The sequence below is a fragment of the Facklamia sp. P13064 genome, assembly GCF_050409425.1.
Classification (GTDB): domain Bacteria; phylum Bacillota; class Bacilli; order Lactobacillales; family Aerococcaceae; genus Facklamia.
In genome coordinates, this window is sequence record NZ_JBNUPM010000003.1 from 1 (window position 1) to 115,343 (window position 115,343).

At 37.4% G+C, this 115,343-nt stretch carries 124 protein-coding genes and 1 riboswitch (1 of these 125 running past the window's edge); of the genes, 99 read left to right on the top strand and 25 right to left on the bottom strand.

Going from position 1 to position 115,343, the window contains the following annotated elements; all coding sequences use genetic code 11:
- Window positions 1-141: 141 nt before the first annotated feature.
- Window positions 142-540, bottom strand: coding sequence for a hypothetical protein (locus ACQV2S_RS02060; RefSeq protein WP_428884934.1), 399 nt, complete (start codon window positions 538-540; stop codon window positions 142-144).
- 334 nt (window positions 541-874) lie between these two features.
- Between ACQV2S_RS02060 and ACQV2S_RS02065 the strand changes: the two genes are divergently transcribed.
- From ACQV2S_RS02065 to ACQV2S_RS02090, 6 genes are all read left to right on the top strand, one after another.
- A complete protein-coding gene (locus tag ACQV2S_RS02065; protein ID WP_428884935.1) occupies window positions 875-2,041 on the top strand; it encodes a polysaccharide deacetylase family protein in 1,167 nt (388 codons plus the stop codon).
- A 221-nt stretch (window positions 2,042-2,262) separates the two neighbouring features.
- Window positions 2,263-3,990, top strand: coding sequence for a C69 family dipeptidase (locus ACQV2S_RS02070; RefSeq protein ID WP_428884936.1), 1,728 nt, complete (start codon window positions 2,263-2,265; stop codon window positions 3,988-3,990).
- 1,165 nt (window positions 3,991-5,155) lie between these two features.
- Window positions 5,156-5,290 (top strand): hypothetical protein, encoded by a 135-nt coding sequence (locus ACQV2S_RS02075; protein WP_428875185.1) that lies wholly within the window; start codon window positions 5,156-5,158, stop codon window positions 5,288-5,290.
- 132 nt (window positions 5,291-5,422) lie between these two features.
- A complete protein-coding gene (locus tag ACQV2S_RS02080; protein WP_428876269.1) occupies window positions 5,423-5,566 on the top strand; it encodes a hypothetical protein in 144 nt (47 codons plus the stop codon).
- Between the two features lie 39 nt (window positions 5,567-5,605).
- Window positions 5,606-5,749 (top strand): MgtC/SapB family protein, encoded by a 144-nt coding sequence (locus ACQV2S_RS02085; RefSeq protein WP_428876270.1) that lies wholly within the window; start codon window positions 5,606-5,608, stop codon window positions 5,747-5,749.
- A 144-nt stretch (window positions 5,750-5,893) separates the two neighbouring features.
- Window positions 5,894-6,118 carry a hypothetical protein gene (locus ACQV2S_RS02090; protein ID WP_428874362.1) on the top strand — a complete coding sequence of 75 codons (225 nt, stop codon included), beginning with the start codon at window positions 5,894-5,896 and terminating at the stop codon, window positions 6,116-6,118.
- A gap of 19 nt (window positions 6,119-6,137) precedes the next feature.
- On the opposite strand, the gene ACQV2S_RS02095 is transcribed toward ACQV2S_RS02090, so the two are convergent.
- The 7 genes from ACQV2S_RS02095 to aroB are packed head-to-tail and all read right to left on the bottom strand — an operon-like array spanning window position 6,138 to window position 12,800.
- Window positions 6,138-6,881: an aminotransferase class IV gene (locus ACQV2S_RS02095; RefSeq protein WP_428884937.1), complete on the bottom strand. Its 744-nt coding sequence runs from the start codon at window positions 6,879-6,881 to the stop codon at window positions 6,138-6,140.
- A complete protein-coding gene (gene aroF / locus ACQV2S_RS02100; protein ID WP_428884938.1) occupies window positions 6,863-7,633 on the bottom strand; it encodes a 3-deoxy-7-phosphoheptulonate synthase in 771 nt (256 codons plus the stop codon). The genes ACQV2S_RS02095 and aroF overlap by 19 nt, the downstream gene beginning before the upstream one ends.
- Before the next feature lie 15 nt (window positions 7,634-7,648).
- The gene (gene aroQ, locus ACQV2S_RS02105) at window positions 7,649-8,107 is read right to left on the bottom strand and encodes a type II 3-dehydroquinate dehydratase (RefSeq protein ID WP_428882207.1); all 459 of its coding nucleotides are present in this window, start codon (window positions 8,105-8,107) and stop codon (window positions 7,649-7,651) included.
- Window positions 8,073-9,359 carry a shikimate kinase gene (locus ACQV2S_RS02110; protein WP_428882206.1) on the bottom strand — a complete coding sequence of 429 codons (1,287 nt, stop codon included), beginning with the start codon at window positions 9,357-9,359 and terminating at the stop codon, window positions 8,073-8,075. Before ACQV2S_RS02110 ends, aroQ begins: the two co-directional genes overlap by 35 nt.
- A gap of 26 nt (window positions 9,360-9,385) precedes the next feature.
- On the bottom strand, window positions 9,386-10,498 hold the full coding sequence (aroC, locus tag ACQV2S_RS02115) for a chorismate synthase (RefSeq protein WP_428884939.1): 1,113 nt from the start codon (window positions 10,496-10,498) through the stop codon (window positions 9,386-9,388).
- Entirely contained in the window at window positions 10,488-11,759 is a 1,272-nt protein-coding gene (locus ACQV2S_RS02120) for a 3-phosphoshikimate 1-carboxyvinyltransferase (RefSeq protein WP_428884940.1), read from the bottom strand. The genes aroC and ACQV2S_RS02120 overlap by 11 nt, the downstream gene beginning before the upstream one ends.
- Window positions 11,760-12,800, bottom strand: a complete 1,041-nt coding sequence (gene aroB, locus ACQV2S_RS02125) for a 3-dehydroquinate synthase (protein WP_428884941.1) — start codon at window positions 12,798-12,800, stop codon at window positions 11,760-11,762.
- A 67-nt stretch (window positions 12,801-12,867) separates the two neighbouring features.
- Window positions 12,868-12,961: riboswitch (THF riboswitch) on the bottom strand.
- Window positions 12,962-13,135: 174 nt separating this feature from the next.
- On the opposite strand from aroB, the gene pabB reads away from it, so the two are divergent.
- Window positions 13,136-15,154 (top strand): aminodeoxychorismate synthase component I, encoded by a 2,019-nt coding sequence (pabB, locus tag ACQV2S_RS02130; protein WP_428884942.1) that lies wholly within the window; start codon window positions 13,136-13,138, stop codon window positions 15,152-15,154.
- Between the two features lie 81 nt (window positions 15,155-15,235).
- On the opposite strand, the gene ACQV2S_RS02135 is transcribed toward pabB, so the two are convergent.
- From ACQV2S_RS02135 to ACQV2S_RS02155, 5 genes are all read right to left on the bottom strand, one after another.
- Window positions 15,236-17,380 carry a heavy metal translocating P-type ATPase gene (locus ACQV2S_RS02135; protein ID WP_428884943.1) on the bottom strand — a complete coding sequence of 715 codons (2,145 nt, stop codon included), beginning with the start codon at window positions 17,378-17,380 and terminating at the stop codon, window positions 15,236-15,238.
- Window positions 17,370-17,738 carry an ArsR/SmtB family transcription factor gene (locus tag ACQV2S_RS02140; protein WP_428884944.1) on the bottom strand — a complete coding sequence of 123 codons (369 nt, stop codon included), beginning with the start codon at window positions 17,736-17,738 and terminating at the stop codon, window positions 17,370-17,372. The genes ACQV2S_RS02135 and ACQV2S_RS02140 overlap by 11 nt, the downstream gene beginning before the upstream one ends.
- Before the next feature lie 334 nt (window positions 17,739-18,072).
- A complete protein-coding gene (locus tag ACQV2S_RS02145; RefSeq protein ID WP_428874351.1) occupies window positions 18,073-18,852 on the bottom strand; it encodes an ABC transporter permease in 780 nt (259 codons plus the stop codon).
- Window positions 18,853-18,857: 5 nt separating this feature from the next.
- Complete coding sequence (locus tag ACQV2S_RS02150; protein ID WP_428876276.1) at window positions 18,858-19,643, bottom strand: ABC transporter permease; 786 nt, start codon at window positions 19,641-19,643, stop codon at window positions 18,858-18,860.
- Window positions 19,640-20,614, bottom strand: a complete 975-nt coding sequence (locus ACQV2S_RS02155) for an ABC transporter ATP-binding protein (RefSeq protein WP_428884945.1) — start codon at window positions 20,612-20,614, stop codon at window positions 19,640-19,642. Before ACQV2S_RS02155 ends, ACQV2S_RS02150 begins: the two co-directional genes overlap by 4 nt.
- 176 nt (window positions 20,615-20,790) lie before the next feature.
- On the opposite strand from ACQV2S_RS02155, the gene ACQV2S_RS02160 reads away from it, so the two are divergent.
- From ACQV2S_RS02160 to ACQV2S_RS02180, 5 genes are all read left to right on the top strand, one after another.
- Window positions 20,791-21,426, top strand: coding sequence for an endonuclease III domain-containing protein (locus ACQV2S_RS02160; protein ID WP_428875161.1), 636 nt, complete (start codon window positions 20,791-20,793; stop codon window positions 21,424-21,426).
- 85 nt (window positions 21,427-21,511) lie between these two features.
- A complete protein-coding gene (locus ACQV2S_RS02165; protein WP_428884946.1) occupies window positions 21,512-21,793 on the top strand; it encodes a TspO/MBR family protein in 282 nt (93 codons plus the stop codon).
- A 209-nt stretch (window positions 21,794-22,002) separates the two neighbouring features.
- Window positions 22,003-22,377, top strand: coding sequence for a TIGR02328 family protein (locus tag ACQV2S_RS02170; RefSeq protein WP_428884947.1), 375 nt, complete (start codon window positions 22,003-22,005; stop codon window positions 22,375-22,377).
- Window positions 22,378-22,499: 122 nt separating this feature from the next.
- Window positions 22,500-23,018 carry a TIGR00730 family Rossman fold protein gene (locus tag ACQV2S_RS02175; RefSeq protein WP_428876279.1) on the top strand — a complete coding sequence of 173 codons (519 nt, stop codon included), beginning with the start codon at window positions 22,500-22,502 and terminating at the stop codon, window positions 23,016-23,018.
- Window positions 23,019-23,102: 84 nt separating this feature from the next.
- Window positions 23,103-23,720 (top strand): DUF5052 family protein, encoded by a 618-nt coding sequence (locus ACQV2S_RS02180; RefSeq protein ID WP_428884948.1) that lies wholly within the window; start codon window positions 23,103-23,105, stop codon window positions 23,718-23,720.
- A gap of 57 nt (window positions 23,721-23,777) precedes the next feature.
- Here ACQV2S_RS02180 and ACQV2S_RS02185 read toward each other — a convergent pair whose 3' ends face one another.
- From ACQV2S_RS02185 to ACQV2S_RS02200, 4 genes are all read right to left on the bottom strand, one after another.
- On the bottom strand, window positions 23,778-24,365 hold the full coding sequence (locus tag ACQV2S_RS02185; RefSeq protein ID WP_428884949.1) for a pyridoxamine 5'-phosphate oxidase family protein: 588 nt from the start codon (window positions 24,363-24,365) through the stop codon (window positions 23,778-23,780).
- Window positions 24,366-24,452: 87 nt separating this feature from the next.
- A complete protein-coding gene (locus ACQV2S_RS02190) occupies window positions 24,453-25,454 on the bottom strand; it encodes a lipoate--protein ligase (RefSeq protein WP_428884950.1) in 1,002 nt (333 codons plus the stop codon).
- A 6-nt stretch (window positions 25,455-25,460) separates the two neighbouring features.
- Window positions 25,461-26,387 carry a lipoyl synthase gene (lipA, locus tag ACQV2S_RS02195; RefSeq protein WP_428884951.1) on the bottom strand — a complete coding sequence of 309 codons (927 nt, stop codon included), beginning with the start codon at window positions 26,385-26,387 and terminating at the stop codon, window positions 25,461-25,463.
- Window positions 26,388-26,636 (bottom strand): biotin/lipoyl-containing protein, encoded by a 249-nt coding sequence (locus tag ACQV2S_RS02200; RefSeq protein ID WP_428873171.1) that lies wholly within the window; start codon window positions 26,634-26,636, stop codon window positions 26,388-26,390. It lies immediately after the preceding gene.
- A 352-nt stretch (window positions 26,637-26,988) separates the two neighbouring features.
- Between ACQV2S_RS02200 and ACQV2S_RS02205 the strand changes: the two genes are divergently transcribed.
- From ACQV2S_RS02205 to ACQV2S_RS02225, 5 genes are all read left to right on the top strand, one after another.
- On the top strand, window positions 26,989-28,314 hold the full coding sequence (locus ACQV2S_RS02205; protein WP_428873172.1) for a DUF2254 domain-containing protein: 1,326 nt from the start codon (window positions 26,989-26,991) through the stop codon (window positions 28,312-28,314).
- A gap of 243 nt (window positions 28,315-28,557) precedes the next feature.
- A complete protein-coding gene (locus tag ACQV2S_RS02210; protein WP_428873173.1) occupies window positions 28,558-28,875 on the top strand; it encodes a PTS sugar transporter subunit IIB in 318 nt (105 codons plus the stop codon).
- A 1-nt stretch (window position 28,876) separates the two neighbouring features.
- On the top strand, window positions 28,877-29,212 hold the full coding sequence (locus ACQV2S_RS02215; RefSeq protein WP_428875170.1) for a PTS lactose/cellobiose transporter subunit IIA: 336 nt from the start codon (window positions 28,877-28,879) through the stop codon (window positions 29,210-29,212).
- 131 nt (window positions 29,213-29,343) lie between these two features.
- On the top strand, window positions 29,344-30,201 hold the full coding sequence (locus ACQV2S_RS02220; protein WP_428884952.1) for a hypothetical protein: 858 nt from the start codon (window positions 29,344-29,346) through the stop codon (window positions 30,199-30,201).
- A 28-nt stretch (window positions 30,202-30,229) separates the two neighbouring features.
- A complete protein-coding gene (locus ACQV2S_RS02225) occupies window positions 30,230-30,673 on the top strand; it encodes a pyridoxamine 5'-phosphate oxidase family protein (protein ID WP_428873176.1) in 444 nt (147 codons plus the stop codon).
- Window positions 30,674-30,860: 187 nt separating this feature from the next.
- Here the strand turns inward: ACQV2S_RS02225 and ACQV2S_RS02230 are convergent, their stop codons facing one another.
- The 3 genes from ACQV2S_RS02230 to ACQV2S_RS02240 form a co-directional block, all read right to left on the bottom strand.
- On the bottom strand, window positions 30,861-31,838 hold the full coding sequence (locus tag ACQV2S_RS02230; protein ID WP_428884953.1) for a permease prefix domain 1-containing protein: 978 nt from the start codon (window positions 31,836-31,838) through the stop codon (window positions 30,861-30,863).
- Window positions 31,839-31,840: 2 nt separating this feature from the next.
- On the bottom strand, window positions 31,841-32,167 hold the full coding sequence (locus tag ACQV2S_RS02235; protein WP_428873178.1) for a PadR family transcriptional regulator: 327 nt from the start codon (window positions 32,165-32,167) through the stop codon (window positions 31,841-31,843).
- Between the two features lie 191 nt (window positions 32,168-32,358).
- Window positions 32,359-33,045 carry a phosphoribosylaminoimidazolesuccinocarboxamide synthase gene (locus ACQV2S_RS02240; protein WP_428884954.1) on the bottom strand — a complete coding sequence of 229 codons (687 nt, stop codon included), beginning with the start codon at window positions 33,043-33,045 and terminating at the stop codon, window positions 32,359-32,361.
- A gap of 196 nt (window positions 33,046-33,241) precedes the next feature.
- Here ACQV2S_RS02240 and uvrA point away from each other — a divergent pair, with 196 nt between their 5' ends.
- The 43 genes from uvrA (at window position 33,242) to ACQV2S_RS02455 (ending at window position 81,533) form a co-directional block, all read left to right on the top strand.
- The gene (gene uvrA / locus ACQV2S_RS02245; protein ID WP_428875175.1) at window positions 33,242-36,088 is read left to right on the top strand and encodes an excinuclease ABC subunit UvrA; all 2,847 of its coding nucleotides are present in this window, start codon (window positions 33,242-33,244) and stop codon (window positions 36,086-36,088) included.
- Window positions 36,089-36,276: 188 nt separating this feature from the next.
- Entirely contained in the window at window positions 36,277-38,022 is a 1,746-nt protein-coding gene (locus tag ACQV2S_RS02250; RefSeq protein ID WP_428884955.1) for a DUF4097 family beta strand repeat-containing protein, read from the top strand.
- The gene (locus ACQV2S_RS02255) at window positions 38,022-38,315 is read left to right on the top strand and encodes a PspC domain-containing protein (RefSeq protein WP_428873182.1); all 294 of its coding nucleotides are present in this window, start codon (window positions 38,022-38,024) and stop codon (window positions 38,313-38,315) included. Before ACQV2S_RS02250 ends, ACQV2S_RS02255 begins: the two co-directional genes overlap by 1 nt.
- Window positions 38,316-38,437: 122 nt before the next feature.
- Window positions 38,438-39,379: an HPr(Ser) kinase/phosphatase gene (gene hprK / locus ACQV2S_RS02260; RefSeq protein WP_428873183.1), complete on the top strand. Its 942-nt coding sequence runs from the start codon at window positions 38,438-38,440 to the stop codon at window positions 39,377-39,379.
- Window positions 39,372-40,205 (top strand): prolipoprotein diacylglyceryl transferase, encoded by an 834-nt coding sequence (gene lgt, locus ACQV2S_RS02265; RefSeq protein ID WP_428875177.1) that lies wholly within the window; start codon window positions 39,372-39,374, stop codon window positions 40,203-40,205. The genes hprK and lgt overlap by 8 nt, the downstream gene beginning before the upstream one ends.
- Window positions 40,206-40,215: 10 nt before the next feature.
- Window positions 40,216-41,268: an NAD(P)H-dependent glycerol-3-phosphate dehydrogenase gene (locus tag ACQV2S_RS02270; protein WP_428884956.1), complete on the top strand. Its 1,053-nt coding sequence runs from the start codon at window positions 40,216-40,218 to the stop codon at window positions 41,266-41,268.
- A gap of 1 nt (window position 41,269) precedes the next feature.
- Window positions 41,270-42,214, top strand: a complete 945-nt coding sequence (gene trxB, locus ACQV2S_RS02275; RefSeq protein WP_428875179.1) for a thioredoxin-disulfide reductase — start codon at window positions 41,270-41,272, stop codon at window positions 42,212-42,214.
- A 141-nt stretch (window positions 42,215-42,355) separates the two neighbouring features.
- Window positions 42,356-44,074 carry a phospho-sugar mutase gene (locus tag ACQV2S_RS02280; RefSeq protein ID WP_428875180.1) on the top strand — a complete coding sequence of 573 codons (1,719 nt, stop codon included), beginning with the start codon at window positions 42,356-42,358 and terminating at the stop codon, window positions 44,072-44,074.
- 142 nt (window positions 44,075-44,216) lie between these two features.
- Window positions 44,217-45,143 (top strand): RNase adapter RapZ, encoded by a 927-nt coding sequence (gene rapZ, locus ACQV2S_RS02285; protein ID WP_428873188.1) that lies wholly within the window; start codon window positions 44,217-44,219, stop codon window positions 45,141-45,143.
- On the top strand, window positions 45,115-46,149 hold the full coding sequence (locus tag ACQV2S_RS02290; RefSeq protein ID WP_428884957.1) for a gluconeogenesis factor YvcK family protein: 1,035 nt from the start codon (window positions 45,115-45,117) through the stop codon (window positions 46,147-46,149). Before rapZ ends, ACQV2S_RS02290 begins: the two co-directional genes overlap by 29 nt.
- Window positions 46,150-46,181: 32 nt before the next feature.
- The gene (gene whiA / locus ACQV2S_RS02295; protein WP_428884958.1) at window positions 46,182-47,102 is read left to right on the top strand and encodes a DNA-binding protein WhiA; all 921 of its coding nucleotides are present in this window, start codon (window positions 46,182-46,184) and stop codon (window positions 47,100-47,102) included.
- A 72-nt stretch (window positions 47,103-47,174) separates the two neighbouring features.
- Window positions 47,175-47,591, top strand: a complete 417-nt coding sequence (locus ACQV2S_RS02300; protein ID WP_428873191.1) for a single-stranded DNA-binding protein — start codon at window positions 47,175-47,177, stop codon at window positions 47,589-47,591.
- A 185-nt stretch (window positions 47,592-47,776) separates the two neighbouring features.
- On the top strand, window positions 47,777-48,487 hold the full coding sequence (locus ACQV2S_RS02305) for a response regulator transcription factor (RefSeq protein ID WP_428873193.1): 711 nt from the start codon (window positions 47,777-47,779) through the stop codon (window positions 48,485-48,487).
- Between the two features lie 2 nt (window positions 48,488-48,489).
- Window positions 48,490-49,902, top strand: a complete 1,413-nt coding sequence (locus ACQV2S_RS02310) for an ATP-binding protein (protein WP_428873194.1) — start codon at window positions 48,490-48,492, stop codon at window positions 49,900-49,902.
- Window positions 49,903-49,963: 61 nt separating this feature from the next.
- The gene (locus ACQV2S_RS02315; RefSeq protein WP_428884959.1) at window positions 49,964-51,052 is read left to right on the top strand and encodes a hypothetical protein; all 1,089 of its coding nucleotides are present in this window, start codon (window positions 49,964-49,966) and stop codon (window positions 51,050-51,052) included.
- Window positions 51,053-51,180: 128 nt separating this feature from the next.
- Window positions 51,181-51,867 (top strand): NAD(P)H-dependent oxidoreductase, encoded by a 687-nt coding sequence (locus tag ACQV2S_RS02320; protein ID WP_428884960.1) that lies wholly within the window; start codon window positions 51,181-51,183, stop codon window positions 51,865-51,867.
- A 10-nt stretch (window positions 51,868-51,877) separates the two neighbouring features.
- Window positions 51,878-52,057, top strand: a complete 180-nt coding sequence (locus tag ACQV2S_RS02325) for a hypothetical protein (protein ID WP_428875182.1) — start codon at window positions 51,878-51,880, stop codon at window positions 52,055-52,057.
- Between the two features lie 65 nt (window positions 52,058-52,122).
- A complete protein-coding gene (tyrS, locus tag ACQV2S_RS02330; RefSeq protein WP_428884961.1) occupies window positions 52,123-53,391 on the top strand; it encodes a tyrosine--tRNA ligase in 1,269 nt (422 codons plus the stop codon).
- Window positions 53,392-53,585: 194 nt separating this feature from the next.
- The gene (locus tag ACQV2S_RS02335) at window positions 53,586-55,010 is read left to right on the top strand and encodes an NlpC/P60 family protein (RefSeq protein ID WP_428873201.1); all 1,425 of its coding nucleotides are present in this window, start codon (window positions 53,586-53,588) and stop codon (window positions 55,008-55,010) included.
- Window positions 55,011-55,129: 119 nt separating this feature from the next.
- A complete protein-coding gene (metG, locus tag ACQV2S_RS02340) occupies window positions 55,130-57,166 on the top strand; it encodes a methionine--tRNA ligase (protein ID WP_428875184.1) in 2,037 nt (678 codons plus the stop codon).
- Window positions 57,167-57,275: 109 nt separating this feature from the next.
- A complete protein-coding gene (locus tag ACQV2S_RS02345) occupies window positions 57,276-58,061 on the top strand; it encodes a TatD family hydrolase (RefSeq protein WP_428884962.1) in 786 nt (261 codons plus the stop codon).
- Window positions 58,061-58,636, top strand: coding sequence for a ribonuclease M5 (gene rnmV, locus ACQV2S_RS02350; protein WP_428873205.1), 576 nt, complete (start codon window positions 58,061-58,063; stop codon window positions 58,634-58,636). Before ACQV2S_RS02345 ends, rnmV begins: the two co-directional genes overlap by 1 nt.
- A 49-nt stretch (window positions 58,637-58,685) precedes the next feature.
- Window positions 58,686-59,513, top strand: a complete 828-nt coding sequence (rsmA, locus tag ACQV2S_RS02355) for a 16S rRNA (adenine(1518)-N(6)/adenine(1519)-N(6))-dimethyltransferase RsmA (RefSeq protein ID WP_428884973.1) — start codon at window positions 58,686-58,688, stop codon at window positions 59,511-59,513.
- 100 nt (window positions 59,514-59,613) lie between these two features.
- On the top strand, window positions 59,614-59,841 hold the full coding sequence (locus ACQV2S_RS02360; protein ID WP_428873206.1) for a Veg family protein: 228 nt from the start codon (window positions 59,614-59,616) through the stop codon (window positions 59,839-59,841).
- 106 nt (window positions 59,842-59,947) lie between these two features.
- Entirely contained in the window at window positions 59,948-60,514 is a 567-nt protein-coding gene (pth, locus tag ACQV2S_RS02365) for an aminoacyl-tRNA hydrolase (protein ID WP_428873208.1), read from the top strand.
- Window positions 60,515-60,574: 60 nt separating this feature from the next.
- Window positions 60,575-64,150: a transcription-repair coupling factor gene (gene mfd / locus ACQV2S_RS02370; RefSeq protein ID WP_428884963.1), complete on the top strand. Its 3,576-nt coding sequence runs from the start codon at window positions 60,575-60,577 to the stop codon at window positions 64,148-64,150.
- A 16-nt stretch (window positions 64,151-64,166) separates the two neighbouring features.
- Window positions 64,167-64,430, top strand: a complete 264-nt coding sequence (locus ACQV2S_RS02375; RefSeq protein WP_428873211.1) for an RNA-binding S4 domain-containing protein — start codon at window positions 64,167-64,169, stop codon at window positions 64,428-64,430.
- Window positions 64,431-64,492: 62 nt separating this feature from the next.
- The gene (locus tag ACQV2S_RS02380) at window positions 64,493-64,876 is read left to right on the top strand and encodes an FtsB family cell division protein (RefSeq protein WP_428873212.1); all 384 of its coding nucleotides are present in this window, start codon (window positions 64,493-64,495) and stop codon (window positions 64,874-64,876) included.
- Between the two features lie 36 nt (window positions 64,877-64,912).
- On the top strand, window positions 64,913-65,437 hold the full coding sequence (locus ACQV2S_RS02385; protein WP_428873213.1) for a S1 domain-containing RNA-binding protein: 525 nt from the start codon (window positions 64,913-64,915) through the stop codon (window positions 65,435-65,437).
- An 82-nt stretch (window positions 65,438-65,519) separates the two neighbouring features.
- Complete coding sequence (tilS, locus tag ACQV2S_RS02390) at window positions 65,520-66,977, top strand: tRNA lysidine(34) synthetase TilS (protein ID WP_428873214.1); 1,458 nt, start codon at window positions 65,520-65,522, stop codon at window positions 66,975-66,977.
- Window positions 66,978-67,046: 69 nt separating this feature from the next.
- Window positions 67,047-67,589 (top strand): hypoxanthine phosphoribosyltransferase, encoded by a 543-nt coding sequence (gene hpt / locus ACQV2S_RS02395; RefSeq protein ID WP_428873216.1) that lies wholly within the window; start codon window positions 67,047-67,049, stop codon window positions 67,587-67,589.
- Between the two features lie 82 nt (window positions 67,590-67,671).
- Complete coding sequence (ftsH, locus tag ACQV2S_RS02400) at window positions 67,672-69,726, top strand: ATP-dependent zinc metalloprotease FtsH (RefSeq protein WP_428884964.1); 2,055 nt, start codon at window positions 67,672-67,674, stop codon at window positions 69,724-69,726.
- A gap of 64 nt (window positions 69,727-69,790) precedes the next feature.
- A complete protein-coding gene (hslO, locus tag ACQV2S_RS02405; protein ID WP_428873219.1) occupies window positions 69,791-70,666 on the top strand; it encodes an Hsp33 family molecular chaperone HslO in 876 nt (291 codons plus the stop codon).
- Between the two features lie 85 nt (window positions 70,667-70,751).
- Entirely contained in the window at window positions 70,752-72,263 is a 1,512-nt protein-coding gene (gene lysS / locus ACQV2S_RS02410) for a lysine--tRNA ligase (RefSeq protein ID WP_428884965.1), read from the top strand.
- A gap of 111 nt (window positions 72,264-72,374) precedes the next feature.
- Window positions 72,375-72,950: a TMEM175 family protein gene (locus ACQV2S_RS02415; protein ID WP_428873222.1), complete on the top strand. Its 576-nt coding sequence runs from the start codon at window positions 72,375-72,377 to the stop codon at window positions 72,948-72,950.
- 111 nt (window positions 72,951-73,061) lie between these two features.
- The gene (locus ACQV2S_RS02420) at window positions 73,062-73,355 is read left to right on the top strand and encodes a GNAT family N-acetyltransferase (protein WP_428873224.1); all 294 of its coding nucleotides are present in this window, start codon (window positions 73,062-73,064) and stop codon (window positions 73,353-73,355) included.
- Between the two features lie 199 nt (window positions 73,356-73,554).
- Entirely contained in the window at window positions 73,555-74,646 is a 1,092-nt protein-coding gene (locus ACQV2S_RS02425; protein ID WP_428884966.1) for a hypothetical protein, read from the top strand.
- A 314-nt stretch (window positions 74,647-74,960) separates the two neighbouring features.
- The gene (locus ACQV2S_RS02430) at window positions 74,961-75,383 is read left to right on the top strand and encodes a hypothetical protein (protein ID WP_428884967.1); all 423 of its coding nucleotides are present in this window, start codon (window positions 74,961-74,963) and stop codon (window positions 75,381-75,383) included.
- Between the two features lie 391 nt (window positions 75,384-75,774).
- Window positions 75,775-76,188, top strand: coding sequence for a 30S ribosomal protein S12 (gene rpsL, locus ACQV2S_RS02435; protein WP_258436774.1), 414 nt, complete (start codon window positions 75,775-75,777; stop codon window positions 76,186-76,188).
- Window positions 76,189-76,226: 38 nt separating this feature from the next.
- Window positions 76,227-76,697 carry a 30S ribosomal protein S7 gene (gene rpsG / locus ACQV2S_RS02440; RefSeq protein WP_090289529.1) on the top strand — a complete coding sequence of 157 codons (471 nt, stop codon included), beginning with the start codon at window positions 76,227-76,229 and terminating at the stop codon, window positions 76,695-76,697.
- Between the two features lie 79 nt (window positions 76,698-76,776).
- Window positions 76,777-78,867: an elongation factor G gene (gene fusA, locus ACQV2S_RS02445; protein ID WP_428873229.1), complete on the top strand. Its 2,091-nt coding sequence runs from the start codon at window positions 76,777-76,779 to the stop codon at window positions 78,865-78,867.
- Between the two features lie 141 nt (window positions 78,868-79,008).
- Window positions 79,009-80,196, top strand: coding sequence for an elongation factor Tu (gene tuf / locus ACQV2S_RS02450; protein ID WP_428873231.1), 1,188 nt, complete (start codon window positions 79,009-79,011; stop codon window positions 80,194-80,196).
- 122 nt (window positions 80,197-80,318) lie between these two features.
- Window positions 80,319-81,533, top strand: a complete 1,215-nt coding sequence (locus ACQV2S_RS02455) for a mechanosensitive ion channel (RefSeq protein WP_428875349.1) — start codon at window positions 80,319-80,321, stop codon at window positions 81,531-81,533.
- Window positions 81,534-81,603: 70 nt separating this feature from the next.
- On the opposite strand, the gene ACQV2S_RS02460 is transcribed toward ACQV2S_RS02455, so the two are convergent.
- The 3 genes from ACQV2S_RS02460 to ppdK are packed head-to-tail and all read right to left on the bottom strand — an operon-like array spanning window position 81,604 to window position 85,682.
- A complete protein-coding gene (locus ACQV2S_RS02460) occupies window positions 81,604-82,425 on the bottom strand; it encodes a pyruvate, water dikinase regulatory protein (protein WP_428875347.1) in 822 nt (273 codons plus the stop codon).
- 1 nt (window position 82,426) lies between these two features.
- Window positions 82,427-83,041: a helix-turn-helix transcriptional regulator gene (locus tag ACQV2S_RS02465; protein ID WP_258436781.1), complete on the bottom strand. Its 615-nt coding sequence runs from the start codon at window positions 83,039-83,041 to the stop codon at window positions 82,427-82,429.
- A gap of 22 nt (window positions 83,042-83,063) precedes the next feature.
- Window positions 83,064-85,682, bottom strand: a complete 2,619-nt coding sequence (gene ppdK / locus ACQV2S_RS02470; RefSeq protein ID WP_428873235.1) for a pyruvate, phosphate dikinase — start codon at window positions 85,680-85,682, stop codon at window positions 83,064-83,066.
- A gap of 261 nt (window positions 85,683-85,943) precedes the next feature.
- On the opposite strand from ppdK, the gene nox reads away from it, so the two are divergent.
- The 37 genes from nox to ACQV2S_RS02655 all read left to right on the top strand — a co-directional run bounded on the left by nox (window position 85,944) and on the right by ACQV2S_RS02655 (window position 112,125).
- Window positions 85,944-87,287, top strand: coding sequence for a H2O-forming NADH oxidase (gene nox, locus ACQV2S_RS02475; protein WP_428882165.1), 1,344 nt, complete (start codon window positions 85,944-85,946; stop codon window positions 87,285-87,287).
- Window positions 87,288-87,628: 341 nt separating this feature from the next.
- Entirely contained in the window at window positions 87,629-87,937 is a 309-nt protein-coding gene (rpsJ, locus tag ACQV2S_RS02480) for a 30S ribosomal protein S10 (RefSeq protein WP_428873238.1), read from the top strand.
- 25 nt (window positions 87,938-87,962) lie between these two features.
- Complete coding sequence (rplC, locus tag ACQV2S_RS02485; protein WP_428873239.1) at window positions 87,963-88,598, top strand: 50S ribosomal protein L3; 636 nt, start codon at window positions 87,963-87,965, stop codon at window positions 88,596-88,598.
- Window positions 88,599-88,623: 25 nt separating this feature from the next.
- Window positions 88,624-89,247, top strand: a complete 624-nt coding sequence (rplD, locus tag ACQV2S_RS02490; protein ID WP_428875087.1) for a 50S ribosomal protein L4 — start codon at window positions 88,624-88,626, stop codon at window positions 89,245-89,247.
- On the top strand, window positions 89,247-89,543 hold the full coding sequence (locus ACQV2S_RS02495) for a 50S ribosomal protein L23 (protein ID WP_090289517.1): 297 nt from the start codon (window positions 89,247-89,249) through the stop codon (window positions 89,541-89,543). The genes rplD and ACQV2S_RS02495 overlap by 1 nt, the downstream gene beginning before the upstream one ends.
- Before the next feature lie 33 nt (window positions 89,544-89,576).
- The gene (rplB, locus tag ACQV2S_RS02500) at window positions 89,577-90,407 is read left to right on the top strand and encodes a 50S ribosomal protein L2 (protein ID WP_428873242.1); all 831 of its coding nucleotides are present in this window, start codon (window positions 89,577-89,579) and stop codon (window positions 90,405-90,407) included.
- 31 nt (window positions 90,408-90,438) lie between these two features.
- Window positions 90,439-90,720 carry a 30S ribosomal protein S19 gene (gene rpsS / locus ACQV2S_RS02505; protein WP_090289515.1) on the top strand — a complete coding sequence of 94 codons (282 nt, stop codon included), beginning with the start codon at window positions 90,439-90,441 and terminating at the stop codon, window positions 90,718-90,720.
- Between the two features lie 18 nt (window positions 90,721-90,738).
- Window positions 90,739-91,095, top strand: coding sequence for a 50S ribosomal protein L22 (rplV, locus tag ACQV2S_RS02510; protein ID WP_428873243.1), 357 nt, complete (start codon window positions 90,739-90,741; stop codon window positions 91,093-91,095).
- A gap of 3 nt (window positions 91,096-91,098) precedes the next feature.
- Window positions 91,099-91,755, top strand: coding sequence for a 30S ribosomal protein S3 (gene rpsC, locus ACQV2S_RS02515; RefSeq protein ID WP_428875089.1), 657 nt, complete (start codon window positions 91,099-91,101; stop codon window positions 91,753-91,755).
- Between the two features lie 2 nt (window positions 91,756-91,757).
- A complete protein-coding gene (gene rplP / locus ACQV2S_RS02520) occupies window positions 91,758-92,192 on the top strand; it encodes a 50S ribosomal protein L16 (protein WP_258436790.1) in 435 nt (144 codons plus the stop codon).
- Window positions 92,182-92,376 carry a 50S ribosomal protein L29 gene (rpmC, locus tag ACQV2S_RS02525; protein WP_090289511.1) on the top strand — a complete coding sequence of 65 codons (195 nt, stop codon included), beginning with the start codon at window positions 92,182-92,184 and terminating at the stop codon, window positions 92,374-92,376. Before rplP ends, rpmC begins: the two co-directional genes overlap by 11 nt.
- A gap of 25 nt (window positions 92,377-92,401) precedes the next feature.
- A complete protein-coding gene (rpsQ, locus tag ACQV2S_RS02530) occupies window positions 92,402-92,665 on the top strand; it encodes a 30S ribosomal protein S17 (protein ID WP_428873246.1) in 264 nt (87 codons plus the stop codon).
- 31 nt (window positions 92,666-92,696) lie between these two features.
- Window positions 92,697-93,065, top strand: coding sequence for a 50S ribosomal protein L14 (rplN, locus tag ACQV2S_RS02535; RefSeq protein ID WP_090289509.1), 369 nt, complete (start codon window positions 92,697-92,699; stop codon window positions 93,063-93,065).
- A gap of 26 nt (window positions 93,066-93,091) precedes the next feature.
- On the top strand, window positions 93,092-93,397 hold the full coding sequence (gene rplX, locus ACQV2S_RS02540) for a 50S ribosomal protein L24 (protein WP_428873248.1): 306 nt from the start codon (window positions 93,092-93,094) through the stop codon (window positions 93,395-93,397).
- Between the two features lie 20 nt (window positions 93,398-93,417).
- A complete protein-coding gene (rplE, locus tag ACQV2S_RS02545) occupies window positions 93,418-93,960 on the top strand; it encodes a 50S ribosomal protein L5 (RefSeq protein ID WP_428873250.1) in 543 nt (180 codons plus the stop codon).
- A gap of 14 nt (window positions 93,961-93,974) precedes the next feature.
- Complete coding sequence (locus ACQV2S_RS02550) at window positions 93,975-94,160, top strand: type Z 30S ribosomal protein S14 (RefSeq protein WP_428873252.1); 186 nt, start codon at window positions 93,975-93,977, stop codon at window positions 94,158-94,160.
- Between the two features lie 34 nt (window positions 94,161-94,194).
- Window positions 94,195-94,593, top strand: a complete 399-nt coding sequence (rpsH, locus tag ACQV2S_RS02555) for a 30S ribosomal protein S8 (RefSeq protein WP_428873254.1) — start codon at window positions 94,195-94,197, stop codon at window positions 94,591-94,593.
- 31 nt (window positions 94,594-94,624) lie between these two features.
- On the top strand, window positions 94,625-95,161 hold the full coding sequence (gene rplF / locus ACQV2S_RS02560; RefSeq protein ID WP_428875090.1) for a 50S ribosomal protein L6: 537 nt from the start codon (window positions 94,625-94,627) through the stop codon (window positions 95,159-95,161).
- A gap of 51 nt (window positions 95,162-95,212) precedes the next feature.
- Window positions 95,213-95,569, top strand: a complete 357-nt coding sequence (gene rplR, locus ACQV2S_RS02565; RefSeq protein ID WP_428873258.1) for a 50S ribosomal protein L18 — start codon at window positions 95,213-95,215, stop codon at window positions 95,567-95,569.
- Between the two features lie 20 nt (window positions 95,570-95,589).
- A complete protein-coding gene (rpsE, locus tag ACQV2S_RS02570) occupies window positions 95,590-96,093 on the top strand; it encodes a 30S ribosomal protein S5 (RefSeq protein WP_428873259.1) in 504 nt (167 codons plus the stop codon).
- 11 nt (window positions 96,094-96,104) lie between these two features.
- The gene (rpmD, locus tag ACQV2S_RS02575) at window positions 96,105-96,284 is read left to right on the top strand and encodes a 50S ribosomal protein L30 (RefSeq protein ID WP_428873260.1); all 180 of its coding nucleotides are present in this window, start codon (window positions 96,105-96,107) and stop codon (window positions 96,282-96,284) included.
- 31 nt (window positions 96,285-96,315) lie between these two features.
- Window positions 96,316-96,756, top strand: coding sequence for a 50S ribosomal protein L15 (rplO, locus tag ACQV2S_RS02580; RefSeq protein ID WP_428873262.1), 441 nt, complete (start codon window positions 96,316-96,318; stop codon window positions 96,754-96,756).
- Window positions 96,756-98,048, top strand: coding sequence for a preprotein translocase subunit SecY (gene secY / locus ACQV2S_RS02585; RefSeq protein ID WP_428873264.1), 1,293 nt, complete (start codon window positions 96,756-96,758; stop codon window positions 98,046-98,048). Before rplO ends, secY begins: the two co-directional genes overlap by 1 nt.
- A 35-nt stretch (window positions 98,049-98,083) precedes the next feature.
- Complete coding sequence (locus ACQV2S_RS02590; RefSeq protein ID WP_428884968.1) at window positions 98,084-98,758, top strand: adenylate kinase; 675 nt, start codon at window positions 98,084-98,086, stop codon at window positions 98,756-98,758.
- A 4-nt stretch (window positions 98,759-98,762) separates the two neighbouring features.
- Entirely contained in the window at window positions 98,763-98,981 is a 219-nt protein-coding gene (gene infA, locus ACQV2S_RS02595) for a translation initiation factor IF-1 (RefSeq protein WP_090289497.1), read from the top strand.
- Window positions 98,982-99,004: 23 nt separating this feature from the next.
- Window positions 99,005-99,118 carry a 50S ribosomal protein L36 gene (rpmJ, locus tag ACQV2S_RS02600; protein WP_006908512.1) on the top strand — a complete coding sequence of 38 codons (114 nt, stop codon included), beginning with the start codon at window positions 99,005-99,007 and terminating at the stop codon, window positions 99,116-99,118.
- A 22-nt stretch (window positions 99,119-99,140) separates the two neighbouring features.
- Entirely contained in the window at window positions 99,141-99,494 is a 354-nt protein-coding gene (rpsM, locus tag ACQV2S_RS02605) for a 30S ribosomal protein S13 (RefSeq protein ID WP_428873267.1), read from the top strand.
- Between the two features lie 25 nt (window positions 99,495-99,519).
- Window positions 99,520-99,912 (top strand): 30S ribosomal protein S11, encoded by a 393-nt coding sequence (gene rpsK / locus ACQV2S_RS02610; protein WP_090289495.1) that lies wholly within the window; start codon window positions 99,520-99,522, stop codon window positions 99,910-99,912.
- Between the two features lie 73 nt (window positions 99,913-99,985).
- Window positions 99,986-100,930 carry a DNA-directed RNA polymerase subunit alpha gene (locus ACQV2S_RS02615; RefSeq protein WP_428873268.1) on the top strand — a complete coding sequence of 315 codons (945 nt, stop codon included), beginning with the start codon at window positions 99,986-99,988 and terminating at the stop codon, window positions 100,928-100,930.
- Window positions 100,931-100,953: 23 nt separating this feature from the next.
- On the top strand, window positions 100,954-101,334 hold the full coding sequence (gene rplQ, locus ACQV2S_RS02620; RefSeq protein ID WP_258436808.1) for a 50S ribosomal protein L17: 381 nt from the start codon (window positions 100,954-100,956) through the stop codon (window positions 101,332-101,334).
- Window positions 101,335-101,581: 247 nt separating this feature from the next.
- Window positions 101,582-102,421, top strand: a complete 840-nt coding sequence (locus tag ACQV2S_RS02625) for an energy-coupling factor ABC transporter ATP-binding protein (RefSeq protein ID WP_428873269.1) — start codon at window positions 101,582-101,584, stop codon at window positions 102,419-102,421.
- Window positions 102,391-103,296 (top strand): energy-coupling factor ABC transporter ATP-binding protein, encoded by a 906-nt coding sequence (locus ACQV2S_RS02630; RefSeq protein WP_428884969.1) that lies wholly within the window; start codon window positions 102,391-102,393, stop codon window positions 103,294-103,296. Before ACQV2S_RS02625 ends, ACQV2S_RS02630 begins: the two co-directional genes overlap by 31 nt.
- On the top strand, window positions 103,289-104,092 hold the full coding sequence (locus ACQV2S_RS02635; protein WP_428873272.1) for an energy-coupling factor transporter transmembrane component T family protein: 804 nt from the start codon (window positions 103,289-103,291) through the stop codon (window positions 104,090-104,092). The genes ACQV2S_RS02630 and ACQV2S_RS02635 overlap by 8 nt, the downstream gene beginning before the upstream one ends.
- A 181-nt stretch (window positions 104,093-104,273) precedes the next feature.
- A complete protein-coding gene (locus ACQV2S_RS02640) occupies window positions 104,274-109,244 on the top strand; it encodes a S8 family serine peptidase (RefSeq protein WP_428884970.1) in 4,971 nt (1,656 codons plus the stop codon).
- Window positions 109,245-109,368: 124 nt separating this feature from the next.
- Window positions 109,369-110,139 carry a tRNA pseudouridine(38-40) synthase TruA gene (gene truA / locus ACQV2S_RS02645; protein ID WP_428875093.1) on the top strand — a complete coding sequence of 257 codons (771 nt, stop codon included), beginning with the start codon at window positions 109,369-109,371 and terminating at the stop codon, window positions 110,137-110,139.
- Window positions 110,132-110,665 carry a GNAT family N-acetyltransferase gene (locus ACQV2S_RS02650; protein ID WP_428875094.1) on the top strand — a complete coding sequence of 178 codons (534 nt, stop codon included), beginning with the start codon at window positions 110,132-110,134 and terminating at the stop codon, window positions 110,663-110,665. The genes truA and ACQV2S_RS02650 overlap by 8 nt, the downstream gene beginning before the upstream one ends.
- Window positions 110,659-112,125: a phosphate:AMP phosphotransferase gene (locus tag ACQV2S_RS02655; RefSeq protein WP_428884971.1), complete on the top strand. Its 1,467-nt coding sequence runs from the start codon at window positions 110,659-110,661 to the stop codon at window positions 112,123-112,125. Before ACQV2S_RS02650 ends, ACQV2S_RS02655 begins: the two co-directional genes overlap by 7 nt.
- Before the next feature lie 79 nt (window positions 112,126-112,204).
- Here the strand turns inward: ACQV2S_RS02655 and ACQV2S_RS02660 are convergent, their stop codons facing one another.
- Window positions 112,205-113,449 carry a peptidase U32 family protein gene (locus ACQV2S_RS02660; protein WP_428873280.1) on the bottom strand — a complete coding sequence of 415 codons (1,245 nt, stop codon included), beginning with the start codon at window positions 113,447-113,449 and terminating at the stop codon, window positions 112,205-112,207.
- A gap of 9 nt (window positions 113,450-113,458) precedes the next feature.
- On the bottom strand, window positions 113,459-114,379 hold the full coding sequence (locus ACQV2S_RS02665) for a peptidase U32 family protein (RefSeq protein WP_428884972.1): 921 nt from the start codon (window positions 114,377-114,379) through the stop codon (window positions 113,459-113,461).
- A 202-nt stretch (window positions 114,380-114,581) separates the two neighbouring features.
- Here ACQV2S_RS02665 and ACQV2S_RS02670 point away from each other — a divergent pair, with 202 nt between their 5' ends.
- The gene (locus ACQV2S_RS02670) at window positions 114,582-114,902 is read left to right on the top strand and encodes a hypothetical protein (protein WP_428873282.1); all 321 of its coding nucleotides are present in this window, start codon (window positions 114,582-114,584) and stop codon (window positions 114,900-114,902) included.
- Window positions 114,893-115,343 carry the beginning of a V-type ATP synthase subunit I gene (locus tag ACQV2S_RS02675; RefSeq protein WP_428873283.1) on the top strand. It continues 1,475 nt past the right edge of the window, so the window shows 451 of its 1,926 coding nt (coding positions 1-451); the start codon lies at window positions 114,893-114,895; the stop codon falls past the right edge of the window. Before ACQV2S_RS02670 ends, ACQV2S_RS02675 begins: the two co-directional genes overlap by 10 nt.

Below are 115,343 nucleotides of genomic sequence, written 5' to 3' on the forward strand. Positions count from 1 at the left end.
GAAAAATAGACCAAGGAAAGGTATAAAATATAAACCACCTAAAGAAGAACTTTTTGGATTCTTACTATCAGTGTTGCATTTGATTGGACAATTCGTCAAAAGAAAAAACGCCTAGTTTATAAACTGGGTGTTTTAATCATTTTAAACTATATCAATCGAAACAGGGTAATCAATATTTAAGTCAGGATCTTCTTCGTTCACTAATTTTAGCGTCATTTCTAAATCATCATCGATAGTAACATCTTCTGCCATGATATTCATGGTTCTATCTGTCTTATTTTCTACTTCAAAGACGAACTCATAATAATACCCTAATTCTTCATCATCTTTTTCATTTACTTCGACATATTTAATGAAGAAGTCTTTGTCATCCGTAATAATATATTCTTCATCTCCACCTGTTAATTCTTTTAACTTGGCTTTCTTGTCTTTCAGCTCCTCTTTGAGAGCTTTAATTTCGATTTTCAATTCTTCAATCTTTTCTTCATCTTGAGCGGAGACAGTCACTCCCCCCAACATCATCATACTTGCCAATAGCACTATATTTTTTTCATCAATGACTCCTCCTTTTGATTTTAATAGTTTTATTTCTTGTCTATATTAACCATAACATTGAAGGAGAAGACATTCAATTAGATAGCTTATTGCCTTAGAGAATAATAAATAGAAAACCAAAAGGACTTAAAAACTTTTTGAATTTTTATAACAATATAGTTTTAGAATAATTAAAGATAATTAAAATTTCTAATTGGAACAATTGTAAATAAAGTTAATTTCTTTATCTTTTTCCCTAGAATTTATCTATTAGATGGAGTATGCTTAAAAAGATGTAAAAAAAGCTGGAAAAAAATTGTGAATAAAATAAGGTGATCAAATGTATAAGAAAATAGCAGCCAGCCTAGTAGTGTGTTCAATTTTACTGTTAATCATTTATATGACATTTAATGCTAACAATCAGAATGAATCGACCTTTTCAAAAATCGAATTGAGTGCTCGAAAGAACAAATCGCCTGAAGCTTATCGCAAAGAACTATTGGAATTATATGAAACGCAACCCTTAACCGGAGAGGGTGTGGTTGAAGAAAGAGAATTAAGAGATATTAGTCTTAATGAGTATAATACAAAAATAGAGACCATTTTAGCTGAAATAACTGATCAACCACTCAAAGAATCCATCCATTCTTTAGCCGAGAGAGATCGGCCGCTAGTCGAATTAAATCAAGAGGTTCGTAATTTTAAAAAGAATATGGAAAATCCTAACAAATATTCTCCAGGTTTTTTAATTAAAGTGAAAGAAATTGATCGTAAATTAGAAGCAAACAACTTAACAAGAACATACAAAGACTTGAGTCACTGTTATCAAAGTTGGGGAAAGGCAATTTATGAACATTCTATTCCAGTCCCTCGTAAAGTCTATGCTGACCCAGACCTAGGGAAGTTTATAAACATATCAGCCCAGCCAGATGAAAATACTAATACTCAAATGCACTCTGCTAAATTTGCAGTCTTAACGTTTGATGACGGGCCCAACCCAGTCACTACGCCACAAATCCTAGATATTCTTAAAGCACATGATGTGAAAGCAACCTTTTTTGTATTGGGTCAAAATGCAGAAAAGTATCCCGAAATCATTCAACGCATGCATGATGAAGGGCACTTGGTGGGCAACCATTCCTACAGTCATCGAAATTATACAATAATTAGTGATACTGATGTTCTATATGAACTGAATCACACTAACGAAATTATTGAAAGGGTGACTAATGCCCCTGTCAACTACTATCGAATGCCATATGGAGCAGGTGGCAAACGTGAAATGAATTTAACGGAAATGACTCCTGTTCTATGGAACGTTGATTCGGAAGATTGGAAGAGTCGAAATGAACAAGCCATTATCAACCGTGTAGTAGCAACCCTATTACCTAGTCCAGTAATTTTAATGCACGACATCTATCAAGAATCGGCTAACTCATTAGGAGCAGTCATTGAAAGCGTCCAAGCCAATGGGTATCAGTTTGTGCGACTGGATGAAATGATGTAATTATTCAAACCTCATTATCATAAGTATAAATGCCTAGCTAGAATTCAAGTCTAGTTGGGCATTATTTTTTCTTTTGTTTAATAGTTTTTTACAATTTTAGATTATAACTAATGAGCCATAATCTATTTATAAAAATAATATGCTATATAAACTGATTAAGTAATAACCAAGTGTTATAATTAAATTATGAAGCGTTTACACAAAAATTTAGGAGGTATTTTATGAAGAAGTTTTTCGCAAGCATTGTTGCCATGTTATCGGCAGGAATGTTACTGGCTCAACCAGTAGCTGCCTGTACAGGCGTATATGTTGGTAAGGGCCTTACAGAAGATGGGTCAGTTATTTTTGGCCGAACAGAAGACTTAGAACAAAGCCATAATAAGACTTTTGTAGTAATTGAAGCGACGGAAAATGAAGAAGGCGCAAAGTTAGTGGATGAATATACTAAGTTCGAATTTGAACTACCAGCTCAATCTTATAAGTATTTTGCTGTGCCAGATACCACCCCTGAGTGGGGCTTGTATTATGAAGCAGGTTATAATGAGTATGGTGTAGCGATGGATGCGACCACTACTACTTATACTAATGATGAAGTTTTAGCGGTTGACCCTTTAGTTGAAAATGGTCTTTCAGAAGGAATCATGACGACCGTCGTTTTAGGTCACGTTAAAACAGCGCGTGAGGGCGTGGAGTTGTTAGCATCGATTATCGATGAGAAAGGCTCTTCCGAAGGCAACGGATTGATTATTGCTGATAAAAATGAAACTTGGTATATGGAAATTTTATCCGGTCATCAATATGCTGCGATGAAGTTGCCAGATGATATGTTTGCCGTATTCCCCAACTCGTTCTTCTTAGAAACAATCGATGTGAACGATACTGAAAATGTGATTGCCTCTGCCGATTTAATTAACATTGCAGAAGAAGCGGGTACTTATGTCGAGGAAGAGGGGATGATTCGGGTTGCTGATTCTTATGCAGCTGAAATAGATCCCGGGTCTGTGTCTAGGTATTGGTCTGGAGTAAAAACCTTAGATCCAGATGCAGAAGTTTCTTTAGATGACACAGAGTTTCCATTCTTACATTCTACGGATAAAACAATCACATTAGATCAAGTCATGAGCTTACAACGAAATCGTTTAGAAGATACAGATTATATTCCAGCGGATAACATCGCATCTGCTACCGGTGGACAAGTTGTTAAAGAAACTGAAACAACAGAAGGTGAAGAAACCAAAGCAACAGAAAGCGAAGAGGCTGAGGCAACAGAAGGTGAAGAAACCAAAGCAACAGAAACCGAAGAAACCGAAGTAGAAGAAAGCGAAGAAACTGAAGCAACAGAAACCGAAGAAACCGAAGTAGAAGAAAGCGAAGAGGCTGAAGCAACAGAGGGCGAAGAAGCTGAAGCAACAGAAGGCGAAGAAGCTGAAACAACAGAGGACGAAGAAACTGAAACGACTGAAAAGCAAGAACCAGAAAAGCCTGAGAATGCTTTATATCCCATTGGTAACAAAAATACAATGGAAGCTCATATCTTCCAAATTTATGAAGATATGCCTGAAAAAGTACCAGGTGTGATGTGGTTAGCGATGGGATCACCTACCGTTTCACCTTACTTACCATACTTTGGAAATATCAATGACACACTATCTGCTTACCAAGTGGAAGCCAATGAATATGATCCAGAATCATTCTATTGGGCAGTAGATAATCTACTAACCATTATGTTAGAAGATGAAGAGAACTTAAAACCAGAAATGAGAGAAAAGATCTTAGCCATTGAAAAAGCTGGTAAAGATAAATACGAAGAATTACGTCAAGAACTTATCACGATGTATGCGGAAGATCCCCAAGCAGCTGCAGAATGGATTACTGAACAAACCATGCAATTAGCTCAAGATGCCTTTGACCAAATTAAAGATTTAGAAGCAGAGTATGTAGAGAAATAAGGCTCATTGTTCAATCGGATTGATAATATTTTTCAAGAGATCAAGCAGCATGTTTTTGTTGCTTGATCTTTTTTTCCTGACGTAAAGCGTTATGAAATGACTAAACCACTTGCTCGGAAGTGTGTGTAGTATTGATAGCCATCAGCATATCTGTTGAGAAGTTTAATCTTATGGTTAATTCCTTCAATTGGTTCATTGATTTGAGGAGGGAGGAATAAGTTCTATTTTTAATAATGGTTTGATGCCCATTATATATCGAACAAATAAGGATAGAATAGGTTAGTATTGTTTGATATAGATATTGTTTCAATAATTAACAGCAAAACATTTCACTATGTTGATGTAATAATTTATGATATCAAAACTATTAATAAATAGGCTCAAGAAGCTAAGAATTATTGCTTAATCTAAGGCTTCTCTTTTGTTACTCTTAATAAGAGGATAAAACTTGATAAAGTTAAAGAGAGTGTTTCCGTGGAAATAAGAGTGTTGAATGAAGCAGATATAAAGGAAGTTATGACCATGAAAGAACTATTCAAGCGGTAAAAAAGCTTTAAAATTATATTCTGAAGATAAAACAGATAATCCCTTAAGAACAAACATTGATTTAGAAGAATTCGGAGGTCAAAATTTATCCATGCCAAGTTTAGCTGGCTCGGCGACAGGGTTTAAAATAGTTTCTGTCTATCCGAATAATATCCATGTTTAAAACAGGGGGACACGCTCAACATCAATTAGAAGCGATGTTATCAGCGCAACCAATTAAAGAAGAGTGTGCCTTTGATAGTGACCAAGAGCGTGCTAGCGCATTCGCTTAAAAAAATGATGGATTTATTCGCTAAAAAGTTTGACGTTGAAATTAAAGCTGTTGCTTCTCCAAAAGAAACAATCGGTGGGGACGACGTTATCACAATTGTTACCACATTACAAAAGCTGTTTTTGATAGTGAAAATCTTAAACCAGGAGCCCATATTAATGGCGTAGGCTCATACACGCCAGACATGCAAGAACTTCCTGAAGCAATTTTTGCTCAAGCAGGTAAGATCTATTTAGATACCAAAGATGGAGTCTTAAATGAATCAGGCGATTTAATCAATCCGCTCAAAAAAGGTATTATACAAAAAAGTCCATCACAGGTGAATTAGGTCAATTAGATTCAGGTAAAATAGCCGGGCGTCAATCAGAAGACGAACTCACTGTCTTTAAGACGATAGGCTCTGCTGTTTTAGATATTATAGTTGGAAAAGCGATTTATGAAAAAGCTATGGAATTAAACAAGAGCCAAGTGATTGAATTATAAATCTAAGTCACTTCTATGCGAAGTGCTTTTATATAAATAAAGTTAAAATTTAAAGAGAATAAGTAGGGAAAAATGATGAGCTGTTATACTTATTAAACAAAGAAAAAGAAATTAACTTTAGGGAGGTCATCAATGAAGTTACCAACGATTAATTTTGAAGAAGTAAATTTCTTTACCATACTCTTAAGGCCCCTTTTAGCTATGTTGATTAATGGTATGATTGGTTTTGGACGTGGATTGAAAATCATCCAGCCGGTATGCGTACTTATATTTTAGTCTGTGTAACTTCAGCCATGGTAATGATGACCAATCAGTTTGCAGCCGAATTTTTTTGAAGGAGTTGATGCTACACGGATGGGGTCGCAAGTTGTGAGTGGGATTGGCTTTTTAGGTGCCGGTATGATTTTAGTTACTAATCGTGACAAAATTAAAGGGTTAACCACGGCTGCGGGCTTGTAGTCTTCGGCTTGTATTGGCTTAGCAATTGGGATCGGCTTCTACGAAGCAGCAATTGTTGTAGGCTTTATACTCCTAATCACTTTGACCTTCTTACAAAGACTTGAAAGCTCATTAAGGAAGAAAACACCTTGGGTAACGGTTTTTGTGCAAGCAAATGATGTTCAATCTTTTAATGAGGTCCTTCATTTTATTGAAGTGTCATTAGTTACCGTCACTTTTATCAAACCCTTAGTGAATAATAGTGACCAACTTGATTATTTAGTCCGTCTAGTAATTCCTAAAGAAGTTCATGCTGAAAAGTTCTTTCAAGATATCAATCAGCTTGCAGGCGTGAGTATTTATGAATCGGAAGATGAATATAATGAATAAAAAAGCTAGTCAAATGTTATCACCATTGGCTAGCTTTTTGCTTATATATTTTTATAGAATATTCCTCTTGGATGTAATCAATTAGAGGATGATGATCTTGGTAATGGGTTGATTCAAGTGTTTTAATTGGAGTAATCCCCATCAAACAGTTGGTCATAAAACCAGCTTGGAAAGTTTGTCTTTCTTGCCAGTCTATGGGGCGAATAGTCACAGGGAAATGGTCAAGCACCCATTGACGCATAATACCTGGAAGAAGACCTGCGCTTGTTGGAGCAGTGATAAGCTCTTGGTCTTTAACAAAAAAGAGATTCGTAAAGCTTCCCTCAGTGATCTGGTCTTTTTCATTTAAAAAGATGCATTCAAAAGCCCTTTTTTCTCTTATCTGCTTTAAATTAATTTTGTTCGCTAAGTACATAGTGGACTTATGTTGCAAGAGTGTGTTAGAGGAATGGCGCTGCCACTTGGCTAATTTTAATGGCTTTGCAGGCAAGAATCTCTTACCATAGGGATCCGATCGTTCTTGTAGAACAAGATTACCTGGTGAGAGGATGATTTTTAAAGCCCCATCCACCATTTCTTTCTCGTTAATAGAGTTGACAATAACGTTTTTGGTTATAGAACTTTTGAAACCTAAAGCTTTGGCTGATTGACACAAACGGCTAAGATGTTGGTCTAAGAAGAGCGCTTGTCCATTGATAACTTTAAGGGTGGTAAAAACACCTTGTCCAAAAAGAAAGCCTTCATCTAATTTGATGTAAGCCATGGTTGGCACTCCTTCATTAGTTGATCCAACATAGAATAATCAATAGTCTGAGCGACATCGGTCCAGGCCTGGTCGGGATTGTGATGGACTTCGACCATAATCCCCGAAATATCAGCGGCTAAAGCGGCTTTACTTAAAGGGAGGATGAGGTCGCGTCTACCACTGGCATGGCTAGGATCAATAACGACAGGTTGTTTCGTTTTGGCTTGGAGGAGAATAGCACCTGCTAAATCAAGGGTGTTGCGTGTTTCATCTTGAAAGCTACGTATGCCGCGTTCGCAGTATACAACCGAAGCTTTTCCTTCGCTCATTAAATACTGACCGGCCATTTCCCATTCTTTAAGAGTTGCTGAAAACCCTCTTTTTAATAGGACAGGTTTACCGGCTTGACCTAACAACTTCAGCAGTTGGTAATTATACATATTTCGAGAACCTACTTGAAACATGTCCACAAGATCGATCAGCTTTTCGACATCATATTCACTTAAAACTTCTGTGACCATCGGGAGGTGAACTGAATCAGCGGCGGCTCTTAAGTACTTTACACCTTCAAAGCCTAAACCTTGAAAAGCATGAGGGCTAGTTCTTGGTTTATAAGCACCCGCTCGAATCATGTCGACTCCCGCCGCCTTCAAGGCTTGAGCTTCTTTAAAAATATGTTCTTCAGATTCAATAGAGCAGGGTCCAGCGATAACAATAGCTGGTTGTTTGCCAAAAGTGACTTGCTTTACAGATACAGAATTCATTGTCATTTATATCTTCTCTTTCTATGTGATAGGTGATGGATTATTAGGATTAAAGAGGTAATTTTTGATAAAATCCAGAGCTTGAAGGTAGCCTGCAGGGCCTTGTCCTTCAATTGTTATTAAGGCTAAATCTTTGATATATGAGACTTGTCGGTAACTTTCTCTTTGACTAATAGGACTTAGATGGACTTCTACAAAAGGAATGGCAACGGCTGCTAAAGCATCGCGAATAGCGATGGATGTATGGGTGTAGGCAGCGGGGTTTATTACTATGCCATCCACCTTTTGATAAGCATTTTGAATTTTATCGACTAAGGCTCCTTCGTGGTTGGATTGAAAGATATCAAGGTCTACAGCATATTCATTTGCCCATTTTTTTAAAGAGTTTGTTAAGTCAGAGTATGAGGTTTGACCGTATATTTCTGGTTGACGGATGCCTAATAAGTTAAGGTTGGGTCCGTTGAGGACTAATAATCGCATGTTTGATCAGCCTTTCTTGCATTTCTTGATAGCTAGTTGGGATAGAAGACTTGACGGGAATAATGAGGTCTGCACTCTCTTGGTAGAGTGTTTTTCGTTCATTCCATAAACGCTTAACTTGGTCTAGCGAAGCTGAAAGTGGTCGGCCCTTTCGAGACAGTTCTTCTAAGGGGCGCTCCAATAGAATCAATCGACCATTCTGAGTTAGAGCTTGTCGGTTCCTTGCCCTTAAAATGGCACCTCCGCCCGTGGCAATTACTTGCCCATTTTCCTTAGCCACTTGATGAATGATTTTTTCTTCTAGGTCGCGAAAAGGTTTTTCGCCCACCTTGGAAATATATTCAGAGATCGGTTGATGGATGACAGCTTCGATCAATTGATCGGTGTCTAAAAAGGGGCGGCCTAGCTGATCAGCCAGTTTTTTTCCGAGAGTGGTCTTGCCAACACCTGGCATTCCGATAAAAACTAAGTTTTCGATTCCCTGCCAATAGGATTGGCAAATTTGATGGATGAAGTCTGTCGGATAAGACTTACCGGTAAAAAGTTGACTGGCAAAAAAAGCTTGAGCAATTAACATGTCGAGTCCACCTATAGCTTGAATGCCTTGGCTTTTGGCTTGGAGGACTAAAGAAGAGCGTAAGGGATTATAGATGAGATCAACGACCGCTTCTAGTTGAGGGAATGCGGTCAAGTTTAATCTTAAATCCTGGTTATTAGGGTACATACCAACCGGTGTCGCATTGAAAATAACTTGAGCCGCCTGATTGTTAGCCTTTAATGGTGGGAAAGCTTGGCGAATGCTTAAATGGCTAACTCGGTGACAGTTATGGTTTTTAGCATAAACAGCAATCATTTTGGCAGAGCCACCGGATCCAAGAATAAGCACATTTTTGCCTGTTAAGGTCAGATGATTATTTTTTAATAAAAAGTCTAAGCCAGCGTAGTCAGTATTATAGCCTTTGAGTTTTCCCTCTTCATTCACAATTGTATTGACCGATCCGATGGCTTTAGCCAAGGGGTCTAGGTTGTCTAAATAAGGTAAGGCCGCTTCTTTATAAGGAATAGTCACATTGAGTCCGAGGTAGTTTTTCTCTAAAAGAAAGTCTTTCAACTGATTGGGTTCTAATTCAATTAAGTGATAGGGATAGTTCCCAATTCGTTGGTGAATAGATTGGGAATAACTATGACCTAATTTACGTCCGATTAAGCCACAAAGAGTGGGTTTTTTATTTTTTTGAGATGTCTGTAACATAAGAACCTACTTTCTAAAGGCGGCAATTAATTTTTTGTTGAAATAGTTGGCCATTGACCGTCCATCATCATTAGGTCTAAAAGGCAAATAGCGGTCATTGCTTCAATAACGGGAACAACCCGAGGGACGATACAAGGATCATGCCGGCCCTCAATCGTCAATTCTTGATTAACTTGTTTATCAAGGTTGACACTTGCTTGGGGTTGACCGATAGAAGAAGTAGGCTTAATTGCTACTCGCATAATCAAGGGCATGCCAGTGGTCAAACCACCGATAATACCGCCGTGATGGTTGGTCAGCGTTTTAACCATCAGGTTATTATCCAAATAATAAGGATCGTTGTGCTGGCTGCCGCGTAAGTTTGCTCCAGCAAAGCCCGTTCCGAATTCTACGCCGCGAGTGGCGGGAATGCCAAACATGGCATGGGCTAATTTAGCTTCACACGAATCATAGAGGGGTTGACCGATACCAACTGGTAAGCCGTCAACGATTACTTCGATTTGCCCTCCTACAGAGTCTTTATCTTCTTTAGCGGCTAGGATAGCTTCCTTCATGGCTTGGCCTTGCAGGTCATCAATTACGGCAAATTCTTTATTAACTAATTCACTTAAGGCTTTAAAATCAGGTTGCGCAAAATCAACTAACCGGTCTTTTATACCAGCGATTGAATGAATGTGGCTATAAATTTGGATGTCGCTTGTTTCTAATAAATAGCGGGCAATACTACCAGCCATTACAATTGGAGCAGTCATGCGCCCTGAAAAGTGTCCGCCCCCACGAATGTCATGGTGTCCCTCATATTTAATGAAAGCAGGATAATCAGCATGTGAGGGGCGCGGGAGATAGTGATGTTGGGCATAATCCTTGGACTGCATGTCTTGATTCCTAATTTCTAAGCAAAGGGGCGCCCCACAGGTTTTACCGGCTACAATACCTGCTTTGACTTCAAATAAATCAGTCTCGTTACGGCTAGTTGACCAAACCTTTTTACCAGGACGACGACGTTCGAGAGCTGTTTGAATGGCTGCATAAGGGAAATCTAAACCGGCAGGAAGGCCATCAATGACTACCCCTATCGCTTTAGCATGGGATTGTCCGTAAACAGTGAGACGAAAATTTTGACCGAGACTAAAGGACATGATAGATACCTCCTAATTTTTGAAAATCATCGAAGAAGTGGGGATAAGATTTAGAAACACAGTCCGCCCCTTTAATAATCACAGGTTCTTGGGCAAAACTACCGGCAATGGCAGCTGTCATTGCAATACGGTGGTCTTGAAAAGTATCCACAATTCCGCCATGAAAGCCTTGCCCTCCTTGCAAGATGAACCCATCTGCTTCAGCTTGTATGTAGACACCTAAAGCTTGCATAAGAGCTACGGTAGATTCTATTCGGTCACTTTCTTTTAAGCGGAGGCGTTGGCCGTTAACGATGCGAGTAATCCCAGCTTTTCTAGCGGCTGCTAGGGTAAGGATAGGAATGGCATCGGGCAATTGACGGGCATCGATTTCCACTATTTGATTACTTGCAGTTGAAGTCTTACTGGGATGATAGTCAGTGGATTGTTTTGCCGGCTCGGGGATGGGATAGCCCAATTTATCCAAATAGGACAAAGCCTGACGGTCTGCTTGGAGACTGTCAAAAGTAAGATTTAAGACCTGGACGCCTGCTACTAAGAAGAAAAGGGCGTTGGACCAATCGCCTTCTACTTGGTAGGGCGCTGCTTGTATAGGTCCAGCGAGTAAGTGATAGGCTTGAGTTTGATGAGAAAAATCAATCCTTTTACTAAATTCTTTTAAGCTAGCTAAGGTCATGTCGACATAGGCAGCGGATTCCAAAGGCGAAGTTAATTTTATCTGACTTGCTTTATTTAAATGAGCGAGAGCCAAAGCTAATCCTGAAATAAATTGAGAAGAAACATTACCTGGAAGTTGGTAATTTCCTGCTTCTAACTTGCCTGAAAGCCAGATACTAGGGCCTTCTTCTTGCCAATAAATACCTAATTGGTCAAACAAGTCCCAATAAGGTTGGTTGGTTCGATTGATCAAACTCCCTTGGCGAAGGATTTCGACCTGTTGGTTCTTTTCTAACCGACTAGCTAAGATAGGAATTAGAAAGCGTAAGCTTGTTCCCGACTCGCCCACATTGAAGTGGCGCTTCATAGAATGAGCATCTGGCAGGATATGGTATGCTTTTTGATCTGAATCATGGTGAACCAGGCAACCTAGTCCTTCAATACAAGTCAATGTTGCTTCTAAATCTTTTGAAAGACGGTCTAAATAGATGGTAGAGGGACCATTGGCTAAGCTGGCTGCAAAGAGTGCTCGATGAGCGTCTGATTTAGAAGGAATTGCAGAAATACTGCCTTTTAAAGAGTGAGGCATAATTTGAATATCCATCTACAATCGACTCCCTGCTTCAATCCATTGGCCTAATTCATGAATAGGAATGGCTTGTCGGACACAATTTCCTATTTCAACAGGAATAATTAAGTGAATCGTTTGGTCTTGTTTTTTCTTGTCGTGATTAATGGCGTTCAGTAAATCATGGTTATCACAGTAATAAGTCTGGAATAGTCCTTGTTTTTGGTATAAATCTTCAAGAAGAGGAACAAATGATTGGCGGGCCCAACCCAATTTAAAACTAGCACGAGCCATCCATAATAGGCCGATTGCGACTGCTTCACCATGGTTCACTTGGTGGTTGCTAATACTTTCAATGGCATGGGCGAAAGTATGACCTAAATTAAGGAATTGTCTTTTACCTTGATCGTGAAAATCATTAGCAACATAGGCGTGTTTTATTTCTAAAGACCGTTTAATTAGATTCAAGTAGTTGAGTTGACTTTTATCTCGCCTGATGTCCTCCAATAAAGCGGGGTCAGTAAGGATCGCATATTTTATAATTTCTGCTAACCCATTGTTAATTTGTCTGATATCTAAGGTGTCTAAATAGGTAATATCGATATGAACCCAAGCGGGATGATAGAAAGTACCCACTTGATTTTTATAGGCACCAAAATTAATGCCATTTTTACCCCCAATGGCAGAGTCAACCATAGCTAAAAGAGTCGTCGGAACTTGTATAAAGTTGATTCCTCTTAAATATGTGGCGGCTAAAAAGCCCCCTAAGTCACCAATGACGCCACCACCAAAGGCGATTAGGCAATCAGACCGAGTAAGTTTTTCTTCTACCATGCGATTCATCACTTCTTGATAACAAGCTAATGACTTTGACGCTTCACCGGCAGGAACAATATGGTAAGAAAAGGATGCTAACTGCCCAAGTTGATCAATTTGGTCTTGGTAAAGGGTCGCCACATTTTGATCCGTTAGTAGAAACTTTTTTCCGCTCATTTGGCTTAAGCGTTTTTTTAATTGACTAAAATGATGGTGTTCTAGATAGATTGGATAAGGAAAAACATTCAATTGGATGTCCAAAATGTACCCTCCTAAACAAAAATAGGAGCTCTGAGAAATTCAGAGCTCCGCTAAAGATGGATAATAAAACAGCGGAAGATAAAAGGCATCGCATGATTGTTCATTTCGTTTTACAGCAACTTCCCATCTGTAAATACTTTACGCACCTTTTATACTCTGTTCAAAGTTCTCCTTCATTATAGGTGAATGATAGCACTTGTCAATCATTGACAAGGATTAAATGCTATTCTTTTTAAATTACTTTTCAGGTATTTTTACTAACTACAAATTGTGATAAAATAGGACAATAACCAGTTGCATAGATATCGTTGAAAAAAATGTTAGGAGAAACCATTATGAAGTTTGTTATCATTGATAATTATGATTCCTATACTTATAATCTGTTTCAATTAATAGCCAAAGTGACGCAAGAAGTTCCGTTGGTTATTAAGAATGATCAAATGTCATATGAAGAATTTAAATTGTTAGATTTTGATGCGGTGGTTATTTCACCAGGTCCTGGAAGTCCTGAAAATCCTGAAGATTTTGGTCTTTGCCGTGAAGTAATCGAAAAAGAAGAACGTCCCATATTGGGCATCTGTTTGGGTCAGCAAGGAATTTACTATCTGAATGGAGGAGAAATTATATTGGCTCCTCAGCCTGTTCATGGGCGGCTGAGTGAAATCAGACATAATAATCAAGGGCTTTTTAAAGGACTACCGCAAGATTTTAAAGTGACCCGTTACCATTCTTTAGTCTGTAAAGAAGAGAAATTGGAGAACATTCAAGTGGATGCGAGAACGCACGATGGCTTAATTATGGGGATTTCTCATCGTAGCAAACCTCAATACGCCGTTCAGTTTCATCCAGAGTCAATTGCTTCACAAGAAGGTGAGCGTCTAATTGAGAATTTTGTAGACTTGATCCACACCTTCCAAATACAGACAAATCCTTTGCATGTTACAAAAGTTCCTTATCAAGGCAATGCACAAGCGTTGTTTAATCAGCTTTATCAAATTAATAAACAAACGCAATGGTTAGACTCTAGTCAAGTGACAAAAGCTTTGTCTCGTTTTTCTATAATTGGACAAGCGGGTCCTCGCCATGGCCATCGTCTGACCTATGATATTACGGATAATTTGGTTATCAAGACAGATATAAAGGGAAGAGAAGAAAGAATTCATCAAGATATATTCACTTATTTAGAAAAACATCAACCTCAATGGCCAATCCATCAAGATTTACCATGTGATTTCCAATTAGGTTATATTGGTTATTTTGGTTATGAGCTCAAAAGTTTAATGGAAGGGCCTAATCAGCATCAGTCATCGTATCCTGATGTCATATTAGATTATATTGATCGAGCGGCTGTTATCGATCATCACGAAAACCAACTTTATTTACTATCCTATAAAGATGACAAAGACTGGATCAAAGATTTAGATTTTTCACAGGCTTATATTTCAGTAGGTGAAAAAGAAGAGCTTATCATGGAGGCCTTCGATCAACCAACTATTGCTTGGGCTATGGCTCGCAGTGACTATTTGAAAGCTATCCACCAATGTCAAGACTACATTCGAAAAGGAGAGTCCTATGAAATATGTTTGACCAACCGCTTGGATATCAAAGACCAGCTAGATGCCTATATATATTACCAAACCTTACGCCAAGCCAGTCCAGCCCCTTACGCAGCCTTTTTAACTTTTGATCATTTTGCTGTTGCGTGTTCTTCTATGGAAAAATTCTTAACCTTGAATCGTGATGGTAGAGTTCAAACCAAGCCCATCAAAGGAACGGCTAAAAGGGGTCAAAACCCAGCAGAAGATCAAGCGATTATTCATGCTTTAGCAACCGAGGAAAAGACCATGGCTGAAAACTTGATGATCGTAGACCTATTGCGAAATGATTTAGGTAAGGTCTGTCAGATTGGAACAGTAACGGTTCCCAAGTTGATGGCTGTTGAGAGTTATTCAACCCTTCATCAATTAGTGACTACCGTTCAAGGCTTTCTTGCAAAAAATGTTTCAGCTATTGATCTGTTTAAAGCTTGCTTCCCTGGTGGTTCAATGACTGGAGCGCCGAAGTATCGTACCCTCGAATTAATTGATCAATTAGAAGGACGTCCACGAGGTATCTACTCAGGGGCTATTGGCTATATTGCTAATAATGGTTGTATGGATTTAAATATTGTTATACGCACGGCGGTTATTGAAGAAGAAAAGACTAGTCTCGGTCTAGGGGGAGCAATTATTGCCCTTTCAGATCCAGAAGAAGAGTACCAAGAAACTTTAGTCAAAGCCCAAGGAGCTCTTAATGCCTTAAAAGCCTATTACCATCTACCTTCAACTTACGAATTTAAAATTGAAGGGGCCTAAAAGGATTCATTAAAGATAAATGAGTTTGTTAAACGAAGAAAACCAGCAAGCATACCATTATTATGCTTGCTGGTTTTTTTATTATTTAACTTTCCCAAGTGTTCGCAAACTATTAAGAACTGCAAGGATGGTCACACCAACATCGGCGACAATAGCCATCCACATGGATGAGAAGCCTAAAGCGGCGAGGCTTAGGAAGAGTACCTTAATTCCAAGTGCAAAGGCTATATTTTCTTGAGCAATGCGTAAAGTTTTTTGAGCAATTTTAATAGCTTGAGGGAGTTTAGCTAAAGAATCATTCATAATGACAATGTCTGCTGATTCAATAGCTGCGTCAGATCCCATTCCTCCCATGGCAATTCCAATATCTGCACGGGCAAGAGCCGGGGCATCATTGATGCCATCACCGATAAAGGCTACATTAGAGGATTTTTTATTAGACGTTGATTGCTTAACGTTAGCTAAAATATTCTCCAGTTCGATCATCTTTTCTTGTGGAAGCAAGTCACCTTTTGCTTGATCAATCCCAACAAGTTGAGCGATTTCGTCGACGGTTGCTTGATTGTCACCAGAAAGTAAGATGGCAGAGGAAATACCCAATTGATGTAATTCTGTCAGCGCGGACTGAGAATCTGGTTTGATCTGGTCTTTAATGAGGACATAGCCTTGATATGCTTGATTAATACTGAGATAAACGACAGTGGCAGCAGTCTTTAATTCTGGCACTTCGATCTTGAATTGATCCATCAAGTCCTTGTTTCCAGCAAGTAAACTTTTACCGTCCACAATTCCTTTAAGACCTTTACCGGTGATTGTTTCTACTTCTTGCACACGATGAGGATCTAAGGGCTGATTATAGGCTTCTTGAATGGAGAGTGCAATAGGATGGTGGGATTGGCTTTCCAAGTGAGCCAGTGCTTCTAAAAACTCATTTTTGCTTAAATATAAGGCCTCTACTTTGTCAATCGCAAAGTTACCTTGAGTGATTGTTCCGGTTTTATCTAAAACTAAGGTCTTAATCTTTGTTAGGGTTTCGAGGAAATTTCCGCCTTTAACCATGATACCTTCACGTGCTGCTGCACCAATTCCACCATAAAAACTCATAGGAACAGAGACAACTAAGGCACAAGGACAAGAGATAACTAAAAATTGTAACGCACGGTAAAAGCTTGTTGACCAAGAAATGTCACTAAAAAAGATAGGAGGCAAAGTAGCCAAAAGAACTGCTAAGGCAACTACAACCGGTGTATAAACGTGTGCGAACCGAGTAATAAATTTCTCAGTAGCTGCCTTTTTGGAAGAAGCATTTTCAACTAAGTCGATAATTTGGCTGACCGTTGAATTTTGGAAGGTCTTAGTGACTTTAACTTTCAGCTGAGAACTTAAGTTGATCGAACCTGAGTAGAGGGTGTCGCCTTCTTTTAAACTCTGAGGAAGAGATTCTCCAGTAATAGCTGAGTGGTCTACTTGAGATTGACCTTGGATAATTTGTCCATCCAGAGGGACCTTGTCTCCGACAGCTACGATAAACTCTTGACCTTCAACTAACTCGCGGGGGTCAATTTTGGTTAATGTACCATCAGTTTGTTGAATACGGGCAAAGTCAGGACGAATTGCCATCAAGGATTGAATTGATTGGCGAGATTGGTTAACGGCACGGTCTTGAAACCATTCTCCGATAGAATAGAACAGCATAACGGCAACTGCTTCAGGGTACTCACCAATCACAAAGGCACCTAAGGTAGCAATCGTCATTAAGAAATTTTCTTCTAACCAGTCCTTATTTTTAATTTTATTCCAAGTAGTTTTAAGTACATTCTGACCTATGAACAGATAGGTCAGACCAAAATAGCCCACTAGAAGCCATTCAGAAGAAATATAATTTGTTAAAAAGAATCCTAAGATAAATAAAGGAATGGTAATTAAAATACGCCAGCCTTCGCTATCAAGTAAGCCTTGACTGTCCTTATTTTTATCAAGGTTTAGATTTGATTTTTCTTCTAGCTCAAAGAGCGGAACCAATTTTATCCCTTGTTCGACTTCTTGTACATTTTGTTCCAAGCTTTGAATGAGATTAGACTCCATCACTTGGTCCGTGTCGATTGTTAATTGTCCTTGTGCGAAATTAACGGTCGCTTCAACTTGATCCGAATTGTTTAAGCGAGTTTCAATTTTTTGAGCACAGTTAGCACAAGACAAACCCTGCATTTTAAATTTATAAGTCATTATTATCATTTCCTCCTTCTGCTGCATGTTCCAATGCATTGTGATATAAAATACGCACATGGTCATCAGCAATTGAATAATAAACAATACGTCCTTCTTTGCGCTTTTTAACTAAATTTAATTTAAATAGATAAGCGAGTTGATGAGAAGTGGCAGATTTGGACATGCCTATTAGATGGCCTAAATCGCAAACACACAATTCTGTCTTAAGCAAATACCATAAAATTTTTGCTCGAGAGGGTTCTGCTAATGCTTTAAAGAGTTTGATTAGAATTTTAAAATGTTTTGGATTGAGAGGCACTTCTTGAGCTTTCTTAATCGCTTCAGGATGAATTGCATTCTCTTGACAGCTATCCATGGCATGACCTACTTTCTGTTTATAAATAGTAAAAATTATCATTTATAGTTGAACAGCCGTTCAACCTTTACAACTTAAATATACCACGCACTATTATTTTTGTCAAATGAATACTAATGGTTGATAAACGGCTTGCTAAACTATAATAAACTGACCTCTAAATGAATAGAAATCAGTTAAAAAAAGGAGAATATAAAATAAGTAAAATTGAAGGCGAATTGAAAGTCCCAAAGAGGACATCAGTACGTCAGATTGACTGATATAAAGGAAGCTGAAAAGAGAGGAATTATCTCATTGACCCCTTCTATCCATTTTTGTGAATGAGATCATTTGATTAAGAGCCGGTTGACTGATAATGATACAAGCCAAATCGCCAAACACCATAAACAGGTATAGCAAAAACTAGACTCAAAAAAGGAAATAGAGCTAATCGCCAATCATTACTCTTACCTACTAAATATAAAAAGGGATAATACTGGACCAAAGCCAGAGGGAGAATAAAGGTTAGAAACTTTAATATCTTCTTTCCATAAATAGAGAAGGGATATTGACCAAATTCACGTCCGCCATCTGTAAAAATATTCATAATCTCTAATCCTTGAATGGTAAAAAAAGAAAGGCTTGCTGAAAGAAAATATAATAAGGAAAATAACAAGCTGGCTGTTAAGATCATTATGAATAAAGTAGCAATCTTATTCCACGACCATACCATCTTGCCTCTTTCAATGACGAAAACTAGTAGTAAGGCTGCTTGGATTAAGCGTCCTATACGTGAAAACTCAAATTTTGATCCAATAACTTGGAGTAAGGGGCTTTGGGGGCGAGTGAGGACACGATCAAATTCACCATTAGCAATCATCTGAGGAAAAGAATCGAATCCCCTGGCTAGCATTTCAGCTAAGGCGGCCGCAAAAGTGAAAATTCCAGCACATAAAAGCACTTCATCTTTTGAAAACCCTTGTACGCTGTGAAATCTTTCTAACATAAAATAAATGCCTAGTACAGAGACAAAGGTTGCTAAGAATTGCCCCATAATTAATAACAACATAGAAACAGGGTATTGCCATTGAGCCTGCCAATTGAGTTTAAAATAAAGACCTAAAATTTTAAACACTGCATTTAACCTCCTTGAATAACGAATTTAGACAGAGCATGTTGCATCAGCCACCAACCGGCCACCAACAGAAGAATCAGCCAAAAAGCTTGAGGAATGATAATATTCCAAGAGCTAATGTCTAGAGAATAGACTCTAAGAGGAATGTTTTGCATATAGGCGAAGGGTGTCCAATGGATAAAGGTTTGTAAAGGCTGGGGTAAAAAGGGTAATGGAATGATTGCTCCGGTTAGAAATTCCCCGATCGTAGCAACAATCACTCGAATTCCCACGTCCGTTAAGAAATAAAAGACACTAATATAGACTAACATTAAGAAGGCAATGATTAATAAAGTAGACAGAATCATCGTCACTATAAAAAGTAGGAGGTGGTTTGGCGGCAAAAGCTTATAAGGTTCTGGCAGAAAGCTTGCTACAATTATCATTGGCAAACATCGTAATAAAGTGCGAGCAATTCGCATGGCAAGGTTAGATATAAACCAATGGGGATAGAGACCGAGAGGACGCGTCAATTGATAGGCAACATTGCCTGAAATGATTTCTTCGAAGATAGTACGGTCATAAATCCATAAAGCAAACAAATTAAGACCGGCTTGTTGGATCCATATATAAGCGCAGACTTGTTCAAAAGTCATAGGTTGACTTTGTGCGTTGGTTTGATAAAAAGATTCGAACATTTTGATGAGAAGTAGGCCCCAAGCAAATTGGGTAAGAATACCTGCTAAAGCAGCCGTTCGATATTGAATGGCTGATTGAAATTGAATGCGAAATATTGCGCTATAAGTTTTCATAATTGATACTCCCGATAAAGCTGGATTACTAGGTGATCAAGGTTAGTAGCATGAGGGCTTATAGATTGTAAATCAAGATTTTGATTTAATAAAGCAATAAATTCATTTTTGGATAGAAGATCCGAATCAAAAGATAATAAAGCTTCTGATTCAGTCGCTTGATAAATTTGAATACCCGGGTGATGAGGTAGTCTTCCTTTATTAAATTCAATGTTCCAAATCTGTTTTTGTTGATTTTTGTTCTTTAATTCCTCCAGGGAACCGTCGAGCAGTATTTTTCCTTGACCAATCAATATAATCCGTGAAGAGAGTGCTTCAATATCTTGCATGTCATGCGTGGTTAAAATAACTGTTGTCTGTTCTTCTTGATTAAGATCGATAATGAATTTTCGAACAGCTAATTTAGAAACTGCATCTAAACCAATAGTAGGTTCATCTAGAAATAGAATGGCTGGCTGATGAATTAAAGCAGCGGCAATTTCACACCGCATTCTTTGGCCTAAACTGAGTTGTCTAACGGGAGTATCCAGTAAGTTTTCGATAGCTAAAGCATATGCTAACTTATCAATTTGTTGATGATAACGCCGTGGATCCACACGGTAAAGGTCACGGATCAGGTCAAAAGAATCCTTAACTGGTAAATCCCACCATAGTTGAGAACGTTGTCCAAAAACGACACCGATATTTCTAACATGGTCGATCCTGTTTTTCCAAGGCGTTAGGCCCATTATTTGGCACTCACCAGTATCTGGATGGAGGATACCTGATAGGATTTTAAGTGTGGTACTTTTACCAGCTCCGTTTGGGCCAATATAGCCTATCATTTCGCCTTTTTTAACATTAAAAGATACTTGGTCTAATGCCTGATAGTATTCAGTCTCTCTCTTTAAATAAGATAAACCAGGCATTGAGGAGTGTTTTTTTCGTTTGGCTATTTTAAATTGTTTTGAAATGTTTTCAACCTGAATCATCTAATCTCTCCTAAGTTTTTTGATTATTTGAATTATATAGCTAGCGAACTAAAGAAGTAAAATTGAGCCTTTGAATTGTATAACAAGAAGCCTTTCAAGTCAACGAAGAGAAGGTTTTCAATCATAATCTGTTAATAAAGATGATATAATAGGTAAAAGTGGAAAGGGGTGGATCAATGACTTCTGTTTCCATCGAAAAATTGTATACTTATCTTCTGCAAGAAATGGGTCCCAGTGGTTGGTGGCCGGGGGATTCTAAATTAGAAATCATTTTAGGTGCTATTCTGGTTCAAAATACCAACTGGTCGAATGTTGATAAAGCCTTAACTCAATTAAAGCTGGCGACTGGGTTTGATCCGCAAAGGATTCTAAGGTTGGAAAGTAGTCAGTTAGAACAGCTGATTTATTCAGCTGGTTTTTATAAAAATAAAGCCCTAGCTATCCAAGCCGTTTTGAATTGGTTCCAAGAACACCAGTGGAATTATAGCCATATAGTAGAAAAATACGGATCTGATTTAAGAATAGAATTACTTAAGCTTCGAGGTATCGGCCAAGAAACGGCTGATGTCTTCTTAGTCTATATTTTTGACCAAGTCGCCTTTATTTCAGATGCATACGCTCGCAAGTTGTTTTCTTATATCGATCAAAAAGACTATAAAAGCTATCAGCAATTACATGCAGTCGTGCAAATGCCTGAATCATTCACTTATCTTCAAGCTCAAGACCTGCATGGACTGATTGATGAATTTGGTAAAAATTATTTAAAGGATCCTGTTAGGATGGAACGGATAGCTGGAGAGGTGAAGAAATAGTTACTGTATTTTTATGATCGATGCTAAAGCATTTTAGTCGGAGATGAAGGGCTGTTAACTTATAATTTGAAAAAGGAGTGGTTTGATGAAAATTAAAAATTGGTTACTTGTAGGAGCTCCATTGGTCGGTGGAACAATTATTGGTCGTTTAACGGCCGATAATGCCAAAGCAGACTATGAAAAGTACAAACAACCCCCATTTGCACCTCCCAAAGAGACTTTTGGCATTGTTTGGCCATTATTATATACCATGATGGGGATTGCCCGAATAATCATTGATGAAAGTAAAGAGAAAGACGAAGCCGTTATAAGCTATCGAACCCAATTAGGTCTTAATGGTCTTGGGTCACTGCTATATTTTAAGTAAAAATACCACGGCATTACTTTAAATGAAAGTTTTGTTTTTCATAGCTGTTCGAGTCACAGCTTGGAAACTTTATCAAAAGGACACTTGGAGGATTACTTTTATTGCTCTATGTAATTTGGTTGGCCTTTGTTTTTTATCTTAATGGAGCTACTTGGTTCTTAAATCGAGATTAAGTGTCTTATTGCAATGAATAAATTAGGAGGGAAATAATGCGATTATGGCATGAAGATTTGATTCCCTTATTACCTCGACAGCAACTCTTAGGACAACATCGAGAATGTTGTGCTCTAAGAGGAAAGGGATGGGGCAAGCCGCATTCTACTGTAAACTATATTTTTAATTATCATCCCTATAAACTTTACCAATACCATGTTTTAGTAATGGAAGAAATGATAGCCAGAGGCTATCAGCCGGATAGCCTCTGGCTAGATCCCAAATACCGTGGCAAATCAGCTCCGTCTTATAAGGATTTAGAAGAACGCTCATTAGATTATCCCATTTATCCAGAACATGATGAAGCATATCTTCAAGCATGTTTACTTAATTTAAAGAATAAGGGGATTGCTATTCAAATAAATAATTAATAGGCCCTTCCTCAAAAGAAATTAATTATCTTTTGAGGATTATTCTATTTAAAGGGTTAAGACCAACTACCCATTAGCAGAAAAATAATCTACAATAATAAAGTGAAAAAAGGAGGTTGGATATGAAAATAGCAGTTTATTGCGGTGCTTCACATGGTAATCGCACAGTTTACACACAAGCGGCAATCGCTTTTGGAGAGTGGATAGCAACAAATAACTACGAATTGATATACGGTGGAGGAAAAGTTGGATTGATGGGAGATATCGCCAATTCAGTCCTTAGTCATGGTGGCAAAGTGACAGGTGTTATGCCTCAATTTTTATTGGATCGTGAGATAGCTCATCAGGGTTTGAGTGATTTAGTTGTTGTGGAAAGCATGGCTCAACGCAAGCAAAAAATGTTGGACTTATCAGATGTTTGTGTGGCGCTTCCAGGTGGACCCGGGACATTGGAGGAAATTGTGGAAGCCATCTCTTGGAGTCGGGTGGGTCAAAACACGAATCCCTGTATATTCATGAATGTTAATGGTTATTACAATGGACTACAAAAAGTTTACCAACAAATGGTTGAAGAAGGATTTCTCTTAACGGAAGATTATAAGCAAATTGAAGGATTCATTAAAAACGAATCACGATTGTAAATAAGTGAAAATCAGCCTCTAGTACAAGTCGCTTAGTAATTGATTCTGGTAGAATAGATATACTATTAAGAAAAGGAGACTAAAATGAAAAACAAACACACTTTTAAATTATCTATCCTATTAATAATGGTTTTAGCTTTGACTGGCTGTCAGGCTATAAGTGAATTTGTTTCTGGCTTTAAACAAGATTTTATTGGTTTGACTATGACCGTCCAAACTTATGATGAGCAAGCCCAGATCATTGATTCTATGACGGGAAAATCAGTTTCAATTGAACGAGATGAAGAGTTCGATTCACAAACAGCTGAAGGCTCAACCAAAGCTGACTCACAGGTTTTAGATATTCAAATTGGTGGGCACACGATGACTCATGTAGGATCATCTTTGATTGCTGCTGAGAAGGGGTTAAATGACTTGACGATGGAGGTAGATAATCGCATTGAACTTTATGATACGAGATCGAACCTTCCATTCATTTCGCGCTTACAGGACAATTTAGGCCAAACCTTTTTTGGTAAAAAGAAGACGATTATGGTGCGAAGCCAAAACGGAACACCTTTAGCCGTTTATTCAGGGAATAAGGTCTCCTATTTTAAAACGGATGTACCTAAGTCGACAGGACTCATAATAGATGGCAAGTATCTCTTTATTTACCGTTGTGATTACACGATCTATGACAATGAGTTACTCGAAAATAGTTAGTTATTTAAAGCGATTTTTGAAAATAAAAAAGAGGCGGACGTCAGTCACAGCCTCTTTTTAAACTTTCCATCCTCGGGCATGTTTCATTTCTTGCCCTTGATCATCGTATTTCTTTCTTTTGCTCGAAAGGTGCTCTATTTCGATAGCATAGACTTGAACATAATCGAAAGCTGTGTCAATGGCTTTATCAACTAGTGAATAATGTTTAGGGACATATTTTTTGGCGATCAGACGTAAGGCCTTGCGCAATTCTTTTTCGTTAGTAACTTTGCGAATTTTACCATAGATAATGGCCGACTCAAATTCAGTAGTAAAAACAGTACGGGCTAAAGTGCCCCAAGCAGTGGGATCAGCAGCAATCGTTTCGACTTCGCTTTCGCTATATAGATTTGGAACCTGAACCTGTCCAACAAAAGTGACACAGACAGCCATACCGTCTTCAAGTAAATCAACCTTTTTACCGGCTCTTGCACTATGAAAATAGAGGGTTTGATTGTGACGTATCATTGACAAAGGAATTGCATAAGGATAGGGTTGATCGGGCATATTTAGTACACCGTATTGAGCTTGATCGATAACTTTTTCAGCAAAATCATTGGGCATGGAACGATCGTGGCGACGCATAGCTTGATAAATTTCTGACATCATAAACCTTCTTTCTATAAGTGCCAACAGCTAAAAAATATAAACATCAGGTTCAAGGATCAGATGTTTATATTTTGTATAGCTAGTTTATAAATTTTTGAAAAGGGTGTCAATAATTTTTGGGTTGCTTATATTGTGAATGAGATCTTGCGGATAGTATTTTTCAAAATGATTTTGTACGGCTTCTTTATTGAAGCTAATGCCTTTTAGCGACTCTTCCACTTCACTCAAATCATGAGCACTAAAGAAGTCGCCTTCAAAAACTAAAGATTGAATCACACCTTTTTCAACTTGGCAGTGCATTTTGAGCAAACCGCCAGCTAATACGGCTTCATTGACTAAGGAAAATTGGGGGTTGCGACCGAAGACCCAGTCCCAAGATTCAAACTTTTCTTGTTTGATTTTTTGGACGGCTTTTTCATCTTCTTCACTTAGGTGGAAGTAGCTTGGCTGCTCGCCTATAATTTCTTTGACTAAAGCGTCTTTAAAGGTCTTAGCATCCCAATCGTCTGGGCAGTAATTCTTAATATTAGTTGTCCGATCTTTAACAGACTTGATTCCTTTGGAGATAATCTTGTGTTTAGCGGGGTTTAAATAACAGGCCATAGCAGACAAGTCGCTATCAAATAACAAGGAACCATGATGCAGGGTGTAGTCTCCTTTAAAACATTGAGCATTGCCGGAAATTTTTTTACCGTGTATGGCTAAGTCATTGCGGCTATTCATTTCAGCAGGGATTCCTAAACTTTGCAATGCCTGAATGATGGATTGCATGAAGCGTTCAAAATTAATTGCTTCATGCCGCTTGTCGCCTTGAGGACGAGGTGTGATAAAACTAAATTGCCAGCCACCTCGGTCGGTGAAGATAGTACCGCCCCCTGTATTACGTCGTGTAATAGCGACTTGATCTTTTTCTAGTTCTGGTAAGTTCAGTTCAACATATGCATTCTGGTAATTACCCAGCATGACTGTAAAATCGGTTTGCCAGATCATGAAAAGGTCTTCTTTTAAAGCTTTTAGGGTCATTAAGTATTCTTCTAAGGCAAAGTAATAGTTAGGATCAAGTGAATCAGTCGGTAAATATAACATGGGTCTTTATGCTTCTTCTTTGGCTAATTGAGCCACTAAGCCATTTTCAGCATCAAAGTTATGGTCAACACCGACGGCATCCAAGGATTCATGAGCCTTGTAGGAGCTTCTTACTTGAGGTCCAGAGGCTACGAACTTGAAGCCCTTTTTCATCCCCATTTTATTGTATCTACCAAATTGTTCAAGCGAAATATATTCTTCTAGTTTGTAATGCTTAGGGGAAGGCTGAAGGTATTGTCCAATTGTAAAGAAATCTACGCCTACCGCTAAACTATCATCCATAGCTTGAGCAACCTCTTCTTCAGTTTCACCTAAGCCTAGCATTATCCCTGTCTTTGTATAGATATGGGGTGCTTGTTTTTTAATATATTTTAAAACGTCAAGAGAACGTTCATAGGTAGCGCGGTGACGAATTCTTGGAGATAAACGCTCTACCGTTTCGATATTATGATTAATAATTTCAGGATTTGCTTCAATAACAAGGTCAAGACTTTCTTTGTTACCTAGGAAATCTGGTATAAGCACCTCGATCGTTGTGTCTGGGCATTTTTCTTTAACAGCACGAATTGTGCGAGCAAATTGTTCAGCTCCACCATCTTCTAAATCATCACGTGCCACACTGGTCACTACCACATGGCGAAGCCCCAGTGTTTTACAAGCATCGGCTAAGTTTTCAGGCTCCTTGTCATTCACTTCTTCCATATTTCCAGTTAAAATATCGCAAAAACGACAAGCTCTAGAGCAGCGGCTCCCTAAAATCATGAAGGTGGCTGTACCATTTTTGTAGCACTCACCTAGGTTAGGACAGGTAGCTTCGGCACAAACGGTATTAAGTTGTAGGCTAGAAAGTAAGTTATTAACTTGATCGACGGATTCATTGTCAAAACGGATACGTGGTTTTACTTGGGTTGATGAAGAGGCAGTGATTTTCATTTAAGCTTCCTCACTTTCTTCAATGGTCGCAATTAAATCACCAGCAGTCACTTTGTCACCTAGCTCTTGATGGATAGCTATTAGCTTTCCAGAAAAAGGCGACTCAATCTCATGAACAGCTTTATCGGTTTCGACTGAATATAATACTTCACCTTTTTGAATGCTTTGGCCAACCTCTGTGGTCCATTCAATAATGACCCCTGACAATACTTTTGAACTTAATTTTGGAAATACAATTTCTTTTTTCAAAATGACTCCTCCAATCAATTAATTTAAAGTTATTTCCTAGGAAATCTCTACGCTCCATTGTAGACATTCCGCTATAAATGTTCAATACTTTTCACAAAAATTTAATCCAGTTCTTGCCTTCCCACCCAAGTTCATAAAACCTAGCGTACAGGCATTTTTATACCAAATACACTTAAGTTCGTGAAAAAAATAATAAGAAAAGTCCGAAAGATTGTGATAAAAATCCAAGAACTAGGTCTTGATTAATCATCATAAAGAGAGGTAAGAATTTATTTTGTGAATGTCTACTTGTGGAATGGTTAAGAATGTTCTATTCTTAATGGAAGATAGAGTGAAATGAGGAAAGGTGCATATGATAGAAAGCTTAAAACTATATTTTGAAGATCAAAAATCTTGGTGGGTATTTGTTTATAATGTTATACTTGCTTTCTTTTTAGCGGTACTTGTTATGTTAATGGATGTGCGCTATTGGGGAGACCTAGATGCGCTACCGAGTGTGTTACTAACCAGTCAAAACTTTGCGCAAATGATATTAAGTTCTTTAGCAGGCTCCCTTTTTGCTGTGGCAACTTTTACTTTTGCTACCATGCTGAGTGTGATGTCCTATTATGCTTCTAGTTTTGGGCCGCGAACAATTGAAAATTTTCTTTTTCGTAAATCGTCTACTCAAACTTTGGGTATTTATTTAGGTGGTTTTGTTTATTGCCTGGTTTCCTTATTTTTCATGCGCGAATCTCAAGGCGAATATTTAGTGATGTCGGGGACAGTGGCTTTAATGTATGGGATTACAAGTGTTTTATACTTTATTCGTTTTGTTTTTGATATCTCACAATCTGTTCAACACAATCAGGTCATTAAAGGACTATTTGAAAGAGCTTCAAAAATTATCTCGGAAAATAAAGCCTTTTTTGAAGCAGCAACATTTGTGGACCAATTGCCTTCTATTAAAGGGGCAGCCAGTCAAAGTGTGCAGTCTTTGAAACAAGGTTATCTAGATTTTGTCGATATTGATCGTTTATTTGATTTAGCAAAAGAATGTAAATGTGTGATTGTTTTGAAGGTTAGAAATGGCGATTTTGTAGGTAAAGGAGCTGTTTTAGCTGAGGCTTATTCTTTGAAGAAACAAAAAGATTGGGAAAAGTTTGAAGAGAAATTGAATCGGTCTTTTATTTTTCAACACGAACCTTCTTCTATGTACAATCCTGATTTTGCTCTTTCGAAGTTAACAGATATCGCTTTGCGGAGTGCCTCACCTTCTATAAATGACCCCAACACCATTAGTCATGTTTTTCGTTACCAGTCCATTTTATTAGGTGAATTAGGGCAAGCTCCGGCCAGGTATGCAGTCTATTTAGAAGAAATAGAATTACCTTCGTCACAAACACTAGAAGTAGGCGTTTGTTATGACTACTGCCCTTTTCAGAAGATTCTATTCCAAAATTTTGGTCAATTGGTTCAGTATATTAATCAAGACGCCTATTTAATTCGTGATCTTTATGAAGCCTTATATTTCATTGGCCTTAATTCTTCTCATAAGCATCAAGAGGTTATTAAAGGGTTTATATCTTACTTATCAAATAAAATAACCGACCATTTTGAGTCTGAATATGACCAAAGAATGTTTAACGAAGTGATGGAACCTATTGCTAGGTTAAGGCCTAAAGAAACTGAGAAATAAAGGTGTAAAAAATTGCTGTAATTTGTTAGACTATTGGTGTGAGCAAAGATTTTAGTTTTTTAATGAGGCCGATCACAACGAATCAGCTTTATCAGTTTTAATGTGCGATTAAAAGACACCGTTAGTAAATAATGGCACTGTTTATCAAAAAAAAGCATAAAGCCGTTGAAAACGCTTAAATAATCAGCTAATATAGATTCTATAAGAGTAATTATTTGTGATTTATTATATGGAGGGTGACTAATGAGTAAAAAAACAATTATGTTGGTGTGTGGTACTGGAATGTCTACAACCATGTTGGTTAATAAGATGAATAATATTGTAAAGACTGAAGAACTAGATTATGAGATTATTTCATCTTCGATCCATGAAATGGAAGATTATGTAAACAATGAAAATATCGATGTCTTATTATTAGGACCACAAGTTTCTTATTTATCAGAAGGTTTGTCTAAACGCTATGCTCCAAAGCAAATCATTGTTGAAAGCATTGATAAAAATGATTACGGCTTAGCAAACGGTAGAAAAGTCTTGTTGCAAGCCGAATCGCTTTTAGACTAAAATGAAAGTAGAAGAAGTACAAGAAATTGCCATGCTAATGATTGCCAATGGTGGCGATGCGCGCAGTCAATCAATGGAGGCTATCCGCTTTGCTAAAGAAGGCAATTTTGATTTGGCTCAGCAGAAGTTCGCATTAGCCCAGGAGTCAATCTTAACTGCTCATCAATTGCAGACAAAGTTATTGGTAGGCGAAGCTCAAGGGAATAGCTCGGAATTATCTTTATTAATGATTCATGCCCAAGACCACCTGATGAACGCAATGACTGTTAACGATATGGCAAAAGAAATCGTCGATTTATATCAATTAATCCTACCGAATCATAAAAAATTTAAATAAATAATTATTTAAACCTTCTTTTTCTTTAAGAAGGTTTTTCCTTTCCATGGGAGAAGTTCACCAGCCCTATGTTGAAGCTAGCAGCGATAATTGATAAAATAAAGAATATCAAAAATGATAGGAGTGGTTAGATGTTATCTGATTCGATTCAAAGATTAAAAAGACATTATGGTTATTTTATGGGGACTATTCTTATTGCAACTGTAGGATCCTCCGTAATCAATAGAATTCTCAATATGTTCTCTCCGGCTAATGATCAATTGAATACATTTATTACCAGTGTTAATGAAACGATGACACCCGATCAATTAGTTCAATTTAGTCAAGATTTTTTTAAAGCACAATATACAGGTGTAGGAGGCTTAATAGCCTTAATCACTATGATATTATCGGTGTTCCTACGCATTATGCAAAGAAGATCCTATTTTCAAAAGCTAAATTTTCCTGAAATGCGAATAGCAGATTCAGCTTTCTTTCATACCTCTCCTGTAAAAATCATTACACTTCCGATCAAGTCATTTTTTGCCAATGTCTTGGGTTGGATCGCCGGGTTCTTACTATTATTTGTTTCTGGCTTGATATTTTTTCAACTAAGCCAATATGGCAATACGGCTAGCTTAGTTTTTGTTTTGATATTTATGCTGTTGGCATTGGCCTTAAGCGTGTTTTTAGTACCTATTTCATATCTAATAGCATATGATGTGGAAGGCAAGTATAATTTCTGGGCAACCTTTACTAAAAGTTTAACGGTAGCTAAAAATAATTTTGGCCGAATCGCAAAAAGCCTAATAGTTATTCTTTTAATCTTTATTGTCTTTTTTATTTTGATAGGTCTTCTAGGCTTCGTTATGATGGATGGAGTTGGAGCGATTGTTACTGTAGGGTTGTTAGGGCTTCTAACAATAATTGGGTTAATTTTTTGGGTAGGTCCTTTAGTTGAAGTGTATATGGCTCAAACTCTAAATCATATTTTTAACAGAGAATATTAATTTCAATTGTTTTTTAAGGAGAAAAAAGATGAACATCGAAAAAATTATGGATATATTTCAAAATGATATGAAAGTCGCTGTGCTAGCAACGGTTGACAATGAAAATAAACCGCATGCTCGATATGTTCATGTTGGTCTAGCAAACGATAAAGGAATCTTTTTCATGACCAATCCTAAAACAAATCTTTATCAACAACTCCAAGACAATAAAGCTGTTGCAATGACAGCTATGAAGGAAGAAGATTATTTGATTCAGGTGATTCGGATTGAAGGGAAAGTACGAGAGTTAGGTAAAGAAAAATTAACAGAAATTTTAGGTAACAATCCTTATGTCGAAATAGTTTACCCTGATCAAGCAGATCAAGTGGGTGCCCAAGTGTTTCAAATATATGAAGGTAAAGGCTTCTACCACTCAATGACTCAAGGTCATAAGTATGAGTTTGAAATTGGTGGAAAATTATCTAAGATGTAATGATAAAGCCCTTTGAAAATGTAGAAGTTACATTTTCAAAGGGCTTCACTAATTGTTCAATTAGAAAGAATGCTGGAGGGATCTTGCTCTCAGTCAAAGATAGGTGGAGCTATACTTTATTAAAGCCAAAATCTCTCAAAGGTAAAGATTTTTTCATATAGCTATTTAGTAATCGAAGTGATTTTATTTAATCGGTTTTTAATCCTAACAAATGTTTTAAAAGGTCCTCTATTACGCTAGCAATTATAAAGGTCACCCAAGAAATTGCCCAAGCGCTACTGATAAACGACCAGAGAAAATAAATAACAGTGACCAATGGCCAGTATATATCATCAAATATTTTATCTGTTTTTTTAAGACGCTCTCGACTGTTGATTTCTTGAGGGCTAACCTGTGATGAAAGGCCAGATTCCAATAACTTTTTATAAGTTGATTGATTTCCTCCTAAATAGATGAAAAGGAAGACTGCGCTAGCAACACAGATCAAGAGTCCGGAAATAGTCAAATCTGCTAGACCAGTTGCTACATTTAGACTGTCAACTATAACGATAGGTATAATGGGTAGAAGAATTAAGGCGATACCAGCAATGAATCCATAAGAGCTAACTTTCTCTTGTTGTTTCAAGTCGTTTTTTAGTTGCCTTTCTAAGTTCTTAGATAAACGATATTCTCCTTTAGCTACTTTTTTTGGTTTGCCATTAAATTGGCTAGCTGTTACATAGAAACCAACAGCAATTACAATTGACACTATGATGATACTAATTCCGAAGCTATCGGCTAAGGTGCTGTTTTCACCTAAGACACTTTCTAAAGTCATGAAGACTGATGAAGAGGCAATCATCAAAAAGGTACCGAGGGCTGTTAATAAATTTGACTTGGTGCTATTGGTAATAAAAGCATTGATTTCTTCTTCTGTGAGTAAGGGATAGTGTGGCAGTTTGTTTTTATCTTGTGTTTTGAATTGATAAGCATCAATCAGTTCCTCAATACTGCCAAATTCAGTAATCACTTTACCAACGGCTTCATGCTCACTCAGACCTGAATCAATTAAGTCTTGGTATTTGTCTTCCATATTTGCCAAGATTTCTGCCTTCAGTTGAAGCATTTCATCATTGACTTCAATCTTGTTAAACATAGAATCAAGATAGGTTTTTATTACGTCCATAATTAAGCTCCTTTAATAATATTTTCCACGATTGCTTTAACGATTGTCCATTCTTTGACTTTATCTTGTAAGACTTCTTTCCCTTTTTGCGTTAATCGATAGTAGGTTCTTGGACGACCATTTGTTTTCTGGCCGGGATAGTCTTCGATTAAACCATCTTTTTTTAAGCGGTTAAAAATGGAGTAAAGAGTTGTTTCTTTCATGATGTATTTTTCATTGGATAAATGAGAAATTGTTTTGCCAATTTCATAACCATAGGAATCACTCTTATCTAAAATAGCTAGGATGAAAAGGTCGTTATACCCTCTAAAAATATCACTATTTATCAATGAATCACCTCACTCTTTTTACTGTATCTGATGGAGTATTTAAATTATAAAACAATTACTACGGCAGATAAAGTAGTTTTTTAAAAAATCAGACCATAGTCCTAGGAAAATAGGAATAAAACAAGCGCCTCTCGATTGTTTAATCGAGAGACGCTTTGATTTTATTATTTGGCTTAGATTTAAAATAGGAATTAAGCTTTAAATAGTAATTGGTGTAATTTCAATGGTTCAATATATTGGCCGTCATTATAGACACGCATATTACCACCAGAGATTTCATCAATTAGGACAACTTCATCGTTGTTTTGTAAAGTACCAAATTCAAACTTAATATCATAAAGATCAAGACCATGAGCTTTTAATTCATCAGATACAATGGTTGTAATTTGACGAGTGAGCTCAACGGTGCGGTCTACTTGTTCAGCGGATAAAATATCAAGAACAACTAATCCGTCTTTAGTGATTGGTGGATCTTGACGATCATCATCTTTAATTGTGAACTCCACGTATTGAGGAAGATCACTGCCTTCTTCAATATAATCACCGTAGCGACGGAAGAAAGAACCCACTGCTTTTTGGCGGCAAATCACTTCTAAACCTTTACCAAACACTTTAGCAGGCTTAACCTCCATTGTTTGTTCATCCATGTTTGCATTAACAAAGTGTGTTGAGATTCCAGCTTGATGGATTTTATCAAAGAAAAATTGAGACATTTCTAAACCAGCACGACCAACGCCTTCGATAGATAGACCAACAGAGTTCGCCCCAGGGTCAAAGACACCGTTTTCTCCAGTGACATCGTCTTTAAATTTTAAGAGGTAGTTTCCATTTTCCAAGGAGTAGACGTCTTTTGTTTTGCCTTTATAAACTAATTGCAATTTCAACACCCTTTCTTATTAACATAAGTTAATTTTAGCACACCCCTATCTTAAGGAGTATAAAAAGTTAGATGAATAAACGAAATTCCAGTTAAACGTTCGGGAAAACATACGAACAAATTTTCTGGTTTAGAAAGTGACCTGTGTTATAATGAGGTGAAGAGTTTTTTTACGGACAGAGAAGAGAGGGATTATTTTGACTAAAGATAAAATTACCATCAAGGGTGCAAGAACCCACAATTTAAAAAATATAGACATAGAAATACCTCGTGATCAATTAGTTGTAGTGACTGGATTATCGGGGTCTGGCAAGTCATCACTTGCCTTTGATACCCTATATGCAGAAGGCCAAAGAAGGTATGTAGAAAGTTTGTCAGCCTATGCACGTCAATTTTTAGGGCAAATGGATAAACCGGAAGTCGATTCGATTGAGGGTCTGAGTCCCGCCATTTCAATTGATCAAAAGACAACCAGTAAGAACCCGCGCTCAACCGTAGGAACAGCTACTGAAATTAATGATTTTTTACGTTTGCTTTATGCCAGAGTAGGGACTCCCTACTGTCCTCGTCACAACTTACCCATTGTTAGACAATCTGTTGAACAGATGGTGGATCGCTTATTGGAATTACCAGATCGCAGTAAAATTCAAATTCTTTCACCACTTGTAAGGAATCAAAAAGGGCAGCATAAAAGAGTGTTGGAGCAAGTAGCTAAAGAAGGTTATGTTCGTGTAAGAGTAGATGGAGAAATATTTGATTTAACCGAAGTTCCCGAACTTTCAAAAAAAGTCAGTCATACTATTGAAATTGTGGTCGATCGAATTGTGATTAAAGAAGGGATTCGATCTCGACTTTATGACTCCGTTGAAACAGCAGTGAATGCTTCTAAAGGTTATTTAGTTGTAGATGTAATTGATGGAGAGGAACTTTATTTTAATGAGCATTATACTTGTCCATACTGTGATTTTTCTATTGAAGAGTTAGAACCAAGACTTTTTTCTTTTAATGCACCCTTCGGTTCTTGTCCGGCTTGTGATGGTTTGGGCGCTCGTTTAACTCCTGATGAAGATTTAATTATTCCTGATCCAACCTTAACTTTGCGTGAGGGAGCCTTTTTACCTTGGGGCAAAGAAGGTTCGGGCTACTATGCTTCTATGCTAGAACAATTTGCTAAAGCTTACGGTATCCCAATGGACCTTCCTTATGAAGAATTAACCAAGGACCAACAAGAAGCGCTCAAATATGGCCAACCTAACTTTCACTTTAAATTTACCTTTGAACCCATGCACGGCGGTAAGAAGCGAACGGTTGATCAGACATTTGAAGGGATCTTTAATAATGTTGAAAGACGCTATAATCAAACAAGTTCAGATTATATGCGAGATGTTTTGCGTAATTATATGCAAGAGTTAGAGTGTCCAACTTGTAGAGGTCAACGCTTGAACGAAAAAGCTTTAAGTGTAAGAGTGGCTGATAAAAATATTGCTCAAGTGACAGCATTGTCTATTGATATGGCAAAAATACATTTTGAAAATATACAATTTGATGAGCATGACTTGATGATTGCTCAACCGATTATGAAAGAAATCAATGATCGTTTGACTTTTCTAGATAATGTGGGATTGGAGTATTTGACACTCGATCGAATTGCAGGCTCGTTGTCAGGAGGAGAAGCTCAAAGGATTCGTTTAGCTACCCAAATTGGCTCGCGACTAAGCGGCGTGCTTTATATACTGGATGAACCTTCAATTGGCTTACATCAACGAGACAATGATCGCTTAATTCATTCATTAATGGAGATGCGTGATTTAGGGAACACTCTAATTGTTGTTGAGCACGATGAAGAGACCATGTTAGCAGCTGACTACCTAATCGATATTGGGCCTGGTGCGGGCGATCAAGGAGGAAAAATTGTAGCTGCTGGAACCCCTCAAGAGGTAATGGGGAACCCTGACTCTCTTACTGGTAAATACCTAAGGGGCGAAAAAGGGATTGTTGTGCCTAAAAAACGTAGACAGGAAGACTTAGGTTGGATTGAGGTCAAGGGTGCTCGTGAAAACAATTTAAAAAATATCGATGTTTCTTTTCCAATTGGTCGCTTAACTTGTGTGACTGGCGTTTCCGGTTCTGGCAAATCGTCCTTAGTGAATCGCATCTTAAAAGTTGCCTTAGCTAAGCGGTTAACCTCTACTCAGGAAAGACCGGGTAAATTCAAAGATATCAGTGGATTTGAAGAGCTAGAAAAAGTGATTGAAATTGATCAAAGTCCAATTGGTCGAACTCCAAGGTCTAACCCGGCAACCTATACTTCTGTTTTTGATGACATTCGTGCATTATTTGCGAATACTAATGATGCTAAAATTCGCGGTTACAATAAAGGAAGATTTTCATTTAATGTCAAGGGAGGACGTTGTGAATCTTGTGGTGGAGCAGGTATTAAGAAAATTGAAATGCATTTTCTCCCAGATGTTTATGTTCCGTGCGATGTCTGTCATGGCGCCCGTTACAATTCAGAGACACTCGAAATTAAATTCAAAGGACAATCGATAAGTGATGTCTTAAATATGACAGTCGATGAAGCAGTGGAATTTTTTGATGCGCATCCAAAGATAGCGCGCAAAATGAAAACGCTGCAAGACGTAGGTTTAGGCTATATCCAGTTAGGACAATCGGCAACCACTTTATCGGGTGGCGAAGCACAGCGAATGAAATTAGCCGCTGAACTTCATCGTGTTTCCAATGGCAAAACGCTTTATATTTTGGATGAACCGACTACTGGATTACATGTTCATGATATTGTTAAATTAATGAATGTTATTAATCGATTAGTAGAGGCTGGCAACACGGTAGTTATTATTGAACACAATCTTGATGTAATTAAAACGGCAGACTATATTATTGATATGGGGCCCGAAGGTGGTAGTCACGGAGGTCAAGTAGTGGCTGTTGGTACTCCAGAAGAAATCGCTAGAAAACGAAAGAGTCATACTGGCAAATTTTTAAAAGATATTTTGAAGCGCGATAAAGATAAGGGTTTTCGATAATAGAGAGCATAGGCTGGGAAATTAAGACGTCCGGCCTATGCTTTTTTAATAATAACCGCTATCCTAATAACAGGAATCAGATAACGATTTCTTTAAAAACAAATATCAGCCTAGGGACCTATGATTAAAGAGTAATTAACTAGCATAATAGAAGATGAAGAGGGTCAGTATAAATTAGGAGGATTATTATGAACGAGAAAGAAAGAATTATCGAATTAGTTAGACAAAAAATTATATCTATGGATGAAGCCTTAAGATTACTTGAAGCAGGTGGTATGGCAAACGATTCATCAGAACCTACTGAGGATAGCGCTAAGACAAAAGACACTAAAATTGAGAGCAAGACATTGGTAAAAGATGACCTCAACCGCCTGGTTCGTTCAATGGTAGATCAAGCAGTGAATGCAGGGACAAGTGTAGTGAAAGAAGTAGCTCAAGCAAGCAATCAAGTCGTTAAAGAGGTCAATGATTCACTGGAAAACCGTAAAGAAACAAAAGACAGACCTTCTTTTAAAGAACAGACCAGTGATCAAGAAGAACATGCTTCTTATCAAGCAAAGGCTGAAGCTTTTGAAACAAAAGGGCAGGCCATTCAGCAAGAAATTGAAGAGGTTAATGAGCGACTTCATCAATTTAATGAAGAAAAGATTATTATCCAACAGCGGTTAAGAGAACTAGAAATTCTGGCTGAAATTGAAGAACTGACCACTGAGATGAAAGATCAGGTCAAAGATTTTACCTTACAAGAAAGAGCGATTGACAGTGAAATTAAGCATTTAGAACAGCAAGTCGAAGGACTTTATGATCAGCAAGAGGATCTATATGAAGAATGTAAAGAAAATCAACAAGCTGACCCTGAATTTAAACGGTTTATTTCTAATTCCACCCAAGTTCTTACTGAGCAAGCGCACCAATTTAAAGAAGAAGCAAGCAGAGAAGGTAAACGCCTTGGCAAGCAAGTGAAGGATCTGATAAAATCCTCACTCAATAATTTCACCACTAAGGATGTTAATGTATCTTTCAATGTGCCTTGGATTAAGAGTCAAGTATTAGACCATACTTTTTCCTTTGATGGAGCAACTTTAACAGCGATGGATTTTAATGTATTAAATGGTGATTTACAAGTAGAATTCCATGAAGGCGACGACATTTTAGTAGAGGCTGTTATTAAGCTGATGGGTGGACAAGATAAGCTAACGGTTGACTTGTTCAAAGAAAAAGTAACTATAACCACCATTGAAAATAAATTGGTTTTTCATGTGGATGCTATGAATTTAGCTATGGATGCCAAGATCAGCTTGCCTCATAAGCTATATCATTCAGTTGTTTTAAATACCCTTAATGGAGATATAAGAGTCAAACAAATGGAAGTAAATAATCTAATCATTTCTAGTAAGCGAGGAGACATCCGTCTTGCTGATACCAAGGCAGATGAAGTGAATATTGACACAAAATTAGGAGATGTTAAACTTAAAAACATCTCAACTGATATATTAGGTTTGAATCTAGTCAATGGTGATGTAAAAATTAAAAACTCAACCATCCAAACAACTAGTCTTAAAAATATTAATGGAGACTTCCGAATTGTTGGACCAGTTGGTAATATTAAGGCCAGTACAGTTAATGGAGATTGTTACATTACTAAAAAAGATATCGAACCAGCTAACATCTCACTTTCAGCTGTTCATGGCGACCTTAAAGTCAGCTTACTAAAAGAACAGGCTTTCACCGCAAGAGGTAATCTCTCTGAAGGACAAATTAAGCATCGAATGTCTGGCTTAGACCGACAAGAAATTTTTGATGGTGGTAAATCATTTATATACAATCGTCCCGGTCATCTGGATCAGAAAGAAGTTCAGATTGATGCAAGTATTACCTTTGGAGATTTGTACCTAAAAGATGGAGATTCTGAGACAGGAAAGGAAGGTAAATAATGCAACGATTAACACGCTCATCATCCGATCGCCGCATTTTTGGTGTTTGTGGTGGTATAGCAGAATACTTTAATATTGATTCGACTTTAGTCCGTTTAATTTTTCTGATTGCTATGTTTTCAGCAGGAGTGGGTTTTTTCCCATACATTTTAATGGCGGTTATTATACCCTATGATTATCAAGTTGGCAAACCCTCTTTACGTCGTAAAGGAAAGAAATATTCAGAAACTAATTCTCATCAGGTGATTAAAGATATTACTCCTCAAGATGACGATAACTGGAGTGACTTTTAGAAAAATAAAACGAGCCCTCATCTTATTAGGTGAGGGCTCATTTTTAATGATAGCGCCATTTGCTAGTCAGAAGGCTCTTTCTATGATACCATTTTAGAGAAAAATGAATGGAGGATCGGACCGTGGGAAAATATGTGACAGTCCAAAAATTAACTGAAACTTTAGATGTGGAGATTGTCTATGGTCATGAACATGTCGATAAGAAAATTGTTTCCAGTGAAGTTTCAAGACCAGGACTTATTCTGGCAGACTTCAAAGAATTCTATCCGAGTGATCGGATTCAATTAATCGGTCGAACAGAAACAGCTTATTTAGATACCTTGACTAGCCAAGAACGTATTGAGAAATTCCGCTCTATCTGTCGTGAAGATACGCCTGCTATTGTAGTCGCTCGAAAAATATCTATACCTTCAGAACTTATTTTAATAGCTAAAGAACGTCAGGTGCCACTACTTTCAGCTCGTTCTCGTACTAGCCGGGTCTTGGCAAATCTAACCAATTATTTAGAAGGACAATTAGCAGAGCGTTTTTCAAAGCATGGAGTCTTTCTTGAAGTATTTGGGATGGGAGTCTTGTTAACAGGCACCTCTGGAGTCGGCAAATCAGAAACCGCTTTAGAGTTGATTCAAAGGGGTCACCGTCTAGTAGCCGATGACCGAGTAGAATTTTTTATGGTGGATGAGCTAACCCTAATTGGTGAAGCGCCGGAAATTCTACAAAACTTATTAGAAATTCGTGGCTTGGGAATTGTTGATGTAATGAGTCTTTATGGAGTCTCGGCCATTGTACGTTCTAAAAAGTTAGAATTAATTATCGAGATGGTATTAGATGATGGACAAATTGAATATGATCGTTTAGGGTCTGGTCAACAATACGACCGGATTTTTGATGTTCAAATCCCAAGAACGAGAATACCGGTAAAAACAGGACGGAACTTAGCAGCTATTATTGAAGCAGCCGCTATGAATTTCAGAGCCAACAGTATGGGCTTTGATGCTACAGATGCCTTTAATGCTAAATTAGATGCTTTGATCATGTCTAATCGTGAGGTGACTAATGATTAATTCTTTCGGCTCAATTTTTATGAAGATAGATCGCATCGCCTTTCATATTGGAAGTTGGCCTGTCTATTGGTATGGGCTAATCATTGGTTTCGGAATGTTATTGGCCTATTTCTTATATATAAGGGAAGTTAAACGTAAAGGGGCCGATCCAGATAAGGCCTTTGATCGCCTTTTTTGGGCAATTATCATCGGTTTTATAGGGGCTAGAATTTATTATGTAGCCTTTTCTTGGCAGTCCTATCAAGATAATTTGTTGAGTGTTTTTGCTATTTGGAACGGTGGTATTGCAATCTATGGCGGAATTATTGCGGGCTTTCTAACCTTAATATATTTTATTCGTAAAGATAATTTAAATGCAGCATTAGAAATGGACATGGCAGCACCTGCCTTGATGTTGGCACAAATTGTTGGGCGGTGGGGTAATTTTATTAACCAGGAGGCTTACGGAGGGATTGTGAGTCGCTCCTATTTAGAAAATTTAAGATTACCTACTTTTATCATTGATCAAATGGAAGTCCAAGGGCAATATCGTCAACCCACCTTCTTATTTGAGTCTTTATGGAACTTTATCGGTCTTGTTTTAATTATGACGATAAGAAGGAAGCGTTTCTTAAAAGAAGGAGAAGTCGCAAGCTTTTATGCAGTTTGGTACGGTATAGGTAGAGCTTGGATTGAAGGTTTACGAACAGATAGTCTTTATTGGGGACCTTTTAGAGTCTCACAAGTTTTTTCGTTAATTATCGTTGTAAGTGCTATTTCAATTATGATTTATCGAAGAGTCCACTTGACACTTCCCTTCTATAAGGAATCAGATATTGCAAGATAAGGAGAAAAAAATGAACATTACAATTCTAGGATCAGGTTCGTGGGGGTCTGCTCTAGCAAAAGTCTTATCAGACAATCAACATAGTGTTACTATTTGGAGCATTGATCCTCAGGTGGTTGATGAGATTAATCAACAACATACCAACTCGCATTTTCTTAAAGAATTTGAGCTGAATGAGACTGTTAAATCAACGCTTGATTTAGTACAAGCCTTAAAGAAAGCAGAAGTCTTGCTTTTTGCAGTACCCACCCAAGCAATTCGTAAGGTTTCTAAAGAAGTAAATAAACTTTTAGTCAAAATGGAGCGACCTCCTTTAATTATTCATGTGTCTAAAGGACTTGAACAAAAAAGTCACTTGCGTATTTCTCAAGTGCTTCAAGAAGAGCTGACCACAGATCTTTACAGAGCTTTAGTCGTCTTATCCGGTCCTAGCCATGCGGAAGAGGTCGCACGCGAAGATCTTACATCCGTTACCGCGGCCAGTGAATCGCTAGAAGCTGCTGAAACTGTTCAAGAGCTCTTTATGAATAATTATTTCCGTGTATACACTAACACGGATGTGATAGGGGTTGAATTAGGCGCTGCCTTGAAAAACATTATTGCTTTAGGCGCAGGAATTCTTAATGGTTTAAACTACGGGGACAATGCTAAGGCCGGTTTAATTACACGGGGCTTGGCTGAAATATCGCGTTTGGGTATACGCTTAGGGGCAGACCCGCTAACTTTTCTTGGTTTAAGTGGAGTTGGAGACCTCATTGTAACTTGTACCAGCATTCATTCACGTAATTGGCAAGCTGGTAATTTTTTGGCTAAAGGCTTAACCGTTGAAGAAGTGACAGAAGAAGTCCAGATGGTGGTTGAGGGTATTTTTACTTGCCTGGCAGCTTATGAGTTGGCACAAGAATATCAAGTCGATATGCCAATTACTAATGGCCTCTATCAAGTTCTTTATCAAGGAGCGGATGTTAAAGAAGTGGTTAGTCAATTAATGAATCGCTCTGGCAAACAAGAAGCCTCTTTAGCCCAACACAATGAAGTGATCACCTCAGAGAAAGGAAGATAAGATGGAAGATACGATTGAAAAGACAATGATTAATGTCGATGTTGTGATAGTAGGCGCTGGCCCTGGAGGAATGACGGCAGCCCTATACGCTTCACGTGCCAATTTAAAAACAATTATTCTTGAGAAGGGTCTACCAGGAGGAGAAGTTAATAATACGGCTGATGTAGAGAACTATCCAGGTTTTTCTAAAATAGCCGGTCCAGAATTAGCTCATAAATTTTTTGAATCTGCTATGGAGTTTGGCGCGCAGCATTCAATGGAAACGGTGGTTGGAATTGAGTTACATGACCAAGTAAAACATGTCATTACCAGCAAGAACATCTATGTAGCACCTGTTGTCATTATTGCTACTGGATCTCAGCATAGAAAGTTAGATATTCCAGGGGAAAATCTTTTAAGTGGTAAAGGAGTTTCTTATTGTGCTGTTTGTGATGGCTTCTTTTTCCGTAACCGCCACTTAGTGGTTGTAGGAGGGGGAGATTCGGCTGTCGAAGAAGGAATTTACCTCACTCAGTTTGCTGATAAAGTAACCATTGTTCACCGTCGAGACAGTCTTAGAGCTCAACAGATATTACAAGAGCGTGCTTTCAAAAATGATAAAATTGACTTCATTTGGGATACGACTGTTGAAGAAGTTATAGGTGATCAATCCGTAGAAGGCGTGTTCTTACGAAATAGAAAAACCGGCGAACGCTACACATATCCTTGTGAGGGAGTCTTTATCTACATTGGCTTAGTGCCGAACTCTTCGTTGGTTAGCCATCTAGATATTACGGATGAAGAAGGATGGATTATCACCAACGAAAAAATGGAAACGCGGATTCCGGGCATTTTTGCTGTAGGAGATGTTCGCCAAACACATTTACGTCAAATTGCCACGTCTGTTGGCGACGGGAGTCATGCAGGCCATATGGCTTACCAATATATTCAAACCTTAGCAGACTAATTTTTATAATTAATCAGACTTAGCTATTTTTAAAGGTAAGTCTTTTTAAGAAATAACTAAAAACGTGGGAGATTAGTCAAATTTCTACTATTTTATCCCAATCATGATATAATAAATAACAATGAGAAAGGTGGCGAGAATATGCCTTGGCGTGAATTATATAAAAAATGGAAAAACAAAGAAAATCTTGACCAAGCGGTCAAGAAATCTCTAGAAGAACAAGCTGGCGATGAAACAAAAGATGCTTTTAATAATGTTTTAAGCTTTGGTACGGCAGGGATGCGCGGTATTATAGGAGCGGGCCCGAACCGAATGAATATTTATACAGTTAGACAAGCAACAGAAGGTTTAGCCATGTTAATCAATGAAGCAGGTCAAGAAGCAAAAGAGCGTGGTGTTGTTATTGCCTATGATTCGAGACACTATTCCCCCGAGTTTTCAATGGAAGCCGCTTTAGTCTTAGGTAAGCACGGAATTAAGGTTTATTTATATGAAAGCCTACGTCCAACACCTACCTTGTCCTTCGCTGTGCGTTATTTACATGCTTATGCGGGTATCATGGTAACGGCTAGTCACAATCCGGCAGAATATAATGGTTATAAGGTCTATGGTGAAGATGGCGGTCAAATGCCACCAGAAGATGCGGATAAGTTAACTCGGTTTGTACGGTCCATTGAAGATCCACTAGTCATTGAAGTAGGAAATAAGACGGAATTGTTAGGGTCAGGTAAAGTTGAAATTATTGGTGATCGTGTGGATCAAGCTTATCTAGCTGAGATTGCTAAAGTAACGATTGATTCTAATCTAATTGCTGAGATGGCAGAAGAAGTAAAAATTGTTTTTACTCCACTACACGGTACGGGAATGTATCTAGGGATGCAGGCTTTAGAACAAGCAGGGTTTTCTAACATCCATGTTGTTGAAGAGCAAGCAGAACCAGATGGAGGTTTTCCAACTCTTAAATCCCCTAATCCTGAATCGCCTGAATCATTTGACTTGGCTGAACAAATTGGGCGAAATATTGAAGCTGATATTCTTTTAGCAACAGATCCGGATGCTGATCGTTTAGGTGCGATGATTCGTACTCAAGAAGGAAATTATCAATTGCTATCAGGAAACCAAATCGCCTGCTTAATGTTGAATTATATGTTAAAAGCATACCAAGCCAAAGATCAATTACCTGAAAATGGTGTAATCATAAAATCGATTGTTTCAACAGATCTAGCAGAAGAAATTGCTAAAGCCTATAAGGTTGAGACGGTAGATGTTTTAACAGGTTTTAAATTTATTGCAGAAAAAATTAAACAGTACGAAGAATCAAAAGCGCACACCTTCATTATGGGCTTTGAGGAAAGTTTTGGCTATTTATTGAAGAGCTTTACACGTGATAAAGATGCTATTCAAGCCTTAGTAATGTTGGCTGAAATTACAGCCTTTTATAAAAAACAAAACAAAACCCTCGCACAAGCGCTAATGTCAATTTATGAAGAATATGGTTATTATAAAGAAAAAACTTTATCCATCTCTTTTACATCACTTGATGGAAAGCAAGAAATGGAAGCGTTAATGAATGAAACGCGGGCTAATCGCTTGACGGAGGTAGCTGGTATTCCTGTTGCCGAAGCCTACGATTATTTAAATAGTAATTTGATTTATGCAGATGGTAAACAATCCAGTCTTTCATATCCTAAATCCAATGTTTTAAAATATAAATTGAAAGACGGATCATGGATTGCCTTAAGACCAAGTGGCACAGAGCCAAAAATAAAATTATATATGGGCGCTAAAGCTGAAAGTGAACAGGCTGCAAATGACAAAATAGTGAGTTTAGAGGCCTTTTTGAATCAATTGATTAAGTAAGTTAAATCTCTGCTGAAATCTTTTTCTTTTTAAGAAAGTGGATTTCAGCAGCTTTTTTAGCTAAAAGATTCATAGATAGAGTAGAAATTAATTTGTGATATAATAGAGAGTAATAAATATTCACCAAGAAAAGAGGGAGACCATGTCAAATTTGGAATTAGTCATTATCACTGGGATGAGTGGTGCAGGCAAAACCGTTGCTGTTCAAAGTTTTGAAGACCTTGGATATTACTGCATCGATAATATGCCGCCAAGTCTTTTGCCAACCTTTTGGCAATTGATGCGAGAATCAGGTAAAATCACTAAAATCGCTATGGTAATTGATTTAAGAACACGGGAGTTTTTTGATGAGTTATCGGATATAATCGGTACGATGGATAATAATCAAGATGTTACTTCAAGAATTCTCTTTTTAGAAGCCAATGACCAAGAATTGGTTTCTCGTTATAAGGAGTCACGTAGACATCATCCATTATCACAAGCAAATGAAGTCTCAACATTGAGTGCGATTGCTAAAGAAAAAGAGTTATTACGCGATTTAAGAACGCGTGCTCAAATGATTGTAGACACTTCTGAAATGAAACCCAGACAACTAAGAGCTTATATTATGGAACATTTTGCTGAAAAGGAGCAAGTTACCTTTAGAATAGATGTAGTCTCTTTTGGTTTTAAGTATGGTCTTCCAATAGATGCAGATGTTGTCATGGATGTGCGTTTTTTACCTAACCCTTATTATATTCAAGATTTAAGAGGATTAACTGGAGTGGATAATGCGGTTTATGATTATGTTATGAGTCAACCGGAAAGTCAAATTTTTTATAATAAGCTAATCGACTTATTAAATTATTGTGTTCCTGGCTATAAACGCGAAGGCAAAAGTAGGGCTGTGATAGCGATTGGTTGTACAGGGGGGCAACACCGTTCAGTGGCCCTAGCTGAAAGAATTGGCGAACATTTTACTCGCATGAATTATTGTACAAATGTTAATCACCGTGATATGGCAAAAAACCAAAACCAAGTATTAAAGAAGGTTGCTAGAAATGAATCAGATGCATCAAGCTCGTTATAAAGTTGCGGTAATCGGTGGGGGAACCGGCTTGCCTGTAATTTTAAGAGGGCTAAAGAAATTAGATGCCAACATTACAGCAATCGTTACTGTTGCCGACGACGGAGGGTCATCTGGCGTTATTCGTGATTATATTAACGTTGTTCCACCGGGAGATATCCGTAACTGTATGTCAGCTCTTTCCGAAGCAGACCCAGTCTTACTTGAACTCTTTCAATATCGCTTTAACACGGATGATGATTTTTTAGCAGGCCATGCCATTGGAAATCTTTTGATTGCCGCTTTAAAGGAAATGAAAGGCTCACTGTCGGAAGCCATTGATATCTTATCGCAATTTATGAATATTAATGGTCAAATCCTACCAGCAGCTCCTGAACCATTAATTTTGCAAGCTTTATTTGAAGACGGAACGATTGCTGTTGGCGAGTCGAAAATAGCCCACCATCGTAAACGCATTCAAGAAGTTAATGTAATGACTATTGAAGGAAAACCTGCCGTTAAGGCTTCTTCAAGGGTTGTGGAAGCAATCATGGAAGCAGACTTAATTGTATTAGGTCCAGGCAGTTTGTATACTTCTATTTTGCCCAATTTAATGATTGATGAGATTGGACAAGCGATATCAAAAACCAATGCTCAGGTAGTTTATATTTGTAATATTATGACTCAATTAGGAGAAACAGAAAACTTTACGGATGCAGATCATATTGAAGTATTACATAATCATTTGGGAGTTCGATTTGTCGATACCGTTTTGGTTAATACTACAGAAGTTCCCAAAGAATATATTATCAATCAACCAAACAAAGAGTATCTGCTTCAAGTAAAACACGATTTCAATGGTTTGCGTCGTTTAGGATGTCGGGTTATATCTAGTGAGTTTTTAAGTATGAAAGAAGGCGGCGCTTATCATGATACGGATAAGGTTGTTGAAGAATTAGGGCACTTATTGAATAGTGTGCGTTTGCTTGATAAAAATAGTTCTGATTCAAATAAGCACTCAGTTTTATAAATGGACTAAATGTTGGTTAAGGAGAGAGTAGGATGACATTTGCAGCAGAAGTAAAAAAAGAATGTACATTATTAGAAGTTCACAAAGAGCATGCCAAAGCAGAATTAGCGGCATTGATCCGCATGAATGGTGCGGTTTCTATTTATCAACAAAAGCTAATTTTAAATGTACAAAGTGAAAATGCTGCAATCGCAAGAAGGTTATATACCTTACTCAAGGACTACTTTGATGCTGAAAGCGAACTGATTGTTCGGCGCAAAATGAAATTAAAAAAGAACAATGTCTATATTGTGCGCTGTCTTTATCATGTACAAGAAATTTTAGAAGATTTAGAAATTTTTGATCAATTAAGCCTCATCTCAAGAGTGGCTCCCGAAATAATGCAAAACGACCCAAAGAAGCGCTCTTATTTGCGAGGAGCCTTTTTAGCGGGAGGCTCGGTGAATAATCCGGAGTCAAACTCTTATCATTTAGAAATATACTCGAGTTATGAGGATCATAATGAAGATCTTTGTAAAATGATGAATGATTTTCATTTAAATGCAAAAACAATTGCTCGTAGAAACGGATATATCACCTACTTAAAAGAGGCAGAGAAAATCGCTGACTTTTTAGTAATTATTGGAGCCAATCGAGCAGTCTTAAAATTTGAAGATGTGCGGATTGTTAGGGATATGAGGAATTCAGTTAATCGCTTAGTTAATTGTGAAAACGCTAATCTTAATAAAGTAATTGATGCTTCGCAAAAACAAATTGCAGCTATTAAACGAATTGAAGCCAAAAAAGGATTGTCCTCTTTACCGGAAAAATTAGAAGAAATGGCACGTTTTCGTATTGAAAATCCAGATATGAGCTTAAGAGAGTTGGGAGAGCAAATTCCTAACGGACCTATTTCGAAATCGGGAGTTAATCATCGGTTGAGAAAAATTGTTGAATTGGCCGAAAAAATCTAAATAATATATTTGCTTAGCACTTTTAAACTTCTTTTTTGGTATTTAATATTAACACCATTAAGGAGGAATTATATGAATCAAGTAACTTTTGTTGGTAGATTATGTCGAGACATACAGTTAAAAGAGGTTGGCGATTCAGCGGCTGTTACTAATAATGTCATTGCAATCAAACGTCCTTTTCGCGATCGTAATGGTGAATCAGTGACTGACTTTATTCCTTTCGTCGCTTGGAACGGTTTGGCAAAATTGATTCACAAGTATGCATGCAAGGGGCAACGCATTGCTTTATCAGGAATGATGCAAAGTCGCAGCTATCTCAACGCTGAAAAAGAAGAAATTTATGTTATTGAATGTAATGCCAGCGAAATTACTCTCTTGGACAAGCCGAAATCTAAGGCGGTTTCTAATCAAGAGATGGAGATGAAGGCGGAAGATATGCAGGTGTCCCAAGAAACGATTCAGCAAGTGTTAAATGATATTTCAAATTGATTAGCTGTTTTAAAAAAGTTGCCGAGCAAATACTTGCTCGGTTTTTTGTTTTTATAAAATAATAAGCCGAAAAACTATAATTGTTATATACTACCTTGGACTGAGTGGAGAAGACCTAGTGTCTCTTATAATAAGATTTGTGTATAATAGAAAAAACAGTAGGTTCTTAAAAAGGGGGAAGCTAAATGAAAATATTAATGATTGAGGATAATGAATCCGTTTGTGAAATGATGGGGATGTTCTTTGAAAAAGAAAATTTTGAAGCAAGCTTTCATGGTGATGGAAAAGAAGGATTTGAAGCCTATCGGACGCAACCTAACATTTGGGACATTGTTATTCTGGATTTAAATCTACCTTCTATGGATGGAATGACCATTTGTCGCAAAATTAGACAGATTTCTAAAGAGACGCCTATTATTATGCTAACTGCTCAAGATTCTGAAAGCGACCAAGTGATTGGTTTAGAAATGGGCGCGGATGATTATGTAACCAAACCCTTCAGTCCCTTGACGTTATTAGCGAGGATGAAAGCTCTGCATCGAAGAGCTCAAGTAGTTTCAGCTGATGCAGCTGTTAAAGAAGAAAATGAGTTTGATATTGAAACAAAAACTGTCAAAATCAATACTTCTACACGTGAAGCTTACTATCACGATAAAAAAATAGAGAGTTTAACACCTAAGGAATTTGATTTATTTGTAATGTTTGCTCAGCATCCTAAGCGAGTGTTTACCAGAGAGCAATTACTCAAGAGTATTTGGGAAGATCCCTTTTTTGGTGATGAAAGAACAGTAGATGCACACATAAAAAAATTAAGACAAAAAATAGAGCGTTATGGTTCCCAGTTGATTCAAACAGTTTGGGGAGTTGGTTATAAATTTGAAGAACTAGGTGATTAATTATGAAGTTCTTATGGCAGCAAATAATTGTTTTCTTAATAGTATTATTGACTGCCCTAACGGTTTCTGCATACCGTATTTCCGATTATATGGAAAAGAAGATCTATGAGGATCGTGAATTGCAGCTCTTGCGTTATGGTGAAAATATAGTTGATAATTATTTTTCGAGAGAAGATTTGGTTCGTGCATCCCAGTTACTGTCAAGTGAAAAAATAATTATCCAAGTGAATTTGTCCGATGGACGAATAATTTATCCTACTTATGATCAGCGCTTTGGTTCGAAGTTGAGTAAAGAAGATCTGGAACAGATTGCTAAGGGTGGAAATGTTGGTTTACGCTACTCACAAAGATACGTAGACCCAGACACGCAGTTACAAATGGCAACGGTCTACATTCCTTTGAAAGAAAATCAAGTAGCAGGTTTTCCTCCAGGTTTTATTAGTTTAGGGGCACCACTAGAAGATTTAGAAGAAAAAGTGACGGCCATGCAAGAAAAAGTATTATTTGCTTATTTATTAGCAGGTATTGCAGGCTTAGGGATGAGTGTTCTCTTTTCAATCTATCAGACTAATAAGTTAAAACAGCTGCGAAAAGCCAGTCAAGAAATTGCCTCTGGAAATTATGAAATTAAGGTGAATACCAAAGGTCAGGATGAATTTGCTGATTTATCTAAAGATTTTCAAAAGATGGCAGATTCTCTTGTTCAATATGAGTCGGAAGTTGAAAGACAAGAGACATTAAGGAAACAATTCATGATGGATGTGGCTCACGAAATGCGAACCCCTCTAACAACCATGAGTGGATTATTAGAAGGTTTACGTTACGATATGATTCCTGAAAATCAAGTGGATCGCAGTTTGGAACTCATCCACTCTGAAACGCAGCGCTTGACACGTTTAGTTAATGAAAATTTAGATTATGAACGAATACGTAACAAACAAATCAGCCTAAATAAAGTTTCTATCAATACCGAAGTTTTATTTGAAAATATAAAAACCCAATTACAAGTAAAAGCTAAAGAAAAGAATGATCAATTAGTTAGTCAAATTGCACCAGATTTCACTTTATGGGCAGACTATGATCGTATTACTCAAGTTTTGATTAATTTAGTAACCAATGCCATTCAATTTTCGCAAGATAGTGAGATTGTTTTAGAAGCTAAAATGGTAGACGCAGGTTCTCAAATAAAAGTGATCGATCATGGTATTGGGATTGACACCGATCAGATTCGTTCCATATGGGAAAGGTTTTATAAAGTTGATGTTTCAAGAAAAAACACAAAGTTTGGGGAATCTGGCATCGGTTTGGCTGTTGTCAAATCCTTGGTTGAAGCTCATAATGGGAAAATAGAAGTTGAGAGCGAACTCAATAAAGGGTCAGTTTTTATAATAACGTTGCCACGTCAAAACAAATAAGCTATAATGTACCCTTGTTAATGATAACTAACAAAACTGACATGATAAGGAGGACTATCGAGTGGGGAAAACTTTAAAAGGCATAATATCTATTGCTCTTATTTTAGGTTTAGTAGGAGTCATTACTTTGAACGCTTACGTAAATTCAAATTCAAAAGCTAATCTTGTTCAAAAGCCTAACCAAGAATTCACCAACATTTTGGACGATATTCAATCTCAAATTGATGAGCTATATTATGATGAAAACCAAGATTTCTTAAAAGAATCATTCCAAGTGGAAATGATAGACCCAATTAAAAAGAATATTAATAAGTTGAATGAATCAACGACTGTTAAGAATCAATATCTTGATCAGTTGAAAGAAATTGAAAAACGTTTCCAAGCACAAAATGAGGTCAATGACTTCTTTGCAGGAACCAAAGATGCTATCCGTGGAAATGAAGTGAATGAAGATTTAATGATCCGCGAAGGGCTCACTAAAGAAAAAGTGCTCAAGGTAAAAGAAGAATATTACTATGAAGAAATTGGAATTGATGAGCAGACTTCGGATTCAAATCAAGAAGTAGAATTAGATGCTTTTCAAAAGGCGATTAATCTTCTGATTGATCAAGTGGAAGAAAGTGTTGTTGAAGGTGATGAACTTTTAGAACTTTTCAAAGATGTAGAAAAAATTGATATCGTTGATGGTAATATTGGTAAAATAGCACAAGCTATGCGCAAATTCGATCAGCGATTATTAGAAGTCAAAGATTCACTTCCTTCTCTGTATAAAACAATGAATAAAAAAGCGGATACTTATACCCATAAAGTGATTAAAGAAGTGGCAAAAATAGCTAAAGATGTGCCACAATACTATCAACTCTTAGTTAGCTCTTTGGAACCATCTGAGCGTTTAAGTCAAGCTCTTGAAGATAATAAGGAACTTTTCGAAGGATCAGAGAAAACAACGGTTGAAGTAGTTGAAACAACTCAAAAGATAGCTGAAACTGTTGAGACTTCTAACGATTATTATTACGAGGAACCAGAAAACTCATGGACTAATCCAGAGCCAACACCTCCAAGTACAACTGTTCGACCAGGAACATCTGAACCAGTTGAATCGACACAAGTAATCGAGACATCTGAAGTTAATGACGATAATTATTACTAATATGCCTTTGATTTTTAATTAAGAAAAGCACTTCACCTTCAATTCATGCCTTTTATTAAAAGGTTATTTATTGGAAGTTGGAGTGCTTTTATTAAAATAATTGGATATAAGAAATAAGGAGGAAAGATATGGATGTTTTATGCTTTATCGCCCATGATCAGCTAGCAAATTCTTCTAGCCAGCAATTTTTATTAGCTAGTGGCCAAGCGCTCACCCAAACAGACTACGTTGATTTAACGGCTGAGTGGCAAGACAAAGTTTTTTTTGATTCCAAACAAGAGCTTTTAAGAATGGCTGATTATGAGCGTATTTTATTTCAATTTCCTCTGTATTGGTATCAAGCACCGGCTATCTTAAAGGTTTGGATGGACCAAGTGTTTAATGATCAATTAAACTTTAAACAGACAGTGAAAATTTTACAAGATAAAGAATTTGGAATTGTATTAACGGTAGGTTCTAGACTCGAAAGTTTTCAACCAGGTGAACGAGCGGGAGTTAGTTTAGTGGACTTAATGTCACCTTATTATGCTTGGGCAAACGATTTTGCTATGAAGTATCGTCCACCTTTTATTATTTCACAATTTCATTATTTAACAGAAGAAGAAAAATATCATTTAATGATTGATTACGTGACTTATTTAAAAACAGGTCGACTTTATTTACTAGAAGATAAGGTGAATGTTTTGTTAGAAGAACTTGATCGACTAAAATTAAATTTAGACCCGCTTGATCAGCATATATATGACCAATTTATTCAGAAATTAATTGACCAAGCAGACGAGCTAAAAGAATTAGAACTTTTTGATGAGGAGTAGTAAAGATAATATGCAAAAAGCAAAGATGTTCCAAGTTCCTATTGAAAAATGGGTAGAAAGTTGCAAAGATTATCCAAGTCGTGCTGTTTTAAAGGTAGCTTTAGCTGTTTTGAAAGAGCAAGAGAAGAGGATTGAACAAAATAGAGACCAATTAGATGCTAATGCATGGAGTCCCAAAGCTTGGTCTTAGATAGGCTTGCAAGATAGTAGAATAGACTTTATACTAAAACGAAAGAACGAGTGGGAGTGAATGTGATGTCAATAATTGAAGATTTAAAGTGGCGAGGCGCTATCAATCAACAAACAGATGCAGAGGGTTTAGAGAAGCTATTATCTAAAAAAACGATTGCCTTATACTGCGGAGTAGATCCAACGGGGGATTCTATGCATATTGGGCATTTAATTCCTTTTATGGTTTTAAAGCGGTTTCAATTAGCCGGTCACCAACCGATTGTCTTGATTGGAGGGGCAACAGGATCGATTGGCGATCCTTCAGGTCGAACCAGTGAAAGAAGCTTACAAACAATGGAAGTAGTCCAAAAAAATGCTCAGAAGCTGACACAACAAATGGAAAAACTGTTCTTAAAAGGGGATTCGGCTGATAATACTTTCAAAATAATGAATAATTATGATTGGTTAAGTAAACTCTCTTTATTAGAATTTCTGAGAGATTATGGTAAACACTTTAATGTTAATACGATGTTGGCTAAGGATGTTGTAGCCAGTCGACTTGAGAATGGAATTTCATTTACTGAATTTTCCTACCAAATTCTTCAATCCGTTGATTTTCATTACCTCTTCCAAACACAAAATGTTCAATTACAAGTCGGTGGTGGTGACCAGTGGGGAAATATTACAGCAGGTTTAGACTTTATCCGTCGTATGGAAGGAACAGAAGCAGAGGCCTATGGTTTAACTATTCCTTTAATGCTTAAGTCAGACGGTACTAAATTTGGCAAATCAGCAGGAGGAGAAACTGTTTGGTTAGATCCAGAAAAGACGACTCCTTATGAATTTTATCAATTCTGGCTTAATCAAGCAGATGATGATGTTGTTAAATATTTAAAATATTTCACTTTCCTCGAGCAATCAGAAATTGAAGCTTTAGAAAAAGAAGTGGCTGAACAACCGCATTTAAGAAAGGGACAACGTCGTTTAGCTGAGGAAATCACACGGTTTGTGCATGGTCAAGAAGCTTTAGAAGAAGCCGAAAAAATTACTCACGCTCTGTTTACCGGTAATGTGGGTAATCTAACTACTCAACAAATTGAAGCAGGATTTAAAAATATGCCGCATGCACTAGCGAATAAAGAAGCAATGAATATTGTAATCTGGCTAGTGGAGACAGGGATCGTTCAGTCCAGAAGACAAGCCAGAGAATTTGTTAGCAACGGTGCTATATTAATTAATGGCACAAAAGTAACTGATTTGGATTATGAAATCAGTCAAAAAGATGCCATTGGAGACCGTTATATTATTGTCAGACGCGGGAAAAAACACTATACACTGGTCACTTTAAAATAGCGGTTGGTTCAAAACATCCTTAGAAAATTTCTAAGGATGTTTTTATCTGTTCAAATGTTTCAATAAGGTTACAAGTCTTATACGATTCAACGAAAACGCCCTTTTTTGATGTTTAATGTGTTAATATCATTCTTGTTAAGAGAAAAGTATCAATAGATATATTTAAATAAAAGTTCAAAGAGGAGCTAATAAGAATGAAAATCAAATTTTCTAAGAAGCTATTAACGACATTATTAACTTCATCAATTATACTTTCATCAGTTAGTAGTTTACCAATCTATGCTCAAGATATTGAGGGTATTAATGCAAACATTGATTATCAAGTAAATAATTTAAATGCTGAACAAACTCAGCTATATGCTCAGTTAGTAAATTCATACAATCAAATTGAAACAATTAAAGAAGAGGCTGAGCAACTTCAAAATTCGATTTCAGACGATAACCAAACAATTGAATTATTAAACCAAGAAATTGAAGAACTACAAGAAATGATTGACAAGCGTCAAGAGTTAATTGCTGAACAAGCGGTTGCTATTCAAGAAAAAGGTGGAACTACCAACTACCTAAATATTTTAGCATCTTCAGAATCACTTTCTGATTTCGTTGGACGAATGGATGTAATTATCAAGCTGGTTTCTTCTAATAAGGATTTATTAAATAGTCAAAAAGAAGACATGGCAAGTGTTGAAGCTAAAAAAGTAGCGACTGAAAAAGCTAAAGCAACAAAAGTTGATAAAATGATCAGCTTAGAAGCATTAAAAGGTGATTTAGAAGTTGAAACAGCTTCAGCAGAATTAGCTTACGCAGAATTAACTAGACAAGCAGAATTAGCTGAAGAAAACCGTCTAGCTCTAGAAGCAGAAGCAGCGGCCTTTGAAGCGGCAACTCAAGTAGCAATTATTGAGAACACACAAGCAGTTGAAGAAGCAGTTGTTGAATCTAGTGAAGATGTTGTAACTTCAGAAGTAGCACCATTAGAAACAATTGAAACATCTCAAGAGACTACACAAACAGCAGAAGTTTCATATGAAGTAGTTGCTTCACTAGAGACAATTGAAAGTGAAGAAGCAGTTGTTACAACTCAAGCAGTAGAAACAAGTTTAGAGCCTATTGAGACAACACAAGCTATCGAAACCACTGTTGCGCCAGTTGAAACAACACAAGTTGTTGAAACGAGTCTTGAGCCATTAGAAACAACAGCGGTTGAAGTGATTGCAACCACTGCAGAAGTAATCGAAGAAGTCCAAGCGCCAGACTTGTCTTATAATACTGGATCATTAATCGGAAATGCTGAAAAATATATTGGTATCCCTTATGTATGGGGAGGTAAATCTCCAGCAGGATTTGACTGTTCAGGGTTTGTTCAATATGTTTTCAAAGAGACCTATGGTATGGAAATTGGTGGATGGACTGGTGCTCAAGAAAATGCGGGCACTAGAATTTCAATAGACCAAGCACAAGCAGGTGACTTATACTTCTGGGGTAGTCCTGGAGGAACTTACCACGTTGCTTTAGCAACTGGTGGAGGAAATTATATTCATGCTTCTCAACCAGGCACACCTTTAGGTTACTCAAACATTTCAACATTTACCCCATCGTTTGCGGTAAGAGTCTTATAAAAATTAATGAGAGTCAGGAAACTGACTCTTTTTTTATACAATCATTTAATTAAGCAAAAGACTGCTTCTAATCTATGATATAATATGAGAGATAATTTATTTGAAAGGGGCACTCATCCGTGACCGAACAAAAAACTTTTTATATTTCAACACCGATTTATTATCCCAGTGGTAAATTGCATATAGGAAATGCTTATTCCACTCTAGCTGCTGATACCATGTCACGCTATAAGCGTTTAATGGGTTACGATGTTTTCTTTGTAACTGGAACTGATGAACATGGTCAAAAGATTGAACAAAAAGCTGAGGAATTAAATTTAGAGCCCAAAGCATATGTTGATGAAATGGCTGAAGAAATTCAAAAGCTTTGGCAAAAACTAGAAATAACCAATGATCATTTTATTCGTACTACTGACGACTATCATGTTCAAGCGGTTCAAAAGATTTTTGACCAATTATTAGAACAAGGCGATATTTATTTGGGTGAATATTCAGGTTGGTATTCAGTCAGTGATGAGGAGTATTTTACCGAAACGCAGCTAGCGGAAGTCTTTAAAGATGAAAAGGGTAATGTCGTGGGAGGAATTGCTCCTTCCGGCCATGAAGTAGAGCTAGTAAAAGAAGAATCTTATTTCTTTAAATTAGCCAAATATACGGATCGGTTAATTGAATATTACGAATCCGATGATCAAGTGATTTTACCTGAATTTCGAAAAAATGAAATGATTAATAACTTTATCAAACCTGGTTTAGAAGACTTAGCAGTATCAAGGACCTCCTTCAGTTGGGGAATCCCAGTGAAGACAAATCCTAAACATGTTGTTTATGTATGGATTGATGCACTATCTAATTATATCACCTCTTTAGGTTATGGTAGCGATAATGATGAAGCTTTTAAAAAGTTTTGGCCTGCAGATATTCACGTCTTAGGCAAAGATATTTCGCGCTTCCATATGATTTATTGGCCCGCCTTATTAATGGCTTTAGATCTTCCTTTACCGAAACGTATTTATGCCCATGGTTGGATTGTTATGAAAGATGGCAAGATGTCTAAATCCAAAGGGAATGTGATTTACCCAGAGATTTTGATTGAACGATATGGTCTTGATGCGACTCGTTACTATCTTTTAAGAGGGATGAGTTTGGGGAGTGATTCTGTATTTACACCAGAAGACTTCGTTAAAAGCATCAATACTGAATTAGCCAATGACTTAGGAAACTTGCTCAACCGTACTGTTGCGATGATTAATAAATACTTCCAAGGTGCAGTACCTAACAAGCAAGTTTTGCAGTCACAAAATGATTTGGATAAAGAGTTCACTAATTATTTAACAGATCATTTAGAAGCATACCATGAAAAAATGGAATTAATGGCTTTTGATAAAGCGATTGACGCCTTAATGGCGATTGTTTCTAGATCTAACAAGTATATTGATCAAACTGAACCTTGGAATTTAGCAAAAGACTCACAATTAACAGATCGTTTAGCCATTGTAATGTTCCATTTGGCAGAAAGCTTACGCATCATCGGTCATTTATTAAGACCTTTTATGACACAGGCTCCATTGGAAATCTTCAAACAATTGGGTGTTGAGGAAGAAATAAACGCTAATTTAAGCGATCTAGTTTTTGGTCAATTTGCAGAAAATGCGCAGGTAATTAAAAAAGGTGTTCCTATCTTTCCTCGTTTGGAAGTGGAAGAAGAGATTACTTATTTACAAGAAGCCATGTCTCTTGAAAGTCAAAAGGATATTTCTTCAGCTAATTTAACAGTATCTGATCCTGACTGGGACCCGGAAGCAATTCAGTTAAGCTATGCTGAAACGGCAGAAGTAGCATTTGATGATTTTATTCAAACTGAAATTAAAGTAGCAGAAGTTATTGATGTCGACGAAGTAGAAGGCTCCAATAAGTTGTTACGCTTTAGACTGGATGCAGGTGACCAAGGTCATCGTCAAATCTTATCGGGTATTAAAAAATACTATCCGGATTTCAAAGAGTTAATTGGCAGAAAAGTCTTGGTTGTGGCAAATCTTAAACCGAGAAAGATGATGGGTCATATTAGTCAAGGTATGATTTTATCTGCTGAAAGTGGCAAAGATTTACATTTAGTTTTTGCCCCAGATCAAGCCAAAAATGGTTCACTGATTGGGTAAAAAGAATAAAAAGGACAAGTATTCGCACTTGTCCTTTTTATGTTTAATGAGCCTATCTGTTTGAAAAGAACGAGTTATGTTAAAATAACAAAAGATTGGAGAGGAAAAAATGAAATTATTTGATACACACACTCATCTAAATGTCTCCCAATTTCATGGGAAAGAAGAAGAATATTTACAAAGAGCTAAAGAAGCAGGCGTCGGTTTTTTAGCAGTTGTTGGTTTTGATCGTCCTACCATCGAGCGCAGTCTAACGCTTAGCCAAGAGCATAAGCATTTGATTAGTGTGGTAGGTTGTCATCCCACCGAAACCATTTATTATGATCAAGCTTTTGAAGACGATTTACATAAGTGGTTAGAATTAGATCGTGTCAAAATGTTAGGTGAAATAGGTTTGGATTATCATTGGGATACCTCTCCCAAAGATATTCAAACTAAAGTCTTTAGAAGGCAAATAGCCATTGCCAAGGAACATAATCTACCAATTACTATTCATAATCGCGAAGCAACCAAAGATTGTTACCGAATTCTTAAGGAAGAAGGGCTTCCAGCAGCTGGGGGAATTATGCACTCTTTTGGAGAAGGACCTGAGGAGGCGAAGCGCTTTTTAGATTTAGGTATGCACTTATCTTTTAGTGGGGTGGTCACTTTTAAAAAGACGGAAGATGTCCGTCAAGCTGCGGCCGTTACACCACTAGATAAACTATTGATCGAAACAGATGCTCCTTACTTAGCCCCTGTTCCAATGAGAGGAAAGCAAAACGAACCAGCTTTCGTTAAGTATGTAGCGGAAAAGTTGGCTGAAGTTAGAAACCTTTCCGTCGAAGAAGTTGCCCGGATAACAAGTGAAAACGCCTTTAAGCTATTTAATTGGCAACCAGAAGAGGAAGCTTAATGAAAGAAATAGAAGTGCCCACCGAAGTGGTGGTAGTAGAAGGTCGATCTGATACCCAACGTCTTAATCAGATTTTTGGCCCAAGTATTAAAGTGATTGAAACCAATGGGTCGGCCATTGATCAAGAAATCCTCAGCCGAATTGAAGAAGCTAATAAGCAATTTGGCGTAATAGTCTTTACTGATCCTGATTATCCTGGCGAGCGCATTCGCAGAATTATTCGTACTCAAATTCCAAGCGTTAAAGAAGCTTTTTTAAGTCAAGAAGCTGCAAATTCACACCGTAAAAAAGATTCTTTGGGAATTGAACATGCCAGTGCAGCCGATATTCAAGCAGCCTTAAGTAAAGTAACAAAGATGTCGCCTCAAAAAGAATTAAAACCGATACCCATGGCAGAACTGGTGGCTATGGGTCTAGCTGGAACAGAGCAAGCCAATGTTTTAAGGCAGACAGTAGCTAATCATTTTAATTTAGGACACGTTAACGCTAAGCAGTTACAAAAGCAATTGGCTAAGTACCAAGTAAGTCGTCAAGAGATACTAGCTTATTTAAAAAGGAGGGAAGAAAGTGAATAAAGATATTGATCATAAACTAATAGCAACACCCAGTCGTACAAGTTCGATTATGAAGCAGTATGATATAAAAATGAAGAAAAGTTTAGGGCAAAACTTTTTAGTAGAGCCTCAAATTCTACAAAGGTTAGTAGAAGTAGCAGAGATTGATTCAGAAACAACCGTTATCGAAATAGGTCCAGGAATAGGTGCTCTGACAGAGTTTTTGGCCTTATCTGCTAAGAAAGTGTTGGCATTTGAAATAGATCAACGTTTTGTAAATATTCTTCAAGATACCCTATCTCCCTATGAAAACGTTGAAGTTATTCATCGAGACATTTTAAAAGTTGATTTTAGTCAATCAGATTATGCTTACTTACACCAAAGTAAACGCTTAGTGGTGGTCGCTAATTTACCTTATTATATTACGACGCCTATCATTATGCATTTACTAGCTAGCCAGTTGTCCTTTGATTCTTTAGTCATGATGATGCAAAAGGAAGTAGCTGAGCGCATGACTGCGCAAGTAGGAACCAAAGCTTATAATTCACTAACAGTGGCTATTCAGCTTCAAATGAAAGCGGAATTAGCATTTATTGTCCCTCCCACTGTTTTTATGCCCAGACCCAATGTCGATTCTGCTGTGTTAAAATTAACGAGCTTAGAAAATCCATCTCACAACTTTAAAAACAGTAGGTCATTTCAACAGTTTGTTCAAGCTTGCTTTAAACAACGTAGAAAAACCCTGTGGAATAATTTAAAAGTTTATTATCCCAATCAAGAAGCAACTTACTTAGAAAGTTGCTTTGCTAAGGCGGATATTTCACCTAGCCGTCGCGCTGAAACATTAAATTTGGATGAGTTTATCAAGCTTTTTAACATTTTAAGTGAAAGAAATTGATAGAATAATTGTTAGACGATAATACATTGCAAGTTATTCTTACTTATGTTATATTGTAAAATTTAAGAATTTGTGATATAATATGGTATGAGGTGATAAGATGCCAAAAGACCTGATTGAAATCAAGTCAATGCTTGATGGAAGAGTTGGAGAAGAGATTGTTGTAACTGTTCAAATGGGGCGTAAGAAGAAACGAGAGCGTCGTGGAACACTTGCTGAAACTTATCGGTCAATTTTTATTGTTGACTTAGATGAGGAAGACAATGTGGATCGTGTATCATTTTCTTATCGAGACATATTAACTAATGCGGTTGAAATCGAATTTTAAACTTTCAAGTTTTAAAGAGGCTTACTTGTTATTGAGTAAGGCTCTTTCTTATTTTGTGATGCAAGCTATGGTATAATTAATTGTATATCTTATGGAGGTGTCGCTCTTGAAAATGATTGTTGGTCTCGGTAACCCAGGTGAACGTTATGCCAATACGCGACATAACGCTGGCTTTGAAGCAATCGATCGTTTAGTAGATAAAGAAGGCTTAAACTTTACTGATCAAAAATTTGATGCAGATTTTACCATTTGGCGGAATCAATCAGATAAGATTTTATTAGTTAAACCCTTTACCTATATGAATAATTCGGGACAAGCTGTTTTACCCTTAATGTCTTATTATGGTATTGCGGTAGAGGATTTAATAGTAGTCTATGACGATTTAGATCTCGAACCAGGTCGTATTCGCCTTCGTGAAAAAGGTTCTGCCGGTGGGCATAATGGCATGAAATCGATTATTCATATGCTTGGAACGAATGACTTTAAGCGTATAAGAGTTGGGATTGGCCGTCCACAAGCAGGTTGGAAGGTCATTGATCATGTTTTAGCTCCTTTTGATAAGGACAGCTTACCACTTGTTACTCAAGCAATTGATCATGCAGCGAATGCTTTAACAGACTGGGTTGGTGGAAAACCTTACAGTGAAGTAATGAATTTTTATAATAGAAAATAATCATGGAGTAAGGATATCCCTGCTTCATGTTTTTGTGTTGGATGTATAAGGAGAGATTTGATGTTAGATAAGTTGCAAACGGCAGTCTTTGATCAAAGTATAAATACTATAAATACTATAAATAAAGCAAATAATTCTAATCTTCCTCATTTAGTGACGGGTCTAGATGGTAGTGGGAAAGCAATATATATCGCTAAACTATATCAAGAGGCTCCGAGTCAAATGATTATACTGGAAAGCAATCCGAATCACTTAATCCAAATGTTTGAAGATCTTTCCAGCTTGCTACCTAATGTCGCTATATATTCTTTTCCTGCGGAAGAGAGTTTGGCGCTAGAATATTCTACAGCTTCTCTAGAAGGTCGGGCGCAAAGAGTAGAATGTTTACAAGCCTTATTGAGTAAAGAGCCTGTTATTGCTTTAACCAATGTGTCTGGTATTCGTAAGCGACTTTCGCCAGTTGAAGATTGGTTAGCCAACCAATTGGAATTGACGATTGGTTATGAGATTGAAAGAGAAGACTTAGAAAATATTTTATTTGAACTAGGTTATCAAAAAGTAGCAATGGTTATGACCCCCGGGGAGTTCTCTGTAAGGGGGAGTATCATTGACTTTTATCCTCTAACCGCTCCCTCTCCTATTCGCTTAGATTTCTTTGATGTGGAACTCGATTCTATCCGTTACTTTGATGCAGAAAGCCAAGTTTCAAAGAAAAACCTTCAAACGATAAAGATTGAACCTGCTACTGATGTGCTATTTACTAAAAAACAACAAGAAAGTATTAAAGAGCAATTGGATGAAGCAATTAAGAAGGCGAGTAAAAAAATCAAAGATGAAGAGATGAAACAAAAGCTAAAGCAATTTATGGGTGAGCAGCTTGAAGGTTTAAACCATAATCAAACACTTGATAAGAGCCAAGCTTTTTTATCTTTTTACGATCCTAAAGGGCATTCCCTTTTGGATTATATGCATGTTTCAGGGCGTTTAGTAGTCAATGAGTTCTCAAAAATTCATCAAGAAGAAATCCAATTAATTGAGCATGATCAATTTTGGTTGGAACAGGAGACCTTAAAGGGTCATCTATTTCCCAATCAACCATTAAAGTTATCAGCATTCGATCAAATTAATCAAAGTAAGCATGCAGTCATCTTCTTTGATTTGATTCAAAAGAGTATGGGCAAGCAGGCATTAGCTAGTATTCATCATTTTTCTTACCGGACAATGAATGCCTTTTATCATCAGATGCCATTAATAAAAGCAGAGATAGATCATTGGTTGAATCAAAATCAAAATATTCAAATTATTGTTGAATCAAAAAAGCGGGCCGAAAAGGTGCGGCAACTATTTGCTGAATATCAAATTGATCCGATACATATCCAAGAACAAGATGATTTTCTGCCAGGCCAGGTAAACCTGCTCATTGGAAACCTAAGCCATGGCTTCGAGTTACCAAATGATAAATGGGTTTTACTGACTGAAAAAGAATTGTTTAATCGTATGAAGAAGAAAGTGATTAAACAACAAAAACTTTCTAATGCTGAGCGAATAAAATCTTATAATGAACTGGAAACTGGCGATTACGTGGTCCATATTAATCATGGGATTGGCCGCTATACTGGAATGGAAACCATGGAAATTGCTGGTTCCCATCGTGATTTACTAGTTATTGAATACCAAAATAACGCCAAAGTGATGGTGCCCATTGACCAATTGCATCTTATTCAAAAATATGTTGCCTCTGGTGAAGCTAAAACACCTAAAATTCATCGTTTAGGTGGTACAGAATGGACGAAAACTAAGCAAAAAGTTTCAAGTAAAATTGAAGATATTGCGGATGAGTTGATTGAACTCTATGCTAAACGTGAAAAAGACAAGGGCTTTGCCTTTAGTGAAGATAGTCCTGAACAGCAAGAGTTCGAAAATGCTTTTCCTTATGTAGAAACGCCTGACCAGCTACAATCAGCTTCAGAAATAAAGAAAGATATGGAAAAAGAAAGACCGATGGATCGCTTATTAATTGGGGATGTTGGTTATGGAAAAACTGAGGTAGCCATGCGAGCCATTTTTAAGGCGGTGATGGATGGTAAGCAAGTAGCCTTCTTGGTGCCAACAACTATATTGGCTCAACAACATTACAATTCATTGATTGAACGATTCGCTGATTATCCATTCAATATCAGGATGCTTAGTCGTTTTGTGACCAAGACTAATCAAAAAGAGACAATCAAAGACTTAAAGGTAGGCGCTTGTCAAATTGTAGTGGGAACTCACCGGATTTTATCGAAAGATATTGAATTTTTAGATTTAGGCTTATTAGTCGTCGATGAGGAACAGCGTTTTGGTGTGAAACATAAAGAGCGATTGAAGCAATTAAGATCGCAAGTGGATGTTTTAACATTAACAGCTACTCCAATACCTCGAACTCTTCATATGTCGATGATTGGAGTGAGAGATTTATCTGTGATTGAAACACCGCCGAGTAATCGTTATCCTGTCCAGACCTATGTAATGGAACGGAATGAAGGGGCCATTAAATCTGCCTTGGAACGTGAGATTGCTCGCGGAGGACAGGCCTTTTATCTTTATAATCGTGTAGCTACTATCTATCATCGTGCAGAAGAACTCGCTCAATTAGTTCCTGAGGCACGTGTTGCGGTTGCTCACGGTCAAATGAGTGAAATTGAATTAGAAAATGTTCTATATGACTTTGTTCAAGGAGACTATGACTTATTAGTGACGACTACTATTATTGAAACGGGAGTCGATATTCCTAATGCCAACACTTTATTTATTGACCATGCAGATAAAATGGGCTTATCCACTCTTTACCAATTAAGAGGAAGAGTGGGGCGAACCAATCGACTCGCTTATGCTTATTTAATGTATGATCCTATGAAGCAATTAAGTGAAGTCAGTGAAAAACGACTGAATGCCATTCGTGAATTCACCGAATTGGGATCTGGTTTTAAAATTGCTATGCGCGACCTTTCAATTCGTGGAGCAGGCAATCTTTTAGGGGCACAACAATCTGGCTTTATCGATTCCATCGGGTTTGATTTATATTCTCAATTATTGAAAGAAGCGGTCGACAAAAAGCAAGGTAAAGAAAACCAACAGGCAGTATTCAATCAAAGTGATACTGAAATTGACTTAGCCATTGATGCCTATCTACCTGCTAGTTATATTGAAGATGACCGCCAAAAAATTGCAGCTTATAAAGCTATCCAACGAATTGATTCCTTTGATTCTTATCGCGAGGTTCAAGATCAATTAATTGATCGCTACGGTGAATACCCTGACCAAGTAGCTGACTTATTAGATATCGCTTTACTCCGGTATTTAGCTAGTCAAACGGGCATGCTTACTATTAAAAGGCAGCACCAATATGTCGTTTTGACTTTCAGCGAAGAAGCCACACAATTTTTCTATGGCCCTAATATTTATCAAGCCCTGCAGGATGTTCAAGCAAGAGAAACAGTCACTAAACCTAAAGATCGAATGCTGGTTAAATTGACCATTCAAGGAAAAGAGAGTTATGAAATTTTAAGTCTCTTAAAGAAATTATTAGAGCAAGCCTATCAAATTAAGCAAAATTATCAACAGCGTCAAAAAGATTTAAATCATGCACTAAAGTAAAAAGGAGTATTAAAGTATGCGTTTAGATAAATTTTTAAAAATATCGCGAATTATTAAGAGAAGAACCGTAGCTAAAGAAGTAGCAGACCAAGGAAGAGTTCAGATTAATAGTCAAGTTGCTAAATCAAGTTCGACTGTCAAAGTAGATGATGAAATAACCATTACTTTTGGTAACCGTGTAATGACAATAAAGGTAAAAGAATTACAAGAGTCAACTAAAAAAGAAGACGCAGCGAAGATGTATGAATTAATTAGTGAAGAATTCACTAAAATTAATTAAAAACCAAATATTATAGGGTGCATTCTTATTAAATTACTGCTATACTCAAAAATGAGAGAGTGGTGAAAAAATTGAATGAAAAAAATAATCAGTCAGCCAATCGTAAAATCATCCCCTTTGATCAAAGCGCAGGTCATATAAGCCCTTCAAAAAGCAAACAGGAGTCTTTATTAAAGTATATAGCGTTTTCAGTAGGGGTCTTTTTGACTTGTTTATCGCTTTTCTCTCTTCTTCAAGCGCTTCATAAGCAAAGTGAAGTCAACAGTCAATTGGTTCAAGCGGAAGAGAGATTGAATAAGGTTAAAGCGGAAAACAAGCAGGCAGAAAAAGAGTATATTTTATCAAAAGACAAAGATTATATTGCCAAATTGGCCCGCAAAGATTACTTTTTTTCAAAAGATAACGAAATAATCTTCGATCTAAACGAAGAGTCAAGTGAACAGTAAAAAAATTAAAGTATTAATAGGAGGAAAAAGAATTATATGGCGGTAGAAGTAGGACAAAAAGTTACAGGTAAGGTTACAGGAATCAAAAATTTTGGAGCCTTTGTTGCCTTAGATAATAATCAATCAGGATTAGTCCATATAAGTGAAATCTCAGATGGGTTTGTTAATGACATCAACGAAGTATTATCATTGGGAGATGAAGTCACCGTGAAGGTGGTTTCGGTAGCTGATGATGGAAAGATCGGCTTATCAATACGCCAAGCAGTTGATAAACCAGCCAACTCTTATCAAGATAAAAAGAATAATGATGGGTCTACTGCCAAGTATCGTAAACCAAAAGAAGCTGCTCGTCGCAATTTCCATCAAGAATATCCAAAAGTTCCGCAAGGCAAGGGTAACTCTTATCCTAACCAAAATGTTTCTGGTAAATATGCTCAAAAAAACAATGATGATTTCGATCAATTAATGAGTAATTTCTTGAAAGATAGTGAAGATCGTTTAATTTCACTGAAACGTAATACTGAAGGAAAACGAGGCGGACGTGGTGGACGCCGTAGTTAATTGATAAAATATTGCCGACTGCAATAGACTTTAGCCAGTCTATTTGCAGTCTTTATTTTGAACGAGGCAGAGGTGGTAAGCTATGGAAGCAACCTTTCGACAATTTAAGAATAAAGTAGAATCTTGGCCCGGTTGGGAAGAATGCAAAACGATTGTTTTAGCTATTTCTGGAGGCGTTGATTCGATGGTTCTCCTCCATTTAATGATAGAGTTGGTTCAATTAAATGAATATAGGGATCGGCAATTAGTAGTGGCTCATTTTAACCATCGACTAAGATCCCCCGAAACTCATGATAAAGAACAGACCCTAGTTGTAAACACGGCTAAGAGTCATCAATTGGTTTACTTTGTATCTAAGTGGGAGAGTCCAAGCAAGTCAAATATTGAAGCAAATGCTAGACAAGCACGTTATCAATTTCTAGCTGATGTTTTAGATGCTAGTAAAGGGGACTGTTTAATGACCGCCCATCATCTAGACGATGCTGTTGAAACTATGTTTATGCGAATGATTCGAGGGACTTCGTTAAAAGGATTGACGGGAATACGTGATAATTATCAAAGAGTCATGAAAGCTAGTAATAATGAAATTACTGTGACAGCCTTGATGCGTCCTTTAATTAATTTTAGAAAAGCAGAGCTCTATCAATACGCTGAGAACCACCAGATTGTTTACTATGAAGATGAAAGCAATCATGAAACAGAATATTTAAGAAATCGTATTCGCAAGCAGTACTTACCTAAAATTGAACTTGAAAATCCGCAATTTTATCATAATTTATTTGCGATGCAACAACAGCTGACCTCTTCCTACCAAGCACATTATGAGACTTATATGTGTCAAGAACCATTATTATTAGCTAAACTTGAAGACAAGCGTTGGGCCTTTGATGTTAAAAAATGGCGTGAATTGTCTGATGATTTTAGAGAAGTCTTTTTGACCATTTTTTTCGAAGAGCGCTTTATAGAAGTGGCTGGTCAATATGATAAAGAGGCTATCAGTCACTTGCTGGATCAAATTTTAAATACTGAAACACCAAATTACCGCTTTAATTTAGCTCCAGGATGGGTGTCGCGTCGAGAATATGATTACATCTTTATCGAGCCGGAAGAAAGAAAAGCACCAGCTCTTTCTGATTATCGAGTGGACTTATCTACCAATAATAAGTGGTTTAGCCTAGGGAATGGGCTATGGATTGGTCTTTTCAACCGCTCTTTTGTTAATAATCAAATGCGTAAGGCAGTAGATGATTTCTTGGCACTTGACCTATCAGAAGAAGAGAATCCCCCCGCCTTTCATATTCGTCATCGTCAAGACGGGGATTTGATTGAGTTGAAGTCAAGCAAAGGAGCTTATCACAAGAAAATTTCTAGAATCTTAATTGATGAAAAAATCCCTTCATCCGTAAGAGATAAAATTTGGTTAATTGTTAATGACACTAACGAAGTGATTTGGATGATTGGTCATCAGAGTTCCTCTAAGTACCAACCACAAAAACCAGAAAATATTACACATTACCTTTTGATTCAAAAGATGTACTAAAAAGGTGCAAGAAAATAAAGAGTTATGTTAAAATACATTAATACACTTTGAGAAAGAAAAGGAGTCAATATGTTAGAACAAGATGTTTTAAAAGTACTTGTAACAGAAGAAGAATTACGAGCTACTGTCCAACGACTAGGTAAAGAAATTACAGCGAATTACCAAGGGAAAGAAGTGCTGGTAGTAGGTATCTTACGTGGAGCCGCTCTTTTTATGGCAGATTTAATCCGTCAGATGGATTGCTATGTAGAAATTGACTTTATGGATGTTTCAAGTTATGGATCAGCTACAGAGTCTTCTGGTGAAGTCAAAATAATAAAAGACTTGAATAGCAGTGTAGAAGGCAAGGACATCTTAATAGTCGAAGATATTATTGATACTGGAAGAACTTTAAAGTATATCATGGATCTACTAAACTTTCGTAAAGCCAATTCTATCAAAATATGCAGTCTACTAGATAAGGCAGAGCGTCGTATAGAAGCAGATGTCAAAGTAGACTATGTCGGAGTTGAAGTTCCTAATGAGTTTGTAGTAGGATATGGACTAGATTATGATCAAAAATATCGTAATCTACCTTATATTGGGGTCTTAAAAGCTGAAATCTATTCTTAAAATAGTCAGTGAGACTAATTATTTTTATCAAAAGATTAAGTATATTTTTAATCAATAATCGAAGTTAAGGAGAAAGAAACGAATGCAAAAACCTAATCCAAATCGAAATCCCTTTCGAAATCCCTTTCGAAACACCCTCGTTTATATTTTAATCGGTTTGGCTATTTTAGGCGGCTTTAGTTTAATGACAGATGGTGGATCGTTTTTAAATTCTACTAAAAAGATCACGATATCTGAATTTGTTCAACAACTTGAAGCCGATAAAATTGCTGAATTTGAGATGCAACCGGGAGCAGGAGTTTATCATGTGAAAGGTAAGTATCAACCGATAGAAGCTGAAAACAAAACGAGTGATAAAGCGGTTGAAGTCATCAAAGGTGATAGTAAAACTCAATTGTTTGAGACAGATATCTTACCAAATGATTCGACCATTAGCCAAGTGACTGAATTAGCCAAAGAGAAAAATGTAAAATTTAAATCAATGCCGGAGTCTTCAGCAGGTATTTGGTTAAATTTTTTACCTATCCTACTATTACTGATTCCTAGCTTTTTCTTGATGTATACCATGATGCAAGCTAGTGGTGGTGGCGGAAAGGGTGTCATGAACTTTGGTAAGTCTAAGTCTAAAGATGTCTCAAAACAAAAAGTCAAAGTTAGATTCTCTGACGTTGCCGGTGCCGATGAAGAAAAACAAGAGCTAGTTGAAATTGTTGAGTTTTTAAAAGAGCCTAAGAAGTTTACAGCTCTAGGTGCAAGAATACCAGCTGGAGTGCTTTTAGAAGGACCTCCAGGTACAGGTAAAACCTTACTTGCAAAAGCCGTTGCTGGTGAAGCAGGTGTGCCTTTCTTCTCAATCTCAGGTTCTGAGTTCGTCGAAATGTTTGTTGGGGTGGGAGCTTCACGTGTCCGTGATTTATTTGAAAATGCAAAAAAAGAAGCACCAGCTATTATTTTTATTGACGAGATCGATGCTGTAGGCCGACAAAGAGGAGCAGGTATGGGTGGGGGCCACGATGAACGTGAGCAAACACTTAACCAACTGCTTGTTGAAATGGACGGCTTTGAAGGAAATGAAGGTGTCATTGTTATGGCTGCGACTAACCGTTCAGATGTCTTGGACCCGGCTCTTTTACGTCCCGGGCGCTTTGACCGTCAAATACTAGTAGGTAATCCAGATGTTAAAGGCAGAGAAGCCGTGTTGAAAGTTCACTCTCGTAATAAAAAGTTAGCTTCTGATATTGACTTGAAAGTGATTGCTCAACAAACACCCGGTTTTTCAGGAGCCGATTTAGAAAATCTTTTAAACGAAGCAGCTTTAATTGCAGCCCGCTTTGACCGTAAAGAAATTACAGCGCCTGATTTAGACGAAGCACATGATCGTGTGATTGCAGGACCTGCTAAAAAAGATGCTGTCGTTTCGGAGCGTCAAAGAAAAACGGTTGCTTACCACGAAGCAGGACATACTGTAATTGGTATGGTTTTAAGTGAAGCCCGTACAGTCCATAAGGTGACTATCGTTCCACGTGGTCGTGCAGGTGGCTATGCTATTATGCTTCCTAAAGAAGATCAATACATTGTTACCTATAAAGAATTATTTGAGCAAGTTGTAGGTCTTTTAGGAGGTCGTGCGGCGGAAGAAATTGTCTTTAACCATCAGTCAACAGGAGCCAGTGATGACTTCCGTCAAGCGACAGCTATAGTACGTAGTATGGTGACTCGTTACGGGATGTCTGAAACAATTGGAACCGTTCAATATGAGAGTGATAGCCAACCATTTGCAGGACGTCGCTATGGTACAGAAGACCATACCTCTTATTCTGAGCAAGTGGCTTATGAAATCGATAAGGAAATTCACCGTATTATGAAGGAAGCTTTAATGGAAGCTTATCGTATTATTAATGAGCACCGAGAACAGTTAAATCTGATCGCAGAAAAGCTCTTAGAAGTTGAAACCTTAGATGCTCGCCAAATTAAAGCTCTTTTTGAAACAGGTGAAATGCCTAAATTAGATGGAACGGAAGCAGCAGAAGTTGTGGAAGATCCGTCTGACTTTGAAGAGTCTAAACAAAAATCTTTGGAAGATGACCCTAAAGAAAATTCTAACGAAGATTTGGATTCAAAGGACGAAGTCAAATAGTTAAGTTAAAAGACAGGCCCTCGCCTGTCTTTTATCATCGAATGAAATAGAAAGAAGGGAAAAAATGAAAGGGCAGTTAATCAAAGCATTAGCTTTTGATGATCAAATACGCGTATTTGTAGTAGATGCGACGGACTTAGTTAAGCGAGCACAAGAAAAACATCAAACGTGGCATACGGCTACAGCTGCATTGGGGCGAAGCTTGGTTGCTACAGCACTCTTGTCAGCCAATCTAAAAGGGGATGACCGCCTGCTTGTTCAGATTAAAGGTAATGGTCCTTTAGGATTAATCTCTTGTGATGGCGATACCCAAGGTCGAATTAGAGGGTATGTATCAAATCCGAACGTGGCTTTAGAGTTAAATAGTAAAGGCAAGTTGGATGTAGCGAGAGCGGTTGGGCTTCCTGGTAGTTTGAAGGTCAGTAAATACCTTGCGGATTCAGAAGCTTTTACTGGCCAAGTTGAGCTTATTTCAGGTGAACTGGGCGAAGATTTTACTTACTATATGGCAGTATCGGAACAAACTCCCTCTTCTATTGGCTTGAGTGTGCTTGTCAATCCAGATGAATCAGTTCAATCAGCTGGGGGCTTTATGATTCAAGTTTTACCTGGGACATCTGACGAAGTGATTGATCAACTGGAAACAAGGATTAAGTCGCTTGGTTCGCTGTCAGAGTTAATCGACGGATCAGAAGCGATTACAGATCTTTTGGATTCATTAGTTGGATTGAATAATAGCCGAGTTATTTCGCAGCAACCAGTTGAATTTTATTGTCCATGTAGTAAAGAGCGCTTTCGTAAGTCACTTGCAGTTTTGGATTCTAATATGTTACAGCAAATGATTGACGAGGATAAGGGAGCAGAGGTTATTTGCCAATATTGTAGTGCGACTTATCAATTTAGTGAAGAAGAATTAAAAGCGATCTTAGCTAATCAATAAGATCGCTCTATTATCACCATGACAAACTGAACGACTTCATGTAAAATGAAAGGGACAGTATAAAGAAATAGTGGGAGGAAAGCCAATGTCTGATGTAAAAGATAATCCAGAATTCGAAGAATTAAATGACCAGTTAGTAGTCAGAAGACAAAAGATGCAAGAAATGTCTGAAGCAGGAGTCAATCCTTTTGCTGCAGGATTTGAACGCAGTGACTATTCAAAGGCTTTAATTGAAAAGTATGATCACTTATCCAAAGAAGACTTGCAAGAAAAAGAAGCGATTGAAGTTTCTATTGGTGGCCGTATCGTTTCTAAGCGCGGAAAAGGAAAAGCAGGTTTTGCTCACCTGTTAGACATGAAAGGTAAGTTGCAGATTTATGTTCGCCAGGATCAAGTGGGTGAAGCTGCCTTTACTTGGTGGAACGCTGCCGATTTAGGAGATATTGTGGGGGTTCGCGGCAACTTGTTTAAGACAAAAACAGGGGAACTTTCAGTTAAAGCAAAGGAGTTTATTCCTTTAACAAAAGCTTTAAGACCACTACCTGATAAATTCCATGGTTTGACAAACGTTGAACAGAAATATCGCCAACGTTATTTAGACCTAATTGCCAACGAAGAAAGTTTTGATCGCTTTGTCAACCGTTCAAAGATTATTCGCGAAGTGAGACATTATTTAGACGATTTAGATTATCTAGAGGTTGAAACTCCTGTCTTACATAATCTAGCAGGTGGAGCGTCAGCTAGACCTTTCATTACACATCATAATGCATTAGACATGGAACTATACTTACGGATTGCTTTAGAATTACATTTGAAGCGTTTAGTAATAGGCGGTATGGAAAAAGTATACGAAATCAGTCGTGTCTTCCGTAATGAAGGAATTGATACTACCCATAACCCTGAATTCACTATGATTGAAGTGTATACAGCTTATACAGTTTATACGGATATTATGGACTTAACAGAAGGGTTGATTCGCCATGTTGCCAAGAAAGTCTTAGGGACTGCTATGATTGATTATGATGGTAAAAAGGTAGATTTGGAAACGCCTTGGGCACGTCGCCATATGGTTGATTTAATTAAAGAAGAAACCGGTGTCGATTTCTGGCAAGAGATGACTCTAGAAGAAGCTAAAGCTTTAGCTAAAGAACATCAAGTCCCAGTTGAAGACCACGATTTGTCAGTAGGACATATTATTAATAACTTCTTTGAAGAAAAGGTAGAAGATACATTAGTTCAGCCTACTTTTGTTTATGGACATCCGGTTGAAATTTCACCATTGGCTCGAAAAAACGAAGAGGATCCACGTTTTACCGACCGCTTTGAATTGTTTATTGTTGGTAAAGAATATGCGAATGCCTTTACAGAGTTAACGGATCCAATTGATCAAAGAGAACGTTTTGAAGCTCAAATGGCAGAAAAAGATGCTGGAAATGACGAAGCGCATCCAGTTGACGAAGATTTCTTAGAAGCATTAGAGCACGGAATGCCTCCAACTGGTGGTTTAGGAATTGGTATTGACCGTTTAGTAATGTTATTAACGGATTCACAATCCATTCGTGATGTCCTCTTATTCCCAACATTAAGAAATAATTAAGAATTGAATTGATTAAGAAATTACCACAAACTGGATAGAGATTTGTTTGTGGTGTTTCTTTTGAAATAGTTAAAAATCTAAACCTCTCAACATTAAATAAAGGAGAATACTATGAATACAAGTAGAGCAGAAGCGTTTAGCGATGGAGTTTTAGCAATTGTTATTACTATCATGGTTTTAAAATTACAACCCCCAGCTAGTTTAGACCTAGCTGGATTGAAAGAAATATATCCGACTCTATTAGCCTATATACTAAGTTATGCATATGTGGGGATATACTGGGCCAATCATCATCATTTATTAGCCGTTTTAAAAACAGTCAATGGTAAAATTTTATGGCGTAACTTATTTTGGCTCTTTTTTATGTCTTTGATACCAACTTTCACGGAATGGATGGGCTTAAACCCTTCTGTTAAACTACCAGCCTTTTTTTATGGATTCATCTTACTAATGTGTGCTGTTTCTTATAATATTTTACAAACAGAAATTATTCGGGTGAATGGCAAGGATTCAGATTTAGCTAAAAAGATTGGTAAGGATTTCAAAGGGAAAGGTTCGATTGTTTTTTATATTCTTGCTTTGATTTTCGCTTTTTATCAGCCTCTAATTTCTTATCTAATATATGTGGCGATAGCTTTATTATGGATTATTCCAGATAAGCGACTAGAAAGCACCTTTTATAAATAGTCTTTCATTTATTTCTACGAATTTTTAAATATTGATATGGCAAATCATATTTTTTTAATTTTTGCGATTAATAGGTTATTATAGAATTAACACAATTAAGGAGGGCTAGTAATGGAATTTTTAAGAGAAGACCATGCCATTGTTTTACGTAATGAAGAAAACGAGATGATTGCCGAGATAACTTATCGAGATACTGATGATGAAAAGTTAGTGGTGGCTAACCATACCTTTACTTCAGATAGTCTTAGAGGTCAAGGAATTGCTGGTAAGCTTTTAGATGAGTTAGTAGCAGATATGCAACAGCAAGGTAAAAAAATATATCCCAGTTGTCCATATGTCATTAGAAAATTTGATGAGGAAGCAGAAAAATATAGGCATATAGATGCTCGTAAACACCCAGCTTAACAGTTGCTAATCATATAACCAAAAGTAGTTTCATCTACTTTTGGTTTTTTTAAGGTCTTTAATTAGACAATGAAGCGCTTCCGTGATAACCTTTTAATTAGTAGGTCTATTTCAAATATTTTAATAGTAAGTTGGAAAATACAGTGCTTACGACCTAAGTATTGATTTTATTTACAAAATATAGAAAGGAAGGATCAAGATGAGTTACAGTTTTATTGCAAATTTAAGAGAGTTACAAAGTCAAAAAGATTTGATGCGCCTTTCCCTTTATATGCCTACTAATCGTGGAGGTTTAAATAGGCAAGAAGACCTGATTCAATTTAAAAATCTAATTCAGCAAGTTAAATCTAAGCTGGAAGAAGTTGATAAAGATGAAGCAAATAAGATTTTAAAAGAAATTGAAAGAATTCGAAACGATAAAAATTTTTGGGATCAAACTAAAGAAGGTCTAGCCCTTTTTATCAGTCCTAAAGATGTTGAAGTTGCCTATTTACGTAATGAATTTAAACCTTCGATTTATCTAGGAAATGAATTTTATCTTTTACCTTTATTGGCTTATTATGAGGAACTTCATGAAGTAATCATTGCAGATATATCTAAAGATTCGGTGGACTTTTTTGATGCCAACCAGTTTAATGCCGAAGCCCTTACTCTAGACCCTGCGATTGAAGTGAAAGACTTTTCAGAGATTTATGATGATTTAGACGCTGGCTCTCAAGTCAATGTACACTCTTATGGCGGACGTCAAGAGCCTGGTATGCATCATGGACACCGAGCTGCTCCAGAAGAAAAAGATCTAGATCGCGCAAAATATTTCAATTACTTGCATAAAAAAATGCAAGAAGTAGCTAAACATTATCACCGGCCAATTTTATTAGCAGGAACAGTTGAGAACATAGGCCATTACCAAAAAGTTAATGAAAACAGCGCTATTTATTATGATTCAACAATCGACAAACCCTTCCAATCCATGGATGCTAAAGCGAAAACCAAACTTTTAAAAGAGACCCTTAGTCAAAATCAACAAGAATTCGCAAAAGAAAAGATTGATCAAATTGAAAAAGCTCGTAATCAAGGGAAAGTCATTCATGATTTTGAAGAGATTAAAGGGCTGATCCATGAAGGACGTATCGAAGAATGGGTGATTCAATATTTTACAGACAACTTATTAGATGGAGAGGCTTTAAATCATTGGGTGATCAAAGCCATGGATCAAGGGGTTAAAATCTCTCTCATTTTGGAAAAAGTTGAAGGGATTAAACAACAGTTTTCTGCTCTTTTAAGGTACTAAAAAAGAGATGAATTTATCCCTTTATAGCAAAAGATTACCAAACATTTTGGGCCATGTAATAGAATGAAAGCGATGCATGATTCCATAGTTATGCATCGCTTTTTAATTGTTTAAATAGATAGAGGAGTGATTCTATTTGAATCGAAAGACATTGACGATAGCTTTTGCCTATGTGGGAGTAGTAACAGGGACGAGACTGACTTCAGGCCAAGAGCTACTGCAATGTTTTATTAGGTTTGGTTCTGTTGGCCTATTCGTCATATTCTTGGTAGGGCTCATGCATGTCTTAATGGGTGCTATTGTCCGGAGCTAGTTTGCAGCAGCAATTTAATTTAAATAGCATTTGGGGTAGCGCCTTGTGTGTTCTATTAGTTTTGATTATTGCATCCTTTGATTTTGAAAAATCCAACAAATTATTGGTTTTTTACGCCGGTCTTAATTATTTTATTATCCTAGTTTTTATCGATACTTTATTTAACTATCGGTTTGATTTTGAAAAGATTGAAGTGATGAGTCAAGAACTCAATCAGCTTTTCCCTTCGATAATTTTGTCTAGCTTAAACTATTTTTCAATGTGTTTTATAACGGGTTTTTCCATGGCAGTTGTTATCAGTGGTGATGCCCTGCGCCCTCAGTTTACTTTCGCTTGTGCGCATCGCCTATCTAGTAAGCAACCCGACAAGTTTTACACCTACTATGTAGCAGTTACTTTAGCGGGGTTTGCTCTAAGTTTTTAGGATTTAAAGAATTAGTTGCTAGCATGTATCCTATTTTAGGCTTTATTTCTGTCAAGGATCGCTCCGCTTTCCTCTTTGACAGAAACAAAGAATTTTAGGACGAGACGTTAAGACATAAGCATGCCATTTTAGAAGCACCTTGTGTAACATATGTTTGACAACTCTAGAAAAGTTTTTAAAATATATGCGAAATTTAATTGACGAGGAAAAAACTACATGGTAAGATAATAAAGGTGTTTTTATTGACAGATACCTGAAACTCAGTCGTGCTGACTGCTATAGATTCACCCTGAAGCGCAGTTTTGAAAATTTCAAGCCTGCGGAAAATTTATATTTATAAATGACACACTTGGATGTGTGGACTAAGAAAATAATGGAAGGAGGACTTTTGATGCCAACAATTAATCAATTGGTTAATAAACCTCGTAAATCAAAAGTAAGTAAATCAAATTCACCCGCATTAAACGTAGGTTACAACAGCTTCAAACGTTCTAACACAAAAACAATGTCTCCGCAAAAACGTGGGGTATGTACACGTGTAGGGACTATGACTCCTAAGAAACCGAACTCTGCTTTACGTAAGTATGCCCGTGTTCGTTTATCTAACCTTATGGAAGTAACAGCTTATATTCCAGGTGAAGGCCATAACTTGCAAGAGCACAGTGTGGTACTAATCCGTGGCGGACGTGTGAAAGACTTACCAGGGGTCCGTTACCATATCGTTCGTGGAGCGCTGGATACTGCCGGTGTTAATGACCGTAAGCAAAGCCGTTCTAAATACGGTACTAAGAAACCTAAATCATAATTATAACAATCACCGATTTTTCGAAAGGAGGAGTTTAAATGACTCGTAAAGGGAATATTCCTAAACGTGAAGTGTTACCAGATCCAATTTATAATTCTAAAGTAGTAACTCGCACAATCAACCGTTTAATGGTTGACGGTAAGCGAGGTAAAGCATCATCTATTTTATATAGTGCATTTGATGTAATCCGTGAACAAACAGGCCAAGATCCAATGGAGGTTTTCGAACAAGCCATTGAAAATATTATGCCATTATTAGAAGTTAAAGCTCGTCGTGTTGGGGGTTCTAACTATCAAGTACCAGTTGAAGTAAGACCTGAGCGTCGTTATACTTTAGCGATTCGTTGGTTAGTGACATATTCTCGTTTACGTGGTGAAAAAACCATGGAACAACGTCTAGCACGTGAAATTATGGATGCAGCAAACAATACAGGTGCTTCTGTACGTAAGCGTGAAGATATGCATAAAATGGCAGAAGCTAACAAAGCCTTTGCGCATTATCGCTGGTAAGATTTATAATGGTATTGTTAACTTAGTGATTCTTTGTTAACAGATAATGATTCAAAAAAGGAAAGAGGGGTAAATATACATGGGAAAAAGAGCATTTTCTCTTGAGAAAACTCGTAACATTGGAATTATGGCCCATATAGATGCTGGTAAGACAACGACTACTGAACGTATCTTGTATTATACCGGTAAGATCCATAAGATCGGTGAGACCCACGATGGTGGAGCTCAAATGGACTGGATGGAGCAAGAGCAAGAACGTGGTATTACCATTACTTCTGCTGCAACAACAGCTCAATGGAAAGAACACCGTGTAAATATCATCGATACGCCAGGACACGTGGATTTTACGGTTGAGGTTGAACGTTCATTACGTGTATTGGATGGAGCGGTTGCCTTATTAGATGCTCAATCAGGTGTAGAACCTCAAACTGAAACAGTTTGGCGTCAAGCTACTACCTATGGAGTACCTCGTATTGTATTTGTTAATAAAATGGACAAAATGGGAGCTGACTTTGAATATTCACTAAGAACCCTTCATGAGCGCTTAGACGCAAATGCAGTAGCTATGCAAGTTCCAATCGGATCTGAAGATGAATTCAAAGGAATCGTCGATATTGTTCATAAAAAAGCATATATTTATAATAACGATTTGGGGACAGAAATAGAAGAAACAGATATCCCAGAAGAATATCAAGAAAAAGCTGCTGAATATTATACAACTTTAGTTGAAGCAGTAGCTGATACTGATGAAGAAATTATGATGGCTTATCTTGAAGGGGAAGAAATTCCTGAAGATGTTTTGAAAAAAGCTATCCGTAAAGCAACAGTTAATGTTGACTTATACCCAGTCTTCTGTGGTACAGCCTTCAAAAACAAAGGGGTTCAATTATTACTAGATGGTGTTATTGATTACTTACCAAGTCCACTAGATGTTCCACCAATTATTGGTTTCGAACCAGGAAGTGAAAAGGAAATTGAACACCATGCGGATGACAGTGAGTCATTTGCAGCTTTAGCCTTCAAAGTTATGACAGACCCATTCGTTGGTCGTTTAACTTTCTTCCGTGTTTACTCAGGAACATTGGCATCTGGTTCATATGTTCAAAACGCAACTAAAGATTCGCGTGAGCGTGTAGGTCGTATCTTACAAATGCACGCTAACTCTCGTGAGGAAATTGCTGAAGTATTCTCGGGAGATATTGCTGCAGCTGTTGGTCTTAAGAATACAGGAACTGGAGATACTTTATGTGACCCAGATAACTTAGTTATTCTTGAATCAATGGAATTCCCTGATCCAGTTATTGAGGTAGCGATTGAACCTGATTCAAAAGCTGACCAAGATAAGATGGGCTTAGCCTTAGCTAAGTTAGCTGAAGAAGATCCAACCTTCCGTGCTTCAACTGACCATGAGACTGGTCAGACAATTATTGCCGGAATGGGAGAATTACACTTAGATATCATCGTTGACCGCTTAAAACGTGAATTTAAAGTTTCAGCTACGGTTGGTGCACCACAAGTTTCTTACCGTGAGACCTTCCGTGCCGCGACACAAGCTGAAGGTAAATTCGTTCGTCAATCAGGTGGTAAAGGTCAGTATGGTCACGTTTGGATCGAATTTGAACCAAATGAAGAAGGCGCTGGCTTTGAGTTTGAGAATGCGATTGTTGGTGGGGTTGTTCCTCGTGAATACATTCCAGCAGTAGAAGCAGGATTGAAAGATGCGATGGAAAATGGTGTCCTAGCAGGATTCCCATTAGTAGATATCAAAGCTAAGCTTTACGATGGATCTTATCACGATGTTGACTCTTCTGAAACAGCTTATAAGGTTGCGGCTTCAATGGCACTTAAGGCTGCTGCTAAGAAAGCACAACCTTCAATCCTTGAACCAATGATGGCTGTTGAAGTAACAGTTCCTGAAGAATATTTAGGAGATGTTATGGGACACGTGAACTCTCGCCGTGGACGTATTGAAGGTACTTCAACACGTGGAAACGCACAAATTGTTAAATCATTCATTCCTTTATCAGAAATGTTTGGCTACGCAACGACTTTACGTTCTTCAACTCAAGGTCGTGGCACATTTACAATGCAATTCGACCACTACGAAGATGTTCCAAAATCAATCGCTGAAGAAATCATCAAAAAATACGGTGGGTCTTCAGAAAATTAATCATAAGCAATAAAGGCTTATTAAGAAGAAAGACCAAGGTTAAGGGAAATATCCGTTGAATTCACTTCAATATCTTTGGTATAATAATTTTGATAGATTACATAATCTATAAACACTTTAAAATTAGGGGGATTTACTCAAATGGCAAAAGAAAAATACGAACGTACGAAACCGCATGTTAACATTGGTACTTTAGGACACGTTGACCACGGAAAAACAACTTTATCAGCTGCAATCGCGACTGTATTAGCTAAAAACGGATTCGGTGAAGCTAAGGACTATGCTTCAATCGATAACGCTCCAGAAGAAAAAGAACGTGGAATCACAATCAACACTTCTCATATCGAGTATGAAACTGCTAACCGTCACTATGCACATATTGACGCTCCAGGACACGCGGACTACGTTAAGAACATGATCACTGGTGCTGCTCAAATGGACGGTGCGATCTTGGTTGTATCTGCAGCTGATGGCCCAATGCCACAAACTCGTGAGCACATCTTATTATCGCGTCAAGTAGGAGTTCCTTACTTCGTAGTCTTCTTAAACAAAGTAGACATGGTTGACGATGAAGAATTATTAGAATTAGTTGAAATGGAAGTTCGTGACATGTTATCAGAATACGACTATCCAGGAGATGACATTCCAGTAATCGCAGGTTCTGCTCTTAAAGCTTTAGAAGGCGACGAAGCTTATGAAGCTAAAGTATTAGAGCTAATGGAAGAAGTAGATGCATATATTCCAGAACCAGAGCGTGACACTGACAAGCCATTCATGATGCCAGTCGAAGACGTATTCTCTATTACTGGTCGTGGTACAGTTGCTACAGGACGTGTTGAACGTGGACAAGTTCGTGTAGGTGACGAAGTTGAAATTGTAGGTATCGCTGAAGATACTATGAAGTCTACAGTAACTGGTGTAGAAATGTTCCGTAAGATGTTAGACTATGCTGAAGCAGGGGACAACATTGGTGCATTATTACGTGGAGTTACACGTGATGATATTGAGCGTGGACAGGTATTAGCAGCTCCAGGAACTATTACTCCACATACTAAGTTCGAAGCGGAAGTATATGTACTTTCTAAAGAAGAGGGTGGACGTCATACACCATTCTTTACTAACTATCGTCCTCAATTCTACTTCCGTACAACTGACGTAACAGGTGTTGTAGAATTACCAGAAGGAACTGAAATGGTTATGCCTGGTGACAACGTATCTATGACAGTAGAATTAATTCACCCAATCGCTATCGAAGACGGAACTCGTTTCTCAATTCGTGAAGGTGGACGTACTGTAGGTGCAGGTACTGTTACTAAAATTAATGCTTAATTAAATATTAAGAACAAAAGCCAAGCAAAATACTTGGCTTTTTTATTTTAGATTAATGTTTGTTGTATCAAGCTTAATCATGCTATACTAAAAGTAAATAAAATTTAGAAAGGGGAATGACGATGGATTTTAACAGTGTTGTTAGCTCTATTCCTGGAATAATAGGCTCATTACTTTTATTAATAGCAGCATTGATTTTGGCGCATTTTGCGAGAAAATATGCGATTAAGGCTATGGAGAGTATCGACTTTGACTTGAAATTACAAAAATGGGGGTTAGCTAGAACCGATGAGGAATCTAATGCCTTCTTAGAAACAATAGGCACTTTATTATATTTTATTATTGTACTTTTCTTTGTACCTTTCATTTTAAATGGATTAGGATTGGCAGGGGTTGTTGATCCAATATCTAATATGTTTGCGAAGTTTTTTGCTTACATTCCAAACATTATTGCAGCCGTTTTAATTATATTCATTGGCAACTTATTCTGTAAGTTTGTTAAACAGTTAACGCAAAACTTACTAGAAGGTTTCAATTTAGATAAGTGGTATAGTAAGATGACGGGGCAGGAAGAAAAAGAAAGAGTCAATGATACACATCTAGCTGAAGTGTTTTCGACCGTTGTTTATGTCTTAATATTTATTCCGATTTTAACAGTGGCCCTTGAAACACTAGGTATTCAGACTATTTCAGCACCGATTGTCGGTGTATTAAACTCTGTAATGTCAGCAATTCCTAATATAATTGTGGCAGTTATTCTTGTTTTTGTCGGTGGCTTCATTGCAAAATTGTTAGGTGATTTATTAGAAAGTCTATTAAAGACATCTGGTATCGACCAATATTCAAAATATTTAAATTTTAAAGGTGAAAGCCATATCCAAATTTCAAGCGTGATTGCTCAAGTGGCTAAATCACTATTACTTATTTTCTTTATTGTCGAAGCTATTTCAGTTCTTAACTTAGAAGTATTAAATGCGATAGGCACTTCTATTATTGCCTACATCCCTGATGTAATAGCTGCAGCGTTAATCTTAGCGGTAGGAGTAATTGGTGGTAATATTCTTGCAAGCTTTTTGAAAGAAGTTTCTGGTAGTAAAGTATTTGGAGAATTTGTTCGTTATGCTATTATTGTATTGGCGATTTTCATGACATTGAACCAATTAAAGTTTGCTCCAACAATTGTTAACGCGGCCTTTATTATTATTCTTAGTGCGGTAGCTGTTGCCTTCGCTCTTGCAGTTGGAATAGGTGGTAAGGATTTTGCTGCACGTCAACTAGAAAATATTGAAAAAAGCATTGAACACGAAGAAAAAGAAGAAGAACAGCAAAGATTCTAAAACTAATCAAAACAAAAAGCTCGCTATTCTTAATTGAATGAGCGAGCTTTTTTGTGATTGTAATTACGATTTATTGAATCAGTCGATTATAGTGACCAATGATTTGTTCAGATAACTCTTCAATCGATTGATTCTCTACATTAATCACGGTGGCACCTAGTTGATGATATAAATCATCTGCGAACATCAATTCTTGCTTTACTCTCTCAAGTGAAGAGTAAGTAGCTTTTTCACCTAACCCCATCATTTCGACTCGTTTTTTACGAATGTTTTGGATATATAGAGGAGAGGCAATCAAACCATATATTCTTCGTGAATCAGCCTGATAGATTTCATCAGGAATGTGAACTTCTGGAAAAATTGGTAAGTTGGCTACCTTATATGATTTATTAGCTAGGTACATACTTAAAGGTGTTTTGGAAGAGCGTGAAACTCCTAGCAATACAATGTCAGCTAATTCGAATCCTTTACGATTTTTACCATCATCGTACTTCACTGCAAATTCAATGGCTTGAATACGATCGAAGTAGTGATCATCGAGTCGATGTAGGGTTCCTGATTTTTCAGTAGCTGTCATATTTGTTTTTTGTGAAATAAGGTCTAGAATGGGGTGGATTACATTATGATAATCTAATCCGTTTTTCTTTGAGAACTCACTGGCGTAATTTTCTAGACCTTCATCAACTAAAGTAGTGATTAAAATCGCATTCACTTTAGCAGCCTCTTCAAGTATGGGTTTTAATTCATCCCGGGTGTTAATAAATGGAAATCTTTTTAAACTGATGTTGGTTAACTTTGGGAATTGGGCTAAAGCGGCGTTGGTAGCGCGTAGGGCTGTTTCACCGACAGAGTCGGAAATGACATAGAATTTGTAAGAATTGGTTACTGACATATTATTCCTCCGATTGGCTTAATTCAACCAAAAGATTCACGATATGAGTTTTTGATACTTTGCCAAGTATTTCATAGTCAGCGGTTACGATTGGCAGTGAATCAATCTGGTGTTCAGATATTAGGCGTGCCGCATCAAGCACCGTTTGATCGGGTTGAGCGACAATAATATTTGGCATTCTGGTCATTATAATGGTTAAGGGTGTATCCATTAACTGACCAATCGCTGAGCGGAGTAAATCCTTACGCGACACGATACCTGCTAGCTTGTGGTCTTCTTCATCAATTACATAGATAGAACCAGCATCATACATAAATAAGTGAGTAATTGCGTTTTGGACTGTAGTATCAGGTGTAACTGTGATAGCCTGGACCATAATATCTTTAACAAGATACTCTGAAAATGCTTCATATAATAAGGATTTTTCAGTTAATCCAGAATAAATATAGCCTACTTTTTGACGAGCATCGAGGATGCCCGTCATGGTTAAGACAGCGAAATCACTACGCAATGTTGATTTTGTTAAACCAAGCTTACTAGCAATTTCGTCGCCGGTGATTGGTTCATTTTCTTTAACGATTGAGATGATTTCTTCTTGTCGGGGTGAAAGTTTCATAGTTCCCCTCCTAGTTAATTAATTATACGTTTTTAATAGCGCTTTGTGCAGCGGCTAATTGTGCAATTGGTACACGGTAAGGTGAGCAAGATACATATGAAAGCCCTACTTGGTGGAAGTGTTCAATGGAACGAGGGTCTCCTCCTAGTTCTCCACAAACACCAATTTTCAAGTTTTCTTTCACGGATCGTCCTCGTTCTACAGCTATCTCAACAAGTTCTTTAACAGCAAAAGTATCAATAGTTTGGAAAGGATCATCTTTTAAAATGCCTTGGTCAAGGTATTGATTTAAGAATTTACCAGCGTCATCTCGTGAGTAGCCAAAGGTTAGTTGAGTCAAGTCATTGGTTCCGAACGAGAAGAATTCAGCGTCATTTGCTAATTGATCGGCAATTAAGCATGCACGAGGTGTTTCAACCATTACTCCAACTGTAAATTCCATACTTACCTTTTCTTGCTTTAGAACATTTTCTAAGTGTTCTTTTATTTTTGCTTTCAAGTGAATTAATTCAGCTTGACTACTCACTAAAGGAATCATGATTTCTGGTTTAACTTTAACACCGTCTTTTGCTACTTTCATAGCTGATCGGATAACTGCTTCTGCTTGCATGATATATAAGTCAGGGTAGGACATTCCCATACGACAACCACGGTGGCCCATCATAGGGTTAACTTCCTTCATAGATTGCACCCGGTCACTCAATTCAGAAGCATCAATTTGAAGTTGTTTAGCAACTTGTTTGATTTCATTTTGACCATGCGGTAAAAACTCATGTAAAGGAGCATCTAACAAACGTACTACCACTGGTTTTTCTTGCATTAACTCAAAGATATGTGAAAAATCTTCGGTTTGGAAATTACGGATAGCATCTAAAGATGTTTGACGATCAGCAGGGTTTTTGGCAAGTAAGAATTTGCGGATGGCTATTAGACGGTCTTCTTGGAAGAACATATGTTCAGTTCTAACTAGTCCAATACCAACTGCTCCAAAACGTAAACCGTTTTCAATATCTGAAGCTGTTTCGGCATTCATACGAATAGCTAATTGAGCATGCTGACGAGACCATTCTAAGACCTTATCTAAGTCTTCATTTGCTCCGCCTGCAACTGTTGGGATTTCACCGATGTAAAGACATCCTGTCGTACCGTCTACAGAAATGATATCTCCTTCATTTAGTTGACCACCAGGATAAGATAAAGTCTTCTTATCTTCATTGATGTCCAATTCACTACAACCAGCTACACAGCATTTACCCATTCCGCGAGCAACAACCGCTGCATGAGAAGTCATTCCTCCTTGACTGGTTACAATGCCATTAGCAGAGTTCATACCCACAATATCTTCTGGTGAAGTTTCATGACGCACTAAAATAACTGATTTGCCAGCATCTGCCCACTCTTTTGCAGTGACTGCATCAAAAACGATTTGTCCAGTTGCAGCACCCGGACTGGCTGGCAAGCCCAACTTAGAAACTAATTCAGCTTGATTTAGAGCATTCGGATCAAAGGCAGGGTGTAGCAATGTATGGAGGGATTCTGGATTAATAGTTAGAAGGGCTTGGTCGGGTGATAAGATGCCTTCATTTACAAAGTCCACCGCAATTTTGACAGCTGCTTGAGCAGTCCGCTTGCCATTTCTTGTTTGCAGAATATACAATTTTTTATCCTCAATCGTAAACTCAATATCCTGCATATCCGAATAGTGCTTTTCAAGTTTCTCAGTTAATTCTATGATTTGTTGATAGATGTTAGGGAATTGGTCACGTAGACGATTAATTGAAACAGGGGTACGTATACCAGCAACTACGTCTTCTCCTTGTGCATTAGTTAAGTACTCACCGTATAATTCGTGCTTACCGTTTGCGGGATTACGTGTGAAGAGAACACCTGTACCAGAAGTTTCGCCACTATTACCAAAGACCATTTCTTGGATGTTAACAGCAGTACCTAAGTCATCTGGAATATTGTTTAAGCGACGGTAAACAATAGCCCGTTGATTATTCCAAGATTTGAAGACAGCTTCAACCGCTGCGTAAATCTGTTGGTAAACATCTTGAGGGAATGGATGGTTCAATTCTTCTTGATAGATAGCTTGATAATCTTTAACAATTCCTTTAAGGTGTTCAGCTGTCAATTCGTAATCATAGTGCAAATGATTGTCTAATTTAACTTGCTTAAGAATTTTTTCAAACTTAGCCATATCGATTTCATAAACGACGTTCCCATACATTTGTAGAAGACGACGATAACAGTCGTATGCGAAACGTTCATTGTTGGTGATTTGAGCTAATTTTAAGACATTTTCATCGTTAAGCCCTAAGTTTAATATAGTATCCATCATACCTGGCATAGAGATTTTTGCTCCAGAGCGAACGGAAACTAATAATAATTTTTCTGGATCATTAAAGGTCTTGCCTGAGATTTCTTCAAGATGGCTCACGGCTTCGGCAATTTCATCTTTAAGCTCAGTTTTTAACCCCTTAGCTTCCTCTAAGTATTCCAAACATGCTTGAGTCGAAATAGTAAATCCTTGGGGAACAGGGAAGCCTAGACTAGTCATTTCAGCCAAGTTGGCTCCTTTACCGCCTAATAGATCCTTCATTTTGGCATTTCCTTCACCAAATGCATAAACACGTTTCATCAACAAACCTCCTAAAAATTTAAGTAGTGCAACTTATCGTATTATATAATGCATACTATTACTTGTCAATCTAAAATAAGCCACAAAAATTATTGTTTTTAACGCTATGTAAGTTTAATAGTGTTGCTTATTTAAACGCTAAAATGTTTAATGAAAGCACATGATAAAAAGAAGGGTAAAAATTGACTTATTTTCGAGAGAATGGTAAAATATAGGCGTACAATTAGCTTGTGAAAAAACAATTTGGAGGCAGAAATATTTATGAAAGTGATCATCATTGGAACAAACCATGCTGGAATAGCAGCGGCAAATACTTTGTTAGAAAATTATCCAGAGCACGAAATTGTGATGTTGGAACGTAATTCAAATCTTTCTTATCTTGGCTGCGGAACAGCTTTATGGGTAGGTCGTCAAATTGATGATTATAAGGGTCTTTTCTATACAAACGAGGAGGCTTTCGCTAAAAAAGGAGCCCGAATTTATACTGAAACTGAGGTTTCTAACATCGATTTTTCGAATAAAAAGGTATACGCTCTGAAAAAAGATGGCGAAAAACTTGAGGAAAGCTATGATAAATTAATCTTAGCTACAGGATCATTGCCAATCACTCCTAAATTCCCGGGTTATGATTTGGAAGGATTACACTTCTTAAAATTATTCCAAGAAGGACAAGCGGTTGATAAAGCCTTAGCAGATAAAGGGGCAAAAAATGTTTGTGTAATTGGTGCAGGTTATATCGGTGTCGAAATTGCTGAAGCTGCTAAGAGACGTGGAAAAAACGTTCGCATTTTTGATGCTGAAAAAACTTCACTAGCTAGTTACTATGATCCTGAATTCGCTAAGATGATGGACCAAAACTTAGAGCGTAATGGCATATCAACACATTTTGGTGAATTAGTTCAAGAATATATCGGTGAAAACGGTAAAGTTAAGGCTGTGAGAACAGATAAGGGCACTTATGAAGCAGATGTGGTAATTAATTCAATCGGCTTCCAAGCGAATACCGAGTTAGGTAAAGACCATCTCGACTTATTTGAAGGTGGAGCATATCTTGTAGACCGCCATTTTAAAACATCAGATGATGATGTCTATGCGATTGGAGACTGTGCCAGCAATTACTCCAATGCCATTCAGGATACAACATACATTGCCTTAGCTTCTAATGCGGTTCGATCAGGTATTGTTGCAGCTCATAACCTTGCAGGTACTGAGTTGGAAGGAGCTGGTGTACAGGGATCAAACGGAATTAATATTTTCAACTTAAAATTAGTCTCAACTGGTTTGACGTTAAAGGCAGCTGAACTAGCAGGTGTTGATGTAGACTATGTAGAACATGAAGATACACAATTTCCCGGATTTATGCCTGAAAATCATCAAGTCAAAATAAGAATTGTCTATGAAAAGACAAGTCGTCGGATAGTAGGGGCTCAGCTAGCTTCAGATTACGATGTATCTTTATTAATCCATATGTTTTCACTAGCTATTCAAGAAGAAGTTACGATTGATAAGTTAGCCTTATTAGATACCTTCTTCCTACCTCACTTTAACCAACCGTATAATTACATTACTGTGGCTGCTTTAAAAGCTAAAAAACAATTAAAGTAAGATAATTTAAAATCCTCTATATAATAAGGTAGCAATTATGTTTTTCTAGGAAAATTGATATTAGTTTTCCTGCAGCTAAAAAAAACATAAAAGCTATCTTTTTTTATAAATACTCAAGAAAGCTTTGATTATCGCTTGCATTAGCAATCTATCTTCGGTATAATATCGGTTGTGTCAATTGGAGGGTTCTGCCCCGAAATGGGCACAATCCCTCGAGAAGAGGGAGATATGCAGTGAAACGAGAGGTTGTGACACGCCAGGCCAAGTTGCCAAGGGCTGGTTTGTTAGAAATTCTTGTGGAGCAAGTCACATATTTTATATTGACGAAGGAGGAAATAAAAATGGCAAATCAAAAAATTCGTATTCGCTTAAAAGCTTATGAGCACCGTGCTCTTGATGTTTCTGCAGCGAAAATAGTTGAATCTGCTCAAAGAACAGGGGCTAAGACATCGGGTCCAATCCCTTTACCAACAGACCGTTCTGTTTATACAGTTATTCGTGCAACACACAAGTATAAAGATTCTCGTGAGCAGTTCGAAATGCGTACACACAAACGTTTGATCGACATCGTTAACCCTACTGCTAAAACAGTAGACGCTTTAATGAAGTTAGACTTACCAAGCGGTGTGGACGTAGAAATCAAATTATAAAAAATAAAATAATGGAGGTGTACTCATGACCAAAGGAATCTTAGGAACTAAAGTCGGAATGACTCAATACTTTACTGAAAATGGTGAATTAATTCCTGTTACTGTTATCCAAGCTCCTGCAAACGTTGTTTTACAAGTTAAAACAGTTGAAACAGATGGCTATGAAGCAGTTCAAGTAGGATACCAAGATTTACGTGAAGTATTGACTAATAAACCACATAAGGGTCATGTAGCAAAAGCTAATGCTACTCCTAAGCGCTTCGTTCGCGAATTTCGTGATGTTGAGCTAGGAGAATATGAAGTAGGGCAAGAAATCACAGTTGAAACATTCGCAGTTGGTGACATCGTCGATGTGACGGGTACATCCAAAGGTAAAGGTTTCCAAGGAGCTATTAAGCGCCACGGACAATCTCGTGGACCTATGGCTCACGGTTCTCGTTACCACCGTCGTCCTGGATCAATGGGTATGGCGTCAGACGCTTCTAAAGTGTTTAAAGGTAAAAAATTACCTGGACAAACTGGTGGCGAACGTATCACTATTCAAAACTTGGAAATCGTATCAATAGATAGCGAAAACAATGTGATTCTTATTAAAGGAAACGTTCCAGGTGCTAAGAAGTCACTCGTTGAAATTAAACAAGCAATTAAAACAGTTAAATAATATCTAAGAGGGGAGGAACGAGCAAATGCCAAAAGTTACATTATTTAAACAAGATGGAACACAAGCAGGAGAAGTTGAATTAAACGAAGCAATCTTCGGAATTGAACCTAATGAAGCGGTAGTTTTCGAAGCAGTCGTAATGCAAAGAGCTTCACTACGTCAAGGGACTCACGCGGTTAAAAATCGCTCAGCCGTTAGCGGTGGAGGACGTAAACCGTGGAGACAAAAAGGAACTGGACGTGCGCGTCAAGGTTCTACTAGATCACCACAGTGGGTAGGCGGTGGAATTGTCTTTGGACCAACACCTCGTTCATACAGTTACAAATTACCTAAGAAAATGCGTCGTTTAGCCTTAAACTCTGTGCTATCTCAAAAAGTTATGGATGAGAAGTTAACAGTTGTTGATGAATTAGTCTTTGACGCACCAAAATCAAAAGAATTCAAAGCGGTATTAAACAACTTAAATATTGATAGCAAAACATTATTAATCTTAGAAGGTGCAAATGAAACAGCGTACTTATCTGCACGTAACATTCCAAATGTAAAAGTGATTGATGATTTGAATGTGAATGTTTTAGATGTAATTAATGCGGATCGTATCTTAATTACAAGAGCTGCGCTTTCAACAGTAGAGGAGGCTTTAGCATAATGCAATTATCAGAAGTTTTATTACGTCCAGTAATTACCGAACAATCAATGCTAGCCATTGATGATAATAAATATACTTTCGAGGTTGACCGTCGTGCTAATAAGACTCACATCAAGCAAGCTGTTGAAGCAATGTTTGAAGGTGTTAAAGTAGCGAAAGTTAATACTATTAATGTAGATGGAAAAGCAAAGAGAATGGGACGTTATCAAGGTTTCACTCGTAAGTACAAAAAAGCAGTGGTTACCTTAACAGAAGATTCAAACCGGATCGAATTGTTTGGCGAAGACGCTGAGTAATTCTGGAAAATATTAAAATAGGAGGGTAACGCAGTGGCAATTAAACATTATAAAGCGACGACTAATGGACGTCGTAACATGACTGGATATGATTTTTCAGAGATCACTACAAAAACACCTGAAAAAAGCTTGTTAGAGTCAAAAAAACAACGTGCAGGTCGTAATGGTCAAGGAAAAATAACCGTACGTCACCACGGTGGTGGAAATAAACGTGCTTACCGTGTGATTGATTTTAAACGTAATAAAGATGGAGTAGTCGGAACAATTAAAACAATTGAATACGATCCAAATCGTACTGCTAACATTGCTCTAGTGCATTATGAAGACGGTGTTAAAACATATATTCTAGCACCTAAAGGCCTTAAAGTAGGCCAAAAAATTGAGTCTGGTGACAATGCGGATATCCAAATAGGAAACGCTTTAGCACTATCTAATATTCCGGTTGGTACAGTTATTCACAACGTGGAATTAAAACCAGGAAAAGGTGGACAATTAATTCGTTCAGCTGGTACAAGTGCTCAAGTTTTAGGACAAGAAGGCAAATACACTCTAGTTCGTCTGAACTCAGGTGAAGTTCGCATGATCTTATCAACTTGCCGTGCAACGATCGGAACAGTTGGTAACGAACAACACGAATTGATTAATATTGGTAAAGCAGGACGTTCTCGTTGGTTATCAAAACGTCCAACTGTTCGTGGATCTGTAATGAACCCTAACGATCACCCACACGGTGGTGGTGAAGGTCGTACTCCAATCGGTCGTCCATCACCAATGACACCATGGGGTAAAAAAGCTATGGGTGTTAAAACTCGTAACGCTAAGAAGAAATCTAGCAAATTAATTATTCGTGGACGTAAGAAATAATAACCAATAAATTCTGAAGGGAGGCTACATTGTGACTCGTAGTTTGAAAAAAGGACCTTTTATAGATGAACATTTAATGAAAAAGGTAGAGGCTCAACAAGATGCCCAAAAAAAACAAGTGATTAAGACATGGTCTCGTCGTTCAACAATTTTCCCTAATTTTATTGGGATGACAATTGCTGTATATGATGGCCGTAAGCACGTGCCTGTATTTATCCAAGAAGATATGGTCGGTCATAAGTTAGGAGAGTTCGTTCCTACACGTACATATAGAGGCCACGTTGACCAAGATAAGAAAACTAAGAAACGCTAATAAGAGGAGGTATATAAGATGTCTGAACAAATTACATCTGCTAAGGCAATGGCAAAAACAGTTCGAATTGCTCCTCGTAAAGCTCGCTTAGTAATGGATCTTATCAGGGGCAAGCAAGTTGGAGAAGCAATGGCTATTTTGAAGTTCACTCCAAAAGCTGGTTCACCAATTATAGAAAAAGTATTAATGTCAGCTATTGCAAATGCTGAACATAATTATGACTTAGATTTAGAAACGTTGTATGTAAGTGAAGCATACGTTAACGAAGGACCAACCATGAAACGTTTCCGTCCTCGTGCTAAAGGGTCAGCTTCACCGATCTTAAAACGTACAAGCCACATTACAATTGTGGTATCAGAAAAAGAGGAGGCTTAATTAATGGGTCAAAAAGTACATCCGATTGGAATGCGAGTTGGCATCATCCGCGATTGGGATACTAAATGGTACGCAGACAAGCAATATGCAGACTATTTACACGAAGATATCAAGATTCGTGAGTATCTCTACAAGAAATTAGCTGATGCCTCTGTATCCGTTATTCAAATTGAACGTGCAGCAAACCGCGTTGTAGTTTCTGTTAACACAGCTAAGCCAGGTATGGTAATTGGTAAAGGTGGATCAGAAGTCGACGTATTACGTGCTGAACTAAATAAATTAACCGGCAAACAAGTTCAATTAAACATTGTTGAAATTAAAGAACCAGCATTAGATGCTAAATTAGTTGCAGAAGATATCGCTCAACAATTAGAAAACCGTGTGGCATTTCGTCGGGCTCAAAAGCAAGCCATCCAACGTGTGATGAGAGCTGGCGCTAAAGGAGTTAAAACGATGGTTTCTGGCCGTTTAAATGGTGCGGATATGGCAAGAACTGAGCACTATACTGAAGGAACAGTTCCATTACATACGCTACGTTCTGATATTGATTATGCTTGGGAAGAAGCAGACACTCAATATGGAAAACTTGGAGTGAAAGTATGGATTTGTCGTGGTGAAATCTTACCAACTAAAAATAACTCTCAGAGAGGAGGAAATTAATCATGTTAGTACCTAAACGTGTAAAACACCGTCGTGAATTCCGTGGTAAAATGCGCGGAGAAGCAAAAGGTGGAAAGCAAGTTGACTTTGGATCATACGGTCTAAGAGCTACAGAAACAGGTTGGATTACCAACCGTCAAATCGAAGCTGCCCGTATCGCTATGACACGTTATATGAAACGTGGTGGGAAAGTATGGATTAAGATCTTCCCTCATAAATCATATACAAGTAAAGCTATTGGTGTTCGTATGGGTAAAGGTAAAGGGGCACCCGAAGGATGGGTAGCACCTACAAAACGTGGAAAAGTTCTATTTGAAATTGACGGTGTGAGCGAAGAGATCGCTAGAGAAGCCTTCCGTTTAGCTTCCCATAAATTGCCAATCAAGACAAAATTTGTAAAACGTGAAGAATATGGTGGTGAATCGAATGAAAATTAATGAAATAAGAGAATTATCCACTGCTGAAATGGTTGAAAAAGAAAAAGAATTTAAGCAAGAATTGTTTAACCTTCGATTCCAATTAGCAACAGGACAATTAGAAAACACTGCCCGTTTACGTCAAGTACGTAAATCTATTGCTCGCATAAAAACAGTCTTGCGTGAGCAAGAATTGTCTAAGTAAAAACGACAAAGGAGGCACATATTAAATGACTGAACGTAACCAACGTAAAGTTTACCAAGGACGTGTAGTGTCAGATAAAATGGACAAAACCATTACTGTGCAAGTAGACACACGTAAAATTCATCCTAAATACGGTAAACGTGTAAAATATTCTAAGAAATATAAAGCTCATGATGAGTTAAATCAAGCTAAAGAAGGCGACATCGTACGTATCATGGAAACTCGTCCATTATCTGCTACGAAACGCTTCCGTTTATTAGAAATTGTTGAAGAAGCAGTAATTATCTAATAATTGCGAAAATCGGAAGGAGGATAACGAAATGATTCAACAGGAAAGTCGATTAAAAGTTGCTGATAATTCAGGAGCTCGTGAAGTGTTGACAATTAAAGTGTTAGGCGGATCAGGGCGCAAAACAGCTAATATAGGCGACGTCATCGTTGCAACGGTTAAACACGCAACGCCAGGTGGAGTTGTCAAAAAAGGTGATGTTGTTAAAGCGGTAATCGTTCGAACTAAATCAGGAGCTCGCCGTAAGGATGGTTCTTATATTAAGTTTGACGAAAATGCATGTGTAATTATTCGAGACGATAAGAGCCCACGTGGGACACGTATCTTTGGACCAGTTGCACGTGAATTGCGTGATAACAACTTCATGAAGATTGTTTCATTAGCTCCAGAAGTTCTGTAATTTTAAGAAAAAGGAGGAAACAGTTCATGCGTATTAAAACAGGAGATAAAGTCCTTGTGATTTCTGGTAAAGATAAAGGGAAACAAGGTACGGTTATTAAAAGTATTCCAAGTGAAGATAGAGTTGTTGTAGAAGGAATTAACATTGCGAAGAAACATCGTAAGCCAAGTCAAACACAAACTGGTGGAATTGAAGAATTCCCAGCAGCGATTCATGTATCAAATGTTCAATTAGTGGATCCAGAAACTGGCGAAGCAAGTCGTGTAGGTTACCGCTTTGAAGATGGCAAAAAAGTTCGTTTTGCTAAAAAATCAGATAAAACTATCAATTAATTAGAAGGGAGGAACTTTAAATGACAAATCGTTTAAAAGAAAAATATCTTAATGAAGTTGCCCCAAAATTGGTAGAGCAATTTAATTATTCTTCAATTATGCAAGTCCCAAAAGTTGAGAAAATCGTAGTCAACATGGGTGTGGGTGACGCAACTGGAAATGCTAAAAACTTAGAAAAAGCAGTGGATGAATTAACTTTACTTTCTGGGCAAAAACCAATCATTACTAAAGCTAAGAAATCAATCGCTGGTTTCCGTTTACGTGAAGGCATGCCAATTGGTGCAAAAGTAACTTTACGTGGCGAAAGAATGTATGATTTCTTAGATAAATTAATCTCGGTCGCACTACCACGAGTAAGAGACTTCCAAGGGATTTCAAGCCGTGCATTCGACGGTCGTGGTAACTACACACTAGGTGTTAAAGAACAATTAATCTTCCCGGAAATTAGTTACGATAATGTAGATAAAGTACGTGGAATGGACATTGTTGTTGTAACTACTGCAAACACTGATGAAGAATCACATGCCCTTCTAAAAGAATTAGGCATGCCATTCAAGAAATAAAGGAGGCATTATCTTTGGCTAAAACATCAATGAGAATTAAAAACCAACGCAAACCAAAGTTCAAGGTTCAAGAGTATTCTCGCTGCGAACGTTGTGGTCGTCCGCACTCTGTGTACCGTAAGTTCAAGCTTTGCCGTATTTGCTTCCGCGAACTTGCTTATAAAGGACAAATTCCAGGCGTTAAAAAAGCAAGCTGGTAAGAAATATATAATTAATCAAAGGAGGTAAATCCACATGGCAATGACAGATCCAATTGCAGATTTTCTAACAAGAATTCGTAATGCAAACAGTGTAGGACATAAAATAGTATCTGCACCTTCTTCAAATGCTAAAGTTGCGATTGCTGAAATCTTAAAAAGAGAAGGTTTCATCAAAAACTTTGAAATCACTGAAGATAACAAACAAAATGAAATCACTATCTTCTTGAAGTATGGCCGTAATGATGAAAAGGTTATTACTGGTATCAAGCGTATTTCTAAACCAGGATTACGTATTTATGCTAAGTCAGAAGATATTCCTAAAGTACTAAATGGTTTAGGGATTGCAATTATCTCAACATCAAATGGTGTGATAACAGATAAAGAAGCTCGTCAACAAGGTATTGGTGGCGAAGTGTTAGCTTATATTTGGTAAAACTTATAAAATTAAAGGAGGTGCAGCCCCTGTGAGTCGTATAGGAAATAATCCCGTAACAATTCCAGCTGGCGTAACCGTTTCAATGGATGGTCATACAGTGACTGTCAAAGGACCAAAAGGTGAATTAACTAGAGAAGTTAGTCCAAACATCAAGATTGAAATTAATGAATCAGAGATTACATTTAGCCGTCCAAACGATTCAAAAGTAAATCGCTCATTACATGGAACAACCCGTTCTTTAATTAATAATATGGTTGTTGGTGTTTCTGAAGGCTTTAAAAAAGAACTTCAATTAATTGGTGTTGGATATCGTGCTCAATTACAAGGTACTAAGTTAGTTCTAAACGTAGGTCTTTCACACCCGGTTGAGTTTGAAGCTTCAGAAGGTGTATCATTTGAAGTTCCTTCAAACACACAAATCATTGTTAACGGTTATAATAAAGAAAAAGTTGGCGAATTAGCAGCTAATATTCGTGGCATTCGACCACCTGAACCATATAAAGGCAAAGGAATTCGTTATGTTGATGAATATGTTATTCGCAAAGAAGGTAAAACTGGTAAATAATCGAATTATTTATCAAATTAAATTCAAAATTAAATTAAAGAGGTGACCATTGTGATTACTAAACCAGATAAAAATAAGTCGCGTAAAAAACGCCATAATCGTATTCGTAATAAGATTTCTGGTACTGCTGAGTGCCCACGCTTAAACGTATTTCGTTCAAATACAAACATCTACGCTCAATTAATTGATGACGTAGCGGGTGTGACGCTAGCAAGTGCCTCTAGTAAAGATGAGTCAGTAGCTAAGGCAAGTAAAACAGAACAAGCTTCTGCTGTTGGAAAATTAATTGCTGAACGCGCTGCTGAAAAAGGAATTAAAGTCGTAGTATTTGACCGTGGCGGATATATCTATCACGGACGTGTTAAAGCCTTAGCTGAAGCTGCACGTGAAAATGGACTCGAATTTTAAGAAAAGGAGGAAACCGATCGATGGTTAATATTAAACCAGAAAATTTAGGTGAAATTGAAGAACGTGTAGTAGCGATTAACCGAGTAACTAAAGTTGTAAAAGGTGGACGTCGTTTACGTTTCTCAGCACTTGTAGTTGTTGGAGATAAAGAAGGACACGTTGGTTTTGGAACCGGTAAAGCTCAAGAAGTTCCAGAAGCAATTCGTAAGGCAATCGAAGCGGCTAAGAAAAACCTAGTAACTGTCCCAATGGCAGGAACAACGATTCCTCATGAAGTTATCGGTGAATTCTGTGGTGGACGCGTTCTGCTTAAACCAGCACAAGCCGGTTCTGGAGTTGCTGCAGGAGGGCCTGTTCGTGCCGTTATGGAATTAGCAGGTGTTGCTGATGTAACTTCTAAATCATTAGGTTCTAATACACCTATTAATATGATTCGCGCGACTGTTGAAGCTTTGAAGCAACTAAAAGTGGTTGAAGAAGTGGCTCAATTGCGTGGTAAAACAGTAGAAGAATTATTAAGTTAGGAGGAAAGTCCATGGCAAACTTAGAAATCACTTTAAAACGTAGCCTAATTGGTCGTAAAAAGAATCATGTAGCTACTGCCAAAGCTTTAGGGTTAACAAAAACTTATAAAACCGTTATAAAACCTGATAATGAAGCTATTCGTGGAATGCTCCAAACAATTAGTCACTTAGTAGAAGTAAAAGAAGCTTAAATCTAGTATACTAGTATAAGGAGGTGCCAATATGAAATTACACACATTAAAACCCGCTGAAGGTGCGCGCAAGGAACGTAACCGTGTAGGTCGTGGACAAGGTTCAGGTAACGGTAAATTAGCTGGTCGTGGACAAGGCGGACATAAACAGCGTTCAGGTGGCGGTGTACGGTTAGGATTTGAAGGAGGACAACAACCTCTATTCAGACGTTTACCAAAACGTGGTTTCACTAATGTTAATCGTAAAGACTATGCAATTGTTAATCTTGAGACATTAAATATGTTCGACGAGGGAACCGTTGTATCACCGGCTTTATTGATTGAATCAGGTGTTATTAAAAAAGAATTATCAGGAGTAAAAATCTTAGGTGAGGGTAACTTAGAGAAAAAATTGACTGTTCAAGCTAGCAAGTTCTCTAAAACTGCAGAGGAAGCTATTACTGCAGCTGGCGGTTCAATCGAGGTGATCTAATGTTCACATTTATTAAGAATGCTTTTAGTTCGCGAGATGTTAGAAGAAGAATTCTTTTCACCTTGTTTATTTTAGCAATCTTTAGATTAGGATCGCATATCCCTATGCCAGGAGTAAATGCGAAAGTTTTAGATTCAATAGCAAGTAATGGTCTTTTGGGGCTCTTAAACACATTTGGTGGAGGAGCCTTAGGCCGGTATTCACTGTTTGCTATGGGAGTCTCGCCTTATATTACAGCTTCCATTATTGTTCAACTCTTACAAATGGATATTATTCCAAAGTTTACTGAATGGGCCAAGCAAGGTGAAGTGGGACGACGTAAATTAAACCAGTGGACGATATACTTAGCCATAGTCATAGGCTATATCCAATCAGCTGGTCTTTCATATGGTTTAAACCGTATGTCCGGTTTAGGTTTAATTAAGAATCCACAACCTTCCACCTATTTAACAATTGCTCTTGTCTTAACAGCGGGCAGCATGTTACTCGTTTGGTTAGGTGAACAAATTACACGTAAGGGTGTCGGTAATGGGATTTCTATTTTAATTATGTCAGGTATTCTAGCACAAATTCCACAGGAAGTTGTCGCTTTTGTGAATACGATGATCATTGGAGCTGGCGACAAATTGGGAATCAATATTCTAATTGGTTTAGGAGTTGTTCTAGCTCTTATTGTTATGACAACCATTGTCGTCATAATGGAAAGGGCTCAGCGTCGCATCCCGATCCACCACTCCAAAAAAGTATCTGGCGCTAGACATATGGCGCATTTGCCGCTAAAAATTAACTCTGCTGGAGTTATTCCAGTCATCTTTGCGACATCATTTTTAACTACGCCTCAAACGATTATCGGTTTAATTAATCCAAATCCTGAGGGTGGCGTGATGGAATTACTTAGCAAGGTATTAAACATTCAGCATCCGTATGGTGCGGTATTCTATACAATTCTTTTAATCGCATTCACCTTCTTCTATTCATTAATTCAAGTGAATCCAGAAAAGGTAGCTGAAAACTTACAGAAACAAGCTGCATATATTCCGAGTGTACGGCCAGGAAAAGATACTGAAGATTACATTACTCGTTTAATTAATCGCTTGAGTGGTGTAGGTTCAATTTACTTAACAGTGATTGCACTATTACCAATTGTCGTGAGCTTCATTTGGAAAGTTCCCGCTAATATTGCTTTGTCAGGTACAAGTTTGCTAATTGTAGTTGGAGTAGCGATTGAAACAGCTAAGCAAATTGAAGGTCGTATGATTAAACGTCGGTATCAAGGTTTCTTGAATTTATAATTGCGTAATAGACAAATATAAAGGATGATTAATTAATGAATATATTATTAATGGGTTTACCTGGTGCTGGTAAAGGAACTCAGAGTGAACAAATTACTCGAGACTATCCGGTTGTCCATATTGCTACTGGCGATATATTCAGGCAAGCGATTAAAGATGAGACGCCACTAGGACTAGAGGCGAAATCATATACCGACAATGGTAATCTCGTTCCAGATGAAATTACTAACGGACTTGTTAAAGAACGTTTAAATCAAAGCGACGTAAAAGAAAATGGCTTTATGTTGGATGGCTATCCAAGAACTTTACAACAAGCCCGCGCTTTAAGTGACAACCTTGAAAGCCTCGATTCTAAAATCGATGCCGTTATTTACATTGATGTGGCTCCTGAAGTTCTAAAAGAACGCTTAAGTGGAAGAATTATCTGTGGATCTTGTGGAGCAAGTTACCATAAGATTTATAATCCACCAAAAGTAGAGAACACATGTGATTCATGTGGCGCTCATGACTTCTATCAACGTGAAGATGATAAACCTGAAAAAGTTGCTCATCGTATTAATCTCCAAATGGAATCGATTCAACCAATTCTAGCTTATTACGAAGAACTTGGATTGTTGCACCGAGTGAGTGGAGAAAATTCTATCGATCAAGTTTATAGCAAGATTCAAGAAGTGTTAAGTAAATTATATAACTTCGTCCATAGGAGGTAAGTGAATGGCAAAAGATGATGTAATTGAAGTAGAAGGTATTATTATGGAAACTCTACCGAACGCTATGTTCAAGGTAGAACTTGAGAATGGTCATGAAATATTAGCACACGTCTCTGGTAAAATCCGTATGAATTATATCCGTATTCTACCTGGAGATAAAGTCACTGTTGAATTATCCCCTTATGACCTTTCTCGTGGCCGCATTACCTATCGCTTTAAGTAGTCTACGAAATAAGGAGGAGTATAATGAAAGTTAGAGCATCAGTAAAACCAATTTGTGAAAAATGCAAAGTTATTCGCCGTAAAGGAAAAGTTATGGTGATTTGTCAAAATCCAAAACACAAACAACGTCAAGGATAATAATTAAGAAGGAGGAAATTGCATGGCTCGTATTGCAGGAGTAGATATTCCCCGCGAAAAACGTGTGGTTATTTCTTTAACGTATATCTTCGGTATCGGCAACTCAACTGCTAAGAAAATCTTAGAAGAGGCAAATGTTTCTGAAGATACACGTGTAAAAGATTTAACGAACGACGAATTGGATCGTATCCGTGAAATCATTGATAAGATTCGTGTTGAAGGAGACTTACGTCGTGAGGTCAGCATGAACATCAAACGTCTTCAAGATATTGGTTCATTAAGAGGTATCCGTCATCGTCGTAACTTACCTGTACGTGGACAAAACACTAAAAATAATGCACGTACTCGTAAAGGTCCTAAGAAACCAATTAGATAGAACTTAACAAAGGAGGTTAAAATTCATGGCAAAACAACAAGCACGTAGAGGTCGTCGTCGTGTTAAAAAGAATATTGAAAAAGGAATTGCTCATATTCGTTCAACCTTTAACAATACGATTGTTATGATCACTGATGTGAATGGAAATGCTGTTTCATGGTCATCAGCTGGATCACTTGGATTCCGTGGTTCGAAGAAAGCAACTCCATTTGCAGCGCAAATGGCATCTGAGGTTGCAGCTAAAGGAGCAATGGATCATGGCATGAAGACAGTCGAAGTAACTGTTAAAGGTCCAGGTTCAGGTCGTGAGTCTGCAATCCGTTCATTACAAGCAACTGGATTAGATGTTACAGCTATTCGTGATGTTACACCAATTCCACACAACGGATGCCGTCCACCAAAACGTCGCCGTGTATAATGATAATTGTGTAGAATCCGTTTAGAAACGAAATTATCATCGCGACAAACGTTTTGAAAGGGGCAAATAATCGATGATCGAAATTGAAAAACCAGATATTAGAACGATTGAAATCAGTGACGATGCTAAGTATGGTAAAATTGTCGTTGAGCCACTTGAACGTGGTTATGGAACAACCCTTGGAAATTCATTACGTAGAATTTTGTTATCTTCATTACCAGGATCAGCGATTACAAGTGTTCAAATTGAAGGCGTAGTTCATGAATTTGCTACAATAAAAGGTGTGGTTGAAGACGTTCCAACCATCATTTTGCATTTAAAAGAAGTAGCTTTCAATACACATACAGAAGAAGATAAGGTGATCGAATTAAATGTTGCAGGTCCTAAAACAGTAACAGCAGCAGATATTATTCATGATAATGAAATCGAAATCCTAAACCCTGACTTGTATATTTGTACCTTAGCAGAAGGTGCTCAATTGAATATGCAAATGAATGTGTCAAATGGTCGTGGATTTGTTCGAAGTGAACATAATAAGCGAGAAGATACACCAATTGGTGTATTGCCGATTGATTCGATCTACACTCCAATCAAAAAAGTAAACTATCAAGTTGAAAACACTCGGATTGGACAGCGAAATATTTATGATAAGCTTACATTGGATATATGGACCGATGGGTCAATAAGTCCAGAAAAAGCTCTAAGTTTAGCTGCAAAAATTTTAACTGAACATTTAAATATCTTTGTAGATTTGAATGATGAAGCACGTAATACTGAAATTATGGTAGAAAAAGAAGAAGCAGAAAAAGAAAAAGTTCTTGTCATGACGATAGAAGAACTTGATCTGTCTGTTCGATCTTATAATTGTCTAAAGCGTGCCGGAATAAATACAATTCAAGAGCTAACTAATAAATCCGAAGCTGAAATGATGAAGGTTCGTAACCTCGGCCGTAAGTCATTAGATGAAGTGAAAAATAAATTAGCTGGTTTAGAATTAAGCTTACGTGAAGAAGACTAGTAGAGAGTAAAGGAGGAAACTGAATGTCATATCGTAAATTAGGTCGTACGAGTTCACAACGTAAGGCTTTACTACGTGATTTAACGACAGATGTGATTATCAACGAGCGTATCGAAACAACTGAAGCCCGCGCTAAAGAAGTTCGTAAGACAGTTGATAAAATGATCACTCTGGGTAAAAAAGGTGATTTAGCTTCTCGTCGTCGTGCAGCAGCATTCTTACGCAATGAAATTGCAGATGCTCGTATCGAAGGTGATGAGGTAGTGGTTGAGACTGTATTAAATCGTGTGTTTGATACTTATGCTGAGCGTTACGCTGAACGTAATGGTGGATACACACGTATCCTTAAGAAAGGTCCTCGTCGTGGCGACGGTGCACCGATGGTTATCTTAGAGCTAGTTTAAGATAACGCTATTTCTTAAGTTGACTAATTCACTTTGATGATGGAGAGTGTTATGATTTCAAGAGATAATCGAGGAGTCTAGCTCTATAGCAACCAATATAATTGGTGGATTGGGATTAGCCGAATTTCTAATCTCAATCCTGCTATCATCTTGAAGTGTTTTTTTTATACATAAAACTTGTATTAATAGTTAAGGAAAGCAAACGACTTTAACTATTAATATAAGAATATCTTTTAAGGAGACAATAATGAAAGAAGAAATTATCCGAATCGATTCAGTTTCTTTTCAGTATCCTGGCGCCGAGAAAGACGCTATTAAGGATATCTCTTTAAGTATCAATAAAGGGGAATGGGTAGCGCTCATTGGTCCGAATGGATCGGGCAAGTCTACTCTTTCAAAGACGATTAATGGTCTTCTAGTGCCTTACGAAGGAGAAATATACGTTAAAGGCATGAAGTTACAAGAAGAGACTGTTTGGGATATTCGTCGATCAGTTGGTATGGTCTTTCAAAACCCTGATAACCAATTCGTCGGTGCGACTGTCGAAGATGACGTGGCCTTCGGTCTTGAAAATAACGGGGTCAATCGTGAAGAAATGAAAGTTCGCGTAAAAGAAGCTGTTCAACAAGTCCGAATGCTTGATTTCTTAAAAAAAGAGCCAGCAAGACTTTCAGGTGGGCAAAAACAAAGAATTGCTATTGCTGGAGTTGTTGCTTTACGTCCAGACATTATCATCATGGATGAATCAACGGCTATGTTGGATCCTTTAGGACGTAAAGAAGTGGTCGAAGTCGTTCGAGAAATCAAAGAAAAGTATGGATTGACGGTCATTTCCATTACTCATGATATTGATGAAGCCAGTCTAGCTGATCAAATCATCGTTTTAAAAGAAGGAAAAGTAATTTATAAAGATATTCCTGCTAACATTTTTTCTATGGGTACATCCCTAATTGAAATGGGTTTAGATCTTCCTTTTGCTGAGAAATTACGTTTGCAACTAAAAGAAAAGGGAATGGATGTCCCAGACTACTACTTAACAGAGGAGGAAATGGCAGAATGGCTATCTCAATCGTATTTGAACAAGTAGATTTCACTTATTCGCCAGGAACCCCCTTTGAAGTTCCTGTACTTAAAGGGATTGATTTAGAAATCCCACAAGGAAAAGTCACAGCTATTATAGGTCATACAGGATCAGGTAAATCTACCCTTATCCAACACCTAAACGTCTTATTAAAACCAACTAGGGGCAAATTGATTATTGACGGTCGGGTGATCACATCCGAATCAAAAGATAAAAACCTTAAAGCACTAAGAAAAAAAATCGGTGTAGTTTTTCAATTTCCCGAAAGTCAACTCTTTGAAGAAACAGTGTTAAAAGATGTTATGTTCGGTCCACAAAATTTTGGTGTTTCTAAAGAAGAAGCCGAGCGAATTGCCCGTGATATGCTAAGTTTAGTGGGAATCGATGAAGAACTTTTTGAGCGGTCACCATTTGATTTAAGTGGAGGTCAAATGCGGAGAGTTGCTATCGCCGGTGTACTGGCATTGCAACCAGAAGGTTTAATTTTAGATGAGCCAACGGCTGGTCTGGATCCACTGGGACAAATCACCATGCTGGAAATGTTTATGCAATTGCAAAAGGACTATCATCTTTCTCTCGTATTAGTTACTCATCAGATGGATGATGTGGCCAAGTATGCCGATAATGTGGTGGTTTTGGAAAATGGCCAGATTGTTAAGCAAGGAACTCCTTCAGAAGTATTCTCTGATCCCGAATGGTTGAGAGAAAAGCAATTAGGTTTACCACAGACTTTAGCGTTTATTGATTTATTAGATGATAAAATTCCTGAAGATCTCATGAAAAAAATTAAGCAATCTCCTCTAACAGTAGAACAACTAGCAGAGATTCTAATTGACATTAATCATCAACAAAATGATTGGGAGGCTAGCGCTAATGAATGATAAGATATTAATCGGTCGCTATATTCAAATTGATTCATGGATTCATGCGCTCGATCCTCGCACTAAATTGATTGCTACTTTCTATTTTATTTTACTTGTTTTTTTTGCAAATAATGTAGTAGGATATGGAACTTTATTTCTAGTATTGTTAATAGGCATCAAATTGAGTCGGTTGAAGCTTAGTTTTTTCTTTAAGGGATTAAAGCCTATGCTATGGATTATTCTTTTTACGGTCATTTTTCAGATATTGTTTACAACAGGAGGACAGGTTTATTTTAATTGGGGACCCATTTCGATTACATCGCTAGGATTATTAGGCGGCTTTTATATCTTTATGCGTTTGTTCTTAATTATTATGATGTCAACCATTTTAACTTTAACAACTGCTCCGCTTGAGTTAACTGATGGTATTGAACATCTGTTGCGTCCTTTAACACATTTTGGATTTCCATCGCATGAAGTAGCCTTAATGTTGTCAATTGCCTTACGTTATGTACCGACACTTTTAGATGAGGCTCAAACTATAATGAATGCTCAACGTTCAAGAGGAGTGGATTTTGATGAAGGGTCTATGATGGAACGGATGAAAGCAATTGTTCCTATACTTGTTCCACTATTTGTTTCCGCTTTTAATCGAGCAGAGGAACTAGCTACGGCCATGGAATCACGTGGGTATCATGGTGCTGAGGGGCGAACAAAGTACCGTTACTTAGATTATGATCGCAACGACGTGATTGTTTTAATTGTCATGATTTTAATCACCGTAATCATTCTAACTATTCGGTTTTATATTTAATTTAAAACTACAATCTTATTGCACCCTAAACCTAGTGTTTAGGGATTTTTAATAGTTTAACAATATTAAAATCAAGCCCTTACAATTTAATAAAACACTCATTTATTTCTTATATTCACTATCAAATTTTAAAAAAATCTGTTAAAATGTATCCATATGAAAACGTTTGAGGAGGAATTTTATGAATAATCGATTGAAGGTGCTTAGTTCTTGTGGGCTTGCGTTAATGATGATGGCACAGGCTAATCAAGTTAATGCTGAAGAACAAGAAGTAAAAGTGGATCAAGTTCAGCTTCAAGAAAACAGTCATCAACAGACTACTAGGGAGTCGGATCAAAAAGTTACCACGAATTCAGTGGAGGAAAAACAGCAAGCGAAAGAATTTTCAAATGAAAAATTGAAAGCGATTCCTAAAAAAGAGATCATAGAGACAAGTGAAATAGTGGAGACATCAACTTCAATTGAAAAAACTGAGACTATTGAAAACACTGAGATAGTTGAAACAAGTGAAACGGTTGAAACAAGTGAAGCTGTTGAAACAACAGTCTTAGAAGAAACAGCAGAGCCAACTAAAACAACAGAAGCTAAAGATGATGAAGCAGTAGCCGAAGATAAAGTTAAGATAATTGTGCGCACCAATAACCTAGCAGCTATTGATCGAGCAGACTATCGTGACGAGACACTCTATCAGTTAGCTATTAAAGAAAGTGAAGAAGAAGTAAAGAAAACCATCAAAGAAATTACTGATCTTCTCGCTGGTCAAGGGCTTACTTTAGAAGGTGAACAAGAATATTCAGCTTCATTTACAGGTTTCTCAGCTGTAGCTAACCAAGCTACAATTGATCAACTTAAGTCGATGACTCAAGTCTTGTCTGTAAATGTATCGCAAAGTTACACACGCCCAGTAGCCGAAGCTAATATGATTAATTCTGGTCCTTTAATTGGAATGGATTTATTAGCTGATTACCAAACAGAATATAAGGGTGAAAACATTGTTGTGTCAGTTATTGATACAGGCTTTGATCCTTATCATCGTGATTTCATTTTAGCTGATGATATCGAAAAACGTTATGATGAAGCAGAAATGAATGAAATGATTCAAAAATTAGGATTACCAGGTAAATGGTACTCTAATAAAATTGCATATGGTTATAATTATGCTGACAATGTAGACACTTTACAGTCTAAAGATGAGCATGGAAACCACGTAGCTGGTACGATTGGAGCAAATGGTGACCCAGAAGAGGGTGGTATTCGTGGAATCGCGCCACATGTACAATTACTATTAATGAAAGCCTTCTCAGAAGATCAAGTAAACGCAACAGTTTATGAAGACATTTGGATGAAAGCGTTTGATGATTCGGTTAAATTAGGTGCTGATATCATTAATATGTCTCTAGGTATGTCAAGTGGCTTTAACATTATGGGTGATACTCCAATGGCAAAAGCCGTTCAAAACGCTCGCGATAAAGGAATTCTTCCAATGATTGCAGCAGGTAATGACCGTAACGCTACTTGGGGGACAGATTATACTCAACTAGGTAAAAATCCAGATAATAGCACGATGGGCTATCCGGCCAGTGTGGATCCTTCCATGTCGATTGCTTCATTCGATAACTTAAAAGAAATGAAACGCTATGTTCAAGTAAAAGCAGGAGAAGAAGTTAAATACTTCCCAGGCTCCTTTACCTATCCTGAAGGATTCAGTGAAGAATTACCACTTGTAGAATTTGGCAAAGGTAATGTAGAAGATTACGAACTGTATAAAGATACCAACAATGCAGAGGTCGATTTTACTGGGAAAATTGTTCTGGTCCAACGTGGGGATGCTTCATTTAATGAGAAATATCAGTTAGCTAGAGAACGCAATGCGGCAGGACTAATTATTTATGATAATTTAGAAAGCCCTTATACTATGGAAATGACAGGTTTAGAGAATTTAGATATTCCAATTATGTTTGTGACTAAGGAGTCTGGACAGAAGCTTAAGGAAATTGCTAGTTCTAATCAAGATGCCCTTTTCAAAATTTCTAAAGAACTACAAGCATTTGATGCTTTCACGGCAGGTAATCTCAGCGAATTTTCTTCTTGGGGGCCTTCTACAGACTTGCTATTAAAACCGGACATCGCCGGACCAGGTGGTTTCATTTATAGTTTAATGAGTGATGATCGTTATCAGAATATGTCGGGAACATCGATGGCAACACCTCACTTATCGGGCATGGCTGCTCTTGTAATGCAAAGACTTTATGATGAAGGTATTTTAGTCCGTAATGGGAAAGAAAAAGATCCATTACAGGATGACTTAGCAATGCTGATTTTAATGAATACAGCCGTTCCAAAGTTAAATACACTTGAAGAGGGTGCTTCTTATTACACTCCTATTCAACAAGGTGCAGGTCTTGCGAATATCAAAAAAGCCTTAGATAATCTTGTGACTGTTGTGGCAACTAATGAGACAGATACAAAAGAAGACGGAAAGCTTGAAATAAAAGAAGTTCAAGATCAATTTGTAGCTAATCTAAAACTGAAAAACTATGGTAAAGACGATCAGACCTATACTGTTTCTTATGTTTTATTAAAAGATAAGATTAATGAAGAAGGTCGCTATACAGAAACAACCGAAACGATTAAGGAAGAGAGTTTAGGTGAAATTACTGTTAAAGCTGGTCAAACAGCAACAATGGAACAAATCATTTCAACTATGGGTATCGATCAAAATCAATACGTCCAAGGATACTTCTTCTTCAAGCCAGTTGATTCTAAAGCCACTGAATTGTCATTGCCTTTCTTTGGTTTCAAGGGGGAATGGGATAAATTACCGATTATTGATGAAATGATTGATTTTGCCGACGCTAAAGATGTCAACTTCTTACCGATTGAATACGAGGATGGTGGTGTCGACAAAACAGCCTTTGTTCGTAAGCGTTTAGAACAGGGTTGGGATTACTTTAATGCATGGCGAGTTGAAGATGATAAGGTGATTTTTGTTAATAGTAATGAGAAAGATGGCTTTGAAAACAAAGTAACGCCGAAATTAGCTTTCTTACGTGACGCAGTCGATGTAACTTTCCACGTGGAAAATGCTGCTGGAGAAAAAATACGTGATCTTTCCATCATCAATCGTATGTTTAAAGTTGCTCGTTTATACCAAGATCAATATCGATTCTTACAAGATCCTTGGGGAACTGGCTGGGATTTCACCGATACATTTGGTGAGAAAGTAGATGAAGGTGAATATTATTATGTAATCGAAGCACAAATTGATGCGCCAGATGCTGAAAGACAGCGTTATGAGTATAAGTTTGTACTAGATAATAGTGATGCTATGTTAGAAGCCAAACGTGAACAAAACAAAGTAACTTTATCAGTAGAAGATAACTTATCTGGCATTTTTGCAGTAGAGGTTTATAGTGGCGATCAATTTGTATCTTGGCAAGAAGTTAATAAGAATGATAATCCACAATTACTAAAAGAAACATTTACAATTAATCTAGAAGAAGGTTTTGAAGATAAAGACTTAGATATTTGGGTATATGACAACGCTCGAAATATTAAACAATATCGCTTATTAGCTGATGGTACTTTAGAAGAAGTCGAAAGAGGATCTGATATTAAACCAGGAGAAGAACCAGAAGCAGAGGTAACTGAAGAGAACAAAGCTTATGGTGAGGCTCCGAGCAATCCAGAAGAATATATTGCAGAAAAAGGCTTAGATACAACCGACTTACCATCAATTGTTACTAATAGCCCTTGGTACTTCCAGCCATATGGTGAGTATCAAGAATTCATTGACCTTTCAGGTGAAATCTCAAATTATAATGAGCTTCATTATTTAGAGTATCGAGTGAGTGACGAAGACGGAAATATCATTATAGAAAATCACCCAGTCGCTTTTGAAGAAATAGAGGGTATGATCTACTTTAAGGAAGATATATCTACTGAGAAGTTAACCGAAAATAAAGTTTACAGTATTGAAATGATTGCTTATGTTAAGAGTCCTAACGATAAATTAGTTAAGCAGCAAGTGGCTCAAAGAATAAGACGAGATATTGAAGCGCCAAAACTTGAAGTTAACCAAGTCTTTGGTCCAGATAAGGATTTATTATACTTCGAGATCGACTTCAGTGATAACATGAACTATGTTGAATTATGGGCGGATAATGACATGATCGGTCGCGTAGATAAGACATTCGATTCACTATTAAATCCTATCCCAGTCGAAGGAAAAGTTTTATATACTATTCCTAAATCTAAGTTAGGAAAAGAGCTAACCTTTACTGTTTATGATGACTTTGGTAATGAAAGTGAAGCAACATCTATCCCAGTTCAATTAAGAGATTTAAAAGCTATTCCATTTAAAGTTGTGAAACGTTTTAATGCAGATTTAGCTGTGGGTGAAATGAACGTTGTCCAAGAAGGTCAAGAAGGAAAAGCTAATATCGATGAAGATGGTGAATTAGTTATTCTTATAGACGCGACTGATAAAGTTGTGGAATATGGTCCAGTAGAAATTGATTTTGAAACGGATAAAAAATCAGACTCTTATTTATTAGAAGGAATCGAATTAACTATTCAAGAAGGAGTTAAAGGGTTGTTGAATCCGTTAACCGGAGAAGTTATTCGTCCGGCTCAAACAGAGATCATTCTAATGGGTACTAAGGTAAATGATGAGCATTTAAGTCCGGAAGAACCATCCAGTCCAACTGATCCAACAAAACCAGAACAAGCAAAAGAAGACGAATTATCAGAAGAAATTAAAAACTTCAATGCTTACTTTGAAATGTTTAAATATAAACTAAAGAATATCGAAGATTATCGTAAGCCTAAAGATTTTGATCTTAAGAAAGCTCAAGCTTTAGTGAATGAAATTGAGGCAAGTAACTTAAACGATTTAACAAAAGCTCAATTATTAGAATTGCAAAATCTTGTAATGGGATATTCTAAAGACTTGAAGCCTAAGGCTGGTTCAAGACCACAGCAAGGTGAAAGTTTTGATAAGAATCAAGGTGTAGGATCTGATGCTGAAGGCGCTAGCGTCTTACCAGCTACTGGAGAAACGAGTCAGCATGCTTATCCTATCGTAGCAACAATACTTTCCTTCTTAGGTTTAGGCAGCCTTGCGTATTCAAAGAAAAAATTAAAAGATTAATAACACATTACTTTTTTCTCTCTCATTCAAATTGAATGAGAGAGTTTTTTTGTTAGGCAACCATTAGCCTTTATAATGAAGAAAAGAATGTCTATAATTAAATGAGATGGAAAGGAGTGGGAGTTTGCCACGTTATGTAGCTAAAGTTCAATATGATGGAAGTCACTATCACGGTTATCAAATTCAAAAAAATGGTATATCTATTCAAGAGAAAATTGAAAATGCCTTGCTTCTTATTGCTAAAAAAAGCCCAGAAAACCCTATTAAAATTATAGGTTCCGGTCGAACAGATGCAGGGGTTCATGCCATGGGGCAAGTGATCCATTTTGATTTTCCTGCTTCGATTCCGGCTATCAATCTTTTGCGTGCTTTGAATTCTATTCTTGAAAAAGACATTCGTATTATTCAATGTAACCAGACGAAGATAGATTTTCATGCCCGCTACCATGCTATTGGAAAGTCCTATCGCTATCGCGTGGATACTCAAGCTTTCCCAGATCCTTTTAAACGAAATTTTACCACTCACCATGGTTATCCTTTTGAAATTGAGCGCATTCAAGAAGGTTTAGCTTATCTACAAGGAGAACACGATTTCACAAGTTTTTGCTCTACTAAAACAGATAAAGAGAATAAAGTGAGAAACTTATATGAAGTAAAGGCTAATCTAGATATTCCTAATCAAGAGTTAGTTTTTGATTTTAAAGGGAACGGATTTTTATACAATATGATCCGTATTATTGTGGGAACTTCCCTTCAAATAGGTGACGGCCTTAAAGAACCTATCGAGATGCAACGACTTCTAGATATAAAAGATCGCAACCAGGCAGGTCCTACAGCGCCTCCACAAGGTTTATATTTAATGCATGTAGAATATGAGGAGGATCCTTTTGAGTAAGATAAAAAAAACAAGTGACTGGCAGGTTCGTCGAGTAGAATTAAAAGATATCGATAAGTTGCAAGCCATTTATGATCAAGCACGTCGATTTCAATTGGCTACTGGTAATCTCAATCAATGGATTGATGGCTATCCTGGCAGAGAGGTCATTCTAAATGATTATCGTTCAGCACATTCTTATATAGTAGAAGATAGGCTCGATCATGAAATTTTAGCAGTGATGGCTTTGCTAGCAGGTGAAGACCCTACTTATAAAAACATTCAGGGACAGTGGCTGAATGATGAAGAGTATGTGACTATTCATCGACTAGCATCTTTACCATCAGCAAAAGGTAGTGGGCAAGCATTATTAGACTGGACCTTGGAACATTATTCGAATATCAGAATTGACACACATGAGGAAAATCAACCAATGAAACATATTTTAGCAAAGCTAGGATTTCAGTTTTGTGGCATTATTTTTTTAGAAAATGGCGATCCTAGAGATGCTTACCAATATTACAGAAAGAAGGAGAATCCATGTTAAAAGACTTTGATTTTGAAAAAATTGACCAACGCTTTGATAACTATAAAAGATCAGAGTTGGGTGAAAGGCTCGATCAATTACAACGAACAGTTAAAGGACTTGAAATTCCAGTTTTAATTTTAATTGATGGCTGGGAATCGGCAGGTAAAGGCTATGTGATCAACGATTTAACGCGTGAACTCGATCCACGTTATGTGAGAGTAGAAGTCTTTGACAAGGCCAATCAAATGGAAAAAGCGCATCCTTCTGTTTGGCGTTTTTGGCAAAAAATTCCCTCTAATCAAGAAATAGTTGTCTATGATCGTTCCTTTTACTATCAAGTCTTTAATCATGATCAAAAAAATGATGAAAAACTAGAGCAGCGTGTTCGTGAATTAACAGAACTAGATAGTACTTTGATAAATAACGGTATGATTGTTATTAAGTTTTTCATAAATATAACGGAAAAAACACAAAAAAAACGCATCAAGAAACTTGAAGAGACAGTTGAAGGAAAGCATTTGTTATCTGAGGTAGACTATGAACAAAATAAAAACTACCAAGACCACCAAGACTGGTTTGAAAAGATTCTTACCCAAACTAATAATAAACGATCACCTTGGCATATCGTTGCAGCTGAGGACAAAAAGTATGCTTCTAAAATGGTCTTAGGGACGGTAATTGATGAAATTCATCGTGGTATAGAACGGATCGTTCAGTGCCGGACTAGGGATGAAGCGATTAAAAGAGATCGTGATCAGGTTTACGATGTTCTTGACCAATTTGACTTAAGTAAGAGTCTTTCAAAAGATGATTACCACAAGGAGTTAGCTGACTTACAAGAGCAAGCGGCTAAATTGGTTTACCAATGCTATGATCAGAAAATCCCCATTGTTTTAGCCTTTGAAGGAATGGATGCAGCTGGTAAAGGTGGGGCAATTAAGCGGTTGACCCGGCACATTGATCCTCGTTCTTATAAAATATTTGGAATTAACGCACCAGACCCTATAGAAGAAAAATTTCATTATTTATGGCGTTTTCAAAAAGAAATGCCCGAAGATGGTCAGATGGTTATTTTTGATCGTTCTTGGTATGGGCGGGTCTTAGTTGAGAGGGTAGAAAATTTCACCCCTGAAAGAGATTGGGAACGCGCTTATGAAGAAATTAATCAAATGGAAAGAACCTTGGCCGACCACGGCACGGCTGTCATGAAGTTTTTCTTATATATTGATAGTCAAGAGCAATATGAAAGATTTGAAGATCGGATAGAAGATCCAGCCAAAAACTATAAAATAACAGCTGAAGATTGGCGCAATCGTGAGAAAATGCCACAATATTTAGAGGCTATGAATGAAATGTTGGTTCGCACAGATACCGAATATGCTCCTTGGTATATCGTAGCCAGCAATGATAAACGCTATGCCCGTATTCAAGTCTTGAAACACTTCATTGAGCACTTAGAAAAAATAATAGCTAAATAAAAGCAACTCTGAATGATACCTACCCTTTGACTGTTTATCCAGCAAAAGTGGTAGGTATCATCTATGAGTTGCTTTCGTTTTATTTTAAGTGTTTACGAAGCATATCGTGCTTAGCAACAGGTTGACTGACTTTCATAGTAACAATTTGCATAGCGTGAGGAGCCACTTCGATTTCAGCTCCTGTGTCATCCCACATTTGATCTAATGTTTCTTGATGACGGCGCATGCCAGGACCATAAAATTCAATGGTTTCACCAACTTTAAAGTTATTGCGTTGTTGAATAGTAGCGATGGTTGTATCAGGGTCATAATCTAAAACTTCCCCTATAAAGGAATACTCTGGTCGACGTCGACGCTTGCCAAACAATTGCTCTTTTTCACTTGGTGCGTCGTAATAAAAGCCAGTTGAAAGCTCACGTTGAGCAATTTTCCATAATTCATCAGACCATTCTTTTTTTACTTCATAATTTTTAGGATCAGCAAAGAAGCTATCAATAGCCTTACGATAAACGTTAACAACGGTTGAGATATAATGGATGGATTTCATACGGCCTTCAATTTTCAGCGAATCAATCCCTGCCTCAATGATTTCAGGGATATGGTCTAACATCCCCATATCAACAGCTGACATCGAGAAAGGTTCTTTAATACCCGGTTCACCTGCCCCCACCATTACTTTTTGGTCCAACTCAGGCAGTTCGAATAAGCCATAGTGCCAACGACAAGATTGACAACAGCCGCCTCGATTAGCGTCACGATTAGCCATATGGTTGGAGAGAGTACAACGACCGGAATAAGATATACACATAGCACCATGAATAAAAGCTTCGATTTCTACATCCGTATTAGCACGGATTTCTTTAATTTCTGCCATAGAGACCTCACGTCCTAAAACGCAACGTGTCAGTCCGGCTTCCTGCCAAAAGTTCAAGGTTTCATAATTGACAGCTGATTGCTGGGTGGAAAGGTGAATGTCTAGTCCCGGAGCTTCACTGGCACATATTTGCATAAGAGTTGGATCAGACACAATGACCGCATCAATGCCAATATCCCTTACTTGCCGGAAAAAATCACCAGCACCTATCTCATCATTTTCATGAGTAACCATATTAGCAGCGACATATACCTTCGCATCTCTTGCATGGGCAAAAGCGACTCCCTCAGCCATATCCTCAAAAGAAAAATTACCGGCTCTTTTACGAAGTCCGTAATCATTACCGCCAATATATACTGCATCTGCTCCATAGTGAATCGCAGTTTTTAGTTTTTCGAGCGTTCCTGCGGGTGCTAATAATTCTGGTTTTTTAAAAGTTAAGTTTTCCATAAGCGCCTCCTATTGTACCTGGTCTGCTTCATATAAGAAGAAACCTGTACCCAATTCCCGATTTTTAGTGTGATATTGTTCAATCGCTACACGATGTAGTTTTAGTCCTTCTAAAGTCACTTGGTCTTGTTCAATTAATTCCTTCACACGTATAAAATGTCTTGCGACTTGTTTGAACGCTTCTTCGGGTGTAAATAATCCATCTAAATACCAATGCGTTTGTTGAACATTTGCTAAATCGGGTAAATATTCAATTAAATTTAAATCTTTATTGGCAAAGATATGTGTACCGTGTTGATCGGTGTAGATCGAATAATGGCTATCCTTTTTATTAGGCTCAGACAAGAAAAGATCACGATCGGTTAACTCCTCAACATCCTTATGAATATAGTTAAAGTAATTATTCAATAAGCGTCTTCGACTTTGATGAATACAAGTAGAGCCATAGACTTGATAAACAAGAGGAATTTGACTTTCAGCTAACATATCCTTTAATTCAACAAATGGCACTTCACTTGCGACAAAGGCTCTCTTTGCGCCATATTTGGCCCAAAAATTTACTTGACCGGATGAGGTCATTAAAACAGAAGCATTATAAATATATGGTAAGTAGAGGTCTTCATCTTTAAGAATTTGAATTAAGCCAGTATCGCCAACCATAATTTGGTCTGCACCGATTTCTTTGATCTTCTTTAGAAAAGATCGTGCTTGCTTAATTTGTTCATTATGCAAAATAGCATTCATGGCAATGATGACTTCTTTTTTGTATTGGTGGGCGTAATCGATAACCTCTTTCATTTCGTCAAACGAGAAATAAGCCGGCAAGCGCAAACCAAATACTTCCTCACCAATAACAACTTGATCGATCCCAAGATCGATTAGTTTTTTGGCTTGTCCTATCGATTCAGCTGTTGCAATCAACTTGATCATTAGAACCCTTCTTTCTAATCGTTATTTTATTCATCTATCAATTATATACGAGTAAACAGAGATAATAAACAGCATTTTAATACACAGTAACTTTTTCACAAACTAAATAATATTGGAAACGGAATCAAAATTCATGTTATAATATCAGTGTCGCTAATTATTTATTTCCTATTTGAAATAGGAAAAGAAGGGTGGTGAACGAATGGCAAATTTAATTGAGACAGTTAACGAATTAGAGGCATTAAGTGCTGAAAAAGTTGCTGATTATCAAAAAAAATTGCAAGAAATGCAAGAAAACTTTGAAGATCAAAAACTCACATTTAAAAGGCAGGTTGATTCGGAATTCGCTCAATTTAAACAAACGACTAAAGAAAAATATAATCATCAATTTCTTGAGGTTGAAAATGACTTAAGAAATGAAAATCAATTGTCGGTTGTTCAAATTGAATCCGATATTGCTAACCGCCGTGAGGATTTGACGCAAAAAATTGCTGAAAAGGTGGTGAAAGAAATATGGCAATAGCTAAAATGGCTAAGGTTTTAGCAATTGTTGAGAAAGAAAATCGTGACGACTTGATGCAGGCATTTCAAAAAATGCAAAACATTCAAGTGAAGACAATTAACTCTGAATTGTTGGACCAAGAGCCAAAAATGGAATCAAAACAACTGACAGAATATCTCGATCAGTTAGAAAATGTCCGATCAGCAAAAAAATATTTAGAAAGTTATCTAACAGCTGAATCCTTTAAAGACAAGTATCTAACGCCATTACCAGAAATGAGTATGGCTGAAATTGAAGAAAGTCAAATGGATGAGCAAGCCAAGAAGATTACTGATAAAGTATGGGAAAAGAAAAAGATGCTAGAAGAAATTGATTCCCAAATTCAAATTTGCGAGAATGAAGCCGATTTTTATCATAAGTGGCGCAATCTAAAAGCACTTCCAGATTACGCTAAAGATTATC

Bases quoted from the DNA above. Each gene is read 5' to 3' on its own strand.
- ACQV2S_RS02220 (WP_428884952.1), top strand. From the start codon at position 29,344: ATGTTATCTGATTCGATTCAAAGATTAAAAAGACATTATGGTTATTTT.
- ACQV2S_RS02280 (WP_428875180.1), top strand. From the start codon at position 42,356: ATGCCTTGGCGTGAATTATATAAAAAATGGAAAAACAAAGAAAATCTT.
- ACQV2S_RS02325 (WP_428875182.1), top strand. From the start codon at position 51,878: ATGCAAAAAGCAAAGATGTTCCAAGTTCCTATTGAAAAATGGGTAGAA.
- nox (WP_428882165.1), top strand. From the start codon at position 85,944: ATGAAAGTGATCATCATTGGAACAAACCATGCTGGAATAGCAGCGGCA.
- ACQV2S_RS02250 (WP_428884955.1), top strand. From the start codon at position 36,277: ATGAACGAGAAAGAAAGAATTATCGAATTAGTTAGACAAAAAATTATA.
- rpsG (WP_090289529.1), top strand. From the start codon at position 76,227: ATGACTCGTAAAGGGAATATTCCTAAACGTGAAGTGTTACCAGATCCA.
- ACQV2S_RS02665 (WP_428884972.1), bottom strand. From the start codon at position 114,379: ATGATCAAGTTGATTGCAACAGCTGAATCGATAGGACAAGCCAAAAAA.
- hpt (WP_428873216.1), top strand. From the start codon at position 67,047: ATGTTAGAACAAGATGTTTTAAAAGTACTTGTAACAGAAGAAGAATTA.
- ACQV2S_RS02670 (WP_428873282.1), top strand. From the start codon at position 114,582: ATGGCAAATTTAATTGAGACAGTTAACGAATTAGAGGCATTAAGTGCT.
- ACQV2S_RS02635 (WP_428873272.1), top strand. From the start codon at position 103,289: ATGAATGATAAGATATTAATCGGTCGCTATATTCAAATTGATTCATGG.
- rpmD (WP_428873260.1), top strand. From the start codon at position 96,105: ATGGCAAACTTAGAAATCACTTTAAAACGTAGCCTAATTGGTCGTAAA.
- rpmJ (WP_006908512.1), top strand. From the start codon at position 99,005: ATGAAAGTTAGAGCATCAGTAAAACCAATTTGTGAAAAATGCAAAGTT.
- rplV (WP_428873243.1), top strand. From the start codon at position 90,739: ATGTCTGAACAAATTACATCTGCTAAGGCAATGGCAAAAACAGTTCGA.
- ACQV2S_RS02065 (WP_428884935.1), top strand. From the start codon at position 875: ATGTATAAGAAAATAGCAGCCAGCCTAGTAGTGTGTTCAATTTTACTG.
- ftsH (WP_428884964.1), top strand. From the start codon at position 67,672: ATGCAAAAACCTAATCCAAATCGAAATCCCTTTCGAAATCCCTTTCGA.
- ACQV2S_RS02185 (WP_428884949.1), bottom strand. From the start codon at position 24,365: ATGTCAGAAATTTATCAAGCTATGCGTCGCCACGATCGTTCCATGCCC.
- ACQV2S_RS02080 (WP_428876269.1), top strand. From the start codon at position 5,423: ATGAAGTTACCAACGATTAATTTTGAAGAAGTAAATTTCTTTACCATA.
- lgt (WP_428875177.1), top strand. From the start codon at position 39,372: ATGATTAATTCTTTCGGCTCAATTTTTATGAAGATAGATCGCATCGCC.
- aroQ (WP_428882207.1), bottom strand. From the start codon at position 8,107: ATGCGATTATTAGTCCTCAACGGACCCAACCTTAACTTATTAGGCATC.
- ACQV2S_RS02305 (WP_428873193.1), top strand. From the start codon at position 47,777: ATGAAAATATTAATGATTGAGGATAATGAATCCGTTTGTGAAATGATG.
- ACQV2S_RS02160 (WP_428875161.1), top strand. From the start codon at position 20,791: ATGACTTCTGTTTCCATCGAAAAATTGTATACTTATCTTCTGCAAGAA.
- tyrS (WP_428884961.1), top strand. From the start codon at position 52,123: ATGTCAATAATTGAAGATTTAAAGTGGCGAGGCGCTATCAATCAACAA.
- ACQV2S_RS02290 (WP_428884957.1), top strand. From the start codon at position 45,115: ATGAATCAGATGCATCAAGCTCGTTATAAAGTTGCGGTAATCGGTGGG.
- ACQV2S_RS02070 (WP_428884936.1), top strand. From the start codon at position 2,263: ATGAAGAAGTTTTTCGCAAGCATTGTTGCCATGTTATCGGCAGGAATG.
- ACQV2S_RS02215 (WP_428875170.1), top strand. From the start codon at position 28,877: ATGAAAGTAGAAGAAGTACAAGAAATTGCCATGCTAATGATTGCCAAT.
- infA (WP_090289497.1), top strand. From the start codon at position 98,763: ATGGCAAAAGATGATGTAATTGAAGTAGAAGGTATTATTATGGAAACT.
- rpsH (WP_428873254.1), top strand. From the start codon at position 94,195: ATGGCAATGACAGATCCAATTGCAGATTTTCTAACAAGAATTCGTAAT.
- mfd (WP_428884963.1), top strand. From the start codon at position 60,575: ATGTTAGATAAGTTGCAAACGGCAGTCTTTGATCAAAGTATAAATACT.
- ACQV2S_RS02150 (WP_428876276.1), bottom strand. From the start codon at position 19,643: ATGAAAACTTATAGCGCAATATTTCGCATTCAATTTCAATCAGCCATT.
- ACQV2S_RS02210 (WP_428873173.1), top strand. From the start codon at position 28,558: ATGAGTAAAAAAACAATTATGTTGGTGTGTGGTACTGGAATGTCTACA.
- ACQV2S_RS02335 (WP_428873201.1), top strand. From the start codon at position 53,586: ATGAAAATCAAATTTTCTAAGAAGCTATTAACGACATTATTAACTTCA.
- ACQV2S_RS02420 (WP_428873224.1), top strand. From the start codon at position 73,062: ATGGAATTTTTAAGAGAAGACCATGCCATTGTTTTACGTAATGAAGAA.
- rplD (WP_428875087.1), top strand. From the start codon at position 88,624: ATGCCAAAAGTTACATTATTTAAACAAGATGGAACACAAGCAGGAGAA.
- lipA (WP_428884951.1), bottom strand. From the start codon at position 26,387: ATGAAAATCACTGCCTCTTCATCAACCCAAGTAAAACCACGTATCCGT.
- ACQV2S_RS02155 (WP_428884945.1), bottom strand. From the start codon at position 20,614: ATGATTCAGGTTGAAAACATTTCAAAACAATTTAAAATAGCCAAACGA.
- ACQV2S_RS02095 (WP_428884937.1), bottom strand. From the start codon at position 6,881: ATGGCTTACATCAAATTAGATGAAGGCTTTCTTTTTGGACAAGGTGTT.
- tuf (WP_428873231.1), top strand. From the start codon at position 79,009: ATGGCAAAAGAAAAATACGAACGTACGAAACCGCATGTTAACATTGGT.
- ACQV2S_RS02425 (WP_428884966.1), top strand. From the start codon at position 73,555: ATGAGTTACAGTTTTATTGCAAATTTAAGAGAGTTACAAAGTCAAAAA.
- rpsM (WP_428873267.1), top strand. From the start codon at position 99,141: ATGGCTCGTATTGCAGGAGTAGATATTCCCCGCGAAAAACGTGTGGTT.
- ACQV2S_RS02135 (WP_428884943.1), bottom strand. From the start codon at position 17,380: ATGACTTATAAATTTAAAATGCAGGGTTTGTCTTGTGCTAACTGTGCT.
- rnmV (WP_428873205.1), top strand. From the start codon at position 58,061: ATGAAAGAAATAGAAGTGCCCACCGAAGTGGTGGTAGTAGAAGGTCGA.
- rplP (WP_258436790.1), top strand. From the start codon at position 91,758: ATGTTAGTACCTAAACGTGTAAAACACCGTCGTGAATTCCGTGGTAAA.
- ACQV2S_RS02300 (WP_428873191.1), top strand. From the start codon at position 47,175: ATGAATCAAGTAACTTTTGTTGGTAGATTATGTCGAGACATACAGTTA.
- ACQV2S_RS02460 (WP_428875347.1), bottom strand. From the start codon at position 82,425: ATGTCAGTAACCAATTCTTACAAATTCTATGTCATTTCCGACTCTGTC.
- rapZ (WP_428873188.1), top strand. From the start codon at position 44,217: ATGTCAAATTTGGAATTAGTCATTATCACTGGGATGAGTGGTGCAGGC.
- hslO (WP_428873219.1), top strand. From the start codon at position 69,791: ATGAAAGGGCAGTTAATCAAAGCATTAGCTTTTGATGATCAAATACGC.
- ACQV2S_RS02385 (WP_428873213.1), top strand. From the start codon at position 64,913: ATGGCGGTAGAAGTAGGACAAAAAGTTACAGGTAAGGTTACAGGAATC.
- rplQ (WP_258436808.1), top strand. From the start codon at position 100,954: ATGTCATATCGTAAATTAGGTCGTACGAGTTCACAACGTAAGGCTTTA.
- rplE (WP_428873250.1), top strand. From the start codon at position 93,418: ATGACAAATCGTTTAAAAGAAAAATATCTTAATGAAGTTGCCCCAAAA.
- ACQV2S_RS02170 (WP_428884947.1), top strand. From the start codon at position 22,003: ATGCGATTATGGCATGAAGATTTGATTCCCTTATTACCTCGACAGCAA.
- ACQV2S_RS02190 (WP_428884950.1), bottom strand. From the start codon at position 25,454: ATGTTATATTTACCGACTGATTCACTTGATCCTAACTATTACTTTGCC.
- rplC (WP_428873239.1), top strand. From the start codon at position 87,963: ATGACCAAAGGAATCTTAGGAACTAAAGTCGGAATGACTCAATACTTT.
- aroF (WP_428884938.1), bottom strand. From the start codon at position 7,633: ATGACAATGAATTCTGTATCTGTAAAGCAAGTCACTTTTGGCAAACAA.
- ACQV2S_RS02360 (WP_428873206.1), top strand. From the start codon at position 59,614: ATGCCAAAAGACCTGATTGAAATCAAGTCAATGCTTGATGGAAGAGTT.
- rplN (WP_090289509.1), top strand. From the start codon at position 92,697: ATGATTCAACAGGAAAGTCGATTAAAAGTTGCTGATAATTCAGGAGCT.
- aroC (WP_428884939.1), bottom strand. From the start codon at position 10,498: ATGTCCTTTAGTCTCGGTCAAAATTTTCGTCTCACTGTTTACGGACAA.
- ACQV2S_RS02255 (WP_428873182.1), top strand. From the start codon at position 38,022: ATGCAACGATTAACACGCTCATCATCCGATCGCCGCATTTTTGGTGTT.
- ACQV2S_RS02415 (WP_428873222.1), top strand. From the start codon at position 72,375: ATGAATACAAGTAGAGCAGAAGCGTTTAGCGATGGAGTTTTAGCAATT.
- ppdK (WP_428873235.1), bottom strand. From the start codon at position 85,682: ATGAAACGTGTTTATGCATTTGGTGAAGGAAATGCCAAAATGAAGGAT.
- rpsL (WP_258436774.1), top strand. From the start codon at position 75,775: ATGCCAACAATTAATCAATTGGTTAATAAACCTCGTAAATCAAAAGTA.
- ACQV2S_RS02140 (WP_428884944.1), bottom strand. From the start codon at position 17,738: ATGGATAGCTGTCAAGAGAATGCAATTCATCCTGAAGCGATTAAGAAA.
- ACQV2S_RS02205 (WP_428873172.1), top strand. From the start codon at position 26,989: ATGATAGAAAGCTTAAAACTATATTTTGAAGATCAAAAATCTTGGTGG.
- ACQV2S_RS02270 (WP_428884956.1), top strand. From the start codon at position 40,216: ATGAACATTACAATTCTAGGATCAGGTTCGTGGGGGTCTGCTCTAGCA.
- ACQV2S_RS02640 (WP_428884970.1), top strand. From the start codon at position 104,274: ATGAATAATCGATTGAAGGTGCTTAGTTCTTGTGGGCTTGCGTTAATG.
- ACQV2S_RS02630 (WP_428884969.1), top strand. From the start codon at position 102,391: ATGGCTATCTCAATCGTATTTGAACAAGTAGATTTCACTTATTCGCCA.
- ACQV2S_RS02175 (WP_428876279.1), top strand. From the start codon at position 22,500: ATGAAAATAGCAGTTTATTGCGGTGCTTCACATGGTAATCGCACAGTT.
- ACQV2S_RS02655 (WP_428884971.1), top strand. From the start codon at position 110,659: ATGTTAAAAGACTTTGATTTTGAAAAAATTGACCAACGCTTTGATAAC.
- ACQV2S_RS02615 (WP_428873268.1), top strand. From the start codon at position 99,986: ATGATCGAAATTGAAAAACCAGATATTAGAACGATTGAAATCAGTGAC.
- fusA (WP_428873229.1), top strand. From the start codon at position 76,777: ATGGGAAAAAGAGCATTTTCTCTTGAGAAAACTCGTAACATTGGAATT.
- trxB (WP_428875179.1), top strand. From the start codon at position 41,270: ATGGAAGATACGATTGAAAAGACAATGATTAATGTCGATGTTGTGATA.
- ACQV2S_RS02225 (WP_428873176.1), top strand. From the start codon at position 30,230: ATGAACATCGAAAAAATTATGGATATATTTCAAAATGATATGAAAGTC.
- ACQV2S_RS02345 (WP_428884962.1), top strand. From the start codon at position 57,276: ATGAAATTATTTGATACACACACTCATCTAAATGTCTCCCAATTTCAT.
- whiA (WP_428884958.1), top strand. From the start codon at position 46,182: ATGACATTTGCAGCAGAAGTAAAAAAAGAATGTACATTATTAGAAGTT.
- ACQV2S_RS02455 (WP_428875349.1), top strand. From the start codon at position 80,319: ATGGATTTTAACAGTGTTGTTAGCTCTATTCCTGGAATAATAGGCTCA.
- tilS (WP_428873214.1), top strand. From the start codon at position 65,520: ATGGAAGCAACCTTTCGACAATTTAAGAATAAAGTAGAATCTTGGCCC.
- rpsJ (WP_428873238.1), top strand. From the start codon at position 87,629: ATGGCAAATCAAAAAATTCGTATTCGCTTAAAAGCTTATGAGCACCGT.
- ACQV2S_RS02465 (WP_258436781.1), bottom strand. From the start codon at position 83,041: ATGAAACTTTCACCCCGACAAGAAGAAATCATCTCAATCGTTAAAGAA.
- pabB (WP_428884942.1), top strand. From the start codon at position 13,136: ATGAAGTTTGTTATCATTGATAATTATGATTCCTATACTTATAATCTG.
- ACQV2S_RS02625 (WP_428873269.1), top strand. From the start codon at position 101,582: ATGAAAGAAGAAATTATCCGAATCGATTCAGTTTCTTTTCAGTATCCT.
- rpsC (WP_428875089.1), top strand. From the start codon at position 91,099: ATGGGTCAAAAAGTACATCCGATTGGAATGCGAGTTGGCATCATCCGC.
- rplO (WP_428873262.1), top strand. From the start codon at position 96,316: ATGAAATTACACACATTAAAACCCGCTGAAGGTGCGCGCAAGGAACGT.
- rsmA (WP_428884973.1), top strand. From the start codon at position 58,686: ATGAAGCAGTATGATATAAAAATGAAGAAAAGTTTAGGGCAAAACTTT.
- secY (WP_428873264.1), top strand. From the start codon at position 96,756: ATGTTCACATTTATTAAGAATGCTTTTAGTTCGCGAGATGTTAGAAGA.
- ACQV2S_RS02495 (WP_090289517.1), top strand. From the start codon at position 89,247: ATGCAATTATCAGAAGTTTTATTACGTCCAGTAATTACCGAACAATCA.
- ACQV2S_RS02165 (WP_428884946.1), top strand. From the start codon at position 21,512: ATGAAAATTAAAAATTGGTTACTTGTAGGAGCTCCATTGGTCGGTGGA.
- ACQV2S_RS02180 (WP_428884948.1), top strand. From the start codon at position 23,103: ATGAAAAACAAACACACTTTTAAATTATCTATCCTATTAATAATGGTT.
- ACQV2S_RS02230 (WP_428884953.1), bottom strand. From the start codon at position 31,838: ATGGACGTAATAAAAACCTATCTTGATTCTATGTTTAACAAGATTGAA.
- ACQV2S_RS02110 (WP_428882206.1), bottom strand. From the start codon at position 9,359: ATGTTACAGACATCTCAAAAAAATAAAAAACCCACTCTTTGTGGCTTA.
- ACQV2S_RS02320 (WP_428884960.1), top strand. From the start codon at position 51,181: ATGGATGTTTTATGCTTTATCGCCCATGATCAGCTAGCAAATTCTTCT.
- rpmC (WP_090289511.1), top strand. From the start codon at position 92,182: ATGAAAATTAATGAAATAAGAGAATTATCCACTGCTGAAATGGTTGAA.
- rpsE (WP_428873259.1), top strand. From the start codon at position 95,590: ATGGTTAATATTAAACCAGAAAATTTAGGTGAAATTGAAGAACGTGTA.
- lysS (WP_428884965.1), top strand. From the start codon at position 70,752: ATGTCTGATGTAAAAGATAATCCAGAATTCGAAGAATTAAATGACCAG.
- rpsQ (WP_428873246.1), top strand. From the start codon at position 92,402: ATGACTGAACGTAACCAACGTAAAGTTTACCAAGGACGTGTAGTGTCA.
- ACQV2S_RS02590 (WP_428884968.1), top strand. From the start codon at position 98,084: ATGAATATATTATTAATGGGTTTACCTGGTGCTGGTAAAGGAACTCAG.
- rplX (WP_428873248.1), top strand. From the start codon at position 93,092: ATGCGTATTAAAACAGGAGATAAAGTCCTTGTGATTTCTGGTAAAGAT.
- ACQV2S_RS02120 (WP_428884940.1), bottom strand. From the start codon at position 11,759: ATGGATATTCAAATTATGCCTCACTCTTTAAAAGGCAGTATTTCTGCA.
- ACQV2S_RS02660 (WP_428873280.1), bottom strand. From the start codon at position 113,449: ATGGAAAACTTAACTTTTAAAAAACCAGAATTATTAGCACCCGCAGGA.
- ACQV2S_RS02375 (WP_428873211.1), top strand. From the start codon at position 64,167: ATGCGTTTAGATAAATTTTTAAAAATATCGCGAATTATTAAGAGAAGA.
- ACQV2S_RS02310 (WP_428873194.1), top strand. From the start codon at position 48,490: ATGAAGTTCTTATGGCAGCAAATAATTGTTTTCTTAATAGTATTATTG.
- rpsK (WP_090289495.1), top strand. From the start codon at position 99,520: ATGGCAAAACAACAAGCACGTAGAGGTCGTCGTCGTGTTAAAAAGAAT.